This window comes from Acinetobacter sp. YH12043, assembly GCF_013419915.1.
GTDB lineage: Bacteria > Pseudomonadota > Gammaproteobacteria > Pseudomonadales > Moraxellaceae > Acinetobacter.
In genome coordinates, this window is sequence record NZ_VOZD01000013.1 from 1 (window position 1) to 90,565 (window position 90,565).

Consider the following 90,565-nt stretch of genomic DNA (forward strand, 5'->3'; position numbering starts at 1 on the left):
TTTCTGACAAATATTTCTCAAATAAACTTCGAGTAATTTCTACCATTCAATCAATGAAAATAATTTCGATCAATCAACCAGTAAAAATCCACACAAGTTGTTCTTCATAATCTCTTAATGATCTTCTCAATGCTTCGTCAGCATCAAGCTAGGTCGGCTATATTACTCTCTATCTCTAGAAAGTCAACTAGTAATGTAAATTATTTTTAAACTTTCTTTCTAAAACCTAACTCAACCATTTCATGCTAAGTTACTGTTTTATCAGAAGTTTTAATCTTCATCACCGCCGATGGATGTGCATTATAGACCAATCCCAAGCAAGCGCAACCCCTATTTTTAAGAAAATACCTCAGTTGATTATTATTTCTACAAAAATGCCGATTTTCCCTATTTTTTGAGCATTAAAGGTACAGGATTGGCCAATGCACTTAATAATTTCTCTTTTTTATTGTGTTCCTGAAAGCGCAAGGAGCGGCAATCTATATATTCACAGTAGCCCCCTTCCCCATGCTCACTCTCCCCATTAATTCTGACTTCGTAATTAAAGCTGCCGACATAACCGGCAGCCAGACCAAATTTAAAATCTCCCCGACTTTGCCCCTGCAACCAGATCTGTGCTCCTTTGCCATCTTCATAACACCATTCAAACTCACGTGGCAGATACATCTTTTGCCCATTTGGGGTAGTCACACTCGGATAAACCCGATGCACCTTGAAATAGACCTTTTGATCGAACATTTGACTGGTCATATTTTTTAGATCACGTAAATAGATGCGTGACTGCACAATACTGTTCAGACTATCGCGAATTTGTGCCAGCAATAATTGCCGCCCTTCACTCAGGTTAATAATCTGATAGGTCAGAAAGGCTAAAGGTAAATAGGGAAAATTAAAGCTTCGTGCAAATTCAAAACTACCTAAGCTCTCGATAAGGTATTTCTGATCTTTATAATGTAAGGTACCCTGACAATAACAGAGCAAAGACCAATGATCAGCCAGTGCAAAGCGCATTTGGGTGAAGTGTGAAATCAGATTGGTCGTATGGATGCTGAGATCAAAGCTCAGTTCAGAATCAAAACGCTGTAAACGAAAATGCGGAAAGTCGCCGGTCAGTTTTTCACGATCCAGAAACTGAAACAGGCCATACTGAAACTTGCAATCCTTTTTGATTGAATAGCAATTTAATTGTCCCGCCATATGCGGACTGGTACTACAGATTACTGTGGCTGTATCCAGTGCATTGGTTTGAATAGCACTCGGGTTAGCCAACATCGGTGCATTAGGCTGACCAATAATACTCAGAAAATTAAGATAATGAAGGGGTGCAGGCAGATCAGGAAGCGTTAGGCCCTGATGAATAATTTTATATTTCTGGTTTGGCCCATGATAGGCAAGATTATGCTGGGAAACAGCAGGAGTCTGATTCAGCTGTTTCGAACGATCTAGAAAATCTTGAAGAAACTGCATCTCAAACTCCTTATTTTTATATTGTTATAAGGTACTCTGTCTTTTCGCCATGAATGTTGTAAGGAAACCAGACAAGGCATAGATGACAGAGATCACGAGAATCCCTACCGGAATATTATAAGTCATCGCTGCAAAGATAAACACCGCGATCGGCAACACGAAAAACGGTACCCGTCTACGCTCTACGGTTTTAAATGAATAGTATTTGATATTAGAAATCATCAATAAGCCAACGATTACAATAATTGCAGCATTAATGATTTGTACAGTAAAATCACGAATATCAAACACAGCCGGGAAGTCCAATCCTACCCAGACCAGTGAAATAATAATGACGGCTGCTAATGGACTCGCAACGCCAATAAAGTAGCGTTTGTCCACCACTCCAATCTGAACGTTAAAGCGGGCTAGACGGAAAGCTGCACAAGCCGTATAGACAAAACAAGCCGCCAGACCGATACGGCCTAAATCACTTAATCCCCAGCTATACATCAAAATAGCCGGTGCCACCCCAAATGCCAGCATATCGGATAGTGAGTCGAACTGTTCACCGAATGGACTTTGTGCCCCAATCGCACGTGCCACACGACCATCGAGACCATCAAATAAAGCTGCCAAGAAAATGGCATAAATAGCTTGCTGAAATTCGCCATTCATACTGGCAATAATCGAGTAAAAGCCTGATAACAAAGCAGCGGTTGTAATCAGGTTAGGCCACAGATAGATACCTCGACGCTTAACTCTTTGCCCTTCCTGGGTATGCTCTACCTCTTCCACCTCGAAGGTGATGCCATCAAATGGCAAATCTTTCGAAGATTCGTGTTCCGGCTTATTTGTACTTGTCATTCTTGTCGATCCTAACTATGACCCGATCTTTAAAATATTATTCGCCTACTAACCAACGAACTGCTGCATGACCGCCATTTTCCTGCATACGCAAATGCGGGAATAACCATTGCAGCGCTTCGTCTGCATCTTCAGAGAACTTCCAAGGTGGATTAATCACCAGTAAACCACAACCATTTAAACCCACTGGTGTATCATCTGGCCATACACAGATTTCACATACCAACTGACGGCGAATCCCGGTCTTGAACATTTTCTTCTCGAAACGTTCAATCATGGCACGGTCTTTAATTGGGTACCAAACTGCAAATACGCCTGTCGGCCATTTTTTATAAGCAGCAACCAGTAATTCAACCAGCTGTGGGAAGTCTTTACGCTCCAGCTCATACGGCGGATCGATCATCACCAGACCACGTTTTTCTTTCGGTGGAATGACTGCGAGCAAGCCTTCATACGCATCACGCTCATGCAAACCGGCGCGTTTGTCAAAAATGTTATGACGTAACTGCTGGAACACATCACGCTGCATTTCAAAAATGGTGGCCTTGTCAATTTCACGCATGCCTTCCAGTGCAAACCAAGGTGAACCCGGATATGCACCTTTACCAAAGTTTTCACGCATTTTCTCAACAATTTTTAAATATTGTTGTACGCCTTCTGGCGCATTACGCTTGACCGAATCATCCAGCTTGATCAGACGATGAATACCGTTCAGGAATTCCCCTGACTTTTGCGCTTCAGAGGTGGATAAATCATATTTACCTGCACCACCATGTGTATCCACATAGCGATATGGTTTATCTTTTGCATTGAGTCGAGTCAATAATTGAAGCAACAATACATGCTTCATGACATCGGCAAAGTTGCCAGCATGGTAATGGTGACGGTAATTCATGTTTCATTAATTCCTAATATCAACCGCTATTTTAACATGAAAAATAGTTTCGTTCAGACCCGATTCTTACATAGAATAGCGCGACCCCAATTTACCCTTCTAGGTGAGTTTCTATGGAAGCAGTTCAACTCCCGGCAACCTGGCCAGTTGATCAGATTATTGATGATCTAGATCAGCATGGTTTTAGCATGATCGACAATGCTTATGCCCCATCCTATGTTGAACAGCTGATTGCTGAATGTACCAGTAATCTGGAACGCTTTCGTGATGCAGCCATTCAGAATGGCGTAGTCAGCAATATCCGCAGTGATCACATTCTCTGGCTCAATGAAGATCTGGAAATTTCTAACCAGCATGTGCAAACCTTACAGGCTTTAGGTCATGAGCTGAACCGCGCTTTCTTCCTCGGCATTAAAGATGTGGAAGCCCATTTTGCCTGCTATAACGCGGGTGAGTTCTATGCCCTGCATCGCGATAATCCCCAAGGTAAAAATGGCCGGATGATTTCTGCGGTTTATTATCTGCATGATGATTGGCAAGATAACTGGGGCGGCGAACTACATCTGCAGGATAAAAATGATCAATGGCATATTATCCAGCCTAAACCAAACCGTATTGCCTTCTTCCAAAGTGATTTAATGCATGAAGTTTTAACAGCCAAACATCAACGTTTATCAATCACCGCCTGGTTAAGAAGTGATACCTGTTTGCTCTAATCCTTTTTCCACGCTTTAAATTTCAATTTTCAGCCTCATATAGCAATCATTGAGATATAAGGACTGCGTTCATGCGACCAACCCCCAAAGAGATCATTGCACGCATTGGTGAAACAGATCAGCTGTTTTTAAATGGCAATACGCCTGAGCTGGCGCTTGAACGGGCGGATCTTCGTCTGCAATTGGTGACTATTAGCCAGTTACGTCAAGAGCAGGTGCATTTCCTGCAAGAAGCGATTGTTCTGCTGGAGCAGAGCCGGATTGAATTTGAAGAAATGCCACTGGATTTGTATATCAATCTTTCTTTACACCTGGCCAAGGCCTATATGATCTACTTTGAGCTGACCAAAGAAGATCATTATGCGCTTATTACCCAGCAGATTCTAAAACCAATGACCAATTATGAGCATGCGGATATTTATTTCTTCCTGGCTTATGCATCTGCCAGTAAGAAAGAGCCTGCCATGACTCGTCACTGGCTAAATAAATACAGTAAAACGGCCCAGTTTGACCATGAACTGGTAGGCCAGCATCCGGCATTTGATGAATATCGTCAACTGGAATGGTTTATCCAGATTCTGCGTAGCCGTATGCATTAGAACAACGAAATCTGTTCCTATAAAAATGCCTCACATTGATGAGGCATTTTTTATGAATTAATTTAATTGACTCAAGCCAGACGGCGTCGATCTGCATCCAAATGCAATTGCTGATTCAGTTCATCAATCCAGATTGCCCAGTCATCATCCTGTACCAGATGGCTAATTAGCAACGAACGCTGCGCTTTATTCCAGAAAGGTGCTTCATGCAGTGACATATGAGCAGGTAGCTGATGAGTACGCACATAAAGCTCAATTGCCGCCGGGCTATTAGCCAGGCCGAGTTGAGAAAATAACATTTCTAAGGATGGTTGGTTCTTCCCGAGCATATGCCCTCCTTATATCAGATATATTGTAGTTATTTATAGGACTAACTTATAAGATAAGACAAAAAAAACCTAGTCAAAGGACTAGGTTTTGTTGTGTCTTTTTGTATAAAGAATCCTTAAGTGTTTTCAGGACCTTCTTTATCACTTTCAACATGTAAAAGCTGGTTCAATTTATCAATGATTACGATCCATTCATCATCCTGATGCCAGTGTTCGCGAAGAAAAGCGCTTTGCCCCTCATTCCAGAAATCTGCATCCGGCAAAATCACTTCTGATGGTAGCTGATGATTTTTGGTAAATTCATCAATTGATGCTTCATCAGCAGGCAAGCCTAATTGCTCAAATAATAACTCTAAAGTCACTTGCTGTTCTAATACCATTCGCTCACTCCATCATAAAAATAATCAGTTCATTGATTTGAAAATATTATTGATGCTTAGAAGAAGGCAGATCACAAGACCCACTTCCCTCTGCCTCAATATGCAACTGCTCATTGAGTACATCTACAAAAATTGCCCAGTCATCATCTTCTTTCCAGTGGCCAATCAGAAAATCATGTTGGTTTTTGGTCCAGAAAGGAGCTTTATGCAAAGGAACGTCCATCCCAATCTGGTGGGTTTTGATAAATTCATCGATGGCTTCCGGGCTTGAATCCAAGCCGAGTTGCTCAAAAAAAAGTTCCATGGTAGGTCGCTGCTCTAACATCTCAGTACCTCCTCTTTTGTTGATGATTCTTCTTATTAAACTAGATGAGCTACTCGCAAAGTTCAGTTGTCCCTCCTTCACAAGATGTTATTTTTTGTTCTTTATTTTTTAGAAATAGCGATAAAAAAGCACCCCAAATGGAGTGCTTTTCTTAACTTAATCTTAAAAGATTAAATTATTTGATCATGTCAGCAACTGCAGCGCGCTCTTCTTCAAGCTCGTTCAGTGTAACATTAATACGTTCACGGCTGAATTCGTCGATTTCAAGACCTTGAACGATTTTGTATTCACCGTTTTCAGTAGTTACAGGGAAACCGAACATTACGCCTTCAGGAATACCATAAGAACCGTCAGAAGGAATACCCATAGTTACCCATTTGCCGTTTGTGCCAAGAGCCCAATCGCGCATATGGTCGATTGCAGCGTTCGCAGCAGAAGCAGCAGAAGACAGACCACGTGCTTCGATGATCGCAGCACCACGTTTACCAACAGTTGGAAGGAATACGTCTTTGTTCCAAGCTGCATCGTTGATTTTGTCTTTCAAGCTTTCGCCGTTTACGTTAGCAAAACGGTAGTCAGCATACATTGTTGGAGAGTGGTTGCCCCAAACAGTCATGTTTTCGATGTCAGAAACTGCAACACCCGCTTTTTGAGCAAGTTGAGTTAACGCACGGTTGTGGTCAAGACGCAACATTGCTGTGAAGTTTTTCGCTGGAAGATCTGGAGCAGATTTCATTGCGATGTAAGCGTTAGTGTTTGCAGGGTTACCTACAACAAGAACTTTAACGTCACGGCTAGCAACTTCGTTCAGTGCTTGGCCTTGACCAATGAAGATTTCGCCGTTTACTTTAAGCAGGTCAGCACGTTCCATACCAGGACCACGTGGACGTGAACCAACTAATAGAGCATAGTCTGCGTCTTTGAAAGCTACTTTAGGATCATCAGTACCGATCATGCCCGCCAATAATGGGAAAGCACAGTCGTCTAGTTCCATCATTACGCCTTTAAGCGCTTGCTGAGCTTTCTCAACAGGAATTTCTAATAATTGAAGAATAACTGGTTGGTCTTTACCAAGCATTTCACCGCTTGCGATACGGAATAATAGGCTGTAACCAATTTGACCAGCAGCGCCAGTAACGGCAACGCGAACAGGTTGCTTCATGTAATTATCTCCAATTGAGAGGATCGTCATAATGATTAAATAGCTGTTCTATCTAATCTTAATAATCATAAACGGCAAAGATTGTACTCCAATCCTCTTCGAGATGCATGTAAAAGAGAATGGATTTCAACAAAAGTATGATAGGAAATATAAATTAATTTGACTAAAAAGCTTAGTATGTCCCTTTTATTGTGACAGTTTTTGGGCATGTATTAATAATGTTTGCAGGACAGCCTTTATAACCCCCATTGGCGTTATAGCAGACTTGGATGGAGGTCAGCAGGCTGGATGCGCGGGTCTGATGGCAGTTAAAGCGCAATGCTGTTGAAGGCAGTTGCGGATTGATTTTCAGAAATTTGGAACGCAGCATATCAATGGAAACGGTATGACTTTCCTGCTCGGTGAGTTCTTCAGGAACTTTCAGACGATCAGCATGATTGATCACGGTACGAAAATACTGCGTGGCATTCATCGGAATACAACCACCAATATTATGCCAGAGCAATGCGCGGGTATTTTCATCCGGCATGATACGGGCCACCACTTTAGCCTGCAAAGGCGGTAACTTCGCAGAACTGGTAGTAGTGCAATGTGTTGATGTGGTTTGAGGATAGAGACCAGAAATATTTAGGGAATAACCTTCAAGACATTTTCTTTTTTTACTGTAGGCCGGATCCAGACTGCAAAGTGCCGGTACCATCTGGATGTCCATGACATAACCCGTTGGCAATGCAAAGGCAGCTGGACTTGCTGCTAAAAATAAAAGTGCAGCCCATCCAGCAGAAATTTGAGCACCCCTTATTCCCTTGATCAACAAACTATCCTTCCCTTAGATTTTTTGAATGCTATGGTGTATTACGTAACGGAATGGCTTGCATACGCTTACCGACCGATTGTGCGCCCTGCCCCAATAAAATACCGTAATATGTCGCGTTCGTCATGACATGTTTCACATAATCTCGCGTTTCCAGTAAAGGAATGGTTTCGGTATATTGATCCGCAGCAATACTTTGGAATTCGGGTTGCCAACGGCGGGCACGGTTCGGGCCGGCATTATAACCTGCTGTAGCCAGTACTGGACTATTGCTCAATTGACGCTGAATTGTTGATAAATAGTAAGTTCCGTAACGGATATTGGTGTTCATATCAGTTAAGGCTGCCGGGTTATAGGCTTCACCCATTTGACGAGCGACCAGTTTGGCGGTGTCCGGCATGATCTGCATCAAACCGCCTGCACCCACATGAGAGCGTGCGCCGGTATTAAACCGGCTTTCCTGACGCATCAAACCATAAGCCCAGGCAGCATCAATGCCGGCATTACGGCTATGGCTCACGACATAATTCTGATGTGGCATCGGATAACGATAGTTGTAATTATGCTTGTCCGCAGTACGATCTGCTGCATAAATGGCACGGTCATACCAGCCCATATCCATCGCACGTTTGGCTGCTGCCAACAGTAAATCGTCATCTTTTCTTAAATAAGCCTGACGAACTGCCCAGTTCCATTCACGGTTAATATAATTTTCTGGCGCATTAATATTACGCAAGGCAAAAGCACGACGGAAATGAATATCTTGGTTTAGGCGTTGCATGGCCTGGCTGGATGGCTGTGCTGAATTCGGGGTAGAAGCCGTTAACTGGCCCAATCTATCCCGCGCTAGCAGGTTATGATAATCCTCGCCGACTGCCAGTTTTTTATAGATACTTTCTGCTGCCTGTTTTGAAGCGCGATCTGTGCGCTGTTCACTGGCACGTGCCAGCCAGTATTGCCAGCGGTCTTCCTGTTTCTGGTTCACGCTCATGCCATCAATGGCACGAATCAGACTTTCCCAGGCACTAAAACGAATCGCCTGACGGGCATAAATTTCGGCTTCTTCTGGACTAAATGGCAAACCATAGCTGGCATCCAGATAGTTCAGCACTTCACGGTTGAAGTTATTCTTCATTACCGTAGTGCCGCCAATATAACCAACAGTTCTGAATAGTGTTTTCTGCACTTGTACCGGCGTGCCTTCAGCAGTGCGTTTCACTATGGACATTGCTGAATCAAGATCGCTATCTGCCAGACGTCCTAAAGCATAAATCAGATAGGCATGATCAGCGGCAGTACTTTTAGGGGCTGACCATAAATAATTGGTTGGATTGGCCTGAATCGTATTGAGCTGAGCCAGAGACAGGTTAAGCCCTAAACCTTGTGCAGTGGCAATCGCTTGTCCAGACTGACCAGCACGTAATTGCACCCACAAACGCTGCTGGCGGTCTTCATTGGTCATAAGCGGACTGGATAACATCATGCGTCCCAAGCCTGTACAAGACTCAGGTTGAGAATTGGTGGTTAGCCAAACATCCTTAAACTCAGCATAAACCAGCTGATCGCCACTTTTGGCACGGACTTGTGCAACTGCACAGGCTTCAGCCGGATCGGCATTGGTGACATATTGCAGAACTGGTTGCGCAGTAGAAAAGTCAGCCATTTTGACTTTTTCTTCGACATAATCGGCTGCGAGTTTTTCTGCCATAGCCGACTGAGGATAACGTTGGGCGAAACTGATAATTTGACTGGCAGGTTGTGAGCCAAGATTCTGGTTCAGAATCCAGTATTCAGGATAATAGCCCAAGGCATCATTTTGCATGGCAGACTGATATTGCTGTAATTGTCCGACATTTCCAGCATTTGCCGCGCGTAAGGCATCATTAAATTGTTCTTCTGCTGCCTGCGCACTCATTGAACAGAGACACGCCACACTCAAGCTTAGTAATTTATAATATTTCTTCATATTTTTAGTGTGTTTAAACATCAATTTGCCTTCTATCATCGAGTTTTCGCCCAGCCCCTGTTGCCTATCATAAGAGTTAGCCGGAAAATTATAACCCACTGTATTGTTCACTTATGTAACCTTATGATTAGACAATATTAATTTTCAGACACTTTTTGTCCATAAATCAATATTTTCCCAGCCGCATTTTAGGCTATAAGTTTAAGCGACTTTCCTGCTAAAATATGCGCCTTTTAAAGATTTCAGAACGTGAATTGAATTTTTATTTACCCGTTTGTTTATGCAAGCAGGTTATTCGTTCACTCTTTCGACGTATTACCTTGTAGGAGCCTACATGACGGTTCAAACCTTCATTCCGAATGGTGCCCCAGCTGCCTCAGAAAACACTGTTACCCAGCCAGCGCACACCCCAGCCATCGATGGTTCAGTCAAAAAACTGTATATCGAAACGCAAGGGTGTCAGATGAATGAGTATGACAGTCACCGTATGGCAGATCTGCTGGGCGATTCCCACGGCTATGTGCTGACCACCGATCCTAAAGAAGCCGATATTCTGCTGATGAATACCTGCTCGATCCGTGAAAAGGCACAAGAAAAAGTATTCTCAGAATTGGGCCGCTGGCGTAAGCTGAAAGAAAAAAATCCTGACCTGATTATTGGTGTAGGTGGATGTGTGGCTTCTCAAGAAGGTGACAATATCCAGAAACGTGCCAATTATGTGGACATGATTTTTGGTCCGCAAACCCTGCACCGTTTACCGCAAATGCTGGATCAGCATTTTGAGCAGGTCGAAAAACCGAAAAAAGAAAAAATTAAACTGGTCGATATTTCGTTCCCGGACATCGAGAAATTTGACTTCCTGCCTGAACCGCGTGTTGAAGGTTATAAGGCCTTTGTTTCGATCATGGAAGGCTGTTCAAAATACTGTTCTTTCTGTGTAGTTCCATATACACGTGGCGAAGAAGTATCTCGTCCACTAGATGACGTTTTGGCTGAAATCGCAGGTCTAGCAGAAAAAGGTGTGCGTGAGATTTCGCTGCTCGGTCAGAACGTGAATGGTTATCGCGGTGAGACCTTCGACGGAAAAATCTGTACTTTTGCCGATCTGTTACGTTTGGTTGCAGAAATTCCGGGTATTGGCCGTATTCGTTATACCACTTCGCATCCACTAGAATTCAATGATGATCTGATCCAGTGCTATCGTGACCTGCCACAGATGGTGTCGCATCTGCATCTGCCGGTACAAAGCGGTTCCAATGATGTATTGCAGGCGATGAAACGTAACCACACCATTGATGTGTATATCGAGAAAATCGAAAAGTTACGTAAAGTTCGCCCAGACATGCATTTATCTTCAGACTTTATTATCGGCTTCCCGGGCGAAACCGATGAGAACTTCGAAGAAACCTATCAGTTTATTCAGGATCTGGATTTCGACCATTCTTATAGTTTTGTTTATTCCAAACGTCCGGGCACCCCTGCCGCAGAGCTGGAAGATACCACCCCTGAACAGGTGAAAAAAGAACGTCTGGCCAAAGTGCAAGACTGGATTAAACAATCCAGTATCCGTAAAACGGATGCCATGCTCGGTACAGTCCAACGTGTACTGGTTGAGAAAGTTTCTGATAAAGATCCGAACGTTCTGGTCGGTACAGCAGACAACACCCGTTATGTCACCTTTATTGGCGATGCATCGTGGGTAGGACGCTTTGCGGAGATCGAGATTACCGAAATTAAAACTTTAAATTTAGTTTACGGTGAGCTCTTGAATCTTGAGCCTGACGTGGCGTAATGTAGAGCATATAACGTACACTTCTAAAAGGAACACTCTTGACTGCAACGATTCGACGTACAGTAGCTTTTCCTGGAATTTCGATGGACCGTTTACAAGCCGTCTTAGGTGCCTATAACGGTCATTTGAAACAAATTGAACAACGTTTAGACGTCAAAATTTCCCACCGAGGTGAAAGTTTCTTTATCGATGGTGGAATCGATGCCGTTGAGAGAGCCGAAATGCTCTTGCAACGTCTTCATGAAGAATCTGAACACAGCCAGCAGATCAGTGCAGATACTTTGCATATGATGATTCAAGGTAGCCAGACCGATCGTGAACTCCAGGAGAACCTGGAAGAACAGGAACATACCGGTCTGGACAATGTCTGGCTGCAAACGCGCAAAGGCCGAATCAATCCTCGCGGTGCCAACCAGAAACGTTATGTACAGCGTATTCTGCAAAGTGATATTTCCTTTGGTATTGGTCCTGCGGGTACCGGTAAAACCTATCTCGCCGTTGCAGCCGCTGTAGATATGCTGGAGCGTAATGAAATCCAGCGTATCTTACTGGTTCGTCCTGCAGTTGAAGCGGGTGAAAAACTCGGATTCCTGCCGGGGGATTTAACCCAGAAGATCGATCCGTATTTGCGTCCCCTTTATGATGCCTTGTATGAGATGCTTGGTTTCGAAAAAGTGGCCAAGCTGATCGAACGTCAGATTATTGAAGTTGCACCGCTTGCCTATATGCGTGGTCGTACCCTGAATCATTCTTTTGTGATTCTGGACGAAGCCCAGAACACTACACCTGAACAGATGAAGATGTTCCTGACCCGTTTAGGTTTCGGTTCACGTGCAGTGATTACTGGTGACGTGACTCAGGTGGATTTACCACGAGGTCAACAGTCTGGTCTGGCACATGCCTTACGTGTGATTGATAAAATCCCTGAAATTCATATTACCCGTTTCCATTCTCGTGACGTCGTGCGTCACCAGCTGGTTCAGAAAATTGTTGAAGCCTACGAAGGCTGGGACAGTGAACAGCAGCGTTTAAGCGCTGAGGCTCGTGCTGAGCGTAAAGCCCGTCAGGAAGCCTTGATCGCTGAGAATGATGCTGCGGCTGATGCACAGCATTAAAGCTGCATTATTATTTAATTTTTAAGGATTCACGTTGAAACTTAGTCTCTCCCTGCAACAGGACTTTCAGTCACCAGAACTGGTGCTGAAACGTGCCTATATTAAAAAAGTTGTAGAAACCACTTTGCGCCATATCGGTACCCAAAGTGATTGTGAAATTGGCATTGCCTGTGTCGATAATGACGAAAGTCATAAACTCAATCTGGAATATCGCGGCAAGGATAAATCGACCAATGTCCTGTCTTTTCCAAGTGAGCTTCCAGATGAAATGGCACAGGTGCTGGATGCTTTCCCGATCGGTGATCTGGTGATTTGTATTCCAGTCGTATTGCGTGAAGCCGCTGAACAGGACAAAGCTCCACTGCTCCATTTCACCCATATGCTGGTACATGGTACTTTGCATCTGATGGGTTATGACCATGAAACTTCAGAGGAAGATGCTGAAGAAATGGAAGGCATTGAGATCGAGATTCTGGACAAACTGGGTATTGCTAATCCTTATCTGGAAAGAGATTAAAATTCAATAATTAAAAAGCGGGCTAAGGCTCGCTTTTTTTATTTTATTCACTTCATAATAAGCTCAATTTAAGAAATAAAATAAAAACCTCCATGCAATATGTCGTGATTTTCAAAGCGCAAATTAAAGAATTAGATCAGTGTTATTTTGAAACAGCCCAGCGAATGAGAGAAAGAGCCCTTTCACAATTTCATTGCCAGTATTTTGAAGCTTTAACCGAAGGTACTCAGGAAATTGCGCTTTCTTACTGGAACAGTCTTCATGATATTCGCGCCTGGCATGAAGATGCTGAACATCAGGCCGCTCAAGAGCTAGGAAAATATAGCTGGTATACATATTTCAGCGTGGAAGTCTGTGAAGTTTTACGGCGCTATGATGCACAGTTAAATTAAATACTCATCGATCCTTATTTATTTTTTTCTTGATCTGTTCTTAGATACAGAGTTTTAAAAAAAATATCTGCTTACGCATTCATGATTTCTTCCAGAAATACATAAGCACATAATGAACTTTAACGAAGAACTGTGCTTCAAAAATTTTAGGAGAACGTAATGAAAAGATTGTTCTCGACTGCATTACTTATTTTCTCTCCCTGGCTGTGCTCACTACTTTATGCCCACTCAATTCCCATGTGCCCAAAAATTAAATTTCAACAGAACCAAAGCTCATGGGCAGGCCATTATTATTTAAACGGAGTTATGGAATTAGGTTCGGAGTTGCTTCTGCAAGCAGATGGTACCTTTAAATGGTATCTGGCCTATGGTGCTCTGGATCAATTTGCCGAAGGAACATGGTGGCAAAATAAAGAGTGTATTGGCTTAAAAGCAGGTCCAATGTACCAGGACTTAATGATATTTCCCAAATATCTAGCCATAGATGAAAACCATTTAAATGTGGTCTGGGACGATGGAACTCAGCAAGGTAGTTATATACAGACGAAGCGTCCAGATTAACGCACCTCAAATTCTGCTTCAGCCGGATCAAAGCGCCAGGTTCGAATAATTCGTAACTCGGAAATATCCGACATCTTGGCATCAAATGCTCCGAACGGTGCTGCCTTGCGTACTGAAGATTTTGCAGCTTCATCTAGCAAGCTATGCCCTGAACTGTCAATTAAGCGAATTGCACGGATTCCGCCGTTCTGGTTTAAGATCACCATCAAGCGCACCTCTCCTGCCAGATTCTGCTGTTTAGCCGCGTCTGGATAATAGCGGTTACCATAGAACTCTACTTTTTGACGGAATTTTTCCAGATAAGCCGCAGAGACATCCTGTTTGGACTGGATGCCATCTACGGTTTTAATTTTTTGCTGACGACTGAAGTTTTGTTGTCGTTGCAGATATTGGGCTTCAAGACTGGCTACCATAGCCGCTTTGGCCTGGAACTGACTTTGTAACTGTTCCTGCAGTTTTTTGCGCTGATTTTCTTCCGCCTGTTTTTGCCAGCTTAAAGTCGTCATCAGCACTTTTTCTTCAAAGCTTAATTCACGCTGCTGTTGCAACATGTCCGGACTTTCTTGCTGTTCTTCTCCAGTCTTTTGCTCCATCAACGGTGCAGGCATATCGCTCGACATACGATGTGCTTCACGAAATTTACCTGAACCTTGCTGGTCAGTTTGAGCCAGAAAATCTGCATGCTCAATTTTTTCATCAGTTTGACGAATACTGACTGCAATTTCTTTGGTCATGCTTTCCTGATCTTGTGGCATACCAAATTCCAACGTGAGAAAAATTACGTGCAAAATAACAGCTGCAAATACGGCGCTATTAAAAATTGGATCTTTCCACCAGGCTTTGACCAGAGGCATTAATATCATGGTTGATCTCATCGCTACGAACCCAGACTTGAGTTCATCCCCCAAACAGCATTTTTAAAATTAAAAAATAAACGGCTTTGCATTTTTGTTTTAAAAATGCCAAACCCATCAAATCTTCAACGTTAGATAACTAAAACCCTAAAAATGGTGCTATTTATTTTGCTAAACTGCAAGCTGAAACTCTTGTATTTTTTATACAATTCGACAAGATACACTTCGAATTAAAACATATAGTTGCCAGGATGCTTAAAGATGCAAACGCTAATTTCCAATATTTCTAATAAAATTCGCCAGGCGTATCAAAAGGCGGAAGGATTTATTGAGGATGAACGCGAATTCCCTTTGTCTCAAGTTTTCCTGAATGCGACATTTCAACGTTTTGTCACTGACAATGTTTCCATGCTGAAAGATCTGCATGCCGATCTGCATGATGACTGGTTACGACTCTATGCCACGCTGGACTATAAAGGTCTGAACGTGACCTTATCGGTTGATTTAAAACTGGTGCAAATGGAGCTGAATAAGAATACGCAGCTCATTGTATTTGAACAGATCAGTGATACCCAGTTGATTGAAGCCAAATACCCAAATGTCTTTTATAAACTGGGGGTACGATTCGCCCTGTTTTTCTATCAGCGCGTGCTGAATAAGGACCCTCTTGGCATGATTCTGGAAAAACTGGGCGTCATTAAAGTAAAAGATGATTTATTGCATCTGGATTTAAACCGCTGGTTAGGTAAAAACCGCTCGGTGATTGAGACGCTTGGTAAGGTTCATGTGAACCATGCAGTACTTCGTGAAGCTGAGCTCGTCGTAATTGGTAATGTGAATCTTGCAGCCCTGTTCAGAAAGCTTTCTCAGGAAAAAGAAGAGACATGGGACGAAGACGACATGGATGACAATAAAGTCACACCGATCAAACAGAAAGAACCGACTTAAACTGTGTGTAATTCAATACCTAAACAAACACACCAGTAACTACATGAAATATACATTTTTATTGAAAATCTCCCTTCATTTTCCACATTTTGACCAAATAATAAAAAGTGGAAAGTGATCAATTTTATCTGAAATTACACAGGACAATTCTTTATGGCGAAAACTGTATTCAAAACTTTAGGGGTGACTGCAGGCTTGACTACCGCAATGGTACTTACTGGTTTATCCACCCAGACCTTCGCCATGGCGCCTTTCCAAGCCAATTATCAGTTTAGCTACAATGGAAAAAATATGGGTTCTGCTACCCGTACCTTGAGCAAATCTGGTAATAACTGGACCTATGTTTTTGCAGCCAAAGCGGGTGGCGTTGCTTCAGCGACTGAAACCAGCCGTTTTACTTTTAATAATGGCAAGATTGGTTCAAGCAGTTTCAGCCGTACCAGTAAGATTCTGGTGCATAGCAACACCATGAGTATCAACTTCAATCCATCTAGCAAAACAATCAGCACCAAGAAAGATGATGAAAAACGTTCTTTTGCCTGGAGAGCAGATGTACTGGATGAGCTAAATGCTGAATTGCAGATTCGTGAAGACCTGAAAAATGGTGGTTTAAAATCGAATTACTACATTGCTGATGCCAAAGAAGTGGAAGGCCGTAAATTCGTCAAACAAGGTACAGAAACGGTGAGCACCAAATATGGTTCATTTAGTACCATTAAAGTAGTGATTAAACACAACAAACCAGGCCGTGAAACTACTTTCTGGTTAGCACCGAAACTGGACTACTTACCAGTCAAAGTATCGCATGTCGACAAGAAAACCTCTTACGGTTTATTGCTGACCAGCTATAACGGTAAAACGAACTAAGGTTTTTTGGTGAATTTCGCTTGATTTTTTTTGGGTGCTTTTTACAATACGCTTTTGCTTTAAAAAGCACCTGCTCTTGAGGATTCTCCCGTGCACGCACTAGAACAGAAAATCTTAGCCGAAGGTATCGTTCTATCTGAAGAAGTTTTGAAAGTTGATTCTTTCTTAAATCACCAAATTGATCCAATCATGATGCAGCAAATTGGTCAGGAATTTGCGCGTCTGTTTAAAGATGCTGGTATTACCAAAATTATTACCATTGAAGCGTCCGGTATTGCACCTGCAGTCATGGCAGGCTTAGAGCTTGGTGTTCCAGTAATCTTTGCACGTAAATACCAGTCTCTCACTTTAAAAGATGATTTATACCGTTCTAAAGTATTTTCATTTACCAAACAGACTGAAAGCACGATTGCCATTTCAAATAAACACATTAGTTCATCTGACAAGGTTTTAGTGATTGATGACTTCCTGGCAAATGGTCAGGCAGCACTGGGTCTTGCTGACTTGATTCATCAGGCGAATGCTGAAGTGGTCGGGATCGGGATTGTGATTGAAAAATCATTCCAGCCAGGCCGTGACTTGTTACTTGAAAAAGGTTACCGCGTTGAATCATTAGCGCGTGTGAAATCTTTGGCAAATGGTACTGTCGAATTTGTTCGCGATTAAGTTTACAAATGAATATTTTAAAGGGTGCTTCGGCACTCTTTTTTATTGGATTTTTTTAATTTCGGTTAGCTAGGAATAACTAAAATATAGCTATAAAACTATCTATTTTCGACTGCACGTAAATAGTTGTACTCCGACTTTTTCTTATGAGATTTCAAGACAACTAAAGCCTCAAGAATTTATTATCCGAAAAATAACAACAATTTAAACTGATATTATTATAAAATAAGAGGCCTAACTATCTGCCAATAGTTAGACCCTTGGTTTATTTTCAACAATAAACTATTTGATAGTCACAGCAATACTACCGCTGTTGACAGCACCAATGGCGGTAGTTGTGATACTGTTGTTAACAGCAGTTTGAGTTCCTTCTGCAATTGCACTTACAGATGCATCAATGGTACCTGCATTGTAAGCAATATTTGCTGCACTATAATTACTTAAAGTTTCATTGATTTGCTCACTGTAGTTGGTCGCCAGTGTAGTACTCACTACTTCTGAGATGTCTGAACTATCAGCAACCTCTGAGAGCTCTTCTACAGTTTCTGAGTTATTAGTTGCACTGGTAACTTCACTGAAGTCATAGTTATATGTCTCATCTGATACGTCTGATATCACGCTATTAAAGCTGCCTTGCTCTAGTGTAATACTACCTGTATTCGCGGCGCCAATTGCTGTAGTTTCAATCGTACCTTCAATTGAACTAATTGCATCCTGTGCTTCTCTTGATACCTCTCCTAATGCTTGTAAATCGACGCTGGCATCAACATCACCTGTATTTACTGCAAGATTCAAGGCAGAACCATTTTCCACCTGCTGAGAGATCGACTCCAGGGTCGCTTGTAAACCAGTATCTACGGTTACTTCAGTTGGTGTTTCATCATCTTGAGCATATGCCATACCTGCACCAGACAGGAAAGCGACGGATAAAGCGATTGTTTTGATCGTGTTTTTCATCGTTGTTTTTCCTTTTTTAGCTTTGAAATACTTCTCGCTCAGTATTTCTTTCTCATAATGGGAGCGAGCCCATTTTTACTGGTCAATTAATCACGCTGAGAACTTGACCAGTAATTTTCTATAACTTCAGGATTGGCATCCCACAACATGGATACCTTCTCCTCTTCTTTTTCTTTAGAATTCATTTCTTGCGAATCTTTTTCGTTCTTTACTACACCTGAAGAAGATGAAGCTTTTTTCTTACTGATATATTTAATTAAATCTTGTTTACTCATTTCAGGATCTGCTTCAGGATTCTGAATCACCTCGGATTCTTTGTTTTTAGGTGGCTTCGTATCTTTACTCGGTGAATTGGTCGATTTATTTTTTTCATTGGATGAAGAAGATTCTGTTACAGCTGATTCTTGAACAGCAGTACTGGACGCTATACTGTTTTGCTCCTGACTTTTTTTGTACTTATGCAGAGCCACAGAACTTCGTGTCAGATTGAGCTGACCATATTCAGGTGGTATTTGTGCACGGCAACCAGCAAAGACAGGAGGCGGAACAACCTGACTGAGTAATTCAAAAGTGGCCAGATTCAACATTTGGCGTAAAGCAAAATTAGTCGCCTCACGTTCTCCTTTACCGATTTGAACATTTAACAAGGTACGTCCAGTAAACCGCCCGGCACTGACACCATAATCCTGTGCAGCAATCTGCTTTTGCAGCGATACATTCGCAACGACTTTACTCGTACGTGTATCGGTAAGAGATAAATCCAGACCAACCATGATACGGGTTTGACTGTAGTTCGGGCCAACACCCGCAATCTGCATATCAAATCCACCCCCGGAATAAAATCCAGACTGTTAATACTGCCAGTCACATAATAATCAGAGGCCTGAATCTGTCTTGGATCCCGAATCCCCCACTTGGCTTCACTTTCAATAATTCGGGGATCACGTCGGTTCATTAAGTTGACTCCCGCCTGAAATAAAGCAGACTGCACCATATCTCCAGCGCCTTGAGTGACCATTTTCCCACTACCTCCATTGGTCACCACATCTTTACCGGTTTGATCCAGAATCGCACCCACAGAGAAGCTGACATCATTACGTAATTGCCCTTTTAAACAGGATAAAGCCATATCAAAAGGGGTAAAAATATCGGTAATAGGAGGTCCTTGTACCAGTTTCACCGGTTTCTTATTGGAAAATGCATGTATTTACAACTCAGCTAAACTTCTCTGAATAAAATTCCACTAGAATCAAATTGGTATGAAATGTTCCTGACTTCAATATTCAGAACCTACATACTGTTGAGCCGGATGTGCTGAATAATTACTTGTCTAAGTAAGGTTCCATATCACACATTTGCTTAAAATGAATAAATACTAATCGCTGATGGAAAATCCTATGCAATGTCCTAAATGTGGTTCAACGGAAATTGAGCTACGCGATCACGAAAAGAATCTGAAAAAAATTGGTGGTATTTTAATGACCTCAGCTGGTGCCACTGCCGGTACAGTAGGTGGTGCAGCCTCTGGTGCTTCAATTGGTGCTGCCATTGGAACAGTCGCAGGTCCTTTAGGGGTAATTGTAGGCGGCACAGTTGGAACCTTCGTAGGCGCAATCAGCGTAGGCATTACTGGTGGCGTGGTCGGAAACTTCTTAGGTAAAAAAGCAGGTGTTTCTGTAGATCGCAATCTGTTTCTGGATTATCAGTGTCTGAATTGCAAACATAGATTCAGTCAAAAAGATCAAAAAGATCAAAAAGATCAAAAAGATCAAAAAGATCAAAAAGATCAAAAAGATCAAAAAGAAGATTAGTAAAATCAAGGAAATGAAGCTGATTCTTCATTTCCTTTTTAATTAACTTATTAAGCTTGATTGAGTTTTAAAGCAACCTCGGCCAGACGTTTACCCTGTACTTCACACAAAATTTTCTCATCCTGGCTTAAACCTTGATCATGTCGTGGGCCACTCACATGACTTGCGCCATAAGGCGTACCACCACTTTTAGTATTGGACAGCGCTGGTGTCGCATTGCTTAATCCCATGATCATCATGCCATGATGAAACAATGGCGGTAGCATCGTCAGTAAAGTACTTTCCTGTCCGCCATGCATTGAGCCTGACGCGGTAAAAACACAGGCTGGCTTACCATGCAAAGCACCATTCAGCCATAAACTGGTGGTCTGATCCCAGAAGTATTTCATTTCTGAAGCCATATTCCCAAAGCGGGTGGGTGAACCTAATGCCAAAGCAGCACACTGGGCAAGATCATCTAAAGTACAGTAGATATCACCTTCTGCCGGAATACTCGGCTCTGCTTCTTTCACTACGGTCGCAATATTTGGAACAGTACGAATTTTTACAGCCATTCCTGCTGCTTCAACACCATTCGCAATCAGATGCGCCATTTCTTTGGTTGAGCCATATTTGCTGTAATATAAAACAAGGACATAAGGTTGCATAAAGTTCTTATTCATTACTTAAAAAAATAAAACTATACGGTATTTCGCAACTTTTTTGGGTAAGCTGAAGAATGAAAATTCATGATGAATAAAAAAATTGAGATTGAAAGCGCATGATCGTTGAATATTTAAAGAAGTTACCTTTTTATGAAAAACACTGGTTTCAATTTATTTTATTTGTACTACGGCGTTTCGAGGCTGACCGATGTCGTGAGCAGGCTGGTTCACTGACCTATACTACCCTGTTTGCTGTAGTTCCGATGCTGACCGTGTTTCTGGTCATTATCTCTTCAATCAGAGCATTGGAACCGGCACGACAACAGCTCCAACAGCTGATCTATAGTAACTTTTTACCTAAAACAACGATCGCTTTCGATAAAGCCCTCAATGCCTTCACGGAGAAGTCCAGCAATTTAACTATTATCGGTATTCTTTTCTTATTTATCACAACAGTACTGATGCTCAGTAGTATCGAAACGGTCTTTAACCGGATCTGGCGTGTGACTGAAACCCGCGGTGGCATTATCGGTTTTATGCGTTACTGGACCATAATTTCACTTGGTCCAATTTTGCTGGGCAGCGCCTTTGTGATTTCTTCTACTTTGGCCTCCATGAATATTCTCAGTAATAACTTTGCCGGTTATGAACTGGATGGTGCCTTTATTCTCTGGGTAATATCTTTTTCTCTGACCGTGCTTGGCTTTTTTATTCTGAACTGGACTATTCCCAATCGGAGTGTACCGCTCAAATCAGCTTTTATTGCCGGTCTGTTTAGTGCCATCGTCTTCGAACTTCTGAAAAACCTGTTCGGCTTTTTGATGTCAAACTTTACCAGTTATGAAATTGTTTACGGAGCTTTCGCAGCTGTCCCTATTTTCCTGCTCTGGATTTATCTGTCCTGGATTATTGTATTGCTGGGCGTGGAAATCAGCTATGCCCTGACTGCATTCGAATCTGGACAGGACAATAAGCGCCATCCAATCGTCATGTTGCTGGATCTATTAGAACTGTTTTATAAAAAGCAGAAAACTGGTGAAAGTGTCAGTGAAGCCCAGGCACTAGAAGTTTTGGGACGGGATGAAATTGGACGCTGGCCTAGCTATGTCAGCATGTTTGAAAAACAGAATCTGATTAAACGTACAGATGACAATGAATATGTGCTGGTACGCGATCTGGATCAGGTCAGCTTCTGGAATTTTTATCTACAGCTTCCTTATCCATTGCCGCGCAAACAGCATCTGACTGATGTGCATACTGATGATCTCTGGATGCAAAAGTTCTCACCTAAACTGAATGAAACTGATCAGTTTCTGGAAGAAAAGCTCAGTTTTCCATTATCAGAACTGTTCCGCAGTAAATAAATTCAATCCTCTCTTTTGAGAGGATTTTTTTAAATGAATTGGATCAATTGTCAGCAGATAATCATCCTTGCTGTCATTAAAGCTATAATCCAAAAACTAAGTGTCGTTATTTTCATTGACCGGATTTTTATATAGAGGTTTGAGTCTTGATCTGAGGCTCAGGCTTCTTTAACCATCCCTGTAAACTCACCAGAATCACGCCCAGCATCACCATACAGGTCCCGACAATAAAATTGATCTCGACATGCTCATTTAGAATTAACACGCCAAACAGCATGCCAAATACTGGGGTTAAAAAAGAAAATACTCCTAAGCGTGAAGCCAGGTAATGTTTCAACATCCAGAACCAGATTAGATAACTGGCAAAGGAAATTACCACCGTATGAAAAATCAGGCTGGAAATCGACAAAGTTGTCCATTGAATACTGGCTTGTCCAGTCAAAAAGGACAAAGGCAATAACACTATGCCAGCGATCAGCAATTGATAGAATAAGGTTTGGGTTGCAGGCGCTTCAGCCAGCGAGCTCAAACGTACACTCACGGTCGTGGCTGCCCAGAACACGCCCGCCAGTAGCGCCAGAAAATCTCCCCATAAGGCATGAGATTGTAAAGTAGATCCTGTCTGCGGGCGCAGCAGGAAACTCACCACAATACCACTAAAGGCAAGAAAAATTCCTCCCCATTGCACATGAGACAAATGTTCCGCCGGCAGTTTCCAGTGCAAGCCCAAAGCCACAAAAATTGGTGCAGTATAGAGCAAGACAATGGTATGCGAAGCTGAGGTATAACGCAGCGCCTCACCCACCAGATAAAATTCAGCGGCAAACAGCACACCCACCAGTAAACCTGCAGATAAGTATCGCGCACTCCAAAGCTGACGGCGTACACTCTGCTGAATTAAAGGATAAACCATAAGTGCAGATAAGGCTGAACGTAATGCAATTTGCATCAGGGCAGAAATATCACTGGCCGCCCATTTCAGTACGACCTGCTGCAAACCCCACAACATACATAGTACAAACATAATGGCAGATGCTTTGACATCTAGTGCCTGACGATGATTCAAAAAATATAGTCCTGTTCTCGATTCGAGCCGCTACATACTAAAAATGTTAGAAGTAGAAGATATACTTTAAAATAGACACACGATGAGGTGATTCAGGCAAAAAGAGTGATGCATAAAAAACGATTTAGACGCTATCCAATTTATATCTAGAAACTGAATGGCAACCGTGCCTGATCAGTCTGATAAATTATCCCTTGCTCATTACACTTTTCTAAACAAAATAAAGGAGCCCTTCGGCTCCTTGATCTCAAAAATCCGGTCTTACTTTACAAATGTCGTCCAAACATAATCCTGATTTTGGCCTTTTAGGGTCATTTTCAACTGATCACCCGATTGTAAGGCTGCCACTCCTGCTGGTGTACCGGTCATGACCACATCACCTGCTTCCAGTGTGAACACTTGACTGATGTCGGCCAATAAAGTTGCAATATCAAAAATCAATAAAGCTGTATCGCCTTTTTGACGCCGCTCATCATTGATCTCTAGCGTATAATGCACATCTTTCCAGTCAGTAATGACATCGGCTACCGGTATCCAGTCTGCAAGTACACAAGAACCGTCAAAAGCTTTGGCCCGTTCCCAAGGTTGACCTTTTTTCTTTAGGTCATCTTGTAGATCACGCAAGGTCAGATCCAGACCTAAAGTCACAGCACCAATTGCCTGCAAAACTTTGGCAGGATCATTTTCCTTGCTTAAGGTACGGTCAATACGCAAACTTAGTTCACACTCATAATGACAGTTACCCCAGTCCGGATTCCATTCAATACCAGCATCCAGTGCAGTCAAAGCACTCGGTGGCTTGATAAACAACACAGGACGATCAGGTACCGCATTTCCAAGCTCTTTGGCATGGTCAGCATAACTGCGACCGACACAAACAATTTTCGATGGACGTGTACTCATGATCTCTTTCCTGTTCTTGATCTGTCTTATTTCTTGAAGGTATTTTCGAAAATGCTTTGCTCAGTACCATCTTTAAAGGCACGTTTTGGCACAATCACCACTGTACGGTTTTTCAGTTCCAGCATATAGGTCAGTTTGCCGATGGCAAAACTCTGTACTTCATTATAATGCACGACCTTGCTACGTCCGTTATTGAAAATTTCTGCATAGTCCTGAAACAGGTCAATGCCTTGTTCACTTTTTCCAAACTGGTATTTTACAAACTGGCGCTTAAACATCATCGGCAGGAACCAGTAACGCATGATGCCCTGTAGAATCAGAAAGAAGGCACCCAAAGCCACATAATAACGACCAACCCCATTCAGGCCCATTGAGAAGCCCCAGATAATAATCCCGATGCTAACCAAAGGCGTCAGAAACCGTGAAATCTGTTTTTTGCCAAAAGTGGCCAGGGCAAATCCATCCTGAGATTCTTCTAAAGTAAGATAATAACGGGTGGATAAAGTCGGTGCTGACTCAGTCATAGCATTACATCAAAAATATAAAATCCTGATCCATACTATATCAAAATATGCTTAAAACTCATGGCTTATGCTATCAATTACATAACTTTGCTTTGGAAATAACTGAATTTAGTTTTAAATAAATCATCATTAAAACAAAAAACACACAATAGGATATTGGATGAAAGGATTGATCCCCTATTTGCTGATGAGTAGTACCTTATTTGCAATCTCACCAGCTTTCGCAAAAATAATGCTATGGACCCCTAATCTGCCAAGCAGTCTTGATGTATTTCAAGGCAATTCTCAGCAACTGGCTGAACTCACTGGCGAACGTATCCTGATTTATGCGCATCCTGCCAGCAAAACCCATCTACCGACTTTTAAAACGGCTTCTAGTAGCAAATCCCAGTTTTATAGTGCGGCTGTAGTCTTGCCTGCATCCGAAGCACAAGTCGAAAAATTACTGCAACATTATCCGAATTATGTCGGCCTGTTTCCGACCCTAAAATCCGCCAAGGTGATTGAACAGCAAGGTAGCATTCAACAAGTCAAATATCAGGTGCATATTCCCACTCCAATCCCGGTCTTAAACTTTAAAGAAACTGTAGTGATGCAGCATCATCTGGAAAATAACAGTATCAGCACACTAATTCTGGACGCGCCAATTCCCTATGGGGCCGGAAAGCTGGAATGGTTTGCACTGAGCCCCAATAAAACCTTAGTAACGGTGACGCAATGGGGTGATCTAAACCAGCCGCAAGGTTTTCTATTTAGCAAGATTCTAAATGCCCTGCCGGAAGCCAAACTCGGCATTCCTGCTGGCACCAATGCCTTTCTGCTTGAAGCTTTACAACAGCGTTTTAAATATCCTGCTGCTACAATTTTAAATACGGCAATACCCCAAGTTCAGCTCAGCAATCAGCAAACTCAGAAAATTGCCCAGCTTAGTCAAAAATCAGGACAACCTGTCAGCTTTATTTTGCCCAATTATCAGGTCAAGGCCGGTAAAGGTTCAGAAAATCTAAGATTCAGTACTACCTATCAATATTTCTCACATCCAACTGAGAAGCTGCAGCCTTGGTTATCGGCTCAGGCCAGCCAGAAACTCTTTCCGCGACAAATCAAAAAAGTGGAACTGAACCCAGTCAACCCGCAAAGTATTGATGCCAACTACAAGGTATCAGTCGGCTTAGGCGTCATTCAGATTCCCTTTAATTTTAAAATGCGTTTTGAACAGCCAAATACCTTACAAAACCAGTTCTATGCCAATGGCGGAGATTTAAAATTTGTACGAGGTGGAATGAAGCTTTTGCCACAATCTCAGGGAACGCTATTCCAGATCACCAGTTCCATGAAAATTCATGATCAGGCGCCTTTTTTACTGAAAGCCATGCGCAGCCTTCCCTATCATGACATGTTGCCGGCAGTTGGTGGCAATACCGTCTATGCCTTAAAAGTACAGCAAAAATTAAAATCTTAAGTTTACTTCTAATTATTGGTTTTTTATATGAAAAATTAAAAAACTGAAGACGTAAAAAAACCGCATCAATGTGCGGTTTTTTCAGAATTCTTTATCAAGATTGGTGCGCTCAGAGAGATTCGAACTCCCGACCCCTTAGTTCGTAGCCAAGTGCTCTATCCAGCTGAGCTATGAGCGCGACGTCTTGATGGGGTGCATTATATAGAGTTTTCAGCACTTGTTAAGTGTTTTTTAATAAAATTATAACCGAACGTACAGTAATTAAACGATACTACAATATTTCAGTTTTTTTGATGAAAATTCCTGCGAATTTAGAGTTAAAAGCAATAACCCAGACTTGGCAAAATTTCAGGATTAGCTAAATTAATCTTTCAGTTACCTCATATTCATTTGCTCACAGCCTAATAGAGCTATTCTCCAACCAGGCCAGTTTTAACCTTGCCTGCCCGCTGATAACAGCTCAATACCACGCCATTTGAAGTCACTTGATGATCTGTCAGTGCAAATGCTGCTGGCATAGAGTCTTCAGCAAATAGACGTTTTCCTTTGCCCAATATTATAGGAAAGGTCATTAAATAGAGTTCATCCACAAGATCATGTTTAAAAAGCGCCTGTACCACTGCAGCACTGCCATACACCCGAATATTCCCCTCCCCTGAAGCCTTCAGGTTAATGATCTCATCAATACTTTTTAGAAAGATCGTATTTTGCCAGTCCAAGTGATCCAAACTGGTGGATAGCACATATTTATTTACTTCATTAATTCCTGGCCAGTCTTCAGCATGCTTCGGTCAGTAGGGTTCAAAAATCTGAAAGGTATTCTTACCAATCAGAATATCGGTAGACTGCATCCATTTTTGCATGATGCGATCAAATGCTGCATCGGGTTCAGTACTAAAATACGGCGCCACCCAGCCACCATATTGAAAGCCACCAGATGTATCTTCTTCCGGACCGCCGGGTGCCTGCATTACACCGTCTAGAGTTAGAAATTCCTGGACAATAATTTTTCTCATCACAATGCCCTTATTTTTATTGAGTCATCTAGGATTTATTTTTAGCATGTGATTCAGGCGGATTCTGTAAATTTTAGGCACAAAAAAACCGCAACATGTGCGGTTCATTGTTCAAGTTGGTGCGCTCAGAGAGATTCGAACTCCCGACCCCTTAGTTCGTAGCCAAGTGCTCTATCCAGCTGAGCTATGAGCGCGTAACTTGTGTCGTCTTTATTAGACTGCGTTATTTTCCGGTTTACTTATTGGTGCGCTCAGAGAGATTCGAACTCCCGACCCCTTAGTTCGTAGCCAAGTGCTCTATCCAGCTGAGCTATGAGCGCGACATAAGTAAAGTGGCGGTGAGAGAGGGATTCGAACCCTCGATACAGTTACCCGTATGCGTCCTTAGCAGGGACGTGGTTTCAGCCACTCACCCATCTCACCGTAACGTGCCGCCATAATACAAATTTCGGCATAGCACTGCAAGCACAGCTTGAAAAAAAACTGCATATTTTTGCTCGTTTAAATACTTTTTAAACAATTTCCCTATTTTTAGTCATTTAAGTCCTGAAAAAACCCGATAAATTTCCAGTTATCTAAAATTAGCCAAAAATCGAAAACTTAAACAGATTATTGCAATCATTTACGTGCAGTCTGCACTGACATGACTTATGCTAAACCTATCTCCAAGGACACTTTAAAGATATGATGAAAAATTGGGTCGATCCTGAAGCAAAAGCTGAAGCCGAACGTTATGACAACCCTATTCCAAGCCGTACCCTGATTCTCGAAACTATAGAAGAAAAAACTGCCCTGTCCCATGCCGACCTGGTGGAATATTTTGAAATTGCCGATCAAAAAAGTATTGATGCCCTGAGCCATCGTCTGATTGCGATGGTACGTGACGGGCAATTGATGAAAGACGGCTACAAGTTCCAAATCGCGGCGGAACAGCCTGAGCATGAAGCAACGGTATATATCAACTCCAAGGGAAGCGGCACAGCCAATATTTCAGGTGAAGATGACCTACTCTTACCTGAACGTGAATTGCGTCAGGTCTTTAACGGTGACCGTGTCAAAGTCCGTCAGACCTCAGTAGACCGCAAAGGTAAGGCCTGGGGCTTTATTACCGAGGTTTTGCAGCATCGTGTCAAACAGATCATTGGTAAAGTGTCTGAATATGAAGGCGAATATTTTGTTCAGCCAGCTAATCCAAATGCACATCAGCCTATTACTCTAGAAAAAGAGCTGATCGAGCATGCCCAGGTCAAAGTCGGCGATTCAATCCGCGTGGCAATTGATACCTACCCAACCAAAGAAGAATTTGCGACTGGCCATATTGTGCAGTCGATGGCAGACAAAGCCGATACCGAAATCATCATTCCACAGACTATTCTGGAATATGGCCTGCCATATGAATTCCCTGAAGAAGTCTTGAAAGAAGCGGAAAGCTTTAAAGAGCCTTCTGCCAAAGACCGTGACGGCCGTGTCGATCTACGTGATTTAGCGCTTGTCACCATTGACGGGGAAGATGCACGTGACTTTGATGATGCGGTCTATGCAGAAAAACGTCCGGGCGGTGGTTATCGTGTCGTCGTGGCAATTGCTGATGTGAGTCATTATGTACGTCCGGGCAAACCACTGGATGATGAAGCGCAAGAACGCGGGACATCCGTGTATTTCCCACACTTCGTTTTACCAATGTTGCCTGAAGCACTCTCTAATGGCCTGTGTTCATTAAATCCGAATGTCGATCGCCTGTGCATGGTCTGTGACCTGAAACTGTCACGTGCTGGCCGAGTCACTGGGTATGAATTCTATCCTTCAGTCATGCATTCCAAGGCACGTCTGACCTATGATCAGGTCGCGAAGTATTTTGAAGGTGACAGTACAGCAATCACTGAAGATCGTAGTGTACGTAAATCACTAAATACCCTGTTCCAGTTGTATCAGATTCTAAAAGGCTTACGTGCTGAACGTAATGCGATGGAATTCGAAACCATTGAAACCTATATGACTTTCGATGAGCTGGGTGGTATTAATGAGATTCTGCCACGTACCCGCAATGACGCGCATAAGCTGATTGAAGAATGTATGTTGCTAGCCAACGTTGCAGCAGCTGAATATGCATTGAAAAATGAAATACCGATGCTGTACCGGGTGCATCAACCCCCTGAGTTCTCACGTATCCAGAAAGTTCGTGATTTCGTGAAACTGCTGGGTCTGCCATTCCCGGAACAGCCAACCCAAGCTGACTATCAAGCGGTGATTGAAGCGACCAAAGACCGGATTGATGCGCCAAGTATTCATGCCGTGTTATTACGCTCCATGATGCAGGCCTATTACGGTGCCGACAATGCTGGTCACTTTGGTCTGGCTTATGAAGCGTATACACACTTCACTTCTCCAATTCGCCGTTACCCGGATCTGTTATTACATCGTGCTATCAAAGCTCATTTGAGTAAAAAGCCATATCCAATTTCAGGTGCATCTTTAGATGATGCCGGTGAGCATTTCTCAGCGACAGAACGCCGTGCTGATGAAGCCTCCCGCTCTGTAACGACCTGGCTGAAATGTCACTATATGCAGCAACATCTTGGTGAAGAGTTCGTCGGAATTATCAGTGCAACGGCTGAATTTGGTTTGTTTGTCACGCTGAAAGACCTCTATGTCGATGGTATGGTGCATGTTAGCCAGTTGGGCGATGACTTCTTTGTCTTTGATCAAAGCAGCCAGAGTCTGGTCGGCCAGAACCGTGGCCAGATCTTTGGTCTGGGTGATGAAGTCAAGATCAAGGTCGCTGGAGTCAATCTGGAAGAACGCAAAATTGACTTTGAATTGATCCAGCAACTGACTCATGCGGGTCGTCCAATTCGCGCCCGTGCTCCACGTGTCGCAGAAAAAAAACCTGCACCACGTCCGGAAGCAAAAGAGGAAGTCTTCAATAATCATGAGCGTGCGCAAAAAGCCCAGCCCAGTGATGATGGAGAACAGCCCATACGACGCAAAAAAGACAAATCCAAACCCAGTTCCTACAGCAAAAAGCCTGCTAAAAAATCTGCAGGAAAGTCTGAAGCAAAGACTAAAGATAAAGTGAAGAAAAAAGCCAAGATCAAAAAGAAAAAGTCGAATGCAAAAACCAAGACTGAATAATTTCTAATGATCATAAAAAGGGCGCTACGGCGCTCTTTTTATTTATAATCAATATACTAATTAAAAGGAAAATTATAAATTGGATACAGTTAATATTCTTACATTGATCATTTCCCTCACAGCGCTACTTGTAACCTATGCAGTGTTTAAATCAGATCAACAGCCACAGATTCTTATTTTTGCTACACCTCATTATGGAAAAGAATCTTTAATTCAACTTCATGTTAAAAATATCGGTAAATCTATCGCTCACAATGTAAGAGTCTTTAGCGACCAGCCTATTCCTCAAGCAGCATTTGGAATTGAGAAATTAACTTCTAATAAGCAATATTTTGATTCTGGTATTTTTAAAAATGGAATAAAAGTATTTCCACCTAATCAAAGTTACATATACGATTGGGGACAATATGGAGGTCTTAAAGAATCATTAAATAATACATCTATCACCTTCACTGTGACTTATTCTTATAAACATCCTTTGAACCTGTGGAAAACCAAAATCACTAATATCTCTATTATCGATATAAATGAACTAGAATCTCTTCCTTCATCCAATCGCGGCATCTTAGAACAATTAAAAAATATCAATAAATCTTTAACAACCTTAAATCAAAAAATTGAGAAAAAATTATAGATAGCTTGATTTCCCTGCCAATAAGCCCTACATCTAGATTTAACATAGGAAATGACTTCGGCAGAAACGACATGACATTAGAAAAAGCAACTTTACCCGTTCCACAATTTGATCAGATTACCCTGGCAGATCTTAAACAAAAAATTGAAAACTGCATTCAGCAAGGTTTGCAATTTCTAAATAAACTGAACCAGACACCTGATACTGTCCAGGAGCAACTTGCGGTTCTGAAACAGGTTGATACGTTAGAAAATAATATGAGCGAGTCCTGGGGCGTTTTGTCGCATCTGAACGCAGTTATGAATAATAGTGAAACCCGTGATGTCTATCAGGCATTATTACCAGGTCTAAGTGATTACTATACCCAGTTGGGCCAGCATACGGCGCTATATCAAACCTATCAGCATGTGCAGGATGCACCAGTTTTCCATGAACTGCCGGAAGCCCAGCAAAGTGCAATTAAACTGGCGCTACGTGACTTTAAATTGTCAGGCGTAGCTCTAGAGGGTGAAGCAAAAAAACGCTATGCGGAAATTTCTGCACGTTTGTCACAACTTTCCTCAGATTTCTCCAATCATGTACTGGATGCAACTCAAGCTTATTTCAGACCGCTTAAGGAAGAAGAATTAGCGGGGCTGTCTGAAAGTAATATTGAACTGTTAAAACAATATGGCCAGCAACGTGAACTGGATCAGCCGGTTGCTACTTTAGATTTCCCGTCTTATCTGGCAATTATGACTCACGCCGAAGATCGTGGCCTGCGTGAAGAACTCTATAAAGCCTATACCACACGCGCGTCAGATCAGTCCGAACAGACTGAATTTGACAATACTGCCATCATGGAAGAAATCCTGAAACTACGTCAGGAAATGGCAGCGCTATTAGGCTTTAATAACTATGCCGAATATTCACTAGCCAGCAAAATGGCACCAAATGTCGAAGCTGTGGATGAATTCCTGCGTGATTTGGCGGAACATGCCCGTGCGCCTGCTGAACAGGAAGTGGCTGAACTGAAAGCCATTGCTGCTGAAGATGGTATTACTGAATTAAAGCCCTGGGACAGCAGTTACTATTCTGAAAAGTTGAAAATGCAGCAGTTTAATCTGTCTCAGGAATCGCTAAAACCCTATTTCCCGGCTCCAAAAATTCTGCAAGGCCTGTTCAGTATCCTGAAACGTTTATATGACATTCAGGTGGTTGAACGTGAAGCGCCAGTTTGGCATCCAGATGCGCGTTATTTTGAACTGGAAGATCAGGGCGAAGTGATTGGCGGTTTCTATTTCGATCTCTATGCACGTCAGGGCAAACGTGGCGGTGCCTGGATGAGCGGCTTCCGTTCACGCATGCAAATTGCTGAAGGCCTGCAAAAACCAATCTGTTATATGGTAGCAAACTTTACTCCACCTGTGGGTAACCGCCCTGCACTACTGACTCATGATGAAGTGATTACCCTGTTTCATGAGTTTGGTCACGGTCTGCATCATATGCTGACAGAGGTGGACAATATTGCCGTGGCTGGTACGCATGGCGTGGATTGGGATGCTGTCGAACTACCAAGCCAGTTTATGGAATTCTGGGCCTGGGATCAGGACAGCTTAAACCTGCTCAGCGAACATATCGAAACCAAGGAAGTCTTACCTGCTGACTTGTTAAAAGCTTTATTAGATGCCCGTTTCTTCCAGTCCGGTATGCAAACTTTGCGTCAGCTGGAATTTGCTTTATTCGACCTGACCATTCACCGTGCCAATCCAGCATTGAGTGCTGAACAGATTCAGGCAACCTTAAACGAGATTCGTGAAAAATATGCCGTTTTACCTACTACAGCATATAACCGATTCCAGCACAGCTTCAGTCATATCTTCGCGGGTGGATATGCAGCGGGCTATTATTCTTATAAATGGGCAGAAGTTTTGGCCAGTGATGCCTTCGATCGCTTCGAAGAAGAAGGAATTTTTAATACTGAAACTGGAAAGCAGTTTAGACAAAAAATTCTAGCAGTTGGCGGAAAAGATACAGCACTTGACGCATTTATCAATTTCCGCGGACGCGAGCCAAAAATAGATGCTTTGTTACGTCATCAAGGTTGGACGAACCGCTCTAAAAACGCTTAAACTACGTTTTTAAGTAAATCACAGGGTGAGTATGATGGCTATCAAACGTCGTTTCATTGCAGGCGCAAAATGTCCTAAATGTCAGGCGTTGGATCGGATCGTTATGCTGACCTCTGGTGAAGCTGAATGGATTGAATGTATCGAATGTGGGTATGAAGAAAACCGTCCTACCCATATCGAGGAACCTGAGTCACCAGCCGTTCCGGATGAAATTGGTGTGATTCAGTTTAAACCCCGTCAGCCAAAAGAATAATTTCGGGAACCTAAATGACTCTAGATCATCGACAAAATCCTAAACTTTTATGGGGAATAGTGAGTGGATTAATTGTTGTGATTATTGCTGTTTTAATAATTACACAGTTTTTTCTCACGCAAAATGAAACATTACCAGCACATCAGGGTGACTTGATGCATGCACCGGTGACACAAGCCGCACCTAAAGCAGAACCTGAACCAGAAGAAATTGTGCCTACTTCTGAAAATGTTCTGGTCGATGCCTCTATTATAAGAGAAGAAGTCACTGAGAATGCCACTTTGGCGAAAGAAGAAATTGCCAAACTGGAAGATATTCAGCAACAGCTCAATGAGCAGGAAAAAAGCCTGAAGCAACAGCATAGTGATGCGGATGAGCTGATTAAACTCAAAGAGGAACAAATCAAGTTACTCGAAGCACAACTGGCACAATAGTCGGAATGAGTTAGGGATTTTCAGCTAGAATATCCACAGATTTTCTAGCTAAGTTCCCTCATGAGTGTAGCCTCTCCCTCGCATCTGGTTAAGGCAATTGTCTTTCTGACCTGTTCCGCCTTCTTGTTTTCAGTCATGGGCGTCTGTATCCGCTTTGCCTCACACACCGTTGACAATGCCACTGTGGTATTTTTCCGGAATTTTGTCGGCCTGTTTATCTTTCTGCCGTTAATCTTCAATAAAGGCATTAGTTTTTTTAAAACTGAAAAACTCTGGATGCACACCTGGCGCTCTGTCGCAGGTCTGACGGCGATGTATGGATTTTTCTATGCCATTGCACATTTAAAGCTCTCCAATGCCATGGTCTTTACCTATTCCTCACCAATTTTTATTCCGCTGATTGCTTGGCTGTTTCTAAAAGAAAAAGTCACTCAAAGCATGTTACTGGCTGCTGCGATCGGTTTTATTGGCGTGTTGTGCGTAGCTAAGCCTGATTCCGGTTTATTTAACCTAATGTCTGTGATTGGCTTGAGTGCCAGCTTCTTGGCTGCTATGGCTTTTGTCACGGTTCGCGCATTGACCCAAACTGAACCACCAGAACGAATTGTGTTTTATTTCTGTCTGATCGGCACCCTGATTTCCATGATTCCAATGTTCTGGCATTGGCGTCCTTATACCCTGACTGAACTCGGTTATTTAATTGCAGCCGGTTTATTGGCAAATACCAGCCAGTTATTTCTATCCAATGCTTATAAACTGGCACCTGCTGGTCAGATTGGACCAGTGAACTATATTGCGATTTTCTTCGCTGGCTTATGGGGCTATTTATTCTGGCAGGAAGTTCCGGATCTCTATAGCCTGCTCGGATTAGGGCTGATTTTTTGTGGGATTTTACTTTGCAGTCCTGTTTTACAAAATAAGCTTAGGCTGCGTTAAGGCCACAATAAAAAAAGCACCCGAAGGTGCTTTTTTTATTTGCTTAAATTACTGATACCAGCCGAAGAGTTTAAATACATAAGGTACATAGGCAATGATCAGCATCGCTGGCAGTAACACGATCATCGGTAAAATCCAGCGCTCATAACGGTAATAAAAGGACTTATGTCGAACTTCTGCATCCGCCTCGGCCACCTCAGCATCACCAATGGATTGCCTTGCCAACAGATGGTTCAGAGCAACTGGTGGTGTCACATAACCCAACTCGAAACCAATCAAGGTAATCATCCAGAAATGTACCGGATGAATTCCATACTGATAGGCGACTGGTGCAACCGTTGCTGAAATCAGGATCACTGCGCCGAATGGGTCCATAATCATGCCAACGAACACCATCAGGCCAACAATCATGGAAATCACCAGAATGGTACTGCTAATATCTGTCGGGAACGCTTCCATAATTTCCATACGTTCCAGCAGGCCGCCCACACTGACAGACAGTGCCATCAGGATCACCAGCGCACCAATGTGTCCAACCGTTTCACTGGTCGAAATGTGTAATGATTTCCAGAAGCCAACTTGACGCAGGCTTTCACCAACAGCCGAACGTTTTACACCATGGTCTACAGCCAGCTCACTGCCCTGCTGCTCAATATGGTCTGCTTCACGATATTCAGCATTAATGGCTGTACCAGCGGTCGCCATTGCAGGCGTATTTGCTGAACCTAAGGTGGTGGTTAAGGTTTCATCCCAATGTCCCACTGGCGGTAATGGTGCAGGCTCGTGACGCAACTTATCAAATAGCACGATCATCAACAGAATGACTGGCATCATGACAGGCGCAGTAAATTCATTCAGATCTGTAGACAAGGCATATTTGTAGAACAGCCAGATCAGGATGAAAATCACGATATAAGGAATCACATTTACAAAGGCACGTGCAGACTGTGGTGCAGCCAGACCAGGTGCAGCAATACGGAACTTGCTTTCAGCAAAGAATAGCGAAATGATCAGGAACAATGTTGAACTGAGCAAGAAGACGTAGACACCGTAGTGATACAGCATATCTGTCGTCACTTCCTTGTTCAGTGAAGCCACCACAACAATTAATAGACATGGACGTAATACCACACCGAGTGAACCCGACATGGCGGTTGCTGCCAAGGCAAACTGACGGCGACCACCGGCATTCCACACTTCCTTATAAATGATCGCACCTGCAGCAATCACGAAAATCCCGGATGCACCGGTATAAGCGGTTGGTAATGCAGCTGCCAGCAGGATTAACCAGGTCAAGGTTTCTGGCGCCAGATTCCATGGACGCAGGATATTCAGGAACATGTCTACGACACGGGTTTGTTTCAGCAACATACCGGCCCAGATAAATAAGGCCAGATTTAGGAAGATGCTCGAAAACTCAACCAGTTGCCCCAGATAGATGCCCTGACCCATCGGGTAATCCATCAAGAAGACAAAGTTAAACCCGGTACTGATGGCCATATAGGCATACAGTGGCACGCTTAAGAAAGCCAGCCCGAAACTGCCCCCTTCTCGGGTCGCCTGAGGTGGCTTAATGACTTGATACAAACTGATCAGGGTCAATGTCCCAAAGAGAATCATCCATAGCCAGTAGACATACTTCATGTCTCCCATTGGCACCCCGGAATTCAGCACCGACATATATTGGCTATAGGAAGAATAGACCAGGAAACTGTTCGCGATCAGCATCGCCACAGAATAGACTTTAAAGTCGATACGAGTGGCTGGACTACGTAGACCAATATGATGGGTTTTCAATGTCGCGCTGATTGCAGCAAATACCACCATAATGATGAGCAGCAAGGCACGGTTTTCAGTCCCGAACTTGAAAATGCCAAAGAATGAAGTTTCAAAACTGCGATAGGCACGAATACTTGGATGCGCTTCAATATGCGTTATCGCCTTGTCATAGAACTGGTAAGACTCTTCACAAACCTGTTGTGCCTGCATCACTGCAGCACGCACATCCGCTTCAGAACGTACACCGAAGAAATCGGCATATTCATCGGCAGCATCCGCTTTCATCTGCTCCTGAACTTTTTGATCGACATTAATATTACGATCACATTGAGGCGCTTTCGGTTCAGCACGCAAAAACGAATACTGCATGCCTGTCGCCGGATCACCATATAGACGCTCGCCCATACGCAGTAACTGACCATGAATCATTTCCCCGGTTCCAATCACTAAGGTCAGTAAGAGCAAGATGAGCACGACAAAGGTCGAGATCCACTCTGTCCAGATATAACGTAACAGACCTAATCCTGATCTGTTTTGATTATCGTTGTGCATGTATTTTCCTATTCTTGTTTTCGCGCCTTACATTCTTTTAAGCGCTGGTCTTCCTGTCTGCCCCGAAAATTCCTTTACAAGGGTCAGTATCATTATTTTCTGTTTTGACTCTGCATGAAAATCAGCAGAATAAAAATGACAATTTATCTTTTCTTTTTGTCTTTTCTGCCAACAGTTTCAGCTATCCTGGACATAATTGCCCAAGATATAGAGCAATGCGACTACCACTCCCCAGATCACCCCTAATAAATGCGCTTCGACCAGTACCGGACTGCCGATAAGTTGTGCAGTTTCCTGATTTCCAATGGTATTTTCCCAAATCAGTTTGGCAAAGATTAAAAATAATACCAGCACGGCAAATCCACGTTCGCGTTGATAAAGCAGATGCACACAGGCGACTGCGACATAAGCCCCATGTAATACCCCGGATAGTCCTGCATATGCTTCAATATTTGGCAGGAAAAAATAAAAACTCAGGCTGATCAACGGCGGCAGAATCAAAAGAATCGAGACGAAATGCCACACAGATGCACGGGGGAAAATGAAAGGTAGACAGATAAAGGCAAGAATATTCAGAAAATAATGGGCCCAGCCGACATGCACCCAGTGCGCGGTCCAGAGCCGCCAAAACTCCCCGAGCAGGCTTTCCTGCCAGTAGATGAAAGCATCGTTAAAGATTTGCAAACTCGCTGAAAGAGAGACAAAAGCCGCCAGAAAAATAATTTTTCGTCGAAGATGTTGATCTTGCATCGGCTCCTTGAACTCCTTTCAGCATATTGAAAATGACCTCTATGAGCATCATTCACTTAATTTTTCATTAAATTATAGGTCAGCGCTAAACAGATCATCCAGTTCTGAAGAATTATCTGTTTCATCCCAGAAGGTCTGCATGCCATCATCTGCACTACGAATACCGGTATTTTCAGTCCAGTAACGGTCAGAAATACCATTCACCATAATGGCAGCCATACTGTCGATCAGCTTGAACTGAGGATTGACTGGCTTTTCATCACTACGTGCCTGATCAAAGGTTCTTAGCGCATCACGGATTTTGGCATCATCCCCACTGGCCTGTGCCGCTACAGCATATAAGGCATGTGATAAACGTACACCTTTTTGCTCACCGATTTGTACTGACTGTTTCAGAGTTTGGTAAGGATCAGGTTTCCCATCACCTGCCCCTGGCAATAAAGTCCAGATCACAGCACGGGTTGCATTTGGTGCGCCCCAGAATTTGGTATTATCCAGACAGGTCATGCCACGCTCGACCACAGCCGCAATATCTTTAGGTACTTGTACGGCCCCACCCGAGTTAATGTCATTGGTCATGGCTTGTAAGCCACTCAGCATGCCCAGCAGATAAACTGTCTGTTCAATATCACTGTTCATGCGTGGACAGCCTTCACCCAGCGCTTTTTTATATTTTTTCTCATAACGGGTCTGGAATAACTGATAACCCGTATACTGGCGTTGTGCGGCCAGTGCAGCCCAGCGTTTCTGCTCAATCCGCGCATCCTGAGCTTCAGTCACCTGGTTGACTTTAGAAGCACGCAGATACCGTAGCTCTGCATCCAGCGCTTTCTGCTCGGCACAAATCCCCGCTGCGGAGTACATCAGTACCGCAACACGAGTCGGATCAGCCCCCATTTCCTTGGTCGACATGATGGCTGGTGTTAAAGAATTCCCGGAATTACACACCATCTCGGCATCATCCATCGCCAGGATTGGTGGAACAATATGCTTTTCAGTGAAGCCCAGCGCCACATTGGCACCGGTTTTAATGACCTGAGAACATCCTGTTAGAACTGTTGTTGTTATTGCAATGGTCGCCATACCTTGGCATATTTTTCGGACGCTCGACATTTTCCTGTCCTCTATAATTGTGATTATGTCCATTATTCTGCTAAACATATCAGAAGCATATAACGAATAAAAGAGTATTTACTCTAATTTAGACCAGACACTTTGCCATTAAATTGCCCAGCTGCAATTGACTGCAGTAGATAAAATCCCAAATTTTGGGCAAAAAAAAGTAGCATTGCGACGGTTCAGCACATGCTACTTATCAACTTGGCAAGCCGAGAAGAAAATAGGTTCTCGAGCTTAATTCTGTTATTTAGGTGAAAATCTGTCCTTCAGCACCGTTCCCAGCCGTCCTATGACTAGGGCCATCACAATCGCAACGATCAAAAACATCCACATTGGAAATTCCATCATGATCTCCTGTGTTCGCTGTTGGTGACTTAAATGTACCTGCTTATAAAAAAAGCAGCTGAAAAATTGTCAGACAATTCATTGTTTTTACAGAGAAATGTGATTTTTTGTCTGACAATTCAAGCGGGGTTAGCGGATAAATCTTTATTTTTAATCAATTTATTTAAAATTTCGGAATATCATTTGTCGGACAATTAAAGTATTTTTGTCAAAACTTTCAAAGACTTCCATTGTTTAAAAGGCAACTGGTCACACCAGATGAGCAACGGACGTGCTTTTGCATGCTGGAAATACACCACGATATAAGCTTGGTGATCAATCACGTGACTGATCAACACTCGCCGTGTGCCTTGCGCAGCTGCTGTCAGTGACCATTCACGTCCATCCAGATATTCAAACTGCTCAATGTGCGGTGTCTTACGATAAAACAACTGGTAGATGACCACTCCGATGACGCCACAAACCAGCCAAATTATCACAGGCAATAACTGATACAGCAGGAACATTAATACAGCGAAAATAAAAAGCTGAAACACCAGCGCACACTTGCTGCGTTTCAGCTTGAAACAACGATTATCCATGAACGTAAAATTTAAGCTTCTTGATAAAATCTTTTAATTCAGGGCGTGGGGGTTCAGACACTTCCATAAACCAGTCCAGCAGGTCTGGATCTTCCTGTGCAACCAGCTCAGCAAACATCTGTTTTTCGAAGGGATCAGCAGTGAGATAATAGTTTTTCACGTAGGGATCAAAATATACATCGATCTCTTTCAAGCCACGACGCGCGCGATAAATCACTTTGCGCTCTTCTAAGGTGATGTCATCAGTCATCGAATTTTCCCAACTCGTTACAAACCTGAGTAGTTTACCTTAAGCCATTGCTGAATTTCGAGGTATTTCATACAAATGACCAAAAGCATCAGTAGATTCCCCAGATTTGAACATTCAGCTCATTGTTCCCTCATCTGCTCTATCTTAAGTTAAATAAAACATCACAATAAGGGAATTATAAGATGCATTCGAGCGCGATCCGTCCATTGGCCAGCATGCTGCCACGTCAGCTTTTCAATGATGAACATGAAGCCTTTCGGGAGATGGTCCGTAAATTCTATGAAAAGGAAGTGATTCCTCATACAGAAAAATATGAACAGCAACAGCATATCGATCGTGAGCTCTGGAATAAAGCCGGTGAACTTGGCCTTCTCTGTGCCACGATGCCTGAAGCTTATGGCGGTTCAGGGGTGGATCGTTTATACAGTATGATCCTGATCGAGGAACAGGCCTATGCAGGCGACTCTGCGACAGGATTTTCACTGCACTCCGATATCGTGGCCAATTATATTCTGAACTTTGGCAATGAAACACAAAAGCAGCAATGGCTCCCGAAAATGGCTACAGGTGAAGTGGTCACGGCAATTGCGATGACCGAACCTGGAACTGGCTCAGACCTGCAGGCAGTACGCACTAGTGCTGTATTAGAGGGTGATGAGTATGTGATTAATGGTTCCAAGATATTCATTACCAATGGCTATCTTTGTGATACGGCAATTGCGGTATGTAAGACGGGTCATAGTGAGAAAGGCTCTGCCAATCTTTCTTTGATTATGGTCGAAGCAGATCGTGCAGGATTTAGTAAAGGTAAACCCTTAAATAAAATCGGCATGAAAGGTCAGGATACCTGTGAACTGTTCTTTGACAATGTCCGTGTGCCTAAAGAAAACCTGCTAGGTCAGGAAGGCATGGGTTTTATGATGCTGATGAAAGAACTGGCTTGGGAGCGGTTAATTGTGGCCATCATATGTCAGGCAGGGGCAGAAGCGGCATTCGCACATACGGTAAAATACACCAAAGAACGTCAAGCCTTTGGCAAACCGATCAGCGCTTTTCAAAATACCCGTTTTAAACTGGCAGAACTGCGTACCGAAATTGAAATCTGCCGAGCTTATCTGGACCGTTGTATGCAACTACAGCTTATTCAAAAATTGGGAGTTGATGCCGCCGCAGCTGCTAAATACAAAATTTCTGAACTGTATAGCAAAGTGGTGGATGAATGCCTACAACTGCATGGCGGTTATGGCTATATGCTGGAATATCCGATTGCACGAGCGTACCTGGATAATCGCGCGAACCGCATTTATGCAGGAACCAATGAAATCATGAAGGAACTGATTTCCAGATCACTCTAATTTGAAATATGAAAAAGGAGTACATCAGGTACTCCTTTTATCTATGTCTATACTTAAGACACCAATCTTGGCTTGGCTGGCACAGCACTGGATTTCGATTTGAATTTCAATACTCCATCTTCAAAAGATGCCGTTTTAAGCTCTTTACGGTCTGCCAAGTAGTTATTAGATACTTTCCAAGGTGCATGCTTACCCTGTTTCGGCATCACATCTGCGGCACGGGCAATATAGCCTGAAGTTAAACTACCCATCACCGTATCTTCAAGTAATTCCGTAGCATCCCCTTCTGGAATCACTTCATCATAACCATGCTGATCCATATAATTGAGCAGACGGCAGATATATTCTGCGGCAATATCCACTTTCAAGGTCCAGGAAGCATTGATATAGCCAATAATCAGCGCCATATTCGGTACATCACTGACCATCACCCCTTGATACAGCATATGCTTCGACGTATCCAAAGGCTTGCCGTCCATCGTGGCCTGAATACCACCCAGAATCTGAATATTTAAACCAGTAGCAGACACAATAATATCCGCATCCAGATGTTTACCTGATTTCAGCTGAATCCCAGTTTCAGTAAATTTCTCGATATGATCTGTTTCTACAGATGCATGACCTTCACGCAGGATTTTGAATAAATCCCCATCTGGCACTACACATAGGCGCTGATCCCAAGGTTCATAATTCGGGGTAAAGTGTTTCATATCCACTTTCCCTTTCAACTGAAACTGTACAGATTTCAATAATAATGTTTTTAGTAATTTTGGCTGTTTTTGTGCAAGTGCGTAGATACCACGCTGCATGCCGATATTACGCGCACGGGTCAGCTTATAGGCCACGTCTTCTGGCAATAATTTACGCATTTTTGAGTAAATCATGTCGATCGAAGGAACTGAAGCGATATAGGTTGGAGAGCGCTGTAACATGGTCACATGCCCTGCACCGCCTTTCACCATGGCTGGAACTAGGGTAATCGCTGTCGCACCACTGCCAATAATCACTACTTTTTTTCCGCTATAGTCCAGATTTTCAGGCCAATGCTGCGGGTGAATGAATGTACCTTTGAATGCATCCTGATTCGGGAATTCCGGCTGGAAGCCTTGATCATAATTGTAGTAACCCGTACAGCCAAGAACAAAGTTAGCGATCCAGGTCTGCTTTTTGCCCTGAGCGTTTTCAGCTACGACTGACCATTTACGTGTCGCTGAATCATAATTGGCACTAACGACGCGATGTTGAAAATGAATTTTTGAGCTCAAGTTAAATTCCTGAACCACTTCTGCAAGATAATTTTTAATTGCCGAGCCAGAAGCCAATACACTTTCTTTTTTCCAAGGCTTAAAGTTGAAGCCAAAAGTCGACATGTCCGAATCTGAACGGATACCAGGATATTTAAACAGGTCCCACGTACCGCCAAAGCTTTCGCGACGTTCAATAATTTCGAATGAGCGTTGAGGACTATGTTTAGAAAGATGGGCCGCCAGACCAATTCCCGAGATCCCCGCGCCTACAATTAAAATATCAACTTGCTTTTCCATATTCTTCTTTTACCTGAGCATTGTCATATATTTTATTAAATCACAAAATTGACAATACACAATGTCAAGTTTGAATAAAAGTGATTATTTTCTTATCTTTTCAGGACAAATTTCTAAACTGCCTGATAATGGGTAAATGCAAGACAATAAAAAAGGCCGGTTTATTCAACCGACCTTTTCGAACAACGTTTGCTGCTCTACACGAAATTAGTTAACTTCGCGATCTACTAGCTCAACGTAAGCCATCGGTGCAGCATCACCTGCACGGAAGCCCGCTTTAAGAACACGTAGATAACCGCCGTTACGCTCTTTATAACGAGGGCCAAGAACGGTAAATAATTTACCAACAGTTGCAGCTGAACGAGTACGAGCAAACGCCAAACGACGGTTTGCTACTGTATCGACTTTAGCTAAAGTGATTAAAGGCTCAGCAACACGACGTAATTCTTTTGCTTTAGGCACAGTTGTTTTGATCAACTCGTGCTCGAACAAAGAGTTAGCCATGTTTTGGAACATCGCTTTACGATGACTGCTTGTACGGCCTAATTTCACACCACTATTACGATGACGCATGGTGATAGTCCTACTTAATTAACGGCTACGATAGGCGAAACGATCGTCCATACGGAGACTAGCTGGTGGCCAGTTCTCTAAACGCATGCCGAGTTGTAAGCCTTTGGAAGCCAGAACATCTTTGATCTCAGTAAGCGATTTTTTACCAAGGTTAGGAGTTTTAAGTAACTCAACCTCAGTACGCTGTACAAGATCACCAATGTAGTAAATGTTTTCTGCTTTCAAACAGTTAGCAGAACGAACAGTTAGCTCTAGATCATCTACTGGACGAAGCAAAATTGGATCAACTTCTTCACGAGGTTCTTGAGCCACAGGAGCTTGATCTTTCTGAAGATCAACAAAAATTGCAATTTGTTGTTGCAAGATTGTTGCCGCTTTGCGGATTGCTTCTTCTGGATCAACTGTACCGTTGGTTTCAAGATCAATGACCAGTTTATCAAGGTCAGTACGTTGTTCTACACGAGCGTTTTCCACTGTGTAAGACACACGTTTGATCGGGCTGTAAGATGCATCTAACTGTAAGCGACCCACTGGGCGAGTCTCGCCTTCTGGGAAACGTGAGTCAGAAGTCTCGTAGCCACGGCCTTGAGCCACTTTCAGGCGCATCTTAAGATTGCCTGATGCACTTAACGTGCCGATCAAGTGTTCAGGGTTAACCACTTCAACATTATGAGGTAAACGAAGGTCAGCCGCAGTTACGTCGCCTGGACCTTGTTTCTCTAATGTTAAATAAGCTTCATTTTGATCGAACAGCTTAATAGACAATCCTTTTAGGTTCAGCAAGAGCTCGACGATGTCCTGCTGCAAGCCTTCCAAAGTACTGTACTCGTGCTCAACACCTTCAATCTCAACTTCTACCACAGCAGCGCCAGGTAAAGAAGAAAGAAGGATGCGACGTAAAGCATTGCCCAGAGTATGACCAAAGCCACGCTCTAAGGGTTCTAGAATAACTTTTGCCGAGGTCCCGCTTGCCGCTTCGACCTTGATCGCTTGCGGAGTTAGAAACTCATTTGCAGTACGCGTCATATTGCTACCTCAAGGATTATTTAGAATACAATTCTACAATCAAGCTTTCGTTGATTTCAGCAGGTAAATCAGAACGATCCGGTGCAGCTTTGAACGTACCTTCTAGTTTAGAATGATCTACTTCCATCCAAGAAGGAATGCCACGTTGAGCAGCTAATTCAATTGCGTTTTTGATACGTAATTGTTGTTTAGCGCCTTCGTGAACTGCAATCACGTCACCAGCTTTAACTTGGATAGACGCGATGTTAACGCGGCGGCCATTTAAAGTGATTGAACGATGAGATACTAACTGACGAGCTTCTGCACGTGTAGAACCAAAACCCATGCGATAAACAACGTTATCAAGACGGCTTTCGAGCAATTTCAACAGGTTTTCACCAGTTGCGCCTTTAACACGAGCAGCTTCTTTGTAGTAGTTACTAAATTGACGCTCTAAAACACCGTACATACGACGTACTTTTTGTTTTTCACGTAATTGTAGTGAGTACTCAGATTGTTTACCGCCACGAGCTCCACCATGTTGACCAGGAGCTTTAGCGTGTTTTTTAGTTTTGACGTCAAATGGTTTAACGCCAGATTTTAATTGCAGGTCTGTCCCTTCGCGGCGAGAGAGTTTGCATTTTGGACCAATATAACGAGCCATGAATGTTTCTCCTTACACGCGACGTTTTTTAGGTGGACGGCAACCGTTGTGAGGGATTGGAGTCACATCGGTAATGCTGTTAATTTTATAACCCACTGCACCTAATGCACGAACCGCAGACTCACGACCTGGACCAGGACCTTTCACAAGGACGTCCAAGTTTTTCAACCCGTAATCTAAAGCAGCTTTACCAGCAACTTCAGCAGCTACCTGAGCAGCAAACGGAGTTGATTTACGTGATCCACGGAAGCCTTGTCCACCTGAAGTGGCCCAAGCCAGTGCATTACCTTGACGATCGGTAATAGTCACAATGGTGTTATTAAAAGAAGCGTGAATGTGTGCAACACCTTCAGAGACGGTACGAGTGACCTTCTTGCGTGTGCGAGTATCTTTAGCCATCTTTTAGCTTCCAGAAATCTTATTTCTTAATTGGTTTGCGCGGACCTTTACGGGTACGTGCGTTAGTTTTGGTGCGTTGACCACGGACAGGCAAGCTGCGACGATGACGAAGACCGCGGTAGCAGCCTAAATCCATTAAACGTTTAATGTTCATGGAAATTTCGCGACGTAAATCACCTTCGGTCGGAACCTTGGCAATTTCTGCACGAATCGCATCAAGCTGAGCGTCATCTAATTCACGGATCTTAGTAGTAGTTGGGATACCCGCAGCAGCTAAGATTGACTTAGCAGTGTGGCGACCAATACCAAAGATGTACGTTAGAGAGATAACAGCATGCTTGTTATCCGGAATGTTTACACCGGCAATACGAGCCATTCAATTTTCTCCAAAAAGGCAGTAGAGATAATCAACCGCCCCACAAAAATCTTGAGGGGCGGATAATAACCCAATTCGCCTACTGAAATCAACAGGTCTTGATCAGATTAACCTTGACGCTGCTTATGACGAGGTTCTGCGCTACAAATTACGCGGATAACCCCATTACGACGGATAACTTTACAGCTACCACAAATTTTCTTTACAGAAGCTTGTACTTTCATGATGAAACCTCTAAGTGCGCTTATCCCTTAGGATGAGCAGTCGTTTTTCTCATTAACGTTTGATTGTCATACTGGTGCGAGGTGAGATGTGCTTGAAGCTGAGCCATAAAGTCCATCACCACCACTACCACGATCAGCAACGATGTTCCGCCCAAGCTAAATGGAATACCAAAAGAGCTTTGCAGAATCATCGGCATTAAACAGATGACAGTGATGTATATCGCGCCGATAAAGGTCAAACGATTGAGAATATGATCTAAGTAACGAGCAGTTTGCTCACCTGGACGAATACCAGGCACGTAAGCTCCGCTGCGTTTCAAGTTCTCTGACACTTCTTTAGGACTAAATACCAGTGCTGTATAGAAGTAACAGAAAAAGATAATTAACGCACCAAAGAGCACCAAATACAACGGCTGACCAGGCGATAACACCAATGCCAAGTCTTGTAGACTACGCTTGATAATTCCTGCACTTGGATCCGAACTACCAACCCATTGACCTAAGCTCGCTGGGAACAAAAGTAAAGAGCTGGCAAAAATTGCCGGAATTACACCCGCCATATTAATTTTTAATGGCAAATGTGTTTGCTGTGCAGTAAATACACGACGTCCCTGCTGCTTTTGAGCATAGTTCACCGGAATACGACGTTGCGCCTTCTCGATAAACACAATCGCTGCTAGTACAGCAATCGATAACAGACCAAAAATTGCTAGTCCAATTAGACTAGACTGGCCATTATCAACTGAAGTTAGAGACTGCATAACTAAAGTCGGCAATCCTGCAACGATACCTGCGAAGATGATCATGGAAATACCATTACCTACCCCACGCTCGGTAATTTGTTCACCCAGCCACATCAAGAACATGGTCCCCGCAACCAAAGAGGTTACTGCAGGAACATAAAAAGCCAGACCAGAGGTCAGGGTAATTCCCTGGCTGATCAGGCCAGCACACATACCAATTGCTTGCACAAGTGCAAGGAACAGCGTGCCTTGTCGTGTGTATTGGTTAATCTTACGTTTGCCCTGCTCGCCTTCTTTTTTCAAAGCTTCGAGCGATGGAACCACGGTAGACATTAACTGCACAATAATCGATGCAGAGATGTATGGCATGATCCCTAAAGCAAGAATCGACATTCGCTCTAATGCACCACCCGAAAACATGTTAAACAAACCAAGGATGGTACCTTGGTTTGCATTAAACAGATTTTCTAGCGCGGCATTATTAATCCCTGGTACTGGAATATGCGCTCCTAGTCGAAACACCAACAACGCACCAATGAGAAACATCATTCGACGAATAATTTCACGGTATTTCACATGAAATGGTTGGCCTTTCATCATGTTGACATGACCTGAAGAACTAGGAGTCATAGACACTGGGGATTACTCCTCGACTTTACCGCCAGCAGCTTCAACAGCAGCTTTAGCGCCTTTAGTCAATGCAACACCTTGTACAGTGAATGCACGAGTAATTTCACCAGAAAGTACGATACGAGCACGAGTCATGTCTTTACGTACAACGTTCGCAGCTTTTAAAGTTTCAAGAGACACGATGTCGCCTTCAACTTTAGTAAGCTCAGATAAACGTACTTCAGCAGTTTTCAAAGCCAATTGGCTAGTGAAACCGAATTTAGGCAAACGACGATAAAGTGCAGTTTGACCACCTTCGAAACCTGGACGAGTACCACCGCTCTTACGTGAGTTTTGACCTTTGATACCACGACCACCAGTCTTACCAACGCCAGAACCGATACCACGACCTAGACGAAGGTTGTCACGCTTAGCACCTTCTGCAGGTGCAATTGTATTTAAACGCAGAGTCATGGCTTATTCCTCTACACTAACCATATAGTAGACTTGGTTGATCATACCACGGTTAGAAGGCGTATCTTGCACTTCTACAGTATGACCAATACGACGCAGACCTAAACCTTTCAGGCTCAGCTTGTGATTTTTCAAGCGGTGCGATGCAGATTTAGTCTGGGTAACTTTAATCGTTTTCATGATTGATTACCCTTGAATTTGTTCTACTGTTAAACCACGTTTCGCAGCAACTTTCTCAGGAGAAGTCATATCACGCAAACCGTTAAAAGTCGCGTTTACTACGTTAGCAGCGTTTGTAGAGCCATAACATTTAGTTAATACGTTACGTACGCCAACAGCTTCTAAAACTGCACGCATCGCGCCACCAGCAATTACACCAGTACCTTCAGAAGCAGGTTGCATGTAAACGCGGCTTGCACCGTGACGAGCATTGATAGGGTGCTGAACAGTACCATCAACAAGGTCAACAGTAATCATGTTACGACGAGCAGCTTCAAGTGCTTTAGAAATAGCAGCTGGAACTTCACGCGCTTTACCACGACCAAAACCTACGCGACCATTACCATCACCCACAACAGTTAATGCTGTGAAAGAGAAGATACGACCACCCTTAACAACTTTGGCTACACGATCAACGGCAACCAGCTTTTCAACAAGACCTTCGTTTTGTTCAACTTTAGCCATGATTAGAACTCCAAGCCGTTTTCACGGGCAGCATCAGCCAAGGCTTTGATACGACCATGATATTTGAAACCAGAACGGTCAAATGCAACTTTAGTAACACCAGCTGCTTTAGCGCGTTCTGCGATTAAAGCACCTACTTTCTGAGCTGCTTCAACGTTACCAGTAGTACCCGCACGTAGAGTAGCGTCTAGAGTAGAAGCTTGCGCTAATACTTTGCCACCATCTGCTGAGATAACTTGAGCATAGATGTGACGCGGAGTGCGGTTTACACACAAACGAGTCGCACCCAATGCACGGATGTGCAAGCGTGTGCTTTTCGCACGACGCAAACGGGATTGTTTCTTTTCGTTCATAAGAACCTCGCGCCTTATTTCTTCTTAGCTTCTTTACGAAGTACAACTTCGTCAGAATAACGAACACCTTTACCTTTATAAGGCTCTGGTGGACGGTAACCACGGATATCTGCAGCGACTTGACCTAGAACTGCTTTATCAGCAGATTTAAGTACGATTTCAGTTGCAGTTGGAGTTTCAGCAGTTACACCTTCAGGAAGCGTATAGTCGATCGGGTGAGAGAAACCAAGGTTAAGATTAACAACGTTACCTTTAACCGCAGCTTTATAACCAACACCGATAAGTTGTAACTTACGTTCGAAACCTTCGCTTACACCTTTTACAAGGTTGTTAAGCACAGCGCGAGCAGTACCAGCTTGCATCCAAGCATCTTTAGATTCAGCTTTAGGAGCAATAACTAGAGTACCGTCTTCCTGTTTTAGCTCGACCAGCGCATGCAGGTTGAAAGACAATGTACCTTTGCTGCCTTTCACTTCGACCTGCCGGCCGTTCTGAGTAACTGTTACACCGTTAGGTACAGTTACTGGGGCTTTAGCCACACGAGACATGAGGAATCACCTATTAAGAAACAAAAGCAATAACTTCACCACCAACGCCTGCAGCACGTGCAGCGCGATCAGTCATGATGCCTTTGCTTGTAGAAACAATTGCAATACCTAAACCTTGCTTAACGCTTGGAAGTGCATCTTTACCGCGATACTGACGTAGACCCGGACGGCTTACGCGTTTCACAGTTTCGATAACTGGCTTGCCTTCAAAATATTTTAAAGTCAAAGTAAGAGTTGCTTTGCCTTCAACTTCAGCAACTTCTACGTTTGAAATATAACCTTCTTGTTGAAGTACGTTAGCAATCGCAACTTTCAACTTAGAATTAGGCATAGAAACAGTTTGTTTCTTTGCCATTTGTGCGTTACGAACACGTGTTAGCATGTCGGCAACGGTATCTTGCATACTCATTTATAGTGCTCCTTACCAGCTTGCCTTAACAACGCCAGGTACATCACCTTGCATTACTTTATCGCGTACCATGTTACGGCTTAAGCCGAACTTACGGAAGTAACCATGAGGACGACCAGTTAAACCACAACGGTTACGTAGACGTACTGGAGATGCATTACGTGGTAATGCTTGTAATTTCATCATCGCATCGAAACGTTCTTCATCTGAAGCATTTACGTTTGCAATGATTGCTTTTAATTCAGCACGTTTTGCAGCGTATTTAGCAACAGTAGCTTCGCGTTTCAATTCGCGATTAATCATACTTTTCTTAGCCATTTCGACCTCTTATTTGAACGGGAAGCCGAATGCACGCATTAGCGCACGGCCTTCGTCATCGGTGCGAGCAGTCGTAGTGATGGTAATGTCCATACCACGAATACGGTCAATCTTGTCAAAATCGATCTCAGGGAACATGATCTGTTCTTTAAGACCCATTGAGTAGTTACCACGACCATCAAATGATTTCGCAGAGAAACCACGGAAGTCACGGATACGAGGAATCGCAATCGAGATCAGACGGTCTAAGAATTCGTACATACGTTCGCCGCGTAAAGTAACTTTACAACCAATCGGCCAACCATCACGGATTTTGAAACCAGCGATAGATTTACGAGCTAACGTAAGAACTGGTTTTTGACCAGCGATAGCTTGCATATCAGAAAGAGCACCATCAAGGAGTTTCTTGTCAGCAGAAGCTGCACCAACACCCATGTTGATAGTGATTTTAGTGATGCGAGGGATCTCCATCACATTCTTAATTCCCAATTGTTCTTTTAATTGAGCTTTAAGTTCGTCGTTGTAACGTGCTTTAAGTCTGGCCATTGCCTTTTTCAACCTATTACTTCGCTACCGCCACTGATTCACCATTAGATTTGAATACGCGAGTTTTCACGCCGTCAATCGTTTGGTAACCAACACGGTCAGCCTTTTGGGTTGTAGCATTAAAAATTGCCACGTTTGAAATGTGAAGCGAAGCTTCTTGAGTTACGATGCCGCCTTCAGCGCCAGTAACACGGTTCGGCTTTTGATGCTTCTTCACCAAGTTAAGGCCTTCAACCTTAACGCGGTCATTAGAAACAGACAGAACAGTACCCTGTTTGCCTTTTTCTTTACCTGCGATCACAATTACTTGATCGCCTTTTTTAATCTTAGCCATGATCGCCTCTTATAGAACTTCAGGAGCCAATGAAATAATTTTCATGAACTGTTCAGTACGAAGTTCACGAGTCACTGGTCCGAAAATACGAGTTGCAATCGGCGCTTTGTTGTTGTTCAAAATAACAGCAGCGTTATCGTCGAAACGAATCACTGAACCGTCTGGACGACGGATACCGAATTTTGTACGTACAACTACTGCATTCATCACGTCACCTTTTTTAACACGTGCGCGTGGAATTGCTTCTTTTACAGTAACTTTAATAATGTCGCCAACAGAAGCATAACGACGATGTGAACCACCAAGTACTTTAATACATTGTACGCGGCGAGCACCACTGTTGTCTGCTACGTCGAGCATAGTTTCGGTCTGAATCATTGCCCTACTCCAAAACCGAGCATCACCGGTCACAATTTCGAAAGGCTCAAAGAGTACTCGAAATTGACCGATGATGCAACAAGAACGTTAATTACTCAGCAGCTGCTTCAACAACTTCAACTAAAGTCCATGACTTAGTTTTAGACATTGGGCGGCTTTCTTTAATGGTTACAACGTCGCCAACTTTAGCTGTGTTGTTCTCATCATGAGCATGTAATTTTGTTGAACGGCGGATTGATTTGCCATACAACGGGTGTTGAACACGGCGTTCGATAAGAACAACGATAGATTTTTCCATCTTGTCGCTTACTACTTTGCCTGTTAACGTGCGGACTGTATTTTCACTCATTGTCCGTTCCCCTGTTTTTCGGTAAGGAGGGTCTTGATACGAGCAATAGTCTTGCGAGTCAATTGCACTTCGTGCGATTTACCCAATTGACCAGTTGCTTTCGCCATACGAAGACGGAATTGGTTTAGCTGTTGCTCATCAAGCAAAGCTGTCAACTCTTCTACCGACTTTTCACGTAGATCTTTAGTTTTCATTACATTACCGTCCGAGTCACGATAGTGGTTTTAAACGGAAGTTTAGCAGCAGCAAGCGTGAACGCTTCGCGAGCTAGGTCTTCGTTAACACCATCAATTTCGTACAAGACTTTACCTGGTTTGATTTGGCAAACCCAGTATTCCACAGAACCTTTACCTTTACCCATACGCACTTCAAGTGGTTTAGAAGTAATTGGCTTGTCCGGGAATACACGGATAAAGATTTTACCACCACGTTTAATACGACGGCTAATTGTACGACGCGCTGCTTCAATTTGACGTGCAGTCATTTGACCACGTTCGATTGATTTAAGTGCGATAGTACCAAAAGATACTGAGCTACCGCGGTGAGCTAGACCAGTGTTACGGCCTTTTTGCACCTTACGGAATTTAGTACGTTTAGGTTGCAACATGGATTATTCTCCTTTTTCAGCAGAACGATCATTGCGACGACCACGACGCTCTTGACCTTCACCACGACCGCGACCGCGTTTAGCTGGACGTTCTTCAGCTGGAGCTGGGTTCATGACTTGTTTCATGCCACCCAAGATCTCGCCACGGAAGATCCAAACTTTAACACCAATCGTACCGTAAGTAGTCTCAGCACGCATAGTCGCGTAGTCGATATCTGCACGAAGAGTATGTAGAGGTACACGACCTTCACGATACCATTCAGTACGAGCAATCTCAGCACCACCTAAACGGCCTGAAACTTCTACTTTGATACCTTTCGCACCAGCACGCATAGTGTTTTGAACCGCACGCTTCATAGCACGACGGAACATTACACGTTTTTCCAATTGAGAAGCGATAGCTTCAGCAACTAGACGCGCGTCTAAGTCTGGACGATCAATTTCGTTGATACTTACTTGCGCAGGAACACCCATAATAGATGTTAATTCGCGTTGTAATTTCTCAATGTCTTCGCCTTTTTTACCGATTACGATACCAGGACGAGCAGTGCTAATAGTTACTTTAGCAGCGCCTGTTGGACGTTCGATAAGAATATTGCTGATCATTGCATTCTTAAGTTTTTTAGTTAAAAACTCACGAACTTGCAAATCTTTAAGCAAGTATTCAGCGTATTGTTTCGGACTCGCATACCAGTTAGCGTTATGACGTTTCACAACACCTAGGCGGATACCGATTGGATGAACCTTCTGACCCATATCAAACCCCTACCTTAACGGTGATGTGACAAGTACGCTTAGTAATACGATCTGCACGGCCTTTAGCACGTGGCATAATACGTTTCAGGCTCATGCCTTCATCAACGTAGATCGTAGAAACTTTAAGGTCGTCTACATCTAAACTGTTATTATGTTCAGCGTTTGCAATTGCAGATTCCAACGCTTTCTTAACCAATACTGCAGCTTTTTTGTTGCTGAAGTTTAAGATGTTAAGAGCGTGCGCAACAGATTTGCCGCGGATAAGATCTGCAACCAAACGAGCTTTTTGTGCCGAGATAGCGGCACCGCGTAATTTAGCAGTTACTTCCATCATAGCACCTATTAACGTTTAGATTTCTTGTCAACACCGTGACCACGGTAGGTACGAGTCGGTGCAAATTCACCAAGCTTGTGTCCAACCATATGTTCAGAGATGATCACTGGAACATGGTTACGGCCATTGTGTACAGAAATTGTTAAACCAACAAAATCCGGGAGGATCATCGAACGACGCGACCAAGTTTTGATCGGCTTACGGTTATTAGCCGCGATAGCCGCTTCAACCTTAGCGAACAAGTGCGCATCGACGAATGGGCCTTTTTTCAGAGAACGAGGCATTGTCAGATTCCTTTACTTGTTACTTAACGCGACGGTCGCGAATAATCATCTTAGTCGTACGCTTGTTGGTACGTGTTTTGTACCCTTTAGCTTTTTGACCCCATGGGCTTACAGGTTGAATACCTTTGTTACGCCCTTCACCACCACCGTGTGGGTGATCAACTGGGTTCATCGCCATACCACGAACGGTAGGACGAACACCACGCCAGCGTGATGCACCAGCTTTACCTAGTGAGCGAAGGTTGCTTTCTGAGTTAGATACTTCACCTAACACAGCGCGGCATTCAACATGAATTTTACGCATCTCGCCTGAACGAAGACGAACGATAGCGTAGGAACCGTCACGACCCAACAACTGAACAGAAGTACCAGCTGAACGAGCTAACTGCGCGCCTTTACCGATTTTAAGTTCGATGTTGTGAAGAGTAGAACCGATAGGCATGTTGCGAAGTGGCAAGCAGTTACCTGGACGGATTGGAGCATCGTTACCAGATTGAACTGAATCACCAGCGCGTAAACCTTTAGGCGCGATGATGTAGCGACGTTCACCGTCAGCATACTTCAACAACGCAATGTGCGCAGTACGGTTTGGATCGTATTCAATACGCTCAACTACAGCTGGGATGCCGTCTTTGTTACGTTTGAAGTCGATTAAACGGTAGTGTTGTTTGTGACCGCCACCAACGTGACGAGTCGTAATGTGACCGTTGTTATTACGGCCGCCAGTACGTTTTTTAGCTTCAACTAGTGGAGCATAAGGCGCGCCTTTGTGAAGGTGATCATGAACCACTTTCTCTACAAAGCGACGTCCTGGAGACGTTGGCTTACATTTTTGAATAGGCATAGTTTTCGTCCTTATTCCGCTGCGCTTTCAGCGGCATCGCCCAAGTCAGCCATTTCAACATCTTGGCCAGCTTTCAGGGTGACGTATGCTTTTTTAACATCAGAACGACGTCCTAATGTTTTACCAAAGCGTTTAGTTTTACCTTTAGTGATCGTAGTGTTAACTTTAACAACTTCTACACCAAACAATTGTTCCACTGCTTTTTTGATTTCAAGCTTGTTTGCATCAAGTGCAACTTTGAATACTTGAACACCAGCAGTTTCACCTAAAACTTGTGCTTTTTCTGAGAAAACAGGTCCTTGCAGGACTTGATATAAACGTTCGTTGTTCATCCGAGTTCTACCTCAATTTTCTTAGCAGCAGCTACAGACATAACAACTTTATCGAACGCGATCAAGCTAACAGGATCGATTGCAGTCGCATCAACCACATCAACGTGTGGAAGGTTACGAGCAGCTAGATACAAGTTCTCATCAACAGCATCAGTAACGATCAATGCACGAGTAGCATTCAAGTCGTTAAGTTTTGCAAGCAATTCTTTAGTTTTTGGAGCTGCAACAGCAAACTCTTCAACTAGAACTAAGCGATCTTGACGAACAAGTTCAGCCAGGATGCATTGCATAGCACCGCGGTACATTTTACGGTTTACTTTTTGAGACCAGTCTTGTGGACGAGCAGCAAAAGTTTTACCACCGCCAACCCAGATTGGGCTACGAATAGAACCAGCACGAGCGCGGCCAGTACCTTTTTGACGGAATGGTTTTTTACCACCGCCAGAAACGTCTGCACGTGATTTCTGAGCTTTAGAACCTTGACGACCACCAGCTAAGTAAGCTGTAACAACTTGGTGTACAAGAGCTTCATTAAATTCACGACCGAACGCAACTTCTGATAATTCAACAGCAGAGCCGGAAACAGTATTTAAATTCACGTTATTTCCCCTCAGGCCTTGATCGTAGGACGAACAGTTACGTCGCCACCAGTAGCGCCAGGAATCGCACCTTTAACTACTAGAACTGAACGTTCTGCGTCGATAGATACAATTTCAAGACCCTGTACAGTTACGCGTTCAGCACCTAAATGGCCAGCCATTTTTTTGCCTTTGAACACGCGACCAGGAGTCTGGTTTTGACCTGTAGAACCTAGAACACGGTGAGAAACAGAGTTACCGTGAGTAGCGTCTTGAGTACGGAAGTTCCAACGCTTAACACCACCTTGGAAACCTTTACCTTTAGACTGACCAGTTACGTCAACAATTTGACCAACTGTGAACAGATCTACACCGATAGTAGCGCCAACTTCACGACCTTCAAGCTCAGCTTCTGAAACGCGGAATTCTTGAACCAGACGACCAGCAGCAACACCAGCTTTCGCGAAGTGACCTTTCTGAGCGTTAGTTACGCGAGATTCGCGACGTTCACCAGTAGTGATTTGAATCGCTTGATAACCATCAGTTTCAAGCGTTTTGATTTGAGTGATGCGGTTAGGATCAACCTCAATCACTGTAACAGGCACAGAAACACCAGCATCTGTAAAGATACGTGTCATACCGCACTTGCGACCGACTAAACCAATAGCCATGTGCATAAACCTCTAAAAAAGCGGCCTAATTAACTTAGAGCGTTAATTAACCCGAAAGCCTTAACCCAATGCGATCTGAACATCAACACCAGCTGCAAGATCTAACTTCATCAATGCATCTACAGTTTTGTCTGTAGGTTGAACGATGTCGATCAAACGTTTGTAAGTGCGGATCTCGTATTGGTCACGCGCATCTTTGTTAACGTGTGGTGATGTTAAAACGTTAAAACGTTCAATGCGTGTAGGCATTGGAATTGGACCACAAACTTGTGCGCCAGTACGTTTTGCTGTTTCTACGATTTCTTGAGCTGATTGATCAATAAGACGGTGATCAAAAGACTTAAGACGGATACGAATTCTCTGGTTAGACATACCAGTTAACTCCAAGCCAAATATATAAAGAATCACTCTTGACGCATCTCACCCCACTATTTTAAGGCAAGTGTCAAGAGCAGTGAAATATCACTAAGGTCGTGATCGATGCCACGACTGTAACGATAGTTAACTACTTTCTTCGTAGTTAACCCCCTTCCTATTGAAGGGTCGCTTATTATAGCCATTGTTTATTGCATAAGCAAATCCCTTTTAGAGTTTTTCTTGCTGTATTTCAATTTATTCGGGAAATCAATTGTTTATTTTTTACCCACTAGGCCGTTTTTTCCAAAACATACTGAATAGCTTGATTTAGTATTTGATTTCCTTGGATAAAATTATTTTTGGTTGTTCTTTTCAGTTGTTGGATGTCCTGTACATATTTTCCAGAAAATTGTGAAGTTTCTTCTTCATTTTCCAAAAACAGCTTTAAAGTTTCCGGGGTGATTTCCGGATGAAACTGGAACCCCAAGACATTCTTGCCGAGTTGATACATCTGATTACGACAGGCTTCATTTTCTGCCAGATGAATTGCCCCTTTAGGTAGTTCAAAGGTTTCACTATGCCACTGCATAATTTCAAACTGTTCAGGTAAAATAAAACAATCCTCGGGTACATGCGCGACTTTGCGTACCGTGGTCCAGCCTAACTCCTGCTCCTGGTTACGGCTGACGGCCGCACCCAAGGCATTGGCAATCAGCTGCCCACCTAAACATAGGCCAATCGCCGGTTTGCCTTGAGAAAGATAACGGCGTAACCAGCGTTTTTCGATCTTGAGCCATGGATAATTTGCCTCATCATTGACACTCATGGTGCCTCCCATGATGATCAGCAAATCAACTTCTTCAACTGCTGGTAAAGCTTCTATATCGAGTGGACGATCGACGGGTAAAGCAAAGAATTCAGTCGCAGTAATTTGCGCCTGATGCTGCTTTAAAAAATCAATACAACTACCAAAACCCTCGCCAGCAATATGCTGAAAATAATGTACTTTTAACTGCGACTTCATGCGCCTAAACCTTTTGTTGTAGCTCTCTGATTTTAGGTTTTGCAAAAATGAAGCCAACTTTTTAGCAATGTCAATTTTTTCAACATTTCACAACATAACTGGCAGCAATAATGAGATTCTCTTAAGCTAAAGCAATATTTGATTACATTTAAGAGCATTCACGTGAAAAAAAATCCTCAAACAGCGCTGATTCATGCACCACGAAAGGCCCCGCAATATATTTCCAGTATTCAACCTCCCCTGTTTCGTGCATCCACCATCATCTTTAACAATACTGATGCCCTATTTAATCGCCACTGGACTGATGACTATGACTATAGCTATGGCACGCATGGTACACCGACGACATTTACCTTAGGCGATAGCATTGCCCAGATCGAAGGCGGTCAATATTGCTTGCTGGCACCGAGTGGTTTATCCGCGATTAATCTCGTGAATTCTTGTTTTTTAAGCCAAGGCGATGAAGTGTGGGTTGCGGATAATATCTATGGTCCAAACATGGAACATCTACGCAACCTGGAAACCCGCTATGGCATTCAAGTCAAAGTCTATAATGCGATAGATGCGGATACTTTTCAGCCCTCGGAAAAAGCCAAACTACTTTGGCTTGAAGCGGCGGGTTCCGTGACTTTAGAATTTCCCGATTTAAGTCGCTTGGTCAAGAAGGCCCAAGCGAACAACATCCTCACTGCGCTGGACAATACCTGGGGTGCAGGCCTTGCCTTTAATGCATTTGATTTTGGTGAGGATCATATAAGTGTCGATATGACTGTGCATGCCCTGACCAAATATCCAAGTGGTGGCGGTGATATCCTGATGGGTTCAGTGGTGACCCGCGATAAAGACCTGCATCACAAATTGTTCCGTGCGCATGCCATTCAGGGTATCTCTGTATCAGGCGATGATGTCGCTCAGGTACAACGAAGTCTGGCGTCGATGCAACTCCGATATGAACATCAATCACAAAGCTGCTTAACCTTATTACACTGGCTCAAACAGCAACCAGAATTTGTCCAGGTCTTACATCCGGCTGATACTGACAACGCAGGTCATGAATACTGGAAAGAAATTTGCAAGCAAGGACACAGTGCCGGACTGGTCAGCGTGATTTTTGACAATAACTACAAGTTGCAAGATATTCGCAATTTCTGTGACAGCTTAAAACTGTTTAAGCTTGGCTTTAGCTGGGGTGGTCCTGTCAGTCTGGTCATGCTATATAACTTAAAAGAAATGCGTGTGCTTGAACATTCACATTTGAAAGAGGGTTTTCTGGTCCGTTTCTGTATTGGGCTAGAACATCCGGAAGATCTGATTCAGGATATTAAACAGGCTTTAAAAGTCTTAGCTTAAATATAGACATAAAAAAATTGGGCAAATTGCCCAATTTTTTACATTATCGTTTCGCTTTACTTAAAGTAATCATAGCTTACAGAAACGGTCTCTCCTGCTTTTGGTAAAGCCGTTCCATAAAATACTAAGCTTACTCCAGAATTACTATAAACTAGATCAAAGCCTTGTCGATGTGTTGTATCACGCCCAACATTCTGACCATTTACTGTCACCTTAACAGTTGAAGGTACTGGTACCTGTTTTAAACTAAACTGACTTGCAAGACCAGTTGCTACACGGATAATGTCATCAAATACCACATTCCAGCTTGTAGCATCAGCACAAATTGAAGCAGAAGCCCCACCAGTCAAACGTGCAATCTCTTTAAAGTGCCCTCCTCCTTCAGCAGATCCTCCTTGACCATTACATTCAAATCCTAATGTACTCCAAGAAGTTGTAGGATCTGCAAAAGTTGGACGGATATGATCAGATGTACCCACAATCGAAAAGTAGGTAGTGTTTGTAGACAAGAAATAATTTTTATAATCATTAAAATCTCGTCGTGTATAGTTACTATATACAGGACTGTACTGCCAATATGTTTCATTTTCAGGCTCATCTGAAACAAACACTACTAAATTTTTCACATTTGGACGATCAAAACCAGTCAAATCTGCTTCACGAACGCAGTAAAAACCTGTTTCAGTAGCTGAATCATAAGTTCCAGGTTGAGCCAAGGTAGCCCACTCTTGCTCTGCATCTGGTGTATTTCTATCAATAAAATTAGTCGTTTTATCTTTTAAAGTTCTAAGCGACTTACATGCATACGCATCCTGCGTATTCACTGCTAAACGATAATCTACACCTGCTTGATTCAATGATTTAAAGAACTGTGCAGCACCATTAGCCAAGTTACGCTGTTCTTCAGACATTGAACCTGAAGAATCAATATTCCATAAAATGTCAACCGCATTTGCAGATTGTGTTGTTTGAGTAAAAGTTTCTTTTGCTGTAGCCACTTCAATAACCGCATTGCTACTTAAAGCACTAGCAATATTCAAATCACCATATACTTGGTTAACTTGATCACTATTACTCGCTACGTAAGTATTTCCCCAAATATAACCTGATTGGTTTGCAAGCCAAAAAGATAAATTGAGACGTAATTTTTTATCACTTGCTTGTACGGCTACAGGAGTAGTAACAGATGAATTTGAATTTAATACAGATAACAACAGGTCACGAACTTTAGTCAGTTCATTGGCATTAGAAAAATCAATATCCAAGATTACATTAACCACTTCACCTTGAGCATTCGTAGATACACGATTAGTTAAAATATTGACTTTTGCATTTTGCTGGATAAGAGCATTAGTAAATGCAGCTAAATAGAATTTACTAAATTCATCTAAATTTTGATTTAATACAACTGATCTCACTTTCGCTTGATTCTGTGCCGATGAAGCAGTTAAATCAACCTGTGAAGCAAATCCAGCTGCTTTTGTCACATTATCATCTAACAATAAAACAGTCCGACCTGATGTTAATGCTGTCTCTGTAAAATATTTAGGATTCACTTCACCAAAAACTGCAATATTTGCCTTTTCACTTACTACAGTTGCAACATCTTGAATAGTAGTAAGCGTTTCGCCTGGCTGTTCTGGTGGAACTGGATCAGTAGGCTTTGTAGATATTGAGCTATCTGAATCACCACCACATGCCGTTAAAAATACAGATGTTCCCACTAACATTGCTAATAATTGTTTGTTAAGTTTCATTTACACCCTCTAACCGTTTTCAAACTATTTATTAAAAGCTATTAAATTAAAATTTTATTTTTCATAATGTTATTAAAAATAAAATGAATGGTGAATATTACAAAAAATGAATACAATTTCAACAATAAAGTCAAAATACCTTAACATGTAACACAATAAACCAAAAAAGAGACTTAAATCACAAATCCCTGCATAAGGGAAATTTAAGTATTCCAAAAGACAAAAATTTATATAGAGGTTTTCAAGTTAATGAATACACCGATCATTATTGCTAAAAAAACCAGTGATACCACGCAAGATATTGTGCTGCATTCACAGCTTGCCAACCGTCACGGACTGATTGCCGGCGCGACCGGAACCGGCAAAACGGTAACCTTGAAAGTTTTGGCAGAAAGCTTTTCTCGCATTGGTGTACCCGTGTTCCTTGCCGATGCCAAGGGAGATGTTTCCAGCCTGGCCAAGCCAGGCGAAAGTAATCCTAAGTTTGATGAACGTATTAAAAGCCTGAATATTGACTCAATTCCTTTTGAAGCTTCGCCGGTCGTATTCTGGGATCTGTTTGGTGAACAAGGCCATCCGATCCGTACTACGATTTCCGAAATTGGACCACTCCTCCTTGCCCGTATCCTAAACCTGAATGACACACAAGAAGGAGTACTGTCCGCCGTCTTTCGGATTGCTGATGATCAGGGCCTGCTACTGATCGACTTTAAAGACCTGAAAGCCATGCTGAGTTATGTCAGCGAACATACTGCAGACTTTAAAGCGGAATATGGCAATCTATCGCCTGCCAGCCTCGGTGCGATTCAACGCAATTTATTGGCACTTGCTGATCAAGGCGGGGATAAATTCTTTGGCGAGCCAGCACTAGACCTGATGGATTTCCTGCAAACGGATAGCCAAGGCCGCGGCAATATCAATCTGCTGGCTGCCGACAAGCTGATGAACACACCGAAGTTGTACGCCACTTTCCTGTTATGGATGCTGTCAGAGTTATTTGAACAGTTACCAGAGGTGGGTGATCTGGACAAACCGAAACTGGTGTTCTTCTTTGATGAAGCCCACCTACTCTTTGATAATGCCAGCCCCGCCCTGCAGGAAAAGATTGAACAGGTGGTGCGTCTGATCCGCTCCAAAGGTGTGGGGATTTATTTTGTCACCCAGAATCCACTGGATTTACCTGAAAGCGTATTAGGACAACTCGGCAACCGTATTCAGCATGCTTTACGCGCTTTCACACCTAAAGACCAGAAGGCAGTCAAAACGGCGGCGGATACCTTCCGTGCCAATCCAGAATTTAAAGTACAGGAAGCGATTACTGAACTTGCTGTAGGTGAAGCGCTGATTAGCTGTCTGGATGAAAAAGGGACTCCACAGATTGTTGAACGTGGCTGGATCATGCCACCACATTCTTCTTTTAGCCCGATTACACCAGAAGAACGTAAAGCACTGATGCAGCAAAGCATTGTCGCTGGTATTTATGAGCAGGAAGTTGACCGTGACAGTGCGCATGAGATGCTGCAGCAAAAAGTACTGGAACTTCAGCAGCAGGCTCAAGCTGCGGAACTTGCCAAGCAACAGGCCAAAGAACAGGAAGCTCTGGCTAAACAGCAAGCCAAGGAACAGGAACGTTTGGCACGTGAACAGCAAAAAGAAGCTGAGCGTGCAGCCAAGCAACGTGAAAAACTGACTCAGGATATTGTGGGTACCTTTGCCAAAAGTGCAGCACGTAGTCTGGGTGGTAGTACCGGACAGAAAATTGTGCGTGGTCTATTAGGTTCCCTCTTCGGGCGCAAATAACCTTCCTTTCTCCGATCGAAAACATCATTTTTATGGGATATTTTTATATCCCATAATTTTTTTATGGTTTTATGCTTTTACTATATTGTAAAAGCATTTTATAAGATGTATTCTAAATACATCTTATAAATAACAGCCATGAGAGATCAGCTATGACTCCACAGCAAATTGACCTTGTAAAAGCCACTGTTCCTGTACTTCGTGAAAATGGGGTTGCCCTGACCGGTTATTTCTATAACCGCATGCTAGGCAATAATCCTGATTTGAAAGAAACCTTTAACATGGGACATCAACGCAGTGGAGCTCAAGCACAAGCCTTGGCAGGTGCGGTTCTGGCTTATGCTGAAAATATCGAAGATCCATCTGTGCTGTTACCCGTGGTTGAGCTGATCGCACATAAACACGTGAGCTTAAACATTAAGGCACCGGATTACGGTATTGTTGGGGAAAACCTGTTGCATTCGATCAGTGAAGTGCTGAACATTTCGATGGATGATCCATTGATTGATGCTTGGGCTGCAGCGTACGGTCAACTGGCGGATCTGTTCATTGCAACTGAAAAAGCGATTTACGACCAGCATGAACAGACTAAAGGCAGCTGGTTAGGCTGGCGCAACTTCAAGATTGCCAAGAAAGTCGTGGAAAGTGATGAAATCACTTCCTTCTACCTGGCTCCAGTCGACGGCGGTCCATTACCGAAATATGAAGCTGGCCAATATATCTCTGTACGTGTGTTTGTACCTGAGTTAAATCTGAGACAACCACGCCAATATACCCTGTCGACTTGCCCACAAGCAGACTACCTGCGTATCTCGGTGAAACGTGAAGACCAGAAAGGCGACATGGTTCCAGGTTGGGTATCGAATACTTTACATAGCCTGCCAGAAGGTTCAGAAATTGAAGTCTCTGCACCGACAGGTAACTTCTACCTGATCGATCCGAACAAACGTAATGTGTTTATCAGTGGCGGTGTAGGCCTGACTCCAATGGTGGCCATGCTAAACCAGCTGGTGACTCTGGACATGCCACAACCTGTGACTTTCATCCATGCCTGCCGTAGCAAACAGGTTCATGCGATGAAACAGCATATTCATGACCTGAAAGCCAAATATCCACGTTTAAGCACAATGACTGCTTATGAATTCCCGCACCCAAGCGATAAACTGGGCGAGGATTATGATGTTGCCGGTCGACTGGACTTAAGCACTGTAGATAGCGCATTATTACCAGCCAATGCAGACTACTATCTCTGTGGCCCAATGCCATTTATGGCTGAACAGCAAAAGGCGCTTGTCGCTCGCGGAATTCCTGCTGAGAACATTCATAGCGAAGCCTTTGGCACAGGTGGTGTACGCCACTAACTGCTTCTTCAGCTTAAAATAAAAACAGAGGGTTAGCCTGGTATGCTAGACTAACCCTAATTTTTTTCATCAAAAACATCAGTATTATCATGCAACTGAATAAATTTACTGACTATGCGCTGCGCATACTGATGTATGTTGCACAACCCCGCGATCTGCCTTATACGATTGCCGAGCTGGCGGAGCGCTTACAGATTTCACAGAACCATGCCATGAAAATTGCCTACTTTATGGCGAAACAGGACTGGCTCATTACCTCTCGCGGTAAAGGCGGTGGAATCCGTCTTAATCCGGCTGCCCTGAAAGTTCAGCTAGGACAGATTGTGCGTATTCTGCAACGTGACAACCAGATTGTGGAATGTAATGATCCACCCTGTGTATTACGTACCAATTGCGGATTAAAAGGCATTCTGGATCAGGCTGTGGAGCAGTTCTACACCAGTCTGGATCAATATATTCTGGGTGATGTCGTTGAACCGACCAAGGAACATTTTAGTATCCAGTCACCAATTAGCCTGATCAATCTCTAATACCCTTATTCTATTGGGCAATTCTAAAGTTCGCTTGCCCGCCCGACTTCCTTTATAATAGCTTCTTGTATAATTAGTCATTGAAGTTGAGCCATGCATCACAGCAGAGGAAAGTCGAAAAACAGTAAGGCATCAAATGCCCCAAAGCAAAAGATCAGCTATGAAAAAAAGGTCGATCCAGCCATTACTGAATATTCGGTACAAGCCCTCAACTGGTTACGCAAAGCTGAGTTCCTGATGAGTGCACCCAAGCTCAGCTTGTGTGTAGAAGATACCGGTTATGAGGTGGCTTTTGCTGGCCGTTCCAATGCGGGTAAATCGAGTGCCATCAATGCCCTGACCAATCAGAAACAGTTGGCCCGTGCGTCCAAAAAACCAGGCCGTACCCAGATGATCAACTTCTTTAGCCTTGGCAATCCGGATCAGCGTCTGGTCGATTTACCGGGTTATGGCTATGCAGCGGTCCCAGAAGCCATGAAAATTGTCTGGCAGAAAGAACTGGAAAACTATCTGATTCACCGCAAGAGCCTGCAAGGTCTGGTGTTGCTGATGGATATCCGTCATCCGCTACAACACTTTGATGTGATGATGCTGGAATGGGCGTATTCACGTAAATTATTCGTACATGTGCTGCTGACCAAAGCCGACAAGCTGAACCGTGGCCCTGCTTCGAAAGCGCTACAAGAAGTGAAAGCCAAACTGAAAAAGATGAAGCTGGATTTCTCGATTCAACTGTTTTCTTCTCTAAACAAGCAAGGTCTGGAAGAACTGGCCAGTGTGATGGGCGGGCGTTTGAACTTCACTTTGAATCAAGCACCTGAATTTGATCTGGACAGCATTCCTGAAGCTTCAATGCATGATTTAAACGAAGCTGATGAACCAATTGAATTATTAGAAGATGAAGATGAGACCAACAGCGCTCATGAAGTCACTGCCAGTGAACTGAATGATCTGGATGCACCTGTGGAAGCCGATCCAACAAAGATTGTCGAACAGGATCCACAAAAATAAGCCGAATGTGTTTCATCGGATAAAAGAATGTCCCGTATTGCCTGCCGCAATTCGGGATATTTTTTTCATACTGTCTTGATCAAGCAGTGATGGATTCACACCATGTCTTTACTTTCGCGCTTCAAAACAACAAGAATTGGCTCTTCCATTTCCTATTTTATCCAGCCTCGCAAAGTCAGCTTTGAATGGCAAGACACTCCAGTCGACTGGATTCCTGATCAGCCCTTTGCCAGTTACTTCGTCAATGAAATTAACAATATTCTGCCCGCGGGTGAACTCTGGTTCTGCCGTTTATATAACAAAGTCCTCCCCCAGATCACTGACGAAAAATTAAAGCATGATGTGCAGGCATTTATCCGTCAGGAAGCCATGCATGCCCAAGCGCATAATTCGGCCAATAAAGAATATTTATCTGAACGTCAGATTGATATCCAGCGCAATCTGCACATCATGCATTTCCTATTTAACAAGCTCCTAGCCGATCATCCATTCGGTCTCAAAATTCCTAAAATCTTAGAACACCAATGGGATCTGTTCCGTCTCGGTATCATTGCGACGATAGAACACATGACCTGTGTCCTGGGTAAATACGCACTCTACAATACTGAATGGGAACGTCTGGGTGCTGATCCGAATATGCTGGATCTGGTGAAATGGCATGGTGCTGAAGAAATTGAACATCGTAGTGTGGCTTTTGATTTATATCGTCACCTAGGTGGCGGCTATATTGCCCGTTATTATCTAAGTGTGGTGGTCATTATTGGTGTAATTGGCCTTTGGGTGGATGGTGCTGCACATCTGTTATCGCAGGATTCACGTTTCAAGCAGTATAAGCCAGCCGTATATAAACCCTGGATCTGGAAAGAATGGTTGCGTATTTCCCAGTCAGATAACCGCCTTCTGCCTAACCCGCTGTGGTTAGTATCCCAACAGCTCGGTTATTTAATGCCTTGGTATGATCCGGTGCATGAAGGCGGTACCGATGATGCGCTGCATTATCTCAACCATTCACAGGCAGCCAAACGCGCTACTCTCAAAGTCGCTTAAGCTTGCCTGTTATTACAATTTCTAACAGCAGGGATCGCTTCCCTGCTTTTTATTTGTCCTAAGATAGAAATATAACAATCATAATCAGGAGGGACTTATGCAAGCACGGATTTCTGTGATTACCCTCGGTGTGCTCGATCTGGAAGCTTCACTACGCTTTTACCGTGATGGACTGGGTTTTCCCAGTGAAGGAATTATGGGTGAAGAGTTTGAATATGGCGCGGTGGCTTTTATTCAATTACAACCTGGTCTTAAGCTTGCCTTATGGCCACAGCGTAGTATCCAGCAAGATACCGGTCTGAAGCCAAGCCCAATCTGTCCGACGCAAATGACTCTGGGGCATAATGTCTATAGTCCCTTAGAAGTCGACCAGGCAATGGCACAGGCTGAACGTGCCGGCGCTAAAATTATTAAACCTGCACACACGACTTTTTATGGCGGATATGCAGGTTATTTTCAGGATCCCAATGGTCATCTCTGGGAAATTGTCTGGAATCCGGACTTAGATAAAGCTGAATTAGACAAAGATTAAACCGGCACTTCAGGCTCGCGGGTATGTCGATCTACCACCACACTAATCATCATATCGCCCTGCACGTTTACTACTGTACGTACGGTATCCAGCAGACGGTCAATCGGAAGTAGAATCGCAATCGCTTCAGCAGGTAAACCCACTGATTGCAGTACCATGATCATGGTGACCATGCCGGCGCTTGGAATGCCCGGTGCACCTAATGACGCAATCATTGCCGTGGCACAAACCACCAGCTGCTGACCTAAGGTTAAATCCAGTCCCATCAAATTGGCAATAAACAAAGCTGCTGCAGCTTCATAAAGTGCCGTTCCATCCATATTCAGCTGCGTGCCAAGAGGAATCACAAAACCAGCTGTTTGCGGACGTACGCCCAGATTTTCCTGCGCGCATTTTAAAGAAATCGGCATGGTTGCCGAACTGGAGCTGGTGGCAAAGGCAGTAATTAATGCACTACGGGTGCCTTTAAAAAAGGTCAGCGGATTCATTTTTCCGAAGATCCATAGCAATAACGGCAACACCACTATTCCGTGGAAAATTGTAGTGCCTGTCACCACTGCCGCAAACTCGGCCAGACGGCTCAGCACTGAAATATCTTCAGTGGCAATTAACTTGGCGAGTAATGCAAAAATCCCAATCGGTGCCAGTTTCATGATCCAGCCAATCATCAACATCATGATGTCAAAAAACTGGTGACTCAGCTTACGCACAGTACGGAAGCTGTCTCCACCTGCGACCAGCGCCACACCGATAAACAGAGCAAAAATCACAACAGCCAAAACATTGCCATCAGCAAAGGCCTTAAAGGGATTGATCAGGGTATTCTGAATAAAATTAGTAAAGAAAGACGACGGCGTTAAAGTATCAGGAGTCTGATGCTGAGCCATAGCATCCTGAAACATCACCACATCCACACCTCTCCCCACATTAAACAGATGCGCACAGGTTAGCCCTAAAATCAGTGCCAATGAGGTGGTGGTCACACAGCACAGCAAAGTAATTTTCCAGGTTCGACTCAGCTGCCCCCCCGCCTGCAGATTAGAGACCCCAACCACAATTGAGGTAAAAATCAGGGGAATCAAAATCATTTTCAGCAGGCCAATAAAAAGGCTGCTGGCAATTCCAATCCCGTACAGGCCGACATCAAAAAATGTGCTTTGCGGAAATAAAGTCAGTAAAAATCCAAACAGTACCCCCAATACGGCGGCAATTAAAATCTGCGTATTTAAGCTCATTTCACATGCATTTTTAATATTGATCTTAAGGGCACTATGCCATGCAAGTGCTGGAGAATCGAGTAATTTTTTATAAAGAGCCGTGCTTAAAAATGTATAAAGCCGGATCTGGGATCCGGCTTTATTTAAATTAAAAGTATGCTTTACTGGGTTTCAATTTCACGTAAACGGATCAGGCCTTCTTGTGTGGTACTGCAGACCAGCTCACCATTTTGCCACATGCGGCCAAAGTTCAGACCACGTGAACTGGCACTTTGAGTAGCATCCATGTCGTATAACATCCATTCATCTACCCGGAATGGTTTATGGAAATACATGGCATGATCAATACTGGCACATTGCAAGCTTGGAGACAGATAACTTAAACCATGCGGACGCAGCGCTGTGGTCATTAGGGTAAAGTCCGAATAGAAAGCAGCAATCGCCTGATGCAGGGAAATCTCATCCACTTCTGCAGCAATCTTTCCATGAGTACGAATATAGTGCGCATAATTTGGCGCTTCCGGTTGCGGCTGGAATGGATTCACTGGCATTACAGGGCGAATTTCGACATGACGGTCACGCATGAAAGAAGCACGCACATTTTCCGGAATAAATTCAATAATCTGCCGGGTGAGCTCTGCTTCATTTTTCAGGCTTTCTGCTGGTGGATACTCAGGTTCTGAAATCTGATAGTTCAGACCTTCTTCCTGATGCGCAAAGGAAACCATACACATGAAGATAGTACGGCCATGCTGAATGGCACGAACCTGACGGCTGACAAAGCTTTTTCCATCACGGATACGATCCACTTCATAAATGATCGGTGCATTGACATCGCCACCAAACAGGAAATAGGCATGCAGTGAATGCGCAGGACGATCTGTGGTATAAGACGCAGCACGCAGAGCCTGTCCCAGAACCTGCCCACCAAATACGCGCTTGCCTACCAGATTACGGCTAATTCCCCGGAAAATATTTTCTTCTAACTTTTCTAAACTGAGCAGCTCGACCAGTTCCTGTGTTAAGGCATTCATAAGCAACCTGTGTGATATTGGCAAGATCCAGAAGTGTAGAAATAAATCTATACAATTTATTCTGAATATTCTGCCATAAAATCCAATCAATCTTCTAAAGATTGATTGACTGTTCTGTCAACTGATCTTGCAACTTACTAGGAAAAACATCTGCTTTCGCGCTAAAATTGAACCACTTCGATTGAATTTGTCAGAAAATGACATATTGTTTGTTTTTATAATCAATCAAAATAAATTCCCTCAGAAATTCTGTAGTTTTGGTCAGTAAAATTAGGAGTAACTATGTCCAAGAGTGGCTTTGGTCAAATGTATCGCAAGCTTTCAAGTAAGCTACTTGATCTTGTGGTCACCCCGCATGTTCTTGGGGAAGTACCAAGTGAAGTGACAGCTCCTACTGCTGACCAGACTCCGGCAGCGCAGCAGAAAATCGTCTGCTATATCTTGCAGAATCATTCACGCAGTAATGCATTGGTGGTCGATGCGGAAACTCGCCGTTTAAACATGCCGCCCGCGCTTGACCCTCTACAGATTGGTGACAGCAAGGAAAAGGCTTCGGTGCTGTTCCTGCAGCATCATGATGAGAATAATCTGCTTAGCTCACCACCACATGCTTTTCCTCCACGCCTGTTACGCCTGATTGAAGTCCTAGAAAAAAACCCCGAACTGGATGTGGAACTGGTACCGGTGACTGTACTTTGGGGTCGTGATCCTGAAAAAGAAGATTCTTGGTTCAAGCTTTTATTTACCGATACCTGGTCTACGCCAAGCCGGGTCAAACAGCTGGTCAATATCGGTCTGCATGGTCGCCAGTCTTATCTGGAGTTTCATGAGCCACAATCTTTGCGCGCCCTCATGGAATTTGCCAAAGAAACTTATCCAAATTCAGCGCCAGCGACCTATATTGTCAGCCGTCTGAATGACTATTTGGATGCACAGCGTGAAGTGATCCTCGGCCCTGACCTGTCAGACCGCCGTAATGTGATGCATGGCCTGATTAAATCTCCGGATGTACAGGCGGCTATTCGTAACGAAAGTATCCGTAGCAAAATCAGTATGCTGGAAGCAGAACGTCGTGCCATTGGCTATCTGAATGAGATTGTATCGGACTATTCTCATTCTACCGTGCGTTTCGCCGATAAAGCCCTGACCCGTTTATGGACCCAGCTCTATGACGGCGTGGAAGTACATAATTTCAGTACCGTGCGTGAACTGGCCAAAGATTATGAAATTGTCTATACGCCATGTCACCGCAGTCATATCGACTATTTATTATTGTCTTATGTGATTTATCGTCGTGGTCTGATGGTGCCTTATATTGCGGCAGGCGATAACCTGAACATGCCATTTGTGGGTCAGATCTTACGGGGTGGTGGTGCTTTCTTTATCCGTCGTACCTTCCGCGGTAATGCACTCTATACCACCGTATTTAAAGAATATCTGTATAGCGTGCTGTCGCGTAATACTCCACTGGAATACTTTATCGAAGGTGGTCGTTCACGTACTGGTCGTCTGCTGCCACCAAAAACCGGCATGCTGGCGATGACCGTACATGGTCATTTACGTGGCAAAGCTAAGCCAATTGTCTTTGTTCCGACTTATATCGGCTATGAACGCCTGATGGAAGGTGGTACTTATGTCGGTGAGATGAATGGCAAGCCGAAAGAAGCAGAATCTATTTTTGGCATCCTGAAAACCTTGCGCAAAATTGAACGTATTTTTGGCAAGGTCCATCTGAACTTCGGTGAACCGGTATTTCTGGATGACATCCTGAAACAGCATGGTGCAGAACATATCAAAATTGAAAAGAATGATGATCCGATTCCGCAGCCAGTATCCGACGCAGTCAACAGTTCTGCCCAAGCCATTCTGGAAAATATCAACCGTGCAGTCGTGGTGAATCCGGTTTCACTGCTGTCACTTATTTTATTGGCAACACCGAAACATACGCTGGACGAAGAAATCTGTATCAAGCAGCTGGATACCTACCGTAATCTGCTGGTGGCTTTACCTTATGATGAGCGTATGCAAATTACCTCACTTTCAGGTAAAGAGATTATTGCCTATGCAATGAAGCTCAAGCTGATTAAACGGGTGAAACACGTTCTGGGCGATATCATTGCCATTGAAGATAATCAGGCCGTATTGCTGACTTATTTCCGTAATAACATCGTGCATAGCTTTGTATTGCCGTCCCTGATTGCGGCACTGGTAGAACACAATGGCATGATTCGCCGTGAAGATGCGATCAACGCTAGCAGTACACTCTATCCATTCCTGAAAGCTGAGCTATTCCTGAAATGGAAAGAAGACGAAATTCAGCAACATGTTGATGCTTATATCGATGCTTTACTTGCAACCAATCTGATCAGTGCAGATGGTGAAAATCTGGTAGCCCCAGCACCGAATACTGAAGCGCATCACCAGCTTGAAGTTCTGGCTGCTCCAGTAACCCAAAGTCTGGAACGCTATTACATGACACTGGCTTTGATCACCCAGCGTGGGCCAGGCAATATTTCAACCCGTCAGGTGGAAGAACTGAGTCATCTGGTGGGGCAACGTCTTTCTGTACTGTATGAATTCAACTCACCAGAATTCTTTGACAAAGCCTTATTCCAAAGCTTTATCAAAGTTCTGACGCAAAAAGGCTATATTTGTACCAATGAAGACAATGCCATTGTCTATGATGAGCAGCTGACCAATGTTGCGCAGTATGCAGATCTGGTACTGGATGAAGTGAAGCTGCAAATGCTGCATCACATCACCTCCTTTACCGATGAAGAGTTGAAAGAAGCACTAGATGCGGTTGCGGCTGAACAAGCCAAGAAACGTGCGAAACGCAAGAAAAAGTAAAGTTTACTTAAAGAAAAAGAGAGGTTTTGGCCTCTCTTTTTTTGCTTGAGAATTAATAAAAATGATAAATATTCCCTCTCCTTTTAGGAGATGAGCAGCACTGCTGCGCAAGGGAGAGGTGATTTTAAAAAAAACCTCCTCCTAACCTCCTCCCAGAGGGAGGAGGAACTTCCAAATTTATAAATCAGTCTTATTCATCAACTCTAAATAATCCTGAAAACAATCCTGATGCTCTAACTCAAAGCCTATCTTTTCCATTCTTGTGGCATACAGCTTTTTACCCGTCACCCTGTCACTTTCCACTTTCAATATAAATAAACCCATCTGCTGCTGAAACCATTGCAAGACTTCATGCAAAAGTTGTGGCTGATTATTAGTCAAAATATATGAAGAATCAGGATGTTCCACGTGAATCATATGAGCTAGAAAACGTGATAAGTCTTCAATATGAATACGATTCGACCAGTGCAGATTTGGATAACTGATCATTGAGGTTGCCATTTTCTGCATACGTGCCACAGAAGTCCCATAAATCCCACTTGGGCGGATAATGGTACATTGATCAGGATAAGCCGCGAGATACGCCTGTTCCATGTGATGCAGAATTTCACCTTGAGCATCATTCGGATGAATTTCAGTTTCATCATCCACGCTTTCACCTGCATTCTGTCCATAAACCCGGGTTGATGAAACCACCACCATTCTTTTTACCGGATGGGATTTCAAGGCAGTAATGATTGGCTGAACCGAATCCAGATAAATGTGCTGATAGGCTTCGACCCCCCTCAGTTTTGGGCTAAGTAACACATAGACCCAATCAATCGAAGCGACTGCACTTAAATCTAGAGTATGCACATCCTGAATCAGATGAGTTGCGAATGAATCTGTTTTGGGACTTTGGCTAATTGTGCTAATTTGATGACCTTGCTCAAATAATTGTTTAGCTACCCGCTCGGATGTTTTACCATAACCAATAAATAAAATATGCATTCGACACCGAATCACAGACCTGGTTGAGGGGACATGGCTGCAGTCCATCAGTTACAAGGCGTTGGCAATGCCGCCGCTGCTTTACTCGAAAAACTAAATATCTTTAATACTGATGATTTGCTTTTTCATCTACCACGTGACTATGAAGACCGTAGCACGATCATTCCCATGAATCAATTAACGGTGGGACGCAGCTATTTGCTGGAAGGTATCGTGAAAGGGGTTGATTTCCCACCCGGTAAACGCAAGTCTATGGCAGTGTTACTGGATGATGATTCTGGCAAAGTCACTTTGCGCTTTTATCATATTTATAAAGGCATTACCGATCGCTGCAAGCTCGGTAACCGTTTAAGAGTCTTTGGTGAAGTGCGAGTCGGTGCCCGTGGTCTGGAAATGTATCATCCAGAGCTGCAAGTCATTACTGAACATACGCCTCTCCCCCATACACAACTCACCTCGATCTATCCGGCAACCGAAGGACTGACTCAACCCAAGCTACGGGAATATATTAAACAGGCACTAGAACTGCACAGTGATGATTTGCCTGAACTGTTGCCACAAAAATTTAGCAATGGTTATGGTCTAAAGCAGGCACTGGAATATATTCATCATCCACCGCTAGATGCCAATATGTTGCAGCTCACTCAAGGCTCACATCCGGCACAGCAGCGTCTGATTTTTGAGGAACTGGTGGCACATCAAATCAGTTTGCTGACCCGGCGTGCCTTTATTCAGCAGATTGAAGCCCCTTCATTTTCTCCAAGTAAGACCTATGCCAAACAGCTTTTGGCCGGTTTGCCTTTCGAAATGACCGGTGCACAAAAACGTGTATCCAAAGAAATTGCCAAAGACCTGAAACAGAATAAACCAATGCTGCGTCTGGTGCAGGGTGATGTGGGTGCAGGTAAAACTTTGGTTGCCGGTGTTGCAGCCTGTCATGCCCTAGAAGAAGGATGGCAAGTCGCGCTGATGGCGCCAACTGAAATTCTGGCCGAACAGCATTACCTCAACTTCAAGCGCTGGTTCGAACCACTCGGTTTAAATATTGCCTGGCTTTCCGGCAAACAGAAAGGTAAAGCGCGTGTAGCAGCAGAACAAGTAATCCGTGATGGCAGCGCGCATCTGGTGGTGGGCACACATGCCCTGTTTCAGGAAAATGTCGAGTTCGCCAAACTGGGCTTAGTGATTATTGATGAGCAGCATCGTTTTGGGGTCGATCAACGCTTAGCCTTGAGAAATAAAGGCTTGGATGGCATGTCGCCGCATCAATTGGTGATGACCGCAACCCCGATTCCACGCACGCTTGCTATGTCGGCGTATGGCGATCTGGATACTTCGATTATTGATGAATTGCCACCGGGTCGTACTCCGATCCAGACTGTGACCATTCCGCTGGATCGTCGCGAAGAGGTTCTGCAACGGATTGCCACGAATTGTGCTGAAGGTAAACAGGCTTATTGGGTCTGTACTTTGGTGGAACAGTCGGAAACTCTGGATGCTCAAGCCGCAGAAGCAACCTTTGCCGAGATCAAGGAACGCTTCCCTGAACTGAATATCGGTCTGGTACATGGCAAAATGAAAGCCGATGAAAAACAGGCAGTCATGCAGGAATTCAAAGACAATAAACTGCAGCTACTCATTGCTACAACTGTGATCGAAGTCGGTGTTGATGTCCCGAATGCTTCGATTATGGTGATTGAAAATGCCGAACGGCTTGGCCTGTCACAACTACATCAGCTGCGTGGTCGGGTGGGTCGTGGTGCCAAAGCCAGTTTCTGTGCCCTGCTCTATAAAAATCCATTGTCACAAAATGGTCAGGAACGTCTGCGCATCATGCGCGAAACCAATGATGGCTTTATCATTGCCGAGAAAGACCTGGAATTACGTGGTCCGGGTGAATTGTTAGGAACCAAACAGACCGGTGATATGGGTTTCCGTGTAGCCAAGCTGGAACGTGATGATCACTTGCTGAATCAGGCCCATTATGTCGCCCAGCAGATGCTAAAAGATTATCCGAAACAGGCGGATGCCTTATTAAAACGCTGGCTACCCGAGGCTCCACGCTATGCCTATGTTTAAGCTGCTCCAACAGGGAAAACACTGGCTGAATCGTTTACAGCCTTGTCAGCTGTGCCAGACAGATTATCAAAACCTGCATTCTGTCTGTCAGGATTGCTGGCAACAGTTACCTTGGGCACATCAGACTATTCAGCGTCAGGAAATGCAGTTTCAGGTGGCTTGTGACTATGCCTACCCGATGGATCGCCTGATTCAATTATTTAAATATGAGCAGAAGCTGCATCTGGAACCATTATTGGCAGGTGCATTACTAACCTTAAAATTTCCTAAAGTCAGTGCAGTGGTTCCTATGCCGATTTCAACCGAACGACTGGTTGAACGTGGCTATAATCAATCTTTGTTGCTGGCCAAGCATGTAGCTAAACACTTGCAAGTTCCCGTCTGGCAACCAATTGAACGACTCAAGCAACATTCACAAAAAGGCTTAAGCCGTCTGGAACGTATCGAAGATATTGAAGCCCAGTTCAGGGTCACTATCTCTTCAAAAGTCCGTTATCGTAAGGTTTTAATTATTGATGATGTGGTTACGACTGGCAGCTCAATTCGAGCTTTGAGCCAGCAACTGGAAAAACTGGGCTGTCAGCAGATTTATGCCGCCTGTCTGGCGGGAGCCAAACTTTAAATCAGGCTTGGGCCAGTAAGTTCTTTTTAACCCAAGGTATGACAATTTCTGTAGTTAAAGGTGCAAGTTTCACATCTTTCTGATCCAGATCCACCCATTTCATCTCGGCAATCTCAGCTTCAATATGTGGTTCGCCATCTAACTGCACCAGATAAACATAACTAACCAGTTGATGATCCGGTTCATTGGCAGTTTGAGTTTCAAAACACCCGATAAATTGCTGAATCTCAGCCTGACAACCAATTTCTTCCTTAATTTCACGTAGCAGGGTGCGTTCAGGTGCTTCATCCGGTTCCAGCTTGCCACCCACTTGCATAAAACAGTCAGTATTTTTCTTACGAACCACCAGCAGCTGCTGATCTGAATTCAAAATAATGGCAGCTGCGACGGTAATAATTTTCATGAATTCGGAACGATCAAGTGGAAAACACTTATTTTACGAGATCTTCCTGATCGACCATACCCCATTTTGCTTCAGGCGGCTGGTAGTCTTGAAATTTCTGTAAAATTTCTTCGAAGTCATCACTCACGATCAGGGATTCAGTAAAACGTGGCTTGGTAAAACCCTTGTCCGTGGTCATCTGAATAAATTTCAGCAAATCATCATAAAAGCCATCGACATTGAGAAAAGCACAAGGTTTTTTATGAATCCCGAGCTGAGCCCAAGTCCATTGCTCAAAAATTTCCTCGAGCGTTCCCGCCCCACCCGGAATGGCAATAAAACCATCGGAGAGTTCTGACATTTTGGTCTTACGTTCATGCATATTATCGACCACATACAGCTTGGTAATATGTGGATGTGCCAGTTCGCGATTCACTAGGGGTCTTGGAATGACACCAATGACCTCGCCCCCTGCAGCTAAGGCACTATCCGCTACAATGCCCATCAATCCGGAACGACCACCACCATAAATCAGTGTTTGCTGTCTTTTTGCCAGGGTTTGGCCTACCTTTTCGGCAATTTGTTTATAACCAGGTTCAGAACCTAGCGCTGAGCCACAGAAAATTGCGATAGAATTCATCATTTTCACCATTGCATTGCCGGTATATAGTACGCAGGCAGCGCCTGAGAGTTTTTTTTCAAAAATAACTGCACAATCAGTGTTTTTATTCAATTCCTTGTCTAAAATACACGCATTTAGATTAACATACTGCGCAAGGGAGAAAAGACAGCATGCTTGAAGCCTTTTACGCCACAGAGCGCGGTAGCCTAGAAGATGCCACCATCAATGGTGATTTCGACCTGCATCCGGAACTGGTTTGGATAGATTTAATTGCGCCTTCACAAGAAGAACAGCAATGGATTCTGGATGCCTATGAGCAAAACCTGCCCACTTTAAAATCTCTGGAAGATATTTCTTCGAGTGCCCGATTTTACCGTGATGATGACGGTATTTTGCACATCAGTACCTATTTCTTAACGAAAAATAAAAATTATCAAGTCGAAAGTGAACATGAGGATGATGCCAGCATCCTCGCAACGGTTCAGACAGTCGCTTTCATTTTGCATAAAGACCGGCTCTTTACCCTGCGTGGTGAAAAGCTGGTAGCTTTCCGGGCCTTTCGTGCCCGTGCGCGTCGCAATGATTATGATATTGACTATAAAGATCCAACTTGGATTCTGCTGGGTTTGCTCGAAGCTAAATTGGATGAGTTGGCCGATATTCTGGAAGACGTACATAAGGATCTGGAAAAATACTCAACCGAAGTGCTGAATAACCGGCATCGTGAACAGATCCTGGATCTGGACGACATGATTACCCGTCTGGCTCAACTGGAAGATATGCTCGGAAAAGCTCAGCTGTGTCTGATCGATTTACGACGGGTACTTACCTTCCTGTCACGTCCACGAGCCTTAGGCAGTCATATTTATGATGCAGATATTCGAGAACTCAGTGAAGACGTCCGCTCACTGGTCGAGCATGATGCCTTCCTGTTCCAAAAAGTCCGATTCTTGCTGGATACCACGTCCGGATTCATTAACACTGAACAGAATGATACGATCCGTCGCTTCTCGATTTTACCGAGTATGCTTGCGCCACCCATGCTGATTGCCAGTATTTACGGGATGAACACTGATGTCTTGCCCTTCGCTCAAGGTTCGATGAGCTTTGTGATGGTGAACATTATTATTATGGGCTTCCTGATAGGGCCTCTTATTTACTTTAGATGGAAGAAGTGGATTTGAGCGAGCTTTAAAGCACTGCTTTTAAAGCGAAGTGCAAGAAACGCTCCTCATCTGATTCATGCTTATTTGAAAAACAATAAAAAAGCACCTTTCGGTGCTTTTTATTTACTGAATGATCTGTAAATCATCCTGCAAATGACAGGCCTGAATAATCTTCATCATTTTCTCAGAAACCGCTTTAAACTGTAGCCCTCGTGCTTGCGGAGTTTGGCGCAACCAGCGCACCAGAACTGCCAAAGCCAAAGTACTACCCTGCTCAAGTCCAGCCAAATTAACTACCACAGGAAACTTGTCCTGTGACTGAATGACACGCAAACCATCTAGGTAATAGTTCTGCGCATTGTCAGCGTCAATCTTGCCTGAAACCTGTAGTTCCTGATTATTGAATTGAATCACAGCTCACCTATCTTATTTTTTCTTGTCAATCGCCGCTTCAGCATCTGGCTTAAAGTTGGCAATGGCTTTATCCAGATTACCACCATTACGTTTTACTGTAGCCGCAAACTGGTTACGGAACTGCAGACCCAGGTCAATACCAGAAACATTGATGTTACGGATTTTCCATTGTGAACCTTTATCAACCAGCTGGAAAGCAACCGGGATTTTCTCACCTTTGTTATTAAAGTCGATGGTCACTACAGGATTTTTGCTGTTAGTCGCCTTGTAAGGACGAACGCTGTAAGTCTGGTTACTGAACTTAGAGAAAGCCGTACCATAATTTTCAATCAGGGTTTCACGGAAGTTCTTTTCAAACTGTGCACGCTGCGCCGCAGTACTATACTGATTGGTCGCATAAGTCCCCATCACAATCCGGGTAAACGATTGTGAATCGATATACGGGTCAAGATTCTGACGAACAATCGTTTTCACAAGCGCAGGATTATTCTGCAATTTAGCATGATCGGTTTTAAGACGATCAATCAAATTGTCTGCAACTCTTTTAATAAAAGCAGGTGGGGCTTCAGACGGTGCAGCAAACACTGTACCAGCAACCATTGTTGAAAGAATGCTTGCAGCAAGCGTTTGTTTTACTAAAGTCTTCACTCAAATCTCCTCAATCTGTTATTCAACAAATGCAGGTTCTGCATCTGTTGTTTCTGAAAATGCAGCTTCTTCTGAGGCACTTTCCTGACTATCTGACGATTTTCCGGCACCACCGGTAATAAATTTCGTCACTAAATCTTCAATTTCCATGGTGCCTTGAGTGTTCGCAATCTGCTCACCACGTTTCAAGTAAGTCAGACCGCCACCTGGAATAATTTTCAGATACTTTTCACCCAATAAACCATTTGTTGCTACCATAATGTAAGCATCTTCATCAATATTGGTGATGGATTTCATGTTATCTAATAGTTGTTTTTCCATTGTTTTTTGTTGCGCAGGATCGGCTGCGGTATAGTCTGAACTATAACGTAACTCTTCGAGTGCTTCCTGCTGAACCTGCTTGAGCTGCTCGGAATTAAAGGATGTCAGAGAGCCATCCAGTGTCATATGGACAGTGGCTAAACGGGTCACCGGATCCAGCGTAATTTTATCAACCTGACCGACTTTCACCCCACTTAAAGCAACTTTAGCGCGTGGTTTGATGCCATTTACATTTTCAAAAGTCGCTGTCATCTGATAGCTATCAGAAATATTGGTGCCTACCAGACCGCTAACACGCATCGCCAAAAAGAACAGGGCGATACCAAAAAGAATGACAAAAACACCAACGGCCAGCTCACTAGTACGTGATTTCATTAAATACCTCCGAACATGACCGCAGTCAACACGAAATCAAAACCTAATACGCACAGCGAAGAATAGACGACCGTACGTGTTGTAGAAGTTGCGATACCTTCTGATGTTGGTTCACAGGCATACCCCTGATAAACCGCGATCCAGGTACAAATTAATGCGAAAACAAAACTCTTGATAATGGTGCCATTCAGGACATCTTTATAGAATCGCACGGTACTTTCCATGCCACTCCAATATGCACCTTCATCAGCACCCAGAAAATCAACACCTACCATTTTTCCGCCCATAATCCCGACCGCAGCAAAGATTACAGAGAGCATTGGCAAGCTAAAAATACCGGCCCAAAGGCGTGGTGAAATCACCCGTTTTAAGGGATCGACCCCAATCATTTCCATACTGGATAATTGCTCGGTTGCTTTCATCAGACCAATTTCGGCAGTTAAGGCAGAACCGGCACGACCAGCAAATAGTAAGGCAGCAACCACAGGTGCTAATTCACGTAACAGGGTTAAAGCCACTGCAGTACCAAGCATCGCTTCACTACCGAATGTCGACAGGATGGTATACATCTGCAAACCGAGTACCGAACCAATAAACAGGCCAGATACCGCAATAATCAAGAGTGACAGCACCCCAACCCGATACATCTGATAAACAAACAGCTTTACTCCAAGCCAGGTCGGCATGGAAAAGAGAATTTGCAACAGCATCAGTGTTGCAACACCAATCCCCTGAACACGTTCAATAACGCGTCTACCTAAGGCAGCAATGGCATTCATGAACGTACCTCATCACTTAAATAAGCCTGATGACTAAACTGATAATCTACCGGGCCTTCAACCGAACCGGTCAGGAACTGCTGTACAAAGGCTGAAGGATGATTTTTCAATTCCTCTGCTGTGCCCTCGCCCTGAATTTTGCCTTCTGCGACCACATAGATGTAATCAGCAATCGATAAAGTTTCTGCCACATCATGTGAAACAATAATGGTTGTTAAATCCAGTGCTTCACGTAGAGAGCGAATCAACCGGGTCAAAACCCCCATCACAATCGGATCCTGCCCGGCAAAAGGCTCATCGTACATGATCAGTTCCGGATCCAGTGCAATCGCGCGAGCTAAAGCCACCCGGCGATTCATCCCGCCAGACAACTCTGAAGGCATCATTTGCTCTGCACCACGTAGTCCTACTGACTCGAGTTTCAAAGCCACGATTTCAGCAATCAGATGTTCAGGCAATCTGGTATGCGCACGAATCGGAAAGGCAACATTTTCATAGACGCTCATGTCGGTAAACAGAGCGCCACTTTGAAACAGCATCCCCATACGTGCACGTGCAGAAAAAAGCTCGGAACGGGACATCTTGGCAATATCTTTACCGTCCAGTAAAACCTGACCCTGTTCAGGCGTCAGTTGCCCACCGATCAATCTTAATAAAGTGGTTTTACCAGTTCCGGAAGGTCCCATAATGGCAGTAATCTGTCCACGACGAATGTTTAAACTGACATCGTCATAAATTACACGCTCACCCCGCTTGAAACTCAAATTCTTGACTTCAATCAAAGACTGAGGATCCTGCGCTGTTTGATTTTTCATAGCTGAGTTTATTCCTGCATTTTTTCAGCATGCATATGACAAAAGAACGAAGTTCAACATGTTAGCATTTGAAAATGAAGGGTCAAGTTCATGGAAAACATAATGCTCCATGCCTGGCCATATATTTCTAGTAATCAAAAATTTTATTTCGACGCGATTTTAACAGACTATGATCCATTTAAAAAACGATATACATAATAAATCAGATTGCACAAAAGCAAAGTTACCGCAATGTAGGACATGTACCCCTCAATAATATGAAAGACTATAAAAAGACGCTTTCAGATTACGGATCATCATAAACTCAGAAAAAGTTGATGAAGTAGGCATTTTATGCTGAAAAAACAAAAAATCAATGCATAAAAAAACCAGCACTCAGGCTGGTTTTTTTATTTCAGACGTTATTCAATTAGTCATTGAATTTACGACGTGGACGATCTTCACCGAATGAACGCTCGCCACGTGGCTTGTCATCAAAGTTGCGACGCGCTGGACGGTCACCAAAGTCACGTTTTGGACGGTCATCACCGAATGAACGTGCTGGACGATCACCGAAATCACGTTTAGGACGGTCACCGAAACCACCTTCACGACGTGGAGCAGGACGATCACCAAAATCACGTTTAGGACGGTCACCGAAAGAACCTTCACGACGTGGTTTGTAATCTACACGGTTACCGCGGTTGTCATCATTACCTTCGAAACGAGGACGGTCACCGAAGTCACGACGTGGGCGATCATTGTTAAACTCGCGACGTGGACGGTCTTCATTGAAGTCACGACGTGGACGATCACCGAAACCGCCTTCACGACGTGGACGATCGCTGTTGAAGTCACGACGTGGACGATCTTCGCCACCGAACGCAGGACGTTCGCCACGAGGTTTGTCATCGAAGCTACGACGTGGACGGTCATCACCACCTTCACGACGTTTGAAATTGCTCTCGCCTTCGAAACGACGACCACCACCGAAGCCACGACCGCCATCACGACGACCGCCACGACCACGACCAGCGCCATCACGGCTACCGCGTGCAGGAGGTGGAGATGGCTCAAGACCTTCAATTTCAGATACATTTAGACGAGCTTCAAGGAAGTCTTCTAGTGCACGGATTTTACCGCGTTCACGATAAGTCGCTAAAGTAATTGCTTTACCGGTACGGCCCGCACGACCTGTACGACCGATACGGTGTACATAGTCTTCGTTCTTCATAGGAAGACCAAAGTTGATCACGTGAGAGATTGTCGGTACGTCTAGACCACGTGCTGCAACGTCAGTTGCAACCAGGATTTTTGCACGACCTTCACGGATACTGCGCAGACGACGGTTACGAACGGTTTGTGGCATCGCACCATGCAGAGCAACAACTGATAAACCTGCTTCAGCAAGTTCTTCAGCCAGCATATCTGTATCTTCTTGAGTAGAAGCAAAGACCACTGCCTGATCAACGTCTTCTTCGTTTAACCAGTGAGTAAGAAGTTTTTTCTTGTGCTCAAAGCCATCAGTCCAGTGTAAAGTCTGGGTAATGTCAGTATTGGTAGAGTGACCAGTTTCAATTGCAATACGCTCTGGTTCATTCATCATGCGTTCAGCAAGGGTAATGATACGTGGAGCGAAAGTTGCAGAGAACATCAGTGTTTGTTTACGGTTTGCAGCCAAGTCACCGATTGCTTCTAGGTCTTCAGAGAAGCCAAGATCCAGCATACGGTCAGCTTCGTCGACGATCAGCGAGTCAACTTTGTCAAGTTTGATTTGACGACGGTTAACAAGGTCAAGTAAACGGCCTGGAGTTGCTACAACAACCTGTGCACCTTTTAACTGCTGGATTTGTTTACCAAATGGCATACCACCCATAATTGCAGCAATACGAACACCTTTCATGTGACGTACAAATGCGATCGCGTCTTGGCATACTTGTTGTGCCAATTCACGAGTTGGTGAAATCACCAGAATAGTCGGTTGAGTCACCGCTTTCATACGTTCTTTAAATGGTACGAAAGTATCTTGGTTAGCAAGTGCGTTCAAAGTTGGGAGAAGGAACGCAGCGGTTTTACCCGAACCTGTCTGGCTAGATACTAAAAGGTCTTTACCTTCTAGTGCAGCAGGGATAGATTGTTCTTGTACAGGAGTCGGAGTAGTAAAACCTAAGCCTTGAAGGGCTTGTTGTAACGATTCATGCAAAGAAAATTCAGCAAAAGTTTTGCTCATAGAGTATTCCACCCGGAAATTGGGTGCTCCATTAAAAATAAAGTCAAATGGACATCGACAAAAAGCGGTACAGCAATTAAACGCTGAAAAGAGATGATTCAGCGGCGATCCGAGTAACGACGATGTGATATAACGCACGCATGATTACGGCATAACCTGAAGGAATCGCTTTAGCGATTGGGGCGCGAGATATCGTCCTCTCTTTGGACCGCACGCGCATACACAATGATAAGAAGAGAAATGTTCAGGTGACGAACAGAAATTAAGTGCGTGCGCAGATTATAGCAGGATTATTCATAAAGTCATCCGCTTTTCAGATTATTTTGTTTAACTGCTAATTTCTTCATCAATTTCCAAGACTTAACCAAGAAAAGAAATGTAATTAATTCTCCGGCCGGTCAATTTTCTTTTTATCAATGCTGTGAATCATCTAAATATGAAGATATTTATCTCGGAATTATTTTTAAAAATAAAAAAGGCATCCCGAGAGATACCTTTTTAATATTCGATTTACGGCGTTAAACCCGATTATTTCGCTGCCTCACCCCAAGCAGGAACAACTGCTTGCATAAGAGGTTTCAGCATTTTCATTGAACAAGCCAAAACTTGACCATTTTCCATAGAATCGCTACCACCACGCGCATCAACTACAGTACCGCCCGCTTCTTTCACGATTAACTCGCCTGCTGCAATATCCCAAGGTTTCAAGCCAAGCTCGAAGTAACCATCAAGACGACCAGCAGCGACATAAGCCAGATCCAAGGCAGCTGAACCACCACGACGGAATTGTGCACCTGCCTCAGTCACATTGAGCAATGCATCAAAATGATTCTTGGCATAAGAGACTACTTCACCATTACGTTTAGTACGGTAAGCATGACCTACTGCCAGGAAAGTATTGTTCAGACTGTCTTTAACATTTACACGGATACGGCGCTGGTTCAGCATCGCACCACGACCACGGCTCGCAGAGAATAGCTCATCTTTCACCGGGTCATAAATAACACCGTGTTGAGTTACACCTTTGTGCTGAACTGCGATAGAGATACAGAAATGCGGAAAACCGTTGATAAAGTTTAGTGTGCCATCAAGTGGATCGATCACCCAACACCAATCAGCGTCGTGACCTTTACCTTCTTGCAGACCAAATTCTTCACCAAGGAAACTGTGATTTTTATAGCTTTTACGTAGAGTATCGATGGTCAACTGTTCCAGATAACGATCTACACGCGTTACCGGACCATCAATGCCTTTTTCTTCGACTTGCAGATCGAGTTTATGACGATTTTGATGCGCTTTTAAAAGCTCTTGACCAACTAATTGAGCCGCACGCGCAGCCATCACCACCATAGGTTCCATTGAACACCCACTACAAATTTGAAGATACTGATAAAGAATAATGCATAAAAGCCCGCATATTTTAGCAAATATCCGGGCTTTTTGGGAAAAAATGTGTCGAAACTTTTTAAGCGTTTATAACAGAACGCTTTGACCTAGCTTTAACCAGGCCTCATTGATTGATTTTTCAATGCCTTGGCTATCAAGTCCTGCCTGCTGCAACATCTGGCTATGTGTTGCTTGTGCCATAAAGCTATCCGCTAGACCTAGGTTCAGGATTGGTTTAACGATTTGAGCTTCAGCCAGATACTCATTCACAGCACTTCCTGCGCCGCCCATGACTGCATGTTCTTCAACAGTGACAAACAGACTGGTTGAATTGGCCAGCTGGTTTAATATTTTGGTATCCAATGGTTTGATAAAACGCATATTCACTACGCGTACGCCCACATCATGTTTGCTGGCAAATACCTGAGCAGCTTCCACTGCGGCTTGAACCCGACTACCGAATGCCAGAATAGAAACATATTCGTCATACTGTTCGTTCAGACTGAGCAACAATTCTGCCTGACCGATCTGCATCTCGGTCATGGTTTTCTGGATTTCCACACCCAGTCCATTCCCACGCGGATAACGCACTGCTGCTGGACCATGATACAGATAAGCCGTATGCAACATTTGACGGCATTCATTCTCATCTTTTGGTGCCATGATCACCAGATTCGGAATGGTACGCATATAGGCATAATCATAGGCGCCGGCATGCGTTGGACCATCTTCACCAACCAGACCGGCACGATCGATCCCAAACGTCACATCCAGATTTTGCAGTGCCACGTCATGCACCAACTGATCATAACCCCGTTGCAGGAAAGTTGAATAGATTGCGACGACCGGTTTTAAACCTTCACAAGCCATACCTGCTGCCAGCGTCACTGCATGTTGTTCTGCAATGGCCACATCAAAGAAACGTTCAGGGTATTCTTTGGCAAACTGCACCATACCTGAACCTTCACACATCGCCGGAGTAATCGCCAATAGGCGTTTATCCTGTGCTGCTTCATCACATAACCATTGTCCAAATACATCCGAATATTTCGGTGCTGGATTAGCTACTGCAACTGCATTGAGTTTACTAATCGCATGGTATTTAATCTGGTCACATTCTGCTGGTGCAAAGCCCTTACCTTTTTTGGTATAGATATGAATTAGGCGCGGACCTTTACGTTTTTTCAAGGCTTTAAAGACGTGTACCAGTTGTTTGACATCATGGCCATCATAAGGACCAAAATAATCAAAACCAATGGCTTTAAACAGGTTATCTGCGGCATCAGTTGCAGCCTGATGTAAACGAGAGTTATATAGCCATTCCGGATGTGGCTGTACATAAGCCTCACCATCTTCAGTCACGTTGACGAATTCGCCACGTTCCCAGATTGCAGCAAGATGCTTGGCAAAACCACCAGTACTGCAAGAGATCGACATATCATTGTCGTTCAGAATCACCATCAGGTCAGCCTGATGTGCCACAGCATCATTCATCGCTTCAAAAGCCATGCCTGCTGTCATGGCCCCATCACCAATGATTGATACGACTTCACACGGATTGTTCTGATAACGGCGTGCCAAAGCCATGCCAAGGCCAGCAGAAATGGCGGTAGATGAATGTCCTACCCCAAAAGTATCAAATTCAGATTCTTCACGCGCTGGAAATGCAGCCAGACCATCTTTGGCACGGATTGTAGTGAGCTGTTCACGACGTCCGGTCAACGCCTTATGCGGATAAGCCTGATGACCCACATCCCAGATCAGGCGATCATGTGGCGTATTAAAGCAGTAATGTAAAGCGACTGTGAGCTCAATCACACCCAGATTGGCCCCAAAGTGTCCACCACTCTGACCCGCAGCATACAAAATGAATTGACGTAACTCATCCGCCACTTGAGTGAGCTGGCTTTGCTCGAGTGCACGCAGTTGCTCAGGATGATCGATCGCATCAAGCAACGGTGTTACAGGGCGTTGAGTTGGTATTTCTGTATACAGCATATATGGCAAAGCCTTCTAAAGCCTGGCAAAATCTTAAGCTAGGTCAATGGGGAATAACCGATCATATAGTTGAATTGTAGCAGCTTCAATTCAGCTACGCTTCTAGCGATGCAATATTAAACAGCGATCTCGTCGGGGTGAAAAATTTGCAGGCTACGATTATCCTGAATAATCTTACTATTTATCAACTATTATCGTTCGCTTTCTACAAAAAAGAAAATGTTCTTCATAAATTCAGCTGAGCAATTCTACTAATGTTTAAGCATTACGCTATACTTTAGCTACTTTATTAGGATTTTACGGGTTCAGCTGTGCCTATCGAATTTGTCGCAACTTCAAGATTACCGACCGCTCATGGTGAATTTAAAATTACTGTTTTTCAAGACCCTAAAACTGGCGAAGAACATGTCGCTCTTTCTAAAGGCTTAGAAGAACCAAGTGATGAACCTATGCTGGTCCGTGTACATTCTGAATGTTTAACCGGTGATGCCTTTGCTTCATTAAAATGCGACTGTGGCCCTCAACTCCAGGCAACACAAAAACTGATTAATGAAGTGGGTCGCGGTGTCATTCTTTATTTACGTCAGGAAGGACGCGGAATTGGCTTGACCAATAAAATCCGTGCATACGCCTTGCAAGACCAGGGACATGATACGGTCGATGCCAACCTAATGCTGAATTTACCGGCAGATGCACGTCAATATGATATGTGCAGCATCATGCTGGATCACTTAGGTGTAAAAGCCGTCCGCTTGATCACCAATAACCCTTTAAAAATTGATGCACTGAAAGAGCAAGGCATTAATGTAGTGGACCGTGTACCACTCACTGTGGGTCTGAATCCATTCAATGAGCAATACCTCAAAACCAAGCATGAGCGTATGGCGCATATGTATCAGAAGGAAGATTTTTAAAAGAATCTCCCCCTGCCCCCTCTTTTTCAAAGAGGGGAAATTTCCTTTTATATAAGTATAGGGAAGCCTCCCTTTTTTAAAGGGAGGTTTGGAGGGATTTATAAGATCCTAAGAGGGATTCTTAAATCGTCATTGAGAAAATCCGGTTCTCTGGCATACGACGCTTTAAACGTAAATCAAAAGCCATGCAAATATTGCGTACAAATGGTTTCCCTTTCTCCAAAATCGTGACTGAAGAGTCTTCAATTTTGATCAGCTGATCCTGCTGCATTTCCTCAAGCTGCTTTAGCACTTCATCAATTTCAGCAAACTGTATGTCTCCACTTTCCCATGAAGTAGTAAAACTACACATCAGATTCAGGATATGTTTGCGAATGATCAGGTCTTCCTGAGTCAGGATATGCCCTTTAAAGACCGGAATCTGGTTTTGCTCTAGCAGTTCACCATATTCTTCAATGGTTTTCACATTCTGCGCAAAGCTATACCAGCTATCACTAATCGAAGAAATTCCGAGTCCAATCATCACCTGAGTTTTAGACGCGGTATAACCCATAAAATTGCGGTGCAAAGTTCTAGACTGAAAAGACTGATACATACTGTCTTTCTCTAACGCAAAATGATCCATACCAATTTCATGATAACCATGCGCCAAGAGCTTTTTCTTACCCTCTTCATAGCACTGACGCTTGATCTCATCTTTCGGTACATCCGCATCTTTAAAACCGCGCTGGCCATTCCCTTTAATCCAAGGTACATGCGCATAGCTATATAAAGCCAGACGGTCTGGTAATAATGAATTGGTCTGATCGATGGTATTCAAGACATCCTCCAAACTTTGAAATGGCAGACCAAAAACCAGATCATGCGAAATCGATTCATAACCAATTTCACGTGCCCATTCAGTCACCTGTTTAACATTTTCATAAGGCTGAATCCGGTGAATGGCTTTTTGTACAGTTTCATTATAATCCTGCACGCCATAACTGACCCGACGAAAACCCAGGTCATGCAAGCCTTGCAAATGCTCACGCGTGGTATTGTTTGGATGACCTTCGAAGCTGAATTCATGCTCTGCTGCAATCTTGGCTTTGGACAAAATACCTTGAATCAGCTGGGTTAAATGTTCAATGGAAAAGAACGTCGGTGTCCCACCACCAAGATGAATTTCTTTGATGATGGGTTTTTCTTCTAATAACTCACAATACAGCTCCCATTCTTTCAGCACAGCCTGTATATAAGGCTGCTCGACTTCATGACGTTTGGTCACCCGTTTATGACAGCCACAAAAGGTACATAAACTTTCACAAAATGGCAGATGGATATACAGGCTAATACCTTCAGTCGCATTCGACTCCTGAAAAGAACGTTTTAGTGTCTGCTTCCAAAGCTCTAGTGAAAATCCTGACTCTTCCCAATAAGGTACGGTTGGATAACTGGTGTAGCGGGGACCGGGTACATTGTATTTTTGAATGAGAGAATTTGCCTGCACAGTCATGAATGCCTACCACCTTATCAGTCAGGTTAATGCGCTGCATAAGCGCTGTTGAGGTTATTGTGCGGAGCTCAAAAAAAGAATTCAACCTAGTAGTCTGGTCGGATTTAATGCACTACACATCCTTCTAAAACATTAGGTTGAATGTTGTTACAGATGGTGAGCATCCAGAAAAACACCTTAATTTTTAGGCCATTTTATGCTTTGATGTAAGCAGTCTTTTTATTTCCCTATGAGGGTTCTGATGCAGCATCCTACCTCTGCAGATATTCAACGCGTTCGCGATTTTCTCCTCGACCTGCAAGCCCGGATTTGTGCCGCGCTGGAACAGCAGGAACGTGCCGGTGGCGGTACAGCTGAATTCCTGATTGATGACTGGGAACGTCCTGAAGGTGGCGGCGGCCGTTCACGTGTGCTGCAAAATGGTACGGTGATTGAAAAAGGCGGTGTGATGTTCTCTCACATCAATATTTCCAAACTGCCCGCTTCTGCCACTGAACGCCATCCGAATATAGCCGGAGCTAAAGCTCAAGCCATGGGTGTATCTTTGGTTATCCATCCTAAAAATCCGAACGTCCCGACTTCACATGCCAATGTACGTTTATTTGTAGCGGAAAAAGAAGGTCAGGATCCGGTCTGGTGGTTTGGTGGCGGTTTTGACCTCACCCCTTTTTATCCAAATGATGAAGATGTGCTTTCATGGCACCAGACCGCATATGACCTGTGTGCACCTTTTGGCGAAGAGGTTTATCCAGAACATAAAAAATGGTGTGATGATTATTTCTATCTAAAACATCGTGATGAGCAGCGCGGTGTCGGCGGCCTATTCTTTGATGACCTGAATCAATGGGATTTTGAAACCTGTTTTCAATATATGCAGGCCGTAGGTAATGGTTATCTCGAAGCAATTCTGCCAATTTTCCAGCGCAATCAGGACAAGCCATATACTGAAGCACAACGTGATTTCCAGCTGTATCGTCGTGGCCGTTATGTGGAATACAATCTGGTATATGACCGTGGCACACTGTTTGGTCTGCAGACCGGTGGCCGGATTGAATCAATTCTAGTCAGCCTGCCACCTCTTACCGGCTGGTTATACCGTCCAGAATGGGCCGAAGGATCACCAGAAAAACGCTTGACCGATTACTACCTTAAACCATATGACTGGTTAACAGAATTAAAAACAAAATAAAGCAATCAAAATATTTAAATACAAATTGCCCTCAGATCGAGGTAATGCCAGTCAGTTAAGCAAATTTTAGTAAAATGTAGTAAAAATGAGTGTATGTAAATACGCTCATTTTTTTATGTCTTTATCTGAACATTTAGAATCCACTCTTGAACATTCTCTCCCATCA

The 90,565-nt window shown here is 43.6% G+C and carries 98 protein-coding genes, 4 tRNA genes and 2 pseudogenes; 33 read left to right on the forward strand and 71 right to left on the reverse strand.

The window, feature by feature from the left end:
• Positions 1-387 precede the first annotated feature (387 nt).
• The 3 genes from FTU01_RS07880 to FTU01_RS07890 are packed head-to-tail and all read right to left on the reverse strand — an operon-like array spanning position 388 to position 3,208.
• Positions 388-1,467, reverse strand: a complete 1,080-nt coding sequence (locus tag FTU01_RS07880; RefSeq protein ID WP_180047898.1) for a DUF6670 family protein — start codon at positions 1,465-1,467, stop codon at positions 388-390.
• A 24-nt stretch (positions 1,468-1,491) separates the two neighbouring features.
• A complete protein-coding gene (gene pssA, locus FTU01_RS07885; protein ID WP_005233819.1) occupies positions 1,492-2,313 on the reverse strand; it encodes a CDP-diacylglycerol--serine O-phosphatidyltransferase in 822 nt (273 codons plus the stop codon).
• A 37-nt stretch (positions 2,314-2,350) separates the two neighbouring features.
• Positions 2,351-3,208: a 23S rRNA (adenine(2030)-N(6))-methyltransferase RlmJ gene (locus FTU01_RS07890; protein WP_004786802.1), complete on the reverse strand. Its 858-nt coding sequence runs from the start codon at positions 3,206-3,208 to the stop codon at positions 2,351-2,353.
• A 113-nt stretch (positions 3,209-3,321) separates the two neighbouring features.
• On the opposite strand from FTU01_RS07890, the gene FTU01_RS07895 reads away from it, so the two are divergent.
• Together FTU01_RS07895 and FTU01_RS07900 are read left to right on the forward strand one after the other, a co-directional pair.
• The gene (locus FTU01_RS07895) at positions 3,322-3,924 is read left to right on the forward strand and encodes a 2OG-Fe(II) oxygenase (RefSeq protein ID WP_180047896.1); all 603 of its coding nucleotides are present in this window, start codon (positions 3,322-3,324) and stop codon (positions 3,922-3,924) included.
• Positions 3,925-3,995: 71 nt separating this feature from the next.
• Positions 3,996-4,523 carry a hypothetical protein gene (locus tag FTU01_RS07900; protein ID WP_180004462.1) on the forward strand — a complete coding sequence of 176 codons (528 nt, stop codon included), beginning with the start codon at positions 3,996-3,998 and terminating at the stop codon, positions 4,521-4,523.
• A gap of 71 nt (positions 4,524-4,594) precedes the next feature.
• Here FTU01_RS07900 and FTU01_RS07905 read toward each other — a convergent pair whose 3' ends face one another.
• From FTU01_RS07905 to FTU01_RS07930, 6 genes are all read right to left on the reverse strand, one after another.
• Positions 4,595-4,852 (reverse strand): DUF2789 family protein, encoded by a 258-nt coding sequence (locus FTU01_RS07905; RefSeq protein WP_004786809.1) that lies wholly within the window; start codon positions 4,850-4,852, stop codon positions 4,595-4,597.
• Positions 4,853-4,968: 116 nt separating this feature from the next.
• Positions 4,969-5,232 (reverse strand): DUF2789 family protein, encoded by a 264-nt coding sequence (locus FTU01_RS07910; RefSeq protein ID WP_180047894.1) that lies wholly within the window; start codon positions 5,230-5,232, stop codon positions 4,969-4,971.
• Between the two features lie 46 nt (positions 5,233-5,278).
• Positions 5,279-5,557, reverse strand: coding sequence for a DUF2789 family protein (locus FTU01_RS07915; RefSeq protein WP_005233810.1), 279 nt, complete (start codon positions 5,555-5,557; stop codon positions 5,279-5,281).
• Positions 5,558-5,732: 175 nt separating this feature from the next.
• Positions 5,733-6,719, reverse strand: coding sequence for a malate dehydrogenase (locus FTU01_RS07920; protein WP_004786815.1), 987 nt, complete (start codon positions 6,717-6,719; stop codon positions 5,733-5,735).
• A gap of 172 nt (positions 6,720-6,891) precedes the next feature.
• Positions 6,892-7,530, reverse strand: a complete 639-nt coding sequence (locus FTU01_RS07925) for a ribonuclease I (RefSeq protein WP_179992790.1) — start codon at positions 7,528-7,530, stop codon at positions 6,892-6,894.
• Between the two features lie 34 nt (positions 7,531-7,564).
• Positions 7,565-9,499 carry a transglycosylase SLT domain-containing protein gene (locus tag FTU01_RS07930; protein ID WP_373686379.1) on the reverse strand — a complete coding sequence of 645 codons (1,935 nt, stop codon included), beginning with the start codon at positions 9,497-9,499 and terminating at the stop codon, positions 7,565-7,567.
• Positions 9,500-9,833: 334 nt separating this feature from the next.
• On the opposite strand from FTU01_RS07930, the gene miaB reads away from it, so the two are divergent.
• The 5 genes from miaB to FTU01_RS07955 all read left to right on the forward strand — a co-directional run bounded on the left by miaB (position 9,834) and on the right by FTU01_RS07955 (position 13,876).
• Positions 9,834-11,291, forward strand: a complete 1,458-nt coding sequence (gene miaB, locus FTU01_RS07935) for a tRNA (N6-isopentenyl adenosine(37)-C2)-methylthiotransferase MiaB (RefSeq protein WP_004786821.1) — start codon at positions 9,834-9,836, stop codon at positions 11,289-11,291.
• Positions 11,292-11,329: 38 nt separating this feature from the next.
• A complete protein-coding gene (locus tag FTU01_RS07940; protein WP_004786823.1) occupies positions 11,330-12,406 on the forward strand; it encodes a PhoH family protein in 1,077 nt (358 codons plus the stop codon).
• 34 nt (positions 12,407-12,440) lie between these two features.
• The gene (ybeY, locus tag FTU01_RS07945) at positions 12,441-12,923 is read left to right on the forward strand and encodes an rRNA maturation RNase YbeY (RefSeq protein WP_166135600.1); all 483 of its coding nucleotides are present in this window, start codon (positions 12,441-12,443) and stop codon (positions 12,921-12,923) included.
• A gap of 92 nt (positions 12,924-13,015) precedes the next feature.
• Positions 13,016-13,315, forward strand: a complete 300-nt coding sequence (locus FTU01_RS07950) for an antibiotic biosynthesis monooxygenase (RefSeq protein ID WP_166135597.1) — start codon at positions 13,016-13,018, stop codon at positions 13,313-13,315.
• A gap of 159 nt (positions 13,316-13,474) precedes the next feature.
• Positions 13,475-13,876 carry a hypothetical protein gene (locus tag FTU01_RS07955; protein WP_180138743.1) on the forward strand — a complete coding sequence of 134 codons (402 nt, stop codon included), beginning with the start codon at positions 13,475-13,477 and terminating at the stop codon, positions 13,874-13,876.
• Here FTU01_RS07955 and FTU01_RS07960 read toward each other — a convergent pair.
• The gene (locus FTU01_RS07960) at positions 13,873-14,730 is read right to left on the reverse strand and encodes an energy transducer TonB (RefSeq protein WP_180004392.1); all 858 of its coding nucleotides are present in this window, start codon (positions 14,728-14,730) and stop codon (positions 13,873-13,875) included. The two genes, FTU01_RS07955 and FTU01_RS07960, sit on opposite strands and share 4 nt — an antisense overlap.
• 261 nt (positions 14,731-14,991) lie before the next feature.
• Between FTU01_RS07960 and FTU01_RS07965 the strand changes: the two genes are divergently transcribed.
• The 3 genes from FTU01_RS07965 (at position 14,992) to FTU01_RS07975 (ending at position 17,211) form a co-directional block, all read left to right on the forward strand.
• On the forward strand, positions 14,992-15,678 hold the full coding sequence (locus FTU01_RS07965; protein ID WP_179992784.1) for a hypothetical protein: 687 nt from the start codon (positions 14,992-14,994) through the stop codon (positions 15,676-15,678).
• A 207-nt stretch (positions 15,679-15,885) separates the two neighbouring features.
• Positions 15,886-16,545, forward strand: a complete 660-nt coding sequence (locus FTU01_RS07970; protein ID WP_373683638.1) for a DUF3108 domain-containing protein — start codon at positions 15,886-15,888, stop codon at positions 16,543-16,545.
• Positions 16,546-16,635: 90 nt separating this feature from the next.
• Positions 16,636-17,211 (forward strand): xanthine phosphoribosyltransferase, encoded by a 576-nt coding sequence (locus FTU01_RS07975; RefSeq protein ID WP_004786836.1) that lies wholly within the window; start codon positions 16,636-16,638, stop codon positions 17,209-17,211.
• A 282-nt stretch (positions 17,212-17,493) separates the two neighbouring features.
• Here the strand turns inward: FTU01_RS07975 and FTU01_RS07980 are convergent, their stop codons facing one another.
• Entirely contained in the window at positions 17,494-18,168 is a 675-nt protein-coding gene (locus FTU01_RS07980; RefSeq protein WP_180138745.1) for a hypothetical protein, read from the reverse strand.
• Positions 18,169-18,254: 86 nt separating this feature from the next.
• Positions 18,255-19,363 (reverse strand): annotated as a pseudogene (locus FTU01_RS07985) (CsgG/HfaB family protein); the annotation flags it as partial.
• A gap of 190 nt (positions 19,364-19,553) precedes the next feature.
• Between FTU01_RS07985 and FTU01_RS07990 the strand changes: the two are divergent.
• Positions 19,554-19,979 (forward strand): hypothetical protein, encoded by a 426-nt coding sequence (locus FTU01_RS07990; protein WP_175966107.1) that lies wholly within the window; start codon positions 19,554-19,556, stop codon positions 19,977-19,979.
• Between the two features lie 50 nt (positions 19,980-20,029).
• Here FTU01_RS07990 and wrbA read toward each other — a convergent pair whose 3' ends face one another.
• Positions 20,030-20,626 (reverse strand): NAD(P)H:quinone oxidoreductase, encoded by a 597-nt coding sequence (gene wrbA, locus FTU01_RS07995; RefSeq protein WP_159122613.1) that lies wholly within the window; start codon positions 20,624-20,626, stop codon positions 20,030-20,032.
• Between the two features lie 113 nt (positions 20,627-20,739).
• Between wrbA and FTU01_RS08000 the strand changes: the two genes are divergently transcribed.
• On the forward strand, positions 20,740-21,987 hold the full coding sequence (locus FTU01_RS08000) for a YihY family inner membrane protein (protein ID WP_159122614.1): 1,248 nt from the start codon (positions 20,740-20,742) through the stop codon (positions 21,985-21,987).
• Positions 21,988-22,114: 127 nt separating this feature from the next.
• Here the strand turns inward: FTU01_RS08000 and FTU01_RS08005 are convergent, their stop codons facing one another.
• From FTU01_RS08005 to FTU01_RS08015, 3 genes are all read right to left on the reverse strand, one after another.
• Positions 22,115-23,053, reverse strand: a complete 939-nt coding sequence (locus FTU01_RS08005; RefSeq protein WP_180130888.1) for a DMT family transporter — start codon at positions 23,051-23,053, stop codon at positions 22,115-22,117.
• A 261-nt stretch (positions 23,054-23,314) separates the two neighbouring features.
• Positions 23,315-23,956, reverse strand: coding sequence for a fumarylacetoacetate hydrolase family protein (locus FTU01_RS08010; protein ID WP_179992780.1), 642 nt, complete (start codon positions 23,954-23,956; stop codon positions 23,315-23,317).
• Positions 23,957-23,982: 26 nt separating this feature from the next.
• A complete protein-coding gene (locus tag FTU01_RS08015) occupies positions 23,983-24,480 on the reverse strand; it encodes a YcxB family protein (RefSeq protein WP_125279712.1) in 498 nt (165 codons plus the stop codon).
• A gap of 160 nt (positions 24,481-24,640) precedes the next feature.
• Here FTU01_RS08015 and FTU01_RS08020 point away from each other — a divergent pair, with 160 nt between their 5' ends.
• A complete protein-coding gene (locus tag FTU01_RS08020) occupies positions 24,641-25,942 on the forward strand; it encodes an SRPBCC family protein (protein WP_180138747.1) in 1,302 nt (433 codons plus the stop codon).
• Between the two features lie 101 nt (positions 25,943-26,043).
• Here FTU01_RS08020 and FTU01_RS08025 read toward each other — a convergent pair.
• From FTU01_RS08025 to FTU01_RS08045, 5 genes and pseudogenes are all read right to left on the reverse strand, one after another.
• Positions 26,044-26,120, reverse strand: a tRNA-Arg gene (locus FTU01_RS08025).
• A gap of 232 nt (positions 26,121-26,352) precedes the next feature.
• Positions 26,353-26,958, reverse strand: a pseudogene (locus tag FTU01_RS08030) (dihydrofolate reductase family protein).
• Positions 26,959-27,075: 117 nt separating this feature from the next.
• Positions 27,076-27,152 (reverse strand) — tRNA-Arg (locus FTU01_RS08035).
• A 49-nt stretch (positions 27,153-27,201) separates the two neighbouring features.
• Positions 27,202-27,278, reverse strand: a tRNA-Arg gene (locus FTU01_RS08040).
• 13 nt (positions 27,279-27,291) lie between these two features.
• Positions 27,292-27,381: transfer RNA gene (locus tag FTU01_RS08045), tRNA-Ser, on the reverse strand.
• Positions 27,382-27,642: 261 nt separating this feature from the next.
• Here FTU01_RS08045 and rnr point away from each other — a divergent pair.
• From rnr to FTU01_RS08075, 6 genes are all read left to right on the forward strand, one after another.
• Positions 27,643-30,090 (forward strand): ribonuclease R, encoded by a 2,448-nt coding sequence (rnr, locus tag FTU01_RS08050; RefSeq protein WP_180138749.1) that lies wholly within the window; start codon positions 27,643-27,645, stop codon positions 30,088-30,090.
• Between the two features lie 79 nt (positions 30,091-30,169).
• On the forward strand, positions 30,170-30,724 hold the full coding sequence (locus tag FTU01_RS08055) for a hypothetical protein (protein ID WP_180138751.1): 555 nt from the start codon (positions 30,170-30,172) through the stop codon (positions 30,722-30,724).
• A 71-nt stretch (positions 30,725-30,795) separates the two neighbouring features.
• Positions 30,796-32,835 carry a M3 family metallopeptidase gene (locus FTU01_RS08060; protein WP_180138753.1) on the forward strand — a complete coding sequence of 680 codons (2,040 nt, stop codon included), beginning with the start codon at positions 30,796-30,798 and terminating at the stop codon, positions 32,833-32,835.
• Between the two features lie 40 nt (positions 32,836-32,875).
• A complete protein-coding gene (locus FTU01_RS08065; protein WP_171064841.1) occupies positions 32,876-33,088 on the forward strand; it encodes a YheV family putative zinc ribbon protein in 213 nt (70 codons plus the stop codon).
• Positions 33,089-33,102: 14 nt separating this feature from the next.
• A complete protein-coding gene (locus tag FTU01_RS08070; RefSeq protein WP_034169654.1) occupies positions 33,103-33,522 on the forward strand; it encodes a hypothetical protein in 420 nt (139 codons plus the stop codon).
• A gap of 60 nt (positions 33,523-33,582) precedes the next feature.
• A complete protein-coding gene (locus FTU01_RS08075) occupies positions 33,583-34,458 on the forward strand; it encodes a DMT family transporter (RefSeq protein WP_179992774.1) in 876 nt (291 codons plus the stop codon).
• A gap of 48 nt (positions 34,459-34,506) precedes the next feature.
• On the opposite strand, the gene FTU01_RS08080 is transcribed toward FTU01_RS08075, so the two are convergent.
• From FTU01_RS08080 to FTU01_RS08100, 5 genes are all read right to left on the reverse strand, one after another.
• Positions 34,507-36,789, reverse strand: a complete 2,283-nt coding sequence (locus tag FTU01_RS08080; protein WP_179992773.1) for a TRAP transporter large permease subunit — start codon at positions 36,787-36,789, stop codon at positions 34,507-34,509.
• A gap of 177 nt (positions 36,790-36,966) precedes the next feature.
• Complete coding sequence (gene rrtA, locus FTU01_RS08085) at positions 36,967-37,539, reverse strand: rhombosortase (protein ID WP_104425691.1); 573 nt, start codon at positions 37,537-37,539, stop codon at positions 36,967-36,969.
• 72 nt (positions 37,540-37,611) lie between these two features.
• Positions 37,612-38,652, reverse strand: a complete 1,041-nt coding sequence (locus FTU01_RS08090) for a hypothetical protein (protein WP_004786877.1) — start codon at positions 38,650-38,652, stop codon at positions 37,612-37,614.
• A 545-nt stretch (positions 38,653-39,197) separates the two neighbouring features.
• Positions 39,198-39,584, reverse strand: a complete 387-nt coding sequence (locus FTU01_RS08095; RefSeq protein WP_159122623.1) for a hypothetical protein — start codon at positions 39,582-39,584, stop codon at positions 39,198-39,200.
• A complete protein-coding gene (locus FTU01_RS08100; protein ID WP_034590267.1) occupies positions 39,577-39,834 on the reverse strand; it encodes a succinate dehydrogenase assembly factor 2 in 258 nt (85 codons plus the stop codon). The genes FTU01_RS08095 and FTU01_RS08100 overlap by 8 nt, the downstream gene beginning before the upstream one ends.
• Before the next feature lie 182 nt (positions 39,835-40,016).
• Between FTU01_RS08100 and FTU01_RS08105 the strand changes: the two genes are divergently transcribed.
• Positions 40,017-41,189 (forward strand): acyl-CoA dehydrogenase family protein, encoded by a 1,173-nt coding sequence (locus FTU01_RS08105; protein WP_166135560.1) that lies wholly within the window; start codon positions 40,017-40,019, stop codon positions 41,187-41,189.
• A 53-nt stretch (positions 41,190-41,242) separates the two neighbouring features.
• Here the strand turns inward: FTU01_RS08105 and FTU01_RS08110 are convergent, their stop codons facing one another.
• From FTU01_RS08110 to FTU01_RS08255, 30 genes are all read right to left on the reverse strand, one after another.
• Positions 41,243-42,733 (reverse strand): NAD(P)/FAD-dependent oxidoreductase, encoded by a 1,491-nt coding sequence (locus tag FTU01_RS08110; protein ID WP_180047877.1) that lies wholly within the window; start codon positions 42,731-42,733, stop codon positions 41,243-41,245.
• A 207-nt stretch (positions 42,734-42,940) separates the two neighbouring features.
• Positions 42,941-43,306: a 50S ribosomal protein L17 gene (gene rplQ / locus FTU01_RS08115; protein ID WP_004786886.1), complete on the reverse strand. Its 366-nt coding sequence runs from the start codon at positions 43,304-43,306 to the stop codon at positions 42,941-42,943.
• Positions 43,307-43,324: 18 nt separating this feature from the next.
• Positions 43,325-44,332 carry a DNA-directed RNA polymerase subunit alpha gene (locus FTU01_RS08120; RefSeq protein ID WP_004786889.1) on the reverse strand — a complete coding sequence of 336 codons (1,008 nt, stop codon included), beginning with the start codon at positions 44,330-44,332 and terminating at the stop codon, positions 43,325-43,327.
• Between the two features lie 16 nt (positions 44,333-44,348).
• The gene (gene rpsD / locus FTU01_RS08125) at positions 44,349-44,975 is read right to left on the reverse strand and encodes a 30S ribosomal protein S4 (protein ID WP_004786890.1); all 627 of its coding nucleotides are present in this window, start codon (positions 44,973-44,975) and stop codon (positions 44,349-44,351) included.
• Positions 44,976-44,987: 12 nt separating this feature from the next.
• A complete protein-coding gene (gene rpsK / locus FTU01_RS08130) occupies positions 44,988-45,374 on the reverse strand; it encodes a 30S ribosomal protein S11 (RefSeq protein ID WP_001040166.1) in 387 nt (128 codons plus the stop codon).
• Between the two features lie 19 nt (positions 45,375-45,393).
• Positions 45,394-45,750, reverse strand: coding sequence for a 30S ribosomal protein S13 (gene rpsM / locus FTU01_RS08135; protein WP_004786893.1), 357 nt, complete (start codon positions 45,748-45,750; stop codon positions 45,394-45,396).
• 107 nt (positions 45,751-45,857) lie between these two features.
• Positions 45,858-45,974 carry a 50S ribosomal protein L36 gene (gene rpmJ / locus FTU01_RS08140; RefSeq protein WP_000867907.1) on the reverse strand — a complete coding sequence of 39 codons (117 nt, stop codon included), beginning with the start codon at positions 45,972-45,974 and terminating at the stop codon, positions 45,858-45,860.
• 20 nt (positions 45,975-45,994) lie between these two features.
• Positions 45,995-47,314 carry a preprotein translocase subunit SecY gene (secY, locus tag FTU01_RS08145; protein ID WP_171505548.1) on the reverse strand — a complete coding sequence of 440 codons (1,320 nt, stop codon included), beginning with the start codon at positions 47,312-47,314 and terminating at the stop codon, positions 45,995-45,997.
• A gap of 45 nt (positions 47,315-47,359) precedes the next feature.
• Entirely contained in the window at positions 47,360-47,800 is a 441-nt protein-coding gene (gene rplO / locus FTU01_RS08150) for a 50S ribosomal protein L15 (RefSeq protein WP_166135557.1), read from the reverse strand.
• A gap of 3 nt (positions 47,801-47,803) precedes the next feature.
• On the reverse strand, positions 47,804-47,980 hold the full coding sequence (gene rpmD / locus FTU01_RS08155; protein WP_004786899.1) for a 50S ribosomal protein L30: 177 nt from the start codon (positions 47,978-47,980) through the stop codon (positions 47,804-47,806).
• A 6-nt stretch (positions 47,981-47,986) separates the two neighbouring features.
• Positions 47,987-48,484: a 30S ribosomal protein S5 gene (gene rpsE, locus FTU01_RS08160; protein ID WP_004786901.1), complete on the reverse strand. Its 498-nt coding sequence runs from the start codon at positions 48,482-48,484 to the stop codon at positions 47,987-47,989.
• A gap of 2 nt (positions 48,485-48,486) precedes the next feature.
• A complete protein-coding gene (gene rplR, locus FTU01_RS08165; RefSeq protein ID WP_004281497.1) occupies positions 48,487-48,837 on the reverse strand; it encodes a 50S ribosomal protein L18 in 351 nt (116 codons plus the stop codon).
• A gap of 14 nt (positions 48,838-48,851) precedes the next feature.
• The gene (gene rplF, locus FTU01_RS08170; protein WP_004786903.1) at positions 48,852-49,385 is read right to left on the reverse strand and encodes a 50S ribosomal protein L6; all 534 of its coding nucleotides are present in this window, start codon (positions 49,383-49,385) and stop codon (positions 48,852-48,854) included.
• 13 nt (positions 49,386-49,398) lie between these two features.
• Positions 49,399-49,794, reverse strand: coding sequence for a 30S ribosomal protein S8 (rpsH, locus tag FTU01_RS08175; protein ID WP_004786905.1), 396 nt, complete (start codon positions 49,792-49,794; stop codon positions 49,399-49,401).
• A 12-nt stretch (positions 49,795-49,806) separates the two neighbouring features.
• Positions 49,807-50,112 (reverse strand): 30S ribosomal protein S14, encoded by a 306-nt coding sequence (rpsN, locus tag FTU01_RS08180; RefSeq protein ID WP_004786907.1) that lies wholly within the window; start codon positions 50,110-50,112, stop codon positions 49,807-49,809.
• A 9-nt stretch (positions 50,113-50,121) separates the two neighbouring features.
• Positions 50,122-50,658, reverse strand: a complete 537-nt coding sequence (gene rplE / locus FTU01_RS08185) for a 50S ribosomal protein L5 (RefSeq protein WP_004786908.1) — start codon at positions 50,656-50,658, stop codon at positions 50,122-50,124.
• A gap of 16 nt (positions 50,659-50,674) precedes the next feature.
• The gene (gene rplX, locus FTU01_RS08190; protein ID WP_004786911.1) at positions 50,675-50,992 is read right to left on the reverse strand and encodes a 50S ribosomal protein L24; all 318 of its coding nucleotides are present in this window, start codon (positions 50,990-50,992) and stop codon (positions 50,675-50,677) included.
• Between the two features lie 9 nt (positions 50,993-51,001).
• Entirely contained in the window at positions 51,002-51,370 is a 369-nt protein-coding gene (rplN, locus tag FTU01_RS08195) for a 50S ribosomal protein L14 (RefSeq protein WP_001982634.1), read from the reverse strand.
• Positions 51,371-51,461: 91 nt separating this feature from the next.
• Positions 51,462-51,719 carry a 30S ribosomal protein S17 gene (gene rpsQ, locus FTU01_RS08200; protein WP_004786913.1) on the reverse strand — a complete coding sequence of 86 codons (258 nt, stop codon included), beginning with the start codon at positions 51,717-51,719 and terminating at the stop codon, positions 51,462-51,464.
• Entirely contained in the window at positions 51,716-51,913 is a 198-nt protein-coding gene (gene rpmC, locus FTU01_RS08205; RefSeq protein WP_004786915.1) for a 50S ribosomal protein L29, read from the reverse strand. The genes rpsQ and rpmC overlap by 4 nt, the downstream gene beginning before the upstream one ends.
• On the reverse strand, positions 51,913-52,326 hold the full coding sequence (gene rplP / locus FTU01_RS08210) for a 50S ribosomal protein L16 (RefSeq protein WP_004786917.1): 414 nt from the start codon (positions 52,324-52,326) through the stop codon (positions 51,913-51,915). The genes rpmC and rplP overlap by 1 nt, the downstream gene beginning before the upstream one ends.
• A gap of 3 nt (positions 52,327-52,329) precedes the next feature.
• Positions 52,330-53,082, reverse strand: coding sequence for a 30S ribosomal protein S3 (gene rpsC / locus FTU01_RS08215; RefSeq protein ID WP_004786918.1), 753 nt, complete (start codon positions 53,080-53,082; stop codon positions 52,330-52,332).
• Position 53,083: 1 nt separating this feature from the next.
• Complete coding sequence (gene rplV, locus FTU01_RS08220; RefSeq protein WP_001982638.1) at positions 53,084-53,413, reverse strand: 50S ribosomal protein L22; 330 nt, start codon at positions 53,411-53,413, stop codon at positions 53,084-53,086.
• Between the two features lie 11 nt (positions 53,414-53,424).
• Positions 53,425-53,700 (reverse strand): 30S ribosomal protein S19, encoded by a 276-nt coding sequence (gene rpsS, locus FTU01_RS08225; RefSeq protein ID WP_004673001.1) that lies wholly within the window; start codon positions 53,698-53,700, stop codon positions 53,425-53,427.
• 19 nt (positions 53,701-53,719) lie between these two features.
• Positions 53,720-54,544, reverse strand: a complete 825-nt coding sequence (rplB, locus tag FTU01_RS08230) for a 50S ribosomal protein L2 (protein ID WP_005233738.1) — start codon at positions 54,542-54,544, stop codon at positions 53,720-53,722.
• Positions 54,545-54,555: 11 nt separating this feature from the next.
• The gene (gene rplW, locus FTU01_RS08235) at positions 54,556-54,876 is read right to left on the reverse strand and encodes a 50S ribosomal protein L23 (protein ID WP_004786923.1); all 321 of its coding nucleotides are present in this window, start codon (positions 54,874-54,876) and stop codon (positions 54,556-54,558) included.
• Complete coding sequence (gene rplD, locus FTU01_RS08240; RefSeq protein WP_004786925.1) at positions 54,873-55,475, reverse strand: 50S ribosomal protein L4; 603 nt, start codon at positions 55,473-55,475, stop codon at positions 54,873-54,875. The genes rplW and rplD overlap by 4 nt, the downstream gene beginning before the upstream one ends.
• A gap of 11 nt (positions 55,476-55,486) precedes the next feature.
• On the reverse strand, positions 55,487-56,125 hold the full coding sequence (rplC, locus tag FTU01_RS08245; RefSeq protein ID WP_005233737.1) for a 50S ribosomal protein L3: 639 nt from the start codon (positions 56,123-56,125) through the stop codon (positions 55,487-55,489).
• A gap of 60 nt (positions 56,126-56,185) precedes the next feature.
• Positions 56,186-56,497, reverse strand: coding sequence for a 30S ribosomal protein S10 (rpsJ, locus tag FTU01_RS08250; protein WP_000070912.1), 312 nt, complete (start codon positions 56,495-56,497; stop codon positions 56,186-56,188).
• A 274-nt stretch (positions 56,498-56,771) separates the two neighbouring features.
• Positions 56,772-57,506, reverse strand: coding sequence for a type 1 glutamine amidotransferase (locus FTU01_RS08255; protein ID WP_180138755.1), 735 nt, complete (start codon positions 57,504-57,506; stop codon positions 56,772-56,774).
• Between the two features lie 162 nt (positions 57,507-57,668).
• Here FTU01_RS08255 and FTU01_RS08260 point away from each other — a divergent pair, with 162 nt between their 5' ends.
• Positions 57,669-58,856 (forward strand): PLP-dependent transferase, encoded by a 1,188-nt coding sequence (locus FTU01_RS08260; protein ID WP_180047875.1) that lies wholly within the window; start codon positions 57,669-57,671, stop codon positions 58,854-58,856.
• A gap of 56 nt (positions 58,857-58,912) precedes the next feature.
• Here FTU01_RS08260 and FTU01_RS15545 read toward each other — a convergent pair whose 3' ends face one another.
• Positions 58,913-60,613: a hypothetical protein gene (locus FTU01_RS15545; protein ID WP_228154820.1), complete on the reverse strand. Its 1,701-nt coding sequence runs from the start codon at positions 60,611-60,613 to the stop codon at positions 58,913-58,915.
• A 249-nt stretch (positions 60,614-60,862) separates the two neighbouring features.
• On the opposite strand from FTU01_RS15545, the gene FTU01_RS08270 reads away from it, so the two are divergent.
• From FTU01_RS08270 to FTU01_RS08295, 6 genes are all read left to right on the forward strand, one after another.
• Positions 60,863-62,413, forward strand: coding sequence for a helicase HerA-like domain-containing protein (locus FTU01_RS08270; protein WP_180047873.1), 1,551 nt, complete (start codon positions 60,863-60,865; stop codon positions 62,411-62,413).
• A gap of 152 nt (positions 62,414-62,565) precedes the next feature.
• Entirely contained in the window at positions 62,566-63,774 is a 1,209-nt protein-coding gene (hmpA, locus tag FTU01_RS08275) for an NO-inducible flavohemoprotein (RefSeq protein WP_004786935.1), read from the forward strand.
• Positions 63,775-63,863: 89 nt separating this feature from the next.
• A complete protein-coding gene (locus FTU01_RS08280) occupies positions 63,864-64,304 on the forward strand; it encodes an Rrf2 family transcriptional regulator (RefSeq protein WP_004786937.1) in 441 nt (146 codons plus the stop codon).
• A 93-nt stretch (positions 64,305-64,397) separates the two neighbouring features.
• Entirely contained in the window at positions 64,398-65,315 is a 918-nt protein-coding gene (gene yihA / locus FTU01_RS08285) for a ribosome biogenesis GTP-binding protein YihA/YsxC (protein WP_166135543.1), read from the forward strand.
• Between the two features lie 102 nt (positions 65,316-65,417).
• Complete coding sequence (locus FTU01_RS08290) at positions 65,418-66,362, forward strand: metal-dependent hydrolase (protein ID WP_180047869.1); 945 nt, start codon at positions 65,418-65,420, stop codon at positions 66,360-66,362.
• Positions 66,363-66,459: 97 nt separating this feature from the next.
• A complete protein-coding gene (locus tag FTU01_RS08295; RefSeq protein WP_180047867.1) occupies positions 66,460-66,894 on the forward strand; it encodes a VOC family protein in 435 nt (144 codons plus the stop codon).
• Here the strand turns inward: FTU01_RS08295 and FTU01_RS08300 are convergent.
• The gene (locus FTU01_RS08300; protein WP_004786945.1) at positions 66,891-68,129 is read right to left on the reverse strand and encodes a dicarboxylate/amino acid:cation symporter; all 1,239 of its coding nucleotides are present in this window, start codon (positions 68,127-68,129) and stop codon (positions 66,891-66,893) included. The genes FTU01_RS08295 and FTU01_RS08300 overlap by 4 nt on opposite strands.
• Positions 68,130-68,272: 143 nt before the next feature.
• Positions 68,273-69,145 carry an acyl-CoA thioesterase II gene (locus FTU01_RS08305; protein ID WP_004786947.1) on the reverse strand — a complete coding sequence of 291 codons (873 nt, stop codon included), beginning with the start codon at positions 69,143-69,145 and terminating at the stop codon, positions 68,273-68,275.
• Between the two features lie 282 nt (positions 69,146-69,427).
• On the opposite strand from FTU01_RS08305, the gene plsB reads away from it, so the two are divergent.
• Positions 69,428-71,995, forward strand: a complete 2,568-nt coding sequence (gene plsB / locus FTU01_RS08310) for a glycerol-3-phosphate 1-O-acyltransferase PlsB (RefSeq protein ID WP_180053794.1) — start codon at positions 69,428-69,430, stop codon at positions 71,993-71,995.
• A 177-nt stretch (positions 71,996-72,172) separates the two neighbouring features.
• Here plsB and FTU01_RS08315 read toward each other — a convergent pair whose 3' ends face one another.
• Positions 72,173-72,985: an NAD-dependent epimerase/dehydratase family protein gene (locus tag FTU01_RS08315; RefSeq protein ID WP_180047863.1), complete on the reverse strand. Its 813-nt coding sequence runs from the start codon at positions 72,983-72,985 to the stop codon at positions 72,173-72,175.
• A gap of 33 nt (positions 72,986-73,018) precedes the next feature.
• On the opposite strand from FTU01_RS08315, the gene recG reads away from it, so the two are divergent.
• Together recG and FTU01_RS08325 are read left to right on the forward strand one after the other, a co-directional pair.
• Complete coding sequence (recG, locus tag FTU01_RS08320; RefSeq protein WP_180047861.1) at positions 73,019-75,064, forward strand: ATP-dependent DNA helicase RecG; 2,046 nt, start codon at positions 73,019-73,021, stop codon at positions 75,062-75,064.
• The gene (locus FTU01_RS08325) at positions 75,051-75,686 is read left to right on the forward strand and encodes a ComF family protein (RefSeq protein WP_166135920.1); all 636 of its coding nucleotides are present in this window, start codon (positions 75,051-75,053) and stop codon (positions 75,684-75,686) included. The genes recG and FTU01_RS08325 overlap by 14 nt, the downstream gene beginning before the upstream one ends.
• A gap of 1 nt (position 75,687) precedes the next feature.
• On the opposite strand, the gene FTU01_RS08330 is transcribed toward FTU01_RS08325, so the two are convergent.
• Together FTU01_RS08330 and FTU01_RS08335 are read right to left on the reverse strand one after the other, a co-directional pair.
• Positions 75,688-76,089, reverse strand: coding sequence for an NUDIX domain-containing protein (locus FTU01_RS08330; RefSeq protein ID WP_166135917.1), 402 nt, complete (start codon positions 76,087-76,089; stop codon positions 75,688-75,690).
• A gap of 28 nt (positions 76,090-76,117) precedes the next feature.
• Entirely contained in the window at positions 76,118-76,708 is a 591-nt protein-coding gene (locus FTU01_RS08335; RefSeq protein ID WP_034701503.1) for a TIGR00730 family Rossman fold protein, read from the reverse strand.
• Positions 76,709-76,860: 152 nt separating this feature from the next.
• Between FTU01_RS08335 and FTU01_RS08340 the strand changes: the two genes are divergently transcribed.
• Positions 76,861-77,874, forward strand: coding sequence for a CorA family divalent cation transporter (locus tag FTU01_RS08340; protein ID WP_159122636.1), 1,014 nt, complete (start codon positions 76,861-76,863; stop codon positions 77,872-77,874).
• A 105-nt stretch (positions 77,875-77,979) separates the two neighbouring features.
• Here FTU01_RS08340 and FTU01_RS08345 read toward each other — a convergent pair whose 3' ends face one another.
• From FTU01_RS08345 to dxs, 8 genes are all read right to left on the reverse strand, one after another.
• Positions 77,980-78,270, reverse strand: coding sequence for an STAS domain-containing protein (locus FTU01_RS08345; RefSeq protein ID WP_180138757.1), 291 nt, complete (start codon positions 78,268-78,270; stop codon positions 77,980-77,982).
• A 12-nt stretch (positions 78,271-78,282) separates the two neighbouring features.
• Positions 78,283-78,918 carry a phospholipid-binding protein MlaC gene (locus tag FTU01_RS08350; protein WP_004786965.1) on the reverse strand — a complete coding sequence of 212 codons (636 nt, stop codon included), beginning with the start codon at positions 78,916-78,918 and terminating at the stop codon, positions 78,283-78,285.
• A gap of 18 nt (positions 78,919-78,936) precedes the next feature.
• On the reverse strand, positions 78,937-79,614 hold the full coding sequence (locus FTU01_RS08355) for an outer membrane lipid asymmetry maintenance protein MlaD (protein ID WP_180047859.1): 678 nt from the start codon (positions 79,612-79,614) through the stop codon (positions 78,937-78,939).
• Positions 79,614-80,393, reverse strand: a complete 780-nt coding sequence (gene mlaE, locus FTU01_RS08360) for a lipid asymmetry maintenance ABC transporter permease subunit MlaE (protein WP_004786970.1) — start codon at positions 80,391-80,393, stop codon at positions 79,614-79,616. The genes FTU01_RS08355 and mlaE overlap by 1 nt, the downstream gene beginning before the upstream one ends.
• A complete protein-coding gene (locus FTU01_RS08365; protein WP_180047855.1) occupies positions 80,390-81,208 on the reverse strand; it encodes an ABC transporter ATP-binding protein in 819 nt (272 codons plus the stop codon). Before FTU01_RS08365 ends, mlaE begins: the two co-directional genes overlap by 4 nt.
• A 409-nt stretch (positions 81,209-81,617) precedes the next feature.
• Positions 81,618-83,417 carry a DEAD/DEAH box helicase gene (locus tag FTU01_RS08370; RefSeq protein WP_166135904.1) on the reverse strand — a complete coding sequence of 600 codons (1,800 nt, stop codon included), beginning with the start codon at positions 83,415-83,417 and terminating at the stop codon, positions 81,618-81,620.
• A gap of 528 nt (positions 83,418-83,945) precedes the next feature.
• Positions 83,946-84,776: an inositol monophosphatase family protein gene (locus FTU01_RS08375; protein ID WP_004786976.1), complete on the reverse strand. Its 831-nt coding sequence runs from the start codon at positions 84,774-84,776 to the stop codon at positions 83,946-83,948.
• Between the two features lie 114 nt (positions 84,777-84,890).
• Positions 84,891-86,801 (reverse strand): 1-deoxy-D-xylulose-5-phosphate synthase, encoded by a 1,911-nt coding sequence (gene dxs, locus FTU01_RS08380; RefSeq protein WP_166135901.1) that lies wholly within the window; start codon positions 86,799-86,801, stop codon positions 84,891-84,893.
• A gap of 311 nt (positions 86,802-87,112) precedes the next feature.
• On the opposite strand from dxs, the gene ribA reads away from it, so the two are divergent.
• Positions 87,113-87,715: a GTP cyclohydrolase II gene (gene ribA, locus FTU01_RS08385; protein WP_180016552.1), complete on the forward strand. Its 603-nt coding sequence runs from the start codon at positions 87,113-87,115 to the stop codon at positions 87,713-87,715.
• A 121-nt stretch (positions 87,716-87,836) separates the two neighbouring features.
• On the opposite strand, the gene hemN is transcribed toward ribA, so the two are convergent.
• Positions 87,837-89,210 carry an oxygen-independent coproporphyrinogen III oxidase gene (gene hemN, locus FTU01_RS08390; RefSeq protein WP_180138759.1) on the reverse strand — a complete coding sequence of 458 codons (1,374 nt, stop codon included), beginning with the start codon at positions 89,208-89,210 and terminating at the stop codon, positions 87,837-87,839.
• A 241-nt stretch (positions 89,211-89,451) separates the two neighbouring features.
• Between hemN and hemF the strand changes: the two genes are divergently transcribed.
• A complete protein-coding gene (hemF, locus tag FTU01_RS08395; RefSeq protein ID WP_180047851.1) occupies positions 89,452-90,399 on the forward strand; it encodes an oxygen-dependent coproporphyrinogen oxidase in 948 nt (315 codons plus the stop codon).
• The last annotated feature ends 166 nt before the right edge of the window (positions 90,400-90,565 follow it).

Excerpts from the sequence above, each read along its gene's own strand:
- FTU01_RS07890 (WP_004786802.1), bottom strand. The coding sequence starts at position 3,208 with ATGAATTACCGTCACCATTACCATGCTGGCAACTTTGCCGATGTCATG.
- rpsE (WP_004786901.1), bottom strand. The coding sequence starts at position 48,484 with ATGGCTAAAGTTGAACAAAACGAAGGTCTTGTTGAAAAGCTGGTTGCC.
- rnr (WP_180138749.1), top strand. The coding sequence starts at position 27,643 with ATGATGAAAAATTGGGTCGATCCTGAAGCAAAAGCTGAAGCCGAACGT.
- FTU01_RS08100 (WP_034590267.1), bottom strand. The coding sequence starts at position 39,834 with ATGACTGATGACATCACCTTAGAAGAGCGCAAAGTGATTTATCGCGCG.
- rpmJ (WP_000867907.1), bottom strand. The coding sequence starts at position 45,974 with ATGAAAGTACAAGCTTCTGTAAAGAAAATTTGTGGTAGCTGTAAAGTT.
- rpsD (WP_004786890.1), bottom strand. The coding sequence starts at position 44,975 with ATGGCTCGTTATATTGGTCCAAAATGCAAACTCTCTCGCCGCGAAGGG.
- rplB (WP_005233738.1), bottom strand. The coding sequence starts at position 54,544 with ATGCCTATTCAAAAATGTAAGCCAACGTCTCCAGGACGTCGCTTTGTA.
- FTU01_RS08255 (WP_180138755.1), bottom strand. The coding sequence starts at position 57,506 with ATGAAGTCGCAGTTAAAAGTACATTATTTTCAGCATATTGCTGGCGAG.
- FTU01_RS08325 (WP_166135920.1), top strand. The coding sequence starts at position 75,051 with ATGCCTATGTTTAAGCTGCTCCAACAGGGAAAACACTGGCTGAATCGT.
- FTU01_RS07910 (WP_180047894.1), bottom strand. The coding sequence starts at position 5,232 with ATGGTATTAGAACAGCAAGTGACTTTAGAGTTATTATTTGAGCAATTA.
- FTU01_RS08070 (WP_034169654.1), top strand. The coding sequence starts at position 33,103 with ATGACTCTAGATCATCGACAAAATCCTAAACTTTTATGGGGAATAGTG.
- FTU01_RS07980 (WP_180138745.1), bottom strand. The coding sequence starts at position 18,168 with ATGAAAAACACGATCAAAACAATCGCTTTATCCGTCGCTTTCCTGTCT.
- rplW (WP_004786923.1), bottom strand. The coding sequence starts at position 54,876 with ATGAACAACGAACGTTTATATCAAGTCCTGCAAGGACCTGTTTTCTCA.
- dxs (WP_166135901.1), bottom strand. The coding sequence starts at position 86,801 with ATGCTGTATACAGAAATACCAACTCAACGCCCTGTAACACCGTTGCTT.
- rpsN (WP_004786907.1), bottom strand. The coding sequence starts at position 50,112 with ATGGCTAAGAAAAGTATGATTAATCGCGAATTGAAACGCGAAGCTACT.
- FTU01_RS15545 (WP_228154820.1), bottom strand. The coding sequence starts at position 60,613 with ATGAAACTTAACAAACAATTATTAGCAATGTTAGTGGGAACATCTGTA.
- FTU01_RS07950 (WP_166135597.1), top strand. The coding sequence starts at position 13,016 with ATGCAATATGTCGTGATTTTCAAAGCGCAAATTAAAGAATTAGATCAG.
- FTU01_RS08300 (WP_004786945.1), bottom strand. The coding sequence starts at position 68,129 with ATGAGCTTAAATACGCAGATTTTAATTGCCGCCGTATTGGGGGTACTG.
- recG (WP_180047861.1), top strand. The coding sequence starts at position 73,019 with ATGGCTGCAGTCCATCAGTTACAAGGCGTTGGCAATGCCGCCGCTGCT.
- rpsM (WP_004786893.1), bottom strand. The coding sequence starts at position 45,750 with ATGGCTCGTATTGCCGGTGTAAACATTCCGGATAACAAGCATGCTGTT.
- FTU01_RS08315 (WP_180047863.1), bottom strand. The coding sequence starts at position 72,985 with ATGCATATTTTATTTATTGGTTATGGTAAAACATCCGAGCGGGTAGCT.
- FTU01_RS08370 (WP_166135904.1), bottom strand. The coding sequence starts at position 83,417 with ATGAGCAAAACTTTTGCTGAATTTTCTTTGCATGAATCGTTACAACAA.
- FTU01_RS08075 (WP_179992774.1), top strand. The coding sequence starts at position 33,583 with ATGAGTGTAGCCTCTCCCTCGCATCTGGTTAAGGCAATTGTCTTTCTG.
- FTU01_RS08010 (WP_179992780.1), bottom strand. The coding sequence starts at position 23,956 with ATGAGTACACGTCCATCGAAAATTGTTTGTGTCGGTCGCAGTTATGCT.
- FTU01_RS08295 (WP_180047867.1), top strand. The coding sequence starts at position 66,460 with ATGCAAGCACGGATTTCTGTGATTACCCTCGGTGTGCTCGATCTGGAA.
- rplE (WP_004786908.1), bottom strand. The coding sequence starts at position 50,658 with ATGGCCAGACTTAAAGCACGTTACAACGACGAACTTAAAGCTCAATTA.
- FTU01_RS08095 (WP_159122623.1), bottom strand. The coding sequence starts at position 39,584 with ATGGATAATCGTTGTTTCAAGCTGAAACGCAGCAAGTGTGCGCTGGTG.
- rrtA (WP_104425691.1), bottom strand. The coding sequence starts at position 37,539 with ATGCAAGATCAACATCTTCGACGAAAAATTATTTTTCTGGCGGCTTTT.
- pssA (WP_005233819.1), bottom strand. The coding sequence starts at position 2,313 with ATGACAAGTACAAATAAGCCGGAACACGAATCTTCGAAAGATTTGCCA.
- wrbA (WP_159122613.1), bottom strand. The coding sequence starts at position 20,626 with ATGCAACCTTATGTCCTTGTTTTATATTACAGCAAATATGGCTCAACC.
- rpsH (WP_004786905.1), bottom strand. The coding sequence starts at position 49,794 with ATGAGTATGCAAGATACCGTTGCCGACATGCTAACACGTGTTCGTAAC.
- rplQ (WP_004786886.1), bottom strand. The coding sequence starts at position 43,306 with ATGCGTCATCGTAATAGTGGTGTGAAATTAGGCCGTACAAGCAGTCAT.
- FTU01_RS08365 (WP_180047855.1), bottom strand. The coding sequence starts at position 81,208 with ATGAAAAATCAAACAGCGCAGGATCCTCAGTCTTTGATTGAAGTCAAG.
- rpmD (WP_004786899.1), bottom strand. The coding sequence starts at position 47,980 with ATGAAAACGATTAAAGTTACCCAGACTAAATCTGCATCGCACCGCTTG.
- FTU01_RS07895 (WP_180047896.1), top strand. The coding sequence starts at position 3,322 with ATGGAAGCAGTTCAACTCCCGGCAACCTGGCCAGTTGATCAGATTATT.
- FTU01_RS07920 (WP_004786815.1), bottom strand. The coding sequence starts at position 6,719 with ATGAAGCAACCTGTTCGCGTTGCCGTTACTGGCGCTGCTGGTCAAATT.
- FTU01_RS08060 (WP_180138753.1), top strand. The coding sequence starts at position 30,796 with ATGACATTAGAAAAAGCAACTTTACCCGTTCCACAATTTGATCAGATT.
- FTU01_RS07900 (WP_180004462.1), top strand. The coding sequence starts at position 3,996 with ATGCGACCAACCCCCAAAGAGATCATTGCACGCATTGGTGAAACAGAT.
- FTU01_RS07965 (WP_179992784.1), top strand. The coding sequence starts at position 14,992 with ATGCAAACGCTAATTTCCAATATTTCTAATAAAATTCGCCAGGCGTAT.
- hemF (WP_180047851.1), top strand. The coding sequence starts at position 89,452 with ATGCAGCATCCTACCTCTGCAGATATTCAACGCGTTCGCGATTTTCTC.
- rplX (WP_004786911.1), bottom strand. The coding sequence starts at position 50,992 with ATGGCTAAGATTAAAAAAGGCGATCAAGTAATTGTGATCGCAGGTAAA.
- hemN (WP_180138759.1), bottom strand. The coding sequence starts at position 89,210 with ATGACTGTGCAGGCAAATTCTCTCATTCAAAAATACAATGTACCCGGT.
- FTU01_RS08090 (WP_004786877.1), bottom strand. The coding sequence starts at position 38,652 with ATGTCGAGCGTCCGAAAAATATGCCAAGGTATGGCGACCATTGCAATA.
- rpsQ (WP_004786913.1), bottom strand. The coding sequence starts at position 51,719 with ATGAGTGAAAATACAGTCCGCACGTTAACAGGCAAAGTAGTAAGCGAC.
- rplV (WP_001982638.1), bottom strand. The coding sequence starts at position 53,413 with ATGGAAGTAACTGCTAAATTACGCGGTGCCGCTATCTCGGCACAAAAA.
- FTU01_RS07990 (WP_175966107.1), top strand. The coding sequence starts at position 19,554 with ATGGAAAATCCTATGCAATGTCCTAAATGTGGTTCAACGGAAATTGAG.
- FTU01_RS08280 (WP_004786937.1), top strand. The coding sequence starts at position 63,864 with ATGCAACTGAATAAATTTACTGACTATGCGCTGCGCATACTGATGTAT.
- FTU01_RS07955 (WP_180138743.1), top strand. The coding sequence starts at position 13,475 with ATGAAAAGATTGTTCTCGACTGCATTACTTATTTTCTCTCCCTGGCTG.
- rpsC (WP_004786918.1), bottom strand. The coding sequence starts at position 53,082 with ATGGGTCAGAAGGTTCATCCAATCGGTATCCGCCTAGGTGTTGTGAAA.
- rplP (WP_004786917.1), bottom strand. The coding sequence starts at position 52,326 with ATGTTGCAACCTAAACGTACTAAATTCCGTAAGGTGCAAAAAGGCCGT.
- FTU01_RS07930 (WP_373686379.1), bottom strand. The coding sequence starts at position 9,499 with ATGAAGAAATATTATAAATTACTAAGCTTGAGTGTGGCGTGTCTCTGT.
- FTU01_RS07915 (WP_005233810.1), bottom strand. The coding sequence starts at position 5,557 with ATGTTAGAGCAGCGACCTACCATGGAACTTTTTTTTGAGCAACTCGGC.
- FTU01_RS08080 (WP_179992773.1), bottom strand. The coding sequence starts at position 36,789 with ATGCACAACGATAATCAAAACAGATCAGGATTAGGTCTGTTACGTTAT.
- FTU01_RS07880 (WP_180047898.1), bottom strand. The coding sequence starts at position 1,467 with ATGCAGTTTCTTCAAGATTTTCTAGATCGTTCGAAACAGCTGAATCAG.
- rplO (WP_166135557.1), bottom strand. The coding sequence starts at position 47,800 with ATGACTCTGCGTTTAAATACAATTGCACCTGCAGAAGGTGCTAAGCGT.
- FTU01_RS07970 (WP_373683638.1), top strand. The coding sequence starts at position 15,886 with ATGGTACTTACTGGTTTATCCACCCAGACCTTCGCCATGGCGCCTTTC.
- hmpA (WP_004786935.1), top strand. The coding sequence starts at position 62,566 with ATGACTCCACAGCAAATTGACCTTGTAAAAGCCACTGTTCCTGTACTT.
- rplN (WP_001982634.1), bottom strand. The coding sequence starts at position 51,370 with ATGATTCAGACCGAAACTATGCTCGACGTAGCAGACAACAGTGGTGCT.
- FTU01_RS08305 (WP_004786947.1), bottom strand. The coding sequence starts at position 69,145 with ATGAATGCCTTAACACAGGAACTGGTCGAGCTGCTCAGTTTAGAAAAG.
- secY (WP_171505548.1), bottom strand. The coding sequence starts at position 47,314 with ATGAAAGGCCAACCATTTCATGTGAAATACCGTGAAATTATTCGTCGA.
- FTU01_RS08000 (WP_159122614.1), top strand. The coding sequence starts at position 20,740 with ATGATCGTTGAATATTTAAAGAAGTTACCTTTTTATGAAAAACACTGG.
- rpsJ (WP_000070912.1), bottom strand. The coding sequence starts at position 56,497 with ATGTCTAACCAGAGAATTCGTATCCGTCTTAAGTCTTTTGATCACCGT.
- rplF (WP_004786903.1), bottom strand. The coding sequence starts at position 49,385 with ATGTCTCGTGTGGCTAAAGCCCCAGTAACTGTACCTAACGGTGTAACA.
- FTU01_RS07905 (WP_004786809.1), bottom strand. The coding sequence starts at position 4,852 with ATGCTCGGGAAGAACCAACCATCCTTAGAAATGTTATTTTCTCAACTC.
- rplC (WP_005233737.1), bottom strand. The coding sequence starts at position 56,125 with ATGGCTATTGGTTTAGTCGGTCGCAAGTGCGGTATGACACGTATCTTT.
- FTU01_RS08020 (WP_180138747.1), top strand. The coding sequence starts at position 24,641 with ATGAAAGGATTGATCCCCTATTTGCTGATGAGTAGTACCTTATTTGCA.
- rpsK (WP_001040166.1), bottom strand. The coding sequence starts at position 45,374 with ATGGCTAAAGATACTCGCACACGCAAGAAGGTCACTCGTACCGTCTCT.
- FTU01_RS08335 (WP_034701503.1), bottom strand. The coding sequence starts at position 76,708 with ATGAATTCTATCGCAATTTTCTGTGGCTCAGCGCTAGGTTCTGAACCT.
- FTU01_RS07960 (WP_180004392.1), bottom strand. The coding sequence starts at position 14,730 with ATGCCTCTGGTCAAAGCCTGGTGGAAAGATCCAATTTTTAATAGCGCC.
- plsB (WP_180053794.1), top strand. The coding sequence starts at position 69,428 with ATGTCCAAGAGTGGCTTTGGTCAAATGTATCGCAAGCTTTCAAGTAAG.
- yihA (WP_166135543.1), top strand. The coding sequence starts at position 64,398 with ATGCATCACAGCAGAGGAAAGTCGAAAAACAGTAAGGCATCAAATGCC.
- FTU01_RS08110 (WP_180047877.1), bottom strand. The coding sequence starts at position 42,733 with ATGGAAAAGCAAGTTGATATTTTAATTGTAGGCGCGGGGATCTCGGGA.
- rpmC (WP_004786915.1), bottom strand. The coding sequence starts at position 51,913 with ATGAAAACTAAAGATCTACGTGAAAAGTCGGTAGAAGAGTTGACAGCT.
- rpsS (WP_004673001.1), bottom strand. The coding sequence starts at position 53,700 with ATGCCTCGTTCTCTGAAAAAAGGCCCATTCGTCGATGCGCACTTGTTC.
- FTU01_RS08290 (WP_180047869.1), top strand. The coding sequence starts at position 65,418 with ATGTCTTTACTTTCGCGCTTCAAAACAACAAGAATTGGCTCTTCCATT.
- FTU01_RS08105 (WP_166135560.1), top strand. The coding sequence starts at position 40,017 with ATGCATTCGAGCGCGATCCGTCCATTGGCCAGCATGCTGCCACGTCAG.
- FTU01_RS08340 (WP_159122636.1), top strand. The coding sequence starts at position 76,861 with ATGCTTGAAGCCTTTTACGCCACAGAGCGCGGTAGCCTAGAAGATGCC.
- FTU01_RS08330 (WP_166135917.1), bottom strand. The coding sequence starts at position 76,089 with ATGAAAATTATTACCGTCGCAGCTGCCATTATTTTGAATTCAGATCAG.
- FTU01_RS08015 (WP_125279712.1), bottom strand. The coding sequence starts at position 24,480 with ATGACTGAGTCAGCACCGACTTTATCCACCCGTTATTATCTTACTTTA.
- FTU01_RS08120 (WP_004786889.1), bottom strand. The coding sequence starts at position 44,332 with ATGACGCGTACTGCAAATGAGTTTCTAACTCCGCAAGCGATCAAGGTC.
- miaB (WP_004786821.1), top strand. The coding sequence starts at position 9,834 with ATGACGGTTCAAACCTTCATTCCGAATGGTGCCCCAGCTGCCTCAGAA.
- FTU01_RS08270 (WP_180047873.1), top strand. The coding sequence starts at position 60,863 with ATGAATACACCGATCATTATTGCTAAAAAAACCAGTGATACCACGCAA.
- FTU01_RS08375 (WP_004786976.1), bottom strand. The coding sequence starts at position 84,776 with ATGGAACCTATGGTGGTGATGGCTGCGCGTGCGGCTCAATTAGTTGGT.
- rplR (WP_004281497.1), bottom strand. The coding sequence starts at position 48,837 with ATGAACGAAAAGAAACAATCCCGTTTGCGTCGTGCGAAAAGCACACGC.
- mlaE (WP_004786970.1), bottom strand. The coding sequence starts at position 80,393 with ATGAATGCCATTGCTGCCTTAGGTAGACGCGTTATTGAACGTGTTCAG.
- FTU01_RS08355 (WP_180047859.1), bottom strand. The coding sequence starts at position 79,614 with ATGAAATCACGTACTAGTGAGCTGGCCGTTGGTGTTTTTGTCATTCTT.